Annotated in this window: 120 protein-coding genes, 1 pseudogene and 1 riboswitch (2 of these 122 only partly in view); of the genes and pseudogenes, 91 read left to right on the forward strand and 30 right to left on the reverse strand. The window is 40.3% G+C overall.

Annotated features, from left to right (window positions below):
* Positions 1 to 1,935: the 5' portion of an ATP-dependent Clp protease ATP-binding subunit gene (locus tag BA79_RS01510; RefSeq protein ID WP_035700539.1), read on the reverse strand. It extends 171 nt beyond the left edge of the window; the window shows 1,935 of its 2,106 coding nt (coding positions 1-1,935); it begins with the start codon at positions 1,933 to 1,935; the stop codon falls past the left edge of the window.
* Between the two features lie 245 nt (positions 1,936 to 2,180).
* On the opposite strand from BA79_RS01510, the gene BA79_RS01515 reads away from it, so the two are divergent.
* The 6 genes from BA79_RS01515 (at position 2,181) to BA79_RS01540 (ending at position 6,310) form a co-directional block, all read left to right on the forward strand.
* On the forward strand, positions 2,181 to 3,224 hold the full coding sequence (locus BA79_RS01515) for a YkvI family membrane protein (RefSeq protein WP_008348094.1): 1,044 nt from the start codon (positions 2,181 to 2,183) through the stop codon (positions 3,222 to 3,224).
* A gap of 71 nt (positions 3,225 to 3,295) precedes the next feature.
* A riboswitch (PreQ1 riboswitch) is annotated at positions 3,296 to 3,340 on the forward strand.
* Between the two features lie 158 nt (positions 3,341 to 3,498).
* Positions 3,499 to 4,155, forward strand: a complete 657-nt coding sequence (gene queC / locus BA79_RS01520) for a 7-cyano-7-deazaguanine synthase QueC (RefSeq protein WP_008348090.1) — start codon at positions 3,499 to 3,501, stop codon at positions 4,153 to 4,155.
* Positions 4,156 to 4,596, forward strand: a complete 441-nt coding sequence (gene queD, locus BA79_RS01525) for a 6-carboxytetrahydropterin synthase QueD (RefSeq protein ID WP_008348088.1) — start codon at positions 4,156 to 4,158, stop codon at positions 4,594 to 4,596.
* A complete protein-coding gene (queE, locus tag BA79_RS01530; protein WP_008348085.1) occupies positions 4,589 to 5,320 on the forward strand; it encodes a 7-carboxy-7-deazaguanine synthase QueE in 732 nt (243 codons plus the stop codon). The genes queD and queE overlap by 8 nt, the downstream gene beginning before the upstream one ends.
* A 15-nt stretch (positions 5,321 to 5,335) precedes the next feature.
* Complete coding sequence (queF, locus tag BA79_RS01535; protein WP_003211403.1) at positions 5,336 to 5,833, forward strand: preQ(1) synthase; 498 nt, start codon at positions 5,336 to 5,338, stop codon at positions 5,831 to 5,833.
* A 258-nt stretch (positions 5,834 to 6,091) separates the two neighbouring features.
* Entirely contained in the window at positions 6,092 to 6,310 is a 219-nt protein-coding gene (locus tag BA79_RS01540; protein ID WP_035700544.1) for a hypothetical protein, read from the forward strand.
* A 124-nt stretch (positions 6,311 to 6,434) separates the two neighbouring features.
* Here BA79_RS01540 and BA79_RS01545 read toward each other — a convergent pair whose 3' ends face one another.
* On the reverse strand, positions 6,435 to 6,623 hold the full coding sequence (locus BA79_RS01545) for a YkvS family protein (RefSeq protein ID WP_003211747.1): 189 nt from the start codon (positions 6,621 to 6,623) through the stop codon (positions 6,435 to 6,437).
* A 167-nt stretch (positions 6,624 to 6,790) separates the two neighbouring features.
* Here BA79_RS01545 and BA79_RS01550 point away from each other — a divergent pair, with 167 nt between their 5' ends.
* From BA79_RS01550 to BA79_RS01625, 16 genes are all read left to right on the forward strand, one after another.
* Positions 6,791 to 6,985, forward strand: coding sequence for a hypothetical protein (locus tag BA79_RS01550; RefSeq protein WP_008348081.1), 195 nt, complete (start codon positions 6,791 to 6,793; stop codon positions 6,983 to 6,985).
* A gap of 306 nt (positions 6,986 to 7,291) precedes the next feature.
* On the forward strand, positions 7,292 to 7,951 hold the full coding sequence (locus BA79_RS01555; RefSeq protein WP_008348079.1) for a cell wall hydrolase: 660 nt from the start codon (positions 7,292 to 7,294) through the stop codon (positions 7,949 to 7,951).
* A gap of 113 nt (positions 7,952 to 8,064) precedes the next feature.
* On the forward strand, positions 8,065 to 9,381 hold the full coding sequence (locus tag BA79_RS01560; RefSeq protein ID WP_007498728.1) for a polysaccharide biosynthesis protein: 1,317 nt from the start codon (positions 8,065 to 8,067) through the stop codon (positions 9,379 to 9,381).
* 54 nt (positions 9,382 to 9,435) lie between these two features.
* Complete coding sequence (stoA, locus tag BA79_RS01565) at positions 9,436 to 9,924, forward strand: endospore biogenesis thiol-disulfide oxidoreductase StoA (RefSeq protein ID WP_008348077.1); 489 nt, start codon at positions 9,436 to 9,438, stop codon at positions 9,922 to 9,924.
* Positions 9,925 to 10,219: 295 nt separating this feature from the next.
* The gene (locus BA79_RS01570; RefSeq protein ID WP_007498723.1) at positions 10,220 to 12,139 is read left to right on the forward strand and encodes a heavy metal translocating P-type ATPase; all 1,920 of its coding nucleotides are present in this window, start codon (positions 10,220 to 10,222) and stop codon (positions 12,137 to 12,139) included.
* A 104-nt stretch (positions 12,140 to 12,243) separates the two neighbouring features.
* Positions 12,244 to 13,338: a M24 family metallopeptidase gene (locus BA79_RS01575; protein ID WP_035700548.1), complete on the forward strand. Its 1,095-nt coding sequence runs from the start codon at positions 12,244 to 12,246 to the stop codon at positions 13,336 to 13,338.
* A 292-nt stretch (positions 13,339 to 13,630) separates the two neighbouring features.
* The gene (locus BA79_RS01580) at positions 13,631 to 14,620 is read left to right on the forward strand and encodes a LacI family DNA-binding transcriptional regulator (RefSeq protein ID WP_035700550.1); all 990 of its coding nucleotides are present in this window, start codon (positions 13,631 to 13,633) and stop codon (positions 14,618 to 14,620) included.
* A 55-nt stretch (positions 14,621 to 14,675) separates the two neighbouring features.
* Positions 14,676 to 15,530 (forward strand): glucose PTS transporter transcription antiterminator GlcT, encoded by an 855-nt coding sequence (gene glcT / locus BA79_RS01585; protein WP_017359435.1) that lies wholly within the window; start codon positions 14,676 to 14,678, stop codon positions 15,528 to 15,530.
* 202 nt (positions 15,531 to 15,732) lie between these two features.
* The gene (ptsG, locus tag BA79_RS01590) at positions 15,733 to 17,832 is read left to right on the forward strand and encodes a glucose-specific PTS transporter subunit IIBC (RefSeq protein WP_008348062.1); all 2,100 of its coding nucleotides are present in this window, start codon (positions 15,733 to 15,735) and stop codon (positions 17,830 to 17,832) included.
* Between the two features lie 93 nt (positions 17,833 to 17,925).
* The gene (locus tag BA79_RS01595) at positions 17,926 to 18,192 is read left to right on the forward strand and encodes a phosphocarrier protein HPr (protein WP_003211078.1); all 267 of its coding nucleotides are present in this window, start codon (positions 17,926 to 17,928) and stop codon (positions 18,190 to 18,192) included.
* A complete protein-coding gene (ptsP, locus tag BA79_RS01600) occupies positions 18,192 to 19,910 on the forward strand; it encodes a phosphoenolpyruvate--protein phosphotransferase (protein WP_008348058.1) in 1,719 nt (572 codons plus the stop codon). The genes BA79_RS01595 and ptsP overlap by 1 nt, the downstream gene beginning before the upstream one ends.
* A gap of 98 nt (positions 19,911 to 20,008) precedes the next feature.
* Positions 20,009 to 20,251 carry a transcriptional regulator SplA domain-containing protein gene (locus BA79_RS01605; RefSeq protein WP_035700553.1) on the forward strand — a complete coding sequence of 81 codons (243 nt, stop codon included), beginning with the start codon at positions 20,009 to 20,011 and terminating at the stop codon, positions 20,249 to 20,251.
* 80 nt (positions 20,252 to 20,331) lie between these two features.
* Entirely contained in the window at positions 20,332 to 21,360 is a 1,029-nt protein-coding gene (gene splB, locus BA79_RS01610) for a spore photoproduct lyase (RefSeq protein WP_007498710.1), read from the forward strand.
* 115 nt (positions 21,361 to 21,475) lie between these two features.
* Positions 21,476 to 23,437 (forward strand): methyl-accepting chemotaxis protein, encoded by a 1,962-nt coding sequence (locus BA79_RS01615; RefSeq protein ID WP_035700556.1) that lies wholly within the window; start codon positions 21,476 to 21,478, stop codon positions 23,435 to 23,437.
* Between the two features lie 76 nt (positions 23,438 to 23,513).
* Positions 23,514 to 24,299 (forward strand): SDR family oxidoreductase, encoded by a 786-nt coding sequence (locus BA79_RS01620; protein ID WP_035700558.1) that lies wholly within the window; start codon positions 23,514 to 23,516, stop codon positions 24,297 to 24,299.
* 13 nt (positions 24,300 to 24,312) lie between these two features.
* On the forward strand, positions 24,313 to 25,185 hold the full coding sequence (locus BA79_RS01625; protein ID WP_035700560.1) for an NAD(P)-dependent oxidoreductase: 873 nt from the start codon (positions 24,313 to 24,315) through the stop codon (positions 25,183 to 25,185).
* A 114-nt stretch (positions 25,186 to 25,299) separates the two neighbouring features.
* On the opposite strand, the gene BA79_RS01630 is transcribed toward BA79_RS01625, so the two are convergent.
* Positions 25,300 to 26,097 (reverse strand): CAP domain-containing protein, encoded by a 798-nt coding sequence (locus BA79_RS01630; protein ID WP_017359431.1) that lies wholly within the window; start codon positions 26,095 to 26,097, stop codon positions 25,300 to 25,302.
* A 336-nt stretch (positions 26,098 to 26,433) separates the two neighbouring features.
* On the opposite strand from BA79_RS01630, the gene BA79_RS01635 reads away from it, so the two are divergent.
* Both BA79_RS01635 and BA79_RS01640 read left to right on the forward strand, forming a co-directional pair.
* On the forward strand, positions 26,434 to 28,560 hold the full coding sequence (locus tag BA79_RS01635; protein WP_008348045.1) for a peptidoglycan D,D-transpeptidase FtsI family protein: 2,127 nt from the start codon (positions 26,434 to 26,436) through the stop codon (positions 28,558 to 28,560).
* Positions 28,561 to 28,716: 156 nt separating this feature from the next.
* On the forward strand, positions 28,717 to 30,543 hold the full coding sequence (locus BA79_RS01640; RefSeq protein WP_008348043.1) for a PAS domain-containing sensor histidine kinase: 1,827 nt from the start codon (positions 28,717 to 28,719) through the stop codon (positions 30,541 to 30,543).
* A 25-nt stretch (positions 30,544 to 30,568) separates the two neighbouring features.
* On the opposite strand, the gene BA79_RS01645 is transcribed toward BA79_RS01640, so the two are convergent.
* Positions 30,569 to 31,741 (reverse strand): aminotransferase A, encoded by a 1,173-nt coding sequence (locus tag BA79_RS01645; RefSeq protein WP_007498694.1) that lies wholly within the window; start codon positions 31,739 to 31,741, stop codon positions 30,569 to 30,571.
* Positions 31,742 to 32,035: 294 nt separating this feature from the next.
* Between BA79_RS01645 and BA79_RS01650 the strand changes: the two genes are divergently transcribed.
* Complete coding sequence (locus BA79_RS01650; RefSeq protein WP_017359428.1) at positions 32,036 to 32,920, forward strand: cation diffusion facilitator family transporter; 885 nt, start codon at positions 32,036 to 32,038, stop codon at positions 32,918 to 32,920.
* A gap of 64 nt (positions 32,921 to 32,984) precedes the next feature.
* On the opposite strand, the gene BA79_RS19490 is transcribed toward BA79_RS01650, so the two are convergent.
* Entirely contained in the window at positions 32,985 to 33,140 is a 156-nt protein-coding gene (locus tag BA79_RS19490) for a hypothetical protein (RefSeq protein ID WP_155720694.1), read from the reverse strand.
* A 297-nt stretch (positions 33,141 to 33,437) separates the two neighbouring features.
* Here BA79_RS19490 and BA79_RS01655 point away from each other — a divergent pair, with 297 nt between their 5' ends.
* The 3 genes from BA79_RS01655 to BA79_RS01665 all read left to right on the forward strand — a co-directional run bounded on the left by BA79_RS01655 (position 33,438) and on the right by BA79_RS01665 (position 36,394).
* A complete protein-coding gene (locus BA79_RS01655) occupies positions 33,438 to 33,977 on the forward strand; it encodes an RDD family protein (protein ID WP_035700564.1) in 540 nt (179 codons plus the stop codon).
* A gap of 124 nt (positions 33,978 to 34,101) precedes the next feature.
* Positions 34,102 to 35,412: an MFS transporter gene (locus tag BA79_RS01660; protein ID WP_035700567.1), complete on the forward strand. Its 1,311-nt coding sequence runs from the start codon at positions 34,102 to 34,104 to the stop codon at positions 35,410 to 35,412.
* Between the two features lie 73 nt (positions 35,413 to 35,485).
* Complete coding sequence (locus BA79_RS01665; protein WP_008348035.1) at positions 35,486 to 36,394, forward strand: chemotaxis protein; 909 nt, start codon at positions 35,486 to 35,488, stop codon at positions 36,392 to 36,394.
* 88 nt (positions 36,395 to 36,482) lie between these two features.
* Here the strand turns inward: BA79_RS01665 and BA79_RS01670 are convergent, their stop codons facing one another.
* Positions 36,483 to 36,944: a YkyB family protein gene (locus BA79_RS01670; protein ID WP_007498684.1), complete on the reverse strand. Its 462-nt coding sequence runs from the start codon at positions 36,942 to 36,944 to the stop codon at positions 36,483 to 36,485.
* Between the two features lie 313 nt (positions 36,945 to 37,257).
* On the opposite strand from BA79_RS01670, the gene BA79_RS01675 reads away from it, so the two are divergent.
* Positions 37,258 to 37,689 carry a hypothetical protein gene (locus BA79_RS01675; protein WP_035700570.1) on the forward strand — a complete coding sequence of 144 codons (432 nt, stop codon included), beginning with the start codon at positions 37,258 to 37,260 and terminating at the stop codon, positions 37,687 to 37,689.
* 132 nt (positions 37,690 to 37,821) lie between these two features.
* Here the strand turns inward: BA79_RS01675 and BA79_RS01680 are convergent, their stop codons facing one another.
* Positions 37,822 to 38,037, reverse strand: coding sequence for a hypothetical protein (locus BA79_RS01680; RefSeq protein ID WP_035700573.1), 216 nt, complete (start codon positions 38,035 to 38,037; stop codon positions 37,822 to 37,824).
* A 167-nt stretch (positions 38,038 to 38,204) separates the two neighbouring features.
* On the opposite strand from BA79_RS01680, the gene BA79_RS19495 reads away from it, so the two are divergent.
* Positions 38,205 to 38,381, forward strand: a complete 177-nt coding sequence (locus BA79_RS19495) for a hypothetical protein (protein ID WP_008348014.1) — start codon at positions 38,205 to 38,207, stop codon at positions 38,379 to 38,381.
* Between the two features lie 227 nt (positions 38,382 to 38,608).
* On the opposite strand, the gene BA79_RS01685 is transcribed toward BA79_RS19495, so the two are convergent.
* The 3 genes from BA79_RS01685 to BA79_RS01695 form a co-directional block, all read right to left on the reverse strand.
* The gene (locus tag BA79_RS01685; RefSeq protein WP_008348012.1) at positions 38,609 to 39,886 is read right to left on the reverse strand and encodes an MFS transporter; all 1,278 of its coding nucleotides are present in this window, start codon (positions 39,884 to 39,886) and stop codon (positions 38,609 to 38,611) included.
* A 73-nt stretch (positions 39,887 to 39,959) separates the two neighbouring features.
* Positions 39,960 to 40,457: a L,D-transpeptidase family protein gene (locus tag BA79_RS01690; protein WP_035700576.1), complete on the reverse strand. Its 498-nt coding sequence runs from the start codon at positions 40,455 to 40,457 to the stop codon at positions 39,960 to 39,962.
* 156 nt (positions 40,458 to 40,613) lie between these two features.
* The gene (locus tag BA79_RS01695) at positions 40,614 to 41,471 is read right to left on the reverse strand and encodes a metallophosphoesterase (protein WP_035700578.1); all 858 of its coding nucleotides are present in this window, start codon (positions 41,469 to 41,471) and stop codon (positions 40,614 to 40,616) included.
* Between the two features lie 139 nt (positions 41,472 to 41,610).
* Between BA79_RS01695 and fadH the strand changes: the two genes are divergently transcribed.
* The 15 genes from fadH (at position 41,611) to BA79_RS01770 (ending at position 52,680) form a co-directional block, all read left to right on the forward strand.
* On the forward strand, positions 41,611 to 42,375 hold the full coding sequence (fadH, locus tag BA79_RS01700; RefSeq protein WP_035700581.1) for a 2,4-dienoyl-CoA reductase: 765 nt from the start codon (positions 41,611 to 41,613) through the stop codon (positions 42,373 to 42,375).
* Between the two features lie 64 nt (positions 42,376 to 42,439).
* Positions 42,440 to 43,660 (forward strand): EAL domain-containing protein, encoded by a 1,221-nt coding sequence (locus BA79_RS01705; protein WP_035701050.1) that lies wholly within the window; start codon positions 42,440 to 42,442, stop codon positions 43,658 to 43,660.
* Between the two features lie 261 nt (positions 43,661 to 43,921).
* Complete coding sequence (locus BA79_RS01710) at positions 43,922 to 44,818, forward strand: manganese catalase family protein (RefSeq protein WP_007498675.1); 897 nt, start codon at positions 43,922 to 43,924, stop codon at positions 44,816 to 44,818.
* 184 nt (positions 44,819 to 45,002) lie between these two features.
* The gene (locus tag BA79_RS01715) at positions 45,003 to 45,245 is read left to right on the forward strand and encodes a YkuJ family protein (RefSeq protein WP_003212254.1); all 243 of its coding nucleotides are present in this window, start codon (positions 45,003 to 45,005) and stop codon (positions 45,243 to 45,245) included.
* A gap of 139 nt (positions 45,246 to 45,384) precedes the next feature.
* Complete coding sequence (locus BA79_RS01720) at positions 45,385 to 45,900, forward strand: ribonuclease H-like YkuK family protein (protein WP_008348001.1); 516 nt, start codon at positions 45,385 to 45,387, stop codon at positions 45,898 to 45,900.
* A 149-nt stretch (positions 45,901 to 46,049) separates the two neighbouring features.
* The gene (gene abbA / locus BA79_RS01725; protein ID WP_008347999.1) at positions 46,050 to 46,241 is read left to right on the forward strand and encodes an antirepressor AbbA; all 192 of its coding nucleotides are present in this window, start codon (positions 46,050 to 46,052) and stop codon (positions 46,239 to 46,241) included.
* Positions 46,242 to 46,387: 146 nt separating this feature from the next.
* Complete coding sequence (gene cbpB / locus BA79_RS01730) at positions 46,388 to 46,831, forward strand: cyclic-di-AMP-binding protein CbpB (RefSeq protein ID WP_007498671.1); 444 nt, start codon at positions 46,388 to 46,390, stop codon at positions 46,829 to 46,831.
* 96 nt (positions 46,832 to 46,927) lie between these two features.
* Positions 46,928 to 47,809, forward strand: a complete 882-nt coding sequence (gene ccpC, locus BA79_RS01735) for a transcriptional regulator CcpC (protein WP_007498669.1) — start codon at positions 46,928 to 46,930, stop codon at positions 47,807 to 47,809.
* Between the two features lie 103 nt (positions 47,810 to 47,912).
* Positions 47,913 to 48,320, forward strand: a complete 408-nt coding sequence (locus BA79_RS01740; RefSeq protein WP_035700583.1) for a DUF4275 family protein — start codon at positions 47,913 to 47,915, stop codon at positions 48,318 to 48,320.
* Positions 48,321 to 48,519: 199 nt separating this feature from the next.
* Positions 48,520 to 48,996, forward strand: a complete 477-nt coding sequence (locus BA79_RS01745) for a flavodoxin (RefSeq protein WP_035700586.1) — start codon at positions 48,520 to 48,522, stop codon at positions 48,994 to 48,996.
* Positions 48,986 to 49,879 carry a hypothetical protein gene (locus tag BA79_RS01750; protein ID WP_035700589.1) on the forward strand — a complete coding sequence of 298 codons (894 nt, stop codon included), beginning with the start codon at positions 48,986 to 48,988 and terminating at the stop codon, positions 49,877 to 49,879. The genes BA79_RS01745 and BA79_RS01750 overlap by 11 nt, the downstream gene beginning before the upstream one ends.
* Positions 49,880 to 49,895: 16 nt before the next feature.
* The gene (locus BA79_RS01755; RefSeq protein ID WP_008347989.1) at positions 49,896 to 50,354 is read left to right on the forward strand and encodes a flavodoxin; all 459 of its coding nucleotides are present in this window, start codon (positions 49,896 to 49,898) and stop codon (positions 50,352 to 50,354) included.
* Positions 50,355 to 50,463: 109 nt separating this feature from the next.
* Entirely contained in the window at positions 50,464 to 51,174 is a 711-nt protein-coding gene (gene dapD / locus BA79_RS01760) for a 2,3,4,5-tetrahydropyridine-2,6-dicarboxylate N-acetyltransferase (protein WP_008347987.1), read from the forward strand.
* A 34-nt stretch (positions 51,175 to 51,208) separates the two neighbouring features.
* Entirely contained in the window at positions 51,209 to 52,387 is a 1,179-nt protein-coding gene (locus BA79_RS01765; protein WP_051626169.1) for an N-acetyldiaminopimelate deacetylase, read from the forward strand.
* A 50-nt stretch (positions 52,388 to 52,437) separates the two neighbouring features.
* The gene (locus BA79_RS01770; RefSeq protein ID WP_003211408.1) at positions 52,438 to 52,680 is read left to right on the forward strand and encodes a YkuS family protein; all 243 of its coding nucleotides are present in this window, start codon (positions 52,438 to 52,440) and stop codon (positions 52,678 to 52,680) included.
* Positions 52,681 to 52,704: 24 nt separating this feature from the next.
* On the opposite strand, the gene BA79_RS01775 is transcribed toward BA79_RS01770, so the two are convergent.
* Positions 52,705 to 53,514, reverse strand: a complete 810-nt coding sequence (locus tag BA79_RS01775; RefSeq protein WP_035700594.1) for a mechanosensitive ion channel family protein — start codon at positions 53,512 to 53,514, stop codon at positions 52,705 to 52,707.
* A 271-nt stretch (positions 53,515 to 53,785) separates the two neighbouring features.
* On the opposite strand from BA79_RS01775, the gene ahpA reads away from it, so the two are divergent.
* From ahpA to BA79_RS01790, 3 genes are all read left to right on the forward strand, one after another.
* Positions 53,786 to 54,328 (forward strand): biofilm-specific peroxidase AhpA, encoded by a 543-nt coding sequence (ahpA, locus tag BA79_RS01780; protein WP_007498654.1) that lies wholly within the window; start codon positions 53,786 to 53,788, stop codon positions 54,326 to 54,328.
* A gap of 275 nt (positions 54,329 to 54,603) precedes the next feature.
* Positions 54,604 to 55,062, forward strand: coding sequence for a TlpA disulfide reductase family protein (locus tag BA79_RS01785; protein WP_008345174.1), 459 nt, complete (start codon positions 54,604 to 54,606; stop codon positions 55,060 to 55,062).
* A 481-nt stretch (positions 55,063 to 55,543) separates the two neighbouring features.
* Positions 55,544 to 56,125, forward strand: a complete 582-nt coding sequence (locus tag BA79_RS01790) for a Rok-like winged helix domain-containing protein (RefSeq protein WP_007498648.1) — start codon at positions 55,544 to 55,546, stop codon at positions 56,123 to 56,125.
* A gap of 62 nt (positions 56,126 to 56,187) precedes the next feature.
* Here the strand turns inward: BA79_RS01790 and BA79_RS01795 are convergent, their stop codons facing one another.
* A complete protein-coding gene (locus BA79_RS01795; protein WP_025207264.1) occupies positions 56,188 to 57,105 on the reverse strand; it encodes a coiled-coil domain-containing protein in 918 nt (305 codons plus the stop codon).
* Between the two features lie 83 nt (positions 57,106 to 57,188).
* Here BA79_RS01795 and BA79_RS01800 point away from each other — a divergent pair, with 83 nt between their 5' ends.
* From BA79_RS01800 to moaD, 6 genes are read left to right on the forward strand one after another with little or no spacing between them, the layout of a single operon-like run.
* Complete coding sequence (locus BA79_RS01800; protein WP_017359414.1) at positions 57,189 to 57,770, forward strand: molybdenum cofactor guanylyltransferase; 582 nt, start codon at positions 57,189 to 57,191, stop codon at positions 57,768 to 57,770.
* A gap of 29 nt (positions 57,771 to 57,799) precedes the next feature.
* Positions 57,800 to 58,816: a ThiF family adenylyltransferase gene (locus BA79_RS01805; protein WP_017367159.1), complete on the forward strand. Its 1,017-nt coding sequence runs from the start codon at positions 57,800 to 57,802 to the stop codon at positions 58,814 to 58,816.
* A gap of 9 nt (positions 58,817 to 58,825) precedes the next feature.
* On the forward strand, positions 58,826 to 60,100 hold the full coding sequence (locus BA79_RS01810; protein WP_035700599.1) for a molybdopterin molybdotransferase MoeA: 1,275 nt from the start codon (positions 58,826 to 58,828) through the stop codon (positions 60,098 to 60,100).
* A complete protein-coding gene (gene mobB / locus BA79_RS01815) occupies positions 60,082 to 60,609 on the forward strand; it encodes a molybdopterin-guanine dinucleotide biosynthesis protein B (RefSeq protein WP_035701053.1) in 528 nt (175 codons plus the stop codon). The genes BA79_RS01810 and mobB overlap by 19 nt, the downstream gene beginning before the upstream one ends.
* Positions 60,602 to 61,093 (forward strand): molybdenum cofactor biosynthesis protein MoaE, encoded by a 492-nt coding sequence (locus BA79_RS01820; RefSeq protein ID WP_035700602.1) that lies wholly within the window; start codon positions 60,602 to 60,604, stop codon positions 61,091 to 61,093. Before mobB ends, BA79_RS01820 begins: the two co-directional genes overlap by 8 nt.
* Entirely contained in the window at positions 61,086 to 61,319 is a 234-nt protein-coding gene (moaD, locus tag BA79_RS01825) for a molybdopterin converting factor subunit 1 (RefSeq protein WP_008345159.1), read from the forward strand. The genes BA79_RS01820 and moaD overlap by 8 nt, the downstream gene beginning before the upstream one ends.
* 47 nt (positions 61,320 to 61,366) lie before the next feature.
* Here the strand turns inward: moaD and BA79_RS01830 are convergent, their stop codons facing one another.
* Positions 61,367 to 61,744: a Rok-like winged helix domain-containing protein gene (locus tag BA79_RS01830; protein ID WP_008345156.1), complete on the reverse strand. Its 378-nt coding sequence runs from the start codon at positions 61,742 to 61,744 to the stop codon at positions 61,367 to 61,369.
* Positions 61,745 to 62,262: 518 nt separating this feature from the next.
* Here BA79_RS01830 and yknW point away from each other — a divergent pair.
* From yknW to lepB, 8 genes are all read left to right on the forward strand, one after another.
* The gene (gene yknW, locus BA79_RS01835) at positions 62,263 to 62,883 is read left to right on the forward strand and encodes a YknW family membrane protein (protein WP_035700604.1); all 621 of its coding nucleotides are present in this window, start codon (positions 62,263 to 62,265) and stop codon (positions 62,881 to 62,883) included.
* Positions 62,884 to 62,903: 20 nt separating this feature from the next.
* Positions 62,904 to 64,010: an efflux RND transporter periplasmic adaptor subunit gene (locus BA79_RS01840; RefSeq protein WP_035700607.1), complete on the forward strand. Its 1,107-nt coding sequence runs from the start codon at positions 62,904 to 62,906 to the stop codon at positions 64,008 to 64,010.
* Complete coding sequence (locus BA79_RS01845; RefSeq protein WP_017367165.1) at positions 64,007 to 64,708, forward strand: ABC transporter ATP-binding protein; 702 nt, start codon at positions 64,007 to 64,009, stop codon at positions 64,706 to 64,708. Before BA79_RS01840 ends, BA79_RS01845 begins: the two co-directional genes overlap by 4 nt.
* Entirely contained in the window at positions 64,695 to 65,888 is a 1,194-nt protein-coding gene (locus BA79_RS01850) for an ABC transporter permease (RefSeq protein WP_035392183.1), read from the forward strand. Before BA79_RS01845 ends, BA79_RS01850 begins: the two co-directional genes overlap by 14 nt.
* 335 nt (positions 65,889 to 66,223) lie before the next feature.
* On the forward strand, positions 66,224 to 66,979 hold the full coding sequence (locus tag BA79_RS01855) for a DeoR/GlpR family DNA-binding transcription regulator (protein ID WP_008345143.1): 756 nt from the start codon (positions 66,224 to 66,226) through the stop codon (positions 66,977 to 66,979).
* The gene (pfkB, locus tag BA79_RS01860) at positions 66,976 to 67,887 is read left to right on the forward strand and encodes a 1-phosphofructokinase (RefSeq protein WP_017359406.1); all 912 of its coding nucleotides are present in this window, start codon (positions 66,976 to 66,978) and stop codon (positions 67,885 to 67,887) included. Before BA79_RS01855 ends, pfkB begins: the two co-directional genes overlap by 4 nt.
* Positions 67,888 to 67,900: 13 nt before the next feature.
* Positions 67,901 to 69,793 (forward strand): PTS fructose transporter subunit IIABC, encoded by a 1,893-nt coding sequence (locus BA79_RS01865; protein ID WP_035700610.1) that lies wholly within the window; start codon positions 67,901 to 67,903, stop codon positions 69,791 to 69,793.
* 210 nt (positions 69,794 to 70,003) lie between these two features.
* Entirely contained in the window at positions 70,004 to 70,576 is a 573-nt protein-coding gene (gene lepB / locus BA79_RS01870) for a signal peptidase I (protein ID WP_034647709.1), read from the forward strand.
* A gap of 63 nt (positions 70,577 to 70,639) precedes the next feature.
* Here the strand turns inward: lepB and BA79_RS01875 are convergent, their stop codons facing one another.
* Positions 70,640 to 70,915, reverse strand: coding sequence for a hypothetical protein (locus tag BA79_RS01875; RefSeq protein ID WP_008345136.1), 276 nt, complete (start codon positions 70,913 to 70,915; stop codon positions 70,640 to 70,642).
* A 144-nt stretch (positions 70,916 to 71,059) separates the two neighbouring features.
* Here BA79_RS01875 and BA79_RS01880 point away from each other — a divergent pair, with 144 nt between their 5' ends.
* Positions 71,060 to 72,679 carry an ABC-F family ATP-binding cassette domain-containing protein gene (locus BA79_RS01880; RefSeq protein ID WP_019743117.1) on the forward strand — a complete coding sequence of 540 codons (1,620 nt, stop codon included), beginning with the start codon at positions 71,060 to 71,062 and terminating at the stop codon, positions 72,677 to 72,679.
* Between the two features lie 40 nt (positions 72,680 to 72,719).
* Here the strand turns inward: BA79_RS01880 and BA79_RS01885 are convergent, their stop codons facing one another.
* The 3 genes from BA79_RS01885 to mreBH form a co-directional block, all read right to left on the reverse strand.
* Entirely contained in the window at positions 72,720 to 73,952 is a 1,233-nt protein-coding gene (locus BA79_RS01885; protein WP_035700613.1) for an aminopeptidase, read from the reverse strand.
* Between the two features lie 106 nt (positions 73,953 to 74,058).
* Positions 74,059 to 74,190, reverse strand: coding sequence for a protein YkpC (locus BA79_RS19430; RefSeq protein ID WP_003210922.1), 132 nt, complete (start codon positions 74,188 to 74,190; stop codon positions 74,059 to 74,061).
* A 74-nt stretch (positions 74,191 to 74,264) separates the two neighbouring features.
* Positions 74,265 to 75,272, reverse strand: coding sequence for a rod-share determining protein MreBH (gene mreBH, locus BA79_RS01890; RefSeq protein ID WP_017359401.1), 1,008 nt, complete (start codon positions 75,270 to 75,272; stop codon positions 74,265 to 74,267).
* Positions 75,273 to 75,548: 276 nt separating this feature from the next.
* Here mreBH and abhA point away from each other — a divergent pair, with 276 nt between their 5' ends.
* The 5 genes from abhA (at position 75,549) to ade (ending at position 80,830) form a co-directional block, all read left to right on the forward strand.
* Positions 75,549 to 75,827, forward strand: a complete 279-nt coding sequence (abhA, locus tag BA79_RS01895) for a transcriptional regulator AbhA (RefSeq protein WP_017359400.1) — start codon at positions 75,549 to 75,551, stop codon at positions 75,825 to 75,827.
* A gap of 144 nt (positions 75,828 to 75,971) precedes the next feature.
* Positions 75,972 to 77,261 (forward strand): ATP-binding protein, encoded by a 1,290-nt coding sequence (locus tag BA79_RS01900; protein WP_017359399.1) that lies wholly within the window; start codon positions 75,972 to 75,974, stop codon positions 77,259 to 77,261.
* A gap of 27 nt (positions 77,262 to 77,288) precedes the next feature.
* Positions 77,289 to 78,131 (forward strand): gamma-glutamylcyclotransferase family protein, encoded by an 843-nt coding sequence (locus BA79_RS01905; RefSeq protein ID WP_035700616.1) that lies wholly within the window; start codon positions 77,289 to 77,291, stop codon positions 78,129 to 78,131.
* Positions 78,132 to 78,168: 37 nt separating this feature from the next.
* Complete coding sequence (locus tag BA79_RS01910) at positions 78,169 to 78,837, forward strand: potassium channel family protein (protein WP_008345123.1); 669 nt, start codon at positions 78,169 to 78,171, stop codon at positions 78,835 to 78,837.
* A gap of 262 nt (positions 78,838 to 79,099) precedes the next feature.
* A complete protein-coding gene (ade, locus tag BA79_RS01915) occupies positions 79,100 to 80,830 on the forward strand; it encodes an adenine deaminase (RefSeq protein WP_035700619.1) in 1,731 nt (576 codons plus the stop codon).
* 100 nt (positions 80,831 to 80,930) lie between these two features.
* Here the strand turns inward: ade and rnjA are convergent, their stop codons facing one another.
* The gene (rnjA, locus tag BA79_RS01920) at positions 80,931 to 82,598 is read right to left on the reverse strand and encodes a ribonuclease J1 (protein ID WP_008345116.1); all 1,668 of its coding nucleotides are present in this window, start codon (positions 82,596 to 82,598) and stop codon (positions 80,931 to 80,933) included.
* Positions 82,599 to 82,603: 5 nt separating this feature from the next.
* Positions 82,604 to 82,813 (reverse strand): DNA-dependent RNA polymerase subunit epsilon, encoded by a 210-nt coding sequence (locus BA79_RS01925; RefSeq protein ID WP_008345114.1) that lies wholly within the window; start codon positions 82,811 to 82,813, stop codon positions 82,604 to 82,606.
* 394 nt (positions 82,814 to 83,207) lie between these two features.
* On the opposite strand from BA79_RS01925, the gene BA79_RS01930 reads away from it, so the two are divergent.
* Positions 83,208 to 83,987 (forward strand): Cof-type HAD-IIB family hydrolase, encoded by a 780-nt coding sequence (locus tag BA79_RS01930; RefSeq protein ID WP_024719544.1) that lies wholly within the window; start codon positions 83,208 to 83,210, stop codon positions 83,985 to 83,987.
* A gap of 39 nt (positions 83,988 to 84,026) precedes the next feature.
* On the opposite strand, the gene def is transcribed toward BA79_RS01930, so the two are convergent.
* Both def and BA79_RS01940 read right to left on the reverse strand, forming a co-directional pair.
* Positions 84,027 to 84,584 (reverse strand): peptide deformylase, encoded by a 558-nt coding sequence (gene def, locus BA79_RS01935; protein ID WP_008345111.1) that lies wholly within the window; start codon positions 84,582 to 84,584, stop codon positions 84,027 to 84,029.
* 112 nt (positions 84,585 to 84,696) lie between these two features.
* Positions 84,697 to 84,876: a YjcZ family sporulation protein gene (locus BA79_RS01940; protein WP_026050085.1), complete on the reverse strand. Its 180-nt coding sequence runs from the start codon at positions 84,874 to 84,876 to the stop codon at positions 84,697 to 84,699.
* A gap of 235 nt (positions 84,877 to 85,111) precedes the next feature.
* Here BA79_RS01940 and BA79_RS01945 point away from each other — a divergent pair, with 235 nt between their 5' ends.
* The 5 genes from BA79_RS01945 (at position 85,112) to lpdA (ending at position 91,311) form a co-directional block, all read left to right on the forward strand.
* Positions 85,112 to 85,780, forward strand: coding sequence for a YkyA family protein (locus BA79_RS01945; RefSeq protein WP_035700624.1), 669 nt, complete (start codon positions 85,112 to 85,114; stop codon positions 85,778 to 85,780).
* 565 nt (positions 85,781 to 86,345) lie between these two features.
* Positions 86,346 to 87,461: a pyruvate dehydrogenase (acetyl-transferring) E1 component subunit alpha gene (gene pdhA, locus BA79_RS01950; protein ID WP_007498599.1), complete on the forward strand. Its 1,116-nt coding sequence runs from the start codon at positions 86,346 to 86,348 to the stop codon at positions 87,459 to 87,461.
* Positions 87,462 to 87,464: 3 nt separating this feature from the next.
* Entirely contained in the window at positions 87,465 to 88,442 is a 978-nt protein-coding gene (gene pdhB / locus BA79_RS01955; protein WP_007498597.1) for a pyruvate dehydrogenase complex E1 component subunit beta, read from the forward strand.
* Between the two features lie 108 nt (positions 88,443 to 88,550).
* Positions 88,551 to 89,894, forward strand: coding sequence for a dihydrolipoamide acetyltransferase family protein (locus tag BA79_RS01960; RefSeq protein ID WP_008345100.1), 1,344 nt, complete (start codon positions 88,551 to 88,553; stop codon positions 89,892 to 89,894).
* Positions 89,895 to 89,898: 4 nt separating this feature from the next.
* Positions 89,899 to 91,311, forward strand: coding sequence for a dihydrolipoyl dehydrogenase (lpdA, locus tag BA79_RS01965; RefSeq protein WP_003211097.1), 1,413 nt, complete (start codon positions 89,899 to 89,901; stop codon positions 91,309 to 91,311).
* 327 nt (positions 91,312 to 91,638) lie between these two features.
* Here the strand turns inward: lpdA and BA79_RS01970 are convergent, their stop codons facing one another.
* On the reverse strand, positions 91,639 to 92,019 hold the full coding sequence (locus BA79_RS01970; protein WP_223255627.1) for a hypothetical protein: 381 nt from the start codon (positions 92,017 to 92,019) through the stop codon (positions 91,639 to 91,641).
* Between the two features lie 316 nt (positions 92,020 to 92,335).
* Between BA79_RS01970 and BA79_RS18800 the strand changes: the two genes are divergently transcribed.
* Positions 92,336 to 92,455 (forward strand): GapA-binding peptide SR1P, encoded by a 120-nt coding sequence (locus BA79_RS18800; RefSeq protein WP_003212464.1) that lies wholly within the window; start codon positions 92,336 to 92,338, stop codon positions 92,453 to 92,455.
* Between the two features lie 43 nt (positions 92,456 to 92,498).
* Here BA79_RS18800 and BA79_RS01975 read toward each other — a convergent pair whose 3' ends face one another.
* On the reverse strand, positions 92,499 to 93,971 hold the full coding sequence (locus BA79_RS01975) for an aminotransferase class I/II-fold pyridoxal phosphate-dependent enzyme (RefSeq protein WP_017367175.1): 1,473 nt from the start codon (positions 93,969 to 93,971) through the stop codon (positions 92,499 to 92,501).
* Positions 93,972 to 94,161: 190 nt separating this feature from the next.
* Between BA79_RS01975 and BA79_RS01980 the strand changes: the two genes are divergently transcribed.
* Positions 94,162 to 94,431, forward strand: a complete 270-nt coding sequence (locus BA79_RS01980) for a UPF0223 family protein (protein ID WP_008345089.1) — start codon at positions 94,162 to 94,164, stop codon at positions 94,429 to 94,431.
* A gap of 22 nt (positions 94,432 to 94,453) precedes the next feature.
* A pseudogene (locus BA79_RS19350) lies at positions 94,454 to 94,558 on the forward strand (DUF309 domain-containing protein); the annotation flags it as partial.
* Positions 94,559 to 94,767: 209 nt separating this feature from the next.
* Here the strand turns inward: BA79_RS19350 and BA79_RS01985 are convergent.
* On the reverse strand, positions 94,768 to 95,403 hold the full coding sequence (locus BA79_RS01985) for a DUF1054 domain-containing protein (protein ID WP_035392176.1): 636 nt from the start codon (positions 95,401 to 95,403) through the stop codon (positions 94,768 to 94,770).
* A gap of 287 nt (positions 95,404 to 95,690) precedes the next feature.
* Here BA79_RS01985 and BA79_RS01990 point away from each other — a divergent pair, with 287 nt between their 5' ends.
* The 6 genes from BA79_RS01990 to BA79_RS02015 all read left to right on the forward strand — a co-directional run bounded on the left by BA79_RS01990 (position 95,691) and on the right by BA79_RS02015 (position 99,914).
* A complete protein-coding gene (locus BA79_RS01990; protein WP_008345085.1) occupies positions 95,691 to 95,879 on the forward strand; it encodes a hypothetical protein in 189 nt (62 codons plus the stop codon).
* Between the two features lie 133 nt (positions 95,880 to 96,012).
* Complete coding sequence (locus tag BA79_RS01995; protein ID WP_035700627.1) at positions 96,013 to 96,819, forward strand: inositol monophosphatase family protein; 807 nt, start codon at positions 96,013 to 96,015, stop codon at positions 96,817 to 96,819.
* A gap of 183 nt (positions 96,820 to 97,002) precedes the next feature.
* Positions 97,003 to 98,853 carry a hypothetical protein gene (locus BA79_RS19500; protein ID WP_248596523.1) on the forward strand — a complete coding sequence of 617 codons (1,851 nt, stop codon included), beginning with the start codon at positions 97,003 to 97,005 and terminating at the stop codon, positions 98,851 to 98,853.
* Positions 98,843 to 99,106, forward strand: a complete 264-nt coding sequence (locus tag BA79_RS02005) for a hypothetical protein (RefSeq protein WP_025207275.1) — start codon at positions 98,843 to 98,845, stop codon at positions 99,104 to 99,106. Before BA79_RS19500 ends, BA79_RS02005 begins: the two co-directional genes overlap by 11 nt.
* Positions 99,106 to 99,624, forward strand: coding sequence for an RNA polymerase sigma factor (locus tag BA79_RS02010; RefSeq protein WP_035701060.1), 519 nt, complete (start codon positions 99,106 to 99,108; stop codon positions 99,622 to 99,624). The genes BA79_RS02005 and BA79_RS02010 overlap by 1 nt, the downstream gene beginning before the upstream one ends.
* A complete protein-coding gene (locus tag BA79_RS02015) occupies positions 99,621 to 99,914 on the forward strand; it encodes an anti-sigma factor family protein (protein WP_017359388.1) in 294 nt (97 codons plus the stop codon). The genes BA79_RS02010 and BA79_RS02015 overlap by 4 nt, the downstream gene beginning before the upstream one ends.
* 44 nt (positions 99,915 to 99,958) lie before the next feature.
* Here the strand turns inward: BA79_RS02015 and BA79_RS02020 are convergent, their stop codons facing one another.
* Positions 99,959 to 100,594 (reverse strand): hypothetical protein, encoded by a 636-nt coding sequence (locus tag BA79_RS02020; protein WP_035700632.1) that lies wholly within the window; start codon positions 100,592 to 100,594, stop codon positions 99,959 to 99,961.
* A 273-nt stretch (positions 100,595 to 100,867) separates the two neighbouring features.
* Positions 100,868 to 101,047, reverse strand: coding sequence for a DUF5325 family protein (locus tag BA79_RS02025; RefSeq protein WP_008345070.1), 180 nt, complete (start codon positions 101,045 to 101,047; stop codon positions 100,868 to 100,870).
* Between the two features lie 113 nt (positions 101,048 to 101,160).
* Here BA79_RS02025 and typA point away from each other — a divergent pair, with 113 nt between their 5' ends.
* Together typA and BA79_RS02035 are read left to right on the forward strand one after the other, a co-directional pair.
* Entirely contained in the window at positions 101,161 to 102,999 is a 1,839-nt protein-coding gene (gene typA / locus BA79_RS02030) for a translational GTPase TypA (protein ID WP_008345068.1), read from the forward strand.
* A gap of 96 nt (positions 103,000 to 103,095) precedes the next feature.
* Positions 103,096 to 103,377: a YlaH-like family protein gene (locus BA79_RS02035; RefSeq protein ID WP_045034298.1), complete on the forward strand. Its 282-nt coding sequence runs from the start codon at positions 103,096 to 103,098 to the stop codon at positions 103,375 to 103,377.
* A 29-nt stretch (positions 103,378 to 103,406) separates the two neighbouring features.
* Here BA79_RS02035 and BA79_RS02040 read toward each other — a convergent pair whose 3' ends face one another.
* Positions 103,407 to 103,637, reverse strand: a complete 231-nt coding sequence (locus tag BA79_RS02040) for a YlaI family protein (protein WP_008345063.1) — start codon at positions 103,635 to 103,637, stop codon at positions 103,407 to 103,409.
* Positions 103,638 to 103,945: 308 nt separating this feature from the next.
* A complete protein-coding gene (locus tag BA79_RS02045) occupies positions 103,946 to 104,563 on the reverse strand; it encodes a YhcN/YlaJ family sporulation lipoprotein (protein ID WP_008345059.1) in 618 nt (205 codons plus the stop codon).
* A gap of 140 nt (positions 104,564 to 104,703) precedes the next feature.
* Between BA79_RS02045 and BA79_RS02050 the strand changes: the two genes are divergently transcribed.
* Positions 104,704 to 106,026, forward strand: a complete 1,323-nt coding sequence (locus tag BA79_RS02050) for a PhoH family protein (RefSeq protein WP_025207279.1) — start codon at positions 104,704 to 104,706, stop codon at positions 106,024 to 106,026.
* Positions 106,027 to 106,046: 20 nt separating this feature from the next.
* Here the strand turns inward: BA79_RS02050 and BA79_RS02055 are convergent, their stop codons facing one another.
* Entirely contained in the window at positions 106,047 to 106,529 is a 483-nt protein-coding gene (locus BA79_RS02055; protein ID WP_008345056.1) for a hypothetical protein, read from the reverse strand.
* 120 nt (positions 106,530 to 106,649) lie between these two features.
* On the opposite strand from BA79_RS02055, the gene glsA reads away from it, so the two are divergent.
* The 5 genes from glsA to BA79_RS02080 all read left to right on the forward strand — a co-directional run bounded on the left by glsA (position 106,650) and on the right by BA79_RS02080 (position 114,664).
* On the forward strand, positions 106,650 to 107,579 hold the full coding sequence (gene glsA / locus BA79_RS02060; protein WP_035392166.1) for a glutaminase A: 930 nt from the start codon (positions 106,650 to 106,652) through the stop codon (positions 107,577 to 107,579).
* Positions 107,580 to 107,701: 122 nt separating this feature from the next.
* Entirely contained in the window at positions 107,702 to 107,983 is a 282-nt protein-coding gene (locus tag BA79_RS02065; protein ID WP_003212509.1) for an Fpa/YlaN family protein, read from the forward strand.
* Between the two features lie 210 nt (positions 107,984 to 108,193).
* Positions 108,194 to 109,405, forward strand: coding sequence for a putative lipid II flippase FtsW (ftsW, locus tag BA79_RS02070; protein ID WP_008345051.1), 1,212 nt, complete (start codon positions 108,194 to 108,196; stop codon positions 109,403 to 109,405).
* Between the two features lie 79 nt (positions 109,406 to 109,484).
* On the forward strand, positions 109,485 to 112,931 hold the full coding sequence (gene pyc / locus BA79_RS02075; protein ID WP_035700637.1) for a pyruvate carboxylase: 3,447 nt from the start codon (positions 109,485 to 109,487) through the stop codon (positions 112,929 to 112,931).
* A 299-nt stretch (positions 112,932 to 113,230) separates the two neighbouring features.
* Positions 113,231 to 114,664: a cryptochrome/photolyase family protein gene (locus tag BA79_RS02080; protein WP_035700639.1), complete on the forward strand. Its 1,434-nt coding sequence runs from the start codon at positions 113,231 to 113,233 to the stop codon at positions 114,662 to 114,664.
* 39 nt (positions 114,665 to 114,703) lie between these two features.
* On the opposite strand, the gene BA79_RS02085 is transcribed toward BA79_RS02080, so the two are convergent.
* Positions 114,704 to 115,343, reverse strand: partial view of a COX15/CtaA family protein gene (locus BA79_RS02085; protein WP_017359381.1) — the 3' portion only. 284 nt of this gene lie beyond the right edge of the window; 640 of the gene's 924 nt are visible here — the last part of the coding sequence; its start codon lies off the right edge, out of view; the stop codon is at positions 114,704 to 114,706.

Raw genomic sequence — 115,343 nt, forward strand, 5'->3', positions numbered from 1 at the left:
TTTCGCTTCGTTTGTGACGTGAACAGTTAGATTTTGTTCTTTTAACTGCTCTGACAAATCTTTGAGCAGAAGATCCACAATTTTGACTAAATCGTCTTTATCTAATGAATCAAACTGAATGATGCTGTCAAAACGGTTCAAGAATTCCGGTTTGAAATAAGCGCTCAGTGAATCAATCAATGATTGTTCTTCGATGGCTTCTTCTTGTTCAGACTGGAATCCGACTTTGACTGCTTTTTTATCTGTGCTGCCAGCGTTACTTGTCATAATGATGACTGTGTCTTTAAAGCTGACGGTTCTGCCTTGGCTGTCTGTTAGACGGCCATCTTCCATGATTTGAAGGAACATATGCTGGACATCAGGGTGCGCTTTTTCGATTTCATCGAGCAAAATGATGCTGTATGGTTTTCTGCGAACCTTTTCCGTGAGCTGGCCGGCTTCATCATGTCCAACGTAACCAGGAGGAGAACCGATGATTTTGGACACGGAGTGTTTCTCCATGTACTCACTCATATCTAAACGAATGATCGCTTCTTTTGAGCCAAATAATTCTTCCGCTAATGTTTTAGACAATTCGGTTTTCCCGACGCCTGTTGGTCCAACGAAAAGGAAGGAGCCAGTTGGTCTGTGTTTTGATTTTAAGCCGGCTCTGCTTCTTTTTACGGCTTTCGCCACTTTTTCAACCGCATGTTCCTGACCAATGACACGGGCTTTTAAGCGGACATCAATTTCTTTCATTTTTGTTTGTTCGTCTGCTTGCAGTTTGCCGACAGGGATACCTGTTTTTTGTTCTACAATCGACTGAATGTCCTCAGCTGTGACGACATGTTCTTTGTCATTTGTTTTGTTTTGCAATCTCGCTTCAATCGCTTCTTCTTCGTCTCGAAGCTTCGCTGCTTTTTCATATCGTTCTTCATTTAAAGCAGCTTGTTTTTCAGCGGCAATTTGCGCAAGACGGTTTGTTAATTCATCTTCACTTGCTGCATCAATGGAGAGATTCGCTTTTGAACCTGCTTCATCCATTAAATCAATGGCTTTATCCGGCAAGTGGCGGTCTTGAATATACCGCGAAGATAATTGAACACACGCTTTAATGGCTTCGTCAGAATAGGTGACACCATGATAGGCTTCATACTTATCTTGAATGCCTTTTAATATCTCGAATGCTTCATCCTGTGTTGGCTCATCAACGATGACGGGCTGGAACCTGCGTTCAAGGGCAGCATCTTTTTCAATTTGACGATACTCTTTTAATGTTGTCGCACCTACTAGCTGCAGTTCCCCTCGAGCTAGAGCTGGTTTCAAAATGTTTCCGGCATCCATTGACCCTTCGGCAGAGCCTGCGCCTACAAGAAGATGAATTTCATCAACGAATAAGATGATATTTTTCCGGCTTTGCAATTCTTTGATTAATTGCTTCATCCGTTCCTCAAATTGACCACGTACACCTGTGTTTGCCACAAGTGAAGAGACATCTAATAAATAAACTTGTTTGTTCTTTAATTTATTTGGTACATCTCCATTTGCAATTTTTAGTGCTAGTCCTTCGGCTATGGCCGTTTTACCAACACCAGGTTCACCAATGAGGACAGGATTGTTTTTATTTCTTCTATTTAAAATCTCAATGACTCTTGTGACTTCTTCATCACGGCCAATGACAGGATCGATTAAACCAGCATGTGCGCCATCCGTTAAGTTCCGGCCAAGCTCGTCTAGCAAGCCTTTTTGTTTAGGCCGCTCTTGGCTCGTCGCATGTCCTGCTTGCTCAGAGAAGAATGAGCTGCCTCCGAAAAGGTTAGGACCCATTTTCATTTTTGACTGTTCCATCAAAGAGGTATAGCAGTCTTCACATAAAACCATTTGGCTACGGGACGAATTTACTTGCATATTCAGGCGAATAGTTGCTTCATTCACTTGACAATGTTGACAACGCATGAGCCATGACCTCCTTAAAATAAAGTTTGACTTTATTTGACCAATGAATGTTAAATAAAATGGTCTGTTGTTTGACCATCTTTGACTATAGTATACTCTGACCTATTTTGACTTTCAACTGTTTTGCTCATAGCTGAATGAAAAATCCTTTTTTGCATTTAATCATGGTTTGTCCTTCTTTTCAAGGAACTTGTCTCATAGGATAAAAAAGAGACAATCGAAAGTGATGGGTGCGGAGGGGTCATATGAAACGTTCAAATGAATCCGCTTTTCAGCTTGCCTTTGTATATGTAGGAACAGTGGTTGGAGCTGGGTTTGCGACAGGAAAAGAAATCGTAGAATTTTTTGTTCGTTTTGGCTGGATTGGATTGATCGGGATTTTGATTAGCGGTGTTATTTTTACCGGCCTTGGCGCAAAAATGATGCTGATTTCCAAACGAATTGAAGCGGAGTCTTATCAAGATATGAATCGGTTTTTATTTGGAGCTGCTGCGAGTCGATATATTAACATCGTCATGTTTTTTATATTACTAGGTGTGACGTCAGTGATGATTTCTGGCGCAGGCGCTATTTTTGAAGAACAACTTGGCATCTCAAAAGAATATGGTATTTTTTTAACGATTATTTTAAGTGTCATTGTCCTTTTTAAAGGGTCAAAAGGGTTATTTGGTGTCAATGTACTTGTCGTTCCAATGCTGATTTTCTTTTCGCTGATTGTGTTTCTAGACTCATTTGTGTTTAGTAGCGGTGAAAGCCACGTTCTGGGGCTGCAAATGGGAGAGGGCGAATGGATGTTGTCTGCGATTTCATATGGTGCATTTAATTTAGCGCTGTCTCAAGCCGTATTAGTGCCGGTCGCAAACGAAATGACATCCGAAGCCGTTATAAAAAAGGGAGCGGTGCTTGGAGGTCTGATGCTGACACTCATTCTGCTCGCCTGCTTTTTATCCCTTTCTTCATTAGAAATGCTGGAAGCGTATGATATTCCGATGGCCCAAGTGGTGTATCAAGTCGCAAACTCCATTCATCTCATCTATATATTCGTGATCTTTGGTGAAGTCTTTACATCCGTTATAGGAAATTTATACGGTCTCGAAAGACAAGTGAGGGCGTATATCCGATTGAACAGTACGTATACGATATCCTTTATTCTTCTTTGCTGCTATGTGATCAGTAAAATTGGATACGGTACACTCATTTCAACGGTTTACCCTGTTTTTGGCTATGTCAGTATCTTTTTTATCCTCTTCCTTTGTCTGAAAAAAGTGCCTGCATCAGGTGATAAGTAAAGAAGGGATAGCTTGTACACCAATTATGTGGTACACTATCCTCTGTGAAAATTGAACAAAAATCCGTGAAAACGGGAGAGGTTCTAGCAAAACCCTCTATAAAAAACTAAGGACTTGCCGTATCCTTGGATGTGGCATTTTTTATTTTTTATGGCTGGGACACCTCATACACATGTAAAGGTGTCTTTTCTTTTGAGAAAATAGGGGTTTTAATGAACCTTTCAGATGCAGCTTTGTGCGGTGGTACGGGTCTGCAAAAGGAGGAAAAGGAAAAATGAAAAATGAAAAAGCGGTCGTTGTCTTTAGCGGGGGACAGGACAGTACGACATGTTTACTATGGGCACTTCAACAATTTAAAGAGGTTGAAACGGTAACCTTTCATTATAATCAGCGTCATCAAGAAGAAATTGATGTCGCCAAAAGAATTGCTGACAAGCTAGGTGTGAAAAATCATCTATTAGATATGTCTCTTTTAAATCAGCTTGCACCCAATGCCTTAACAAGAGATGACATTGATATTGAAGAAAAAGAAGGAGAACTGCCTTCCACATTTGTTCCGGGGAGAAACTTAGTTTTCTTATCCTTTGCATCCATTCTAGCGTATCAAATCGGAGCACGTCATATTATCACGGGTGTGTGCGAGACAGACTTTAGCGGCTACCCAGATTGCCGAGATGAGTTTGTGAAATCTTGTAACGTCACGGTGAATTTGGCAATGGAAAAACCATTTGTCATCCATACGCCGCTCATGTGGCTGAATAAAGCTGAAACGTGGAAGCTGGCTGATGAACTGAATGCGCTAGATTTTGTGAAAAATGAAACACTCACTTGCTATAATGGCATCATTTCTGATGGCTGCGGGGAATGTCCTGCATGTAAGCTTCGGAAAAATGGCTATGACACTTATATGGACATGAAGGAGGCGAACTAAATGCTTTCTCAAATCTATCCACAGACGGATCACCCATTTTCGTTTGAATTGAATAAAGATATGCATGTATCGGCAGCACACTTTATCCCAAGAGAAGATGCTGGCGCCTGCAGCCGTGTACATGGTCATACGTATACGATCAACATTACGATTGCAGGAGATCATTTAGATGAGTCAGGTTTCCTTGTGAATTTCAGCACGCTAAAAAAACTCATTCATGGACAGTACGACCATACACTGCTCAATGACCATGAAGAATTCTCATCGAATGATCCATATGCGATGCCAACCACTGAGGTTGTCGCAAAGACTGTGTATGATAAAGTGGCCGCATATTTAACGACTTTAGCGAACAAACCAGTATGTGTTCAAGTTTTTGTCAGAGAGACACCAACAAGCTACTGCATTTACCGTCCGAAACGAGTTGAGCTCAATGACTAAAGCGATTCCTGTCTTAGAAATCTTTGGTCCAACCATTCAAGGAGAAGGAATGGTCATTGGCCAAAAAACCATGTTTGTCAGAACGGCTGGCTGTGACTACTCTTGCAGCTGGTGTGATTCATCTTTTACATGGGATGGATCAGCTAAGCATGATATTCAGTGGCTTCAGGCAGAGGACATTGTAAAAGAGCTGAAGAGAATAGGTGGAAAGGCATTTTCTCATGTCACCATTTCAGGTGGGAATCCTGCGCTTTTGAAACAAATGGAATCACTTATTGATTTATTGCATGAAGAAGGAATTGATACGGCGCTTGAAACGCAGGGTACGATGTATCAAGATTGGTTTTTGAAGATAGATGATTTAACCATTTCTCCAAAACCACCAAGTTCAAATATGAAAACAGATTTTACGAAACTAACGCGTATCATAGATGAATTGAAAAATGGAAACAGATTGCATCATGCAAGCCTGAAGGTCGTCATCTTTGATGATCTTGATCTAGCCTATGCAAAGGATGTCCATGCGAAATACCCAGAACTTCCTTTTTATTTGCAGGTGGGAAATGATGATACAACAACAGCTGATGATGCGTACCTATTGACGCACTTATTAAAGAAATACGAAATGCTTGTAGATCAAGTAGCGCAAGATCCTGATTTGAATCGTGTGAGAGTCCTACCACAATTGCACACGCTATTGTGGGGAAATAAACGAGGCGTATAGAAAGGAAGAAACAAAATGACGACAAGAAAACCAGAAGAATTAGAAGGTGTCACTTTACTAGGAAATCAGGGGACCAATTACTTGTTTGACTATGCACCACAAGTGCTTGAAACGTTCCCGAATAAACACACGAATAGAGATTATTTTGTGAAATTCAACTGCCCAGAATTCACATCACTTTGCCCGCAAACAGGGCAGCCAGATTTTGCGACCGTGTATATCAGCTACATCCCAAATGAAATCATGGTCGAAAGTAAATCATTAAAATTATATTTGTTTAGCTTCCGTAACCACGGTGACTTCCATGAGGATTGTATGAATATTATCATGAACGACCTCATTGAATTAATGGACCCAAGATATATCGAAGTATGGGGCAAATTTACACCAAGAGGCGGTATTTCAATTGATCCGTATACGAACTACGGAAAACCTGGGACAAAGTATGAAGAGATGGCATCGTATCGTATGATGAATCACGATATGTATCCAGAAACGATTGATAATCGCTAATTAATAAGAAAAGACATGCGGATGACATGTCTTTTTTTATGGAATAGATCATCATGGCGCATAAAAAAAGAGAAGAGTCATGTCACTCTTCTCATACCAATAGGAATAGAACTTGCTAGGACGGCTGGGGGCTACCAGCTCGTATGTATAGTATACACGACAGAACGTATGTTTGTAAAGGTGTATCGTGCTTTTATTCTTGATATATTTACTTTAAGATAAAATTGAAATGAGCGAATGGAAATGGGGGCGTTTGTGTTGGCAAACAAAGAAGACAAAACAGAGAAGCTACTGATGGAATTAAAGGAAGAGCTTCAGATGCTTGAACATCAAAACAAAGAACGATATAAATGGAGTGCCTCCACATTACTTGGAGTGATCGCCCTTTTAATTGATAAAGGCGTGATAACACCTGAAGAAGTTGACATGTACAAAACAAAAGCGGAAATGCAAACCTTTCACGCGCAAAAAGACTGACGCCACTTTATATGGTTGTCAGCCTTTTTCATATGTGATTGTCAAAAGAGAACAGAGCTGTCACACGAGTCAGCTTTGCTGTGTATATCCTTATGTAACGGTAGTCTGAATTGAGGATTGCAAATTAATGTACGGAGTCTTTGATGATTTTATAGTTTTTATGATTAACGACTGTTAGTGAATCCAGTTCTAAATCTCTATAGTTGTCCATAATGGTGACATCCACAATAACAGAGTTTTCATTCACTTTTTCAACTACACCTGTTAAACCATTTCTAAATTCGATCACATTCCCAATTTTTGCAATCTTCAACCGATCCCTCTCCTTTAAAAACAGATTTCATTCCCTATTAAAAAGTATTTTGCAATATTTTCATACCAATGTAAAGGATAAAGACGTTTTTCTTTCGTTTTCGTTGTACGCTTTGAAAACGAATGGTATATTTAATATTTGATCAAGGCTGAAAAGGAGCGGTTTTTTTGACTGAAGAACACATCAACACAATACTAGAATCATTACGGAATGGAACTGAAAAACAAGTGACCATTCAAAAGGATGATTTTTTAACATTTCGTTCTGTATTGGTCAATCAAGATGATTTTAAACATTTTCGCGGAATCGCCAAGCATGGTGGAGATGTTATTTTTGAATATCTTAAAGAAGCAAGAAGCTAAAGCTTTTTCTCATTCATGAGAAAAAGCTTTTTATTTTGGTTCTTTTGTCACACTTCAAACCAGCTTGATACATATGAAAAGAAAATGTAATAACCCATAATCAGGAGCATAAGGATGATTATAGGCTAAAAAGAGACTATGTTAAACGCTTACATTACCAGTTCATGCGTATTTCAACTAGGACATGCCATTTAATGACGGAATTTGGACAGGCATGAAAATCTTTGTGCGTGAAAATAGAAGAAGCTCTTGTTAGAGTGGACAAGTATCTTACAGCCTACATTGATTAAAGGAGGAATGAGGCGAATGATCAAAATTCATACAGCTCTTTTTGCCATCCTTATGCTCATCTCAGCGATCAAGATGGACAATATACAAGAGCAAGAAGGCACATTAAGTCAGAAACTTGAACAAGCACCTGTAAAGCATCAGCTTTCATATATAGATCAAGATGAAAAGCATACTGTGATCCCAGCGTTTTCAGAGGAGAAACATCAGCCGAAAGTGAAAATGCTAAGCACGTCAACAGAGGAGAAGGCATCAAAACCGAAGCCGAATCCGAAGAAAAAGGAAACGGCAAAGCCAGCAAGCTCAAGAAATCAATCACACTATTCTAATGAAGAAATGGACTTGCTTTCTCGGTTGGTACATGCCGAAGCAAAAGGTGAATCTTACGCCGGGAAAAAAGCGGTAGCAAGCGTCGTCTTAAACCGCGTGGAACACCGCTCTTTTCCTGACAGTGTCAGAGGCGTGATTTATCAGCGAAATGCCTTCCAGCCAGTATCAAATGGAAGTATCAATGATAAGGCAGACCAGGATTCCGTAAAAGCAGTGAAGCAGGTTGTCAAAGAAGATGACAGAACAACAAAGGCGATTTATTTTTATAATCCAAAAACGGCGACAGATAACTGGATTCGTTCTCGTAAAATTGTAGAACGCATTGGCCGTCATGTGTTTGCAGTGTAAAGAAAAGCAGCGATCAATCAGTCGCTGTTTTTTTGTCTTCAATTATTAAAATATTTTCAGGACTTGTCTCATAGAATGTGAAAAGAATTTGCTTTTAGACAAGGGGAGGCTACATGAATCGATTTGTAAAAGGGGTCATTCTGCTATCTGTCGCAGCTTTCATTGCTGAGTGTATCGAGTTTTTAGTCAATATGATTTTAGCGAGAGAGCTTGGAGAACATGGAATGGGTTTATATATGAGCATCCTTCCCATCATCATGCTTGTGCTTGTGATCGCCAGCTTAGAGCTGCCAGTCTCCATTTCTAAATTCATTGCAGAATCGCATGAGCGGCTTCATAAAAGTATGCTTCGCCATGCATTTAAAATGACGCTTGTGGTGACATGCACAACAACGTCAATAGCAGCCATTGTACTGCCTTTCATTCCTGTATTTCAATCGTATCATCCGCTGATGAAGGGCTTGGTTCTGTCACTCATTCCAATCATCGCATTTACTTCCATTGCACGCGGCTATTTTATGGGCAAGCAGCAAATGGGCAGAATTGCTCTAGCCAATATGTTGAAAAAAACAATCCAGCTTATCTGTTTGTTTTTGTTTTTTCATTGGTATTCGTTTGATATTGAAACAGCGGTGCTTATCGCGATTGGTGTGATTGTTGCAAGTGATCTCGTCGTCTTTATCTATTTATATTCCCAATACGTCATGGCGAAAAATGCTGTGAATGTCAGATCGGTTGAGTTAAGAGGGATTGACGTCAGAAAACGTTTGTTAGCGGTCTCCATTCCGACAACAGGTATGCGTATCTTTCATGCCATTGCCAATGCGATTGAACCGTTTTTAATCAAAGGAGCCCTCGTTGCAGCGGGCATTTCTGGTACGCTTGCTGTTGATCATTACGGAATGCTTGCTGGCGTAGCGATGTCGATCGGTTTTTTTCCGGCGTTTATCGCTCATTCCATTATGATTGTGATGATTCCGAATGTATCAGAAGCCTATGCCTTGGGGCAGTATGATCTCGTGAAAAAACGTGTCAGACAAGCGATTCTCATTACGTTTGGATATGGGGTGCCAGCCGTGATGATCATGTATTATTTCGCTTATCCGCTCACGCAGCTCTTTTTTGACTCACCTCAAGCAGCCGTCTATTTACAGCTGCTATGGCCTTACTTCTTATGCCACCTGTTCGTGATGCCGTTTCAAGCGTGCTTAATTGGTATGGGTCTTATTAAAGATGTGTTCCTACATAATATATGGGTGCACGTGGTGTCGTTCTCTATGGTGTATTTCCTAGGATCCATCGAATCCTTAAATATGATGGGCGTTATCTTAGGAATGAACACGGGGATGCTGCTATTAACGGCTTTGCATTATGCGACGATTTGCAAGGAACTCGGCGTCTCCATGTTTCTTACATTGAAAAAAGCTTGAATGTCATGTGCAGCTAGCGGGCAAGCTATAGGAAAATCAGGAAGGAAGATGCTGATGAATCGTAAATATCTACCCGCCAGTCTTCTCATGATGACCCTTCTTTTATTTCTGATGAACATAGAGGCTGAAGCAAAAGAGCCTGTCATGGCGCCGAGGATAGAAGCTCCTACATTAACAGGTGAAACGCAGGTGATCCCGGTGAAAGGGAAGCGGACCATTCTGCATTTTTGGACAACGTGGTGCCCATCCTGCAAAATGGAGCTTCCAGCCTTTGAACAGATTGTGAAAGAAAATCAAAGTGATGTAGACATACTGACTGTTAATTTACTTGGTGCTGAGCAAAGCAAGCATGCTGTTGCCCAATTTGTGAAAGACAGAAAGTTTACATTTCCGATCGTTCTCGATGAGCACGGCGAAATGATGAAGAAATACCAAATCATTACGATCCCGACGACTTTTTTCATCAATGAAAAGGGTGAAGTGGTCAAAAACCATGTAGGTCCGCTGACGAAAAAACAAATCAAAGAGTGGACTAATTCTTAGAACACAAGCTTTCTGTAAAGAACCAATGGTCGATCCGTTGGTTCTTTTTTGTGTTCAATTACCTTTCAGATGAATAAAATGTGCTCAGAAAGAGGAAGAAATGTCGGGTGCTAATAATGATAATTATTATCAAAAAGAAATTATAATAATTATTAATTGAAAATTGATCAGAACCTGTTATAATGAGTTACAGACCTATAAAAAGCTTGAAATAGCAGAAAATATAGATGGTAAACGGAACGGGCAACGATTGATAATGTGAAAATCATTATCAATTAGAGAGGAGAAAGTAATCATGAATGAGAATACAGCACTTTATCAAACGACAGATCAAAAGGGATCTAACTCGCTCTTTCATAAATGGGCACAGCACGGAGAATTAATCGCAGCAGGCATTTCGGGGATTCTCATCTTGATTGGATGGTTTCTAAAGGATGAAACGATGTGGAGTATTCCTCTTTTTATTCTTGCTTTTGTTATTGGTGGTTTTGCAAAGGCAAAGGAAGGAATTGAAGAAACCATTTCATCCAAGACATTAAATGTAGAACTTTTAATGATATTTGCTGCGATAGGCTCAGCGATCATTGGCTACTGGGCAGAGGGCGCCATTTTAATTTTTATTTTTTCGCTCAGCGGTGCGCTAGAAACGTATACGTCAAATAAAAGTAAAAAAGACTTAACGGCCTTAATGAGTATCGCTCCAGATGAAGCCACTTTAATTGAAGAAGATGGCACCACCATCCAAATCGCTGCTTCTTCACTTACGCCAGGCGATCGTATTTTAATCAAAGCGGGCGAACGAATTGCAGCAGATGGTGTGATCATGAGCGGAAGAACAAGTGTAGACGAATCTGCCTTAACGGGTGAATCGGTGCCTCAGGAAAAAGGGCAAGGGGAAGATGTGTTTGCAGGAACAGTGAATTTAAATGGTTCATTAACAGTAGAAGTAACAAAACATAATGAAGAAACACTTTTTCATAAAATCATTAAGCTTGTGGAATCTGCACAAGAAAGTGTATCGCCAAGCCAAGCATTTATTGAAAAATTTGAAGGTGCATATGTAAAAGGTGTACTCATCACTGTGGCGATTTTAATGTTCCTGCCTCATTTTGTACTTGGCTGGAGCATGAGTGAAACGTTTTACCGTGCGATGGTGTTTATGGTGGTTGCTTCGCCTTGTGCACTTGTTGCCTCAATTATGCCAGCAGCTCTTTCACTCATCTCAAACGGTGCAAGAAACGGTATGCTTGTAAAAGGAAGTGTCTTTTTAGAAAAACTGGGCACAAGTACGATGATTGCATTTGATAAAACGGGTACGATTACAAGTGGAAAACCAGCTGTTGAAAAAGTAGTTTTGGCAAAAGGGCAAGATGAATCGACCTTTTATCAAGCGCTCTATCAAATTGAAAGTCAGTCAAACCATCCATTAGCTAAAGCCATTTCTGATATGGCAAAAGAGCATCATACAGAGCGGGCAGCCCACGTAACCATTGAAGAAACATCAGGTTTTGGTGTGGAAGCACAATTAAATGAGGACACATGGCGGATTGGGAAGAAAGATTTTGCCGGAAAAGCTTCAATGGATCGTGACATTGAAGAGAATGGTGATGTTCTTTCATCCAAAGGATATACAGTTGTCTATGTTCAAAAAAATCAAGAAGTCGTCGGCTGTCTCGGTTTGAAAGATCAAATCAGACCTGAAGCCAAAAAAATGATTCAGGAGCTGAATGATTTAGGCATCCAAACCGTCATGCTCACAGGGGATCAGCAAAAAACAGCTGAAGCGATTGCAGAGGAAGCTGGCATCCAAACCGTTGTCGCTGAATGTCTTCCAGATGAAAAGGTACATGAAGTCAATCAATTGAAAAAACAAGGTGATTCGATCATTATGGTCGGAGATGGAATCAATGATGCACCTGCACTCGCCACAGCGGATGTTGGCGTCGCAATGGGCGGAGGGACAGATGTTGCTTTAGAAACAGCAGATCTCATTTTAATGAAAAATAACTTAAACAATCTAACAAAGATGATCCGTCTTTCAAGAAAGATGAACCGAATCATTAAACAAAACATCATCTTTTCATTAACAGTTATTTGTTTGTTAATCTGTGCGAATTTCTTACAAGTTCTTGATTTACCTTTTGGTGTCATTGGGCATGAAGGCAGTACGATTTTGGTTATTTTAAACGGACTTCGTTTGCTTCGTGCTTCTTAAGCAAATCACAAAAGCGCACTGGCTTTAGGTCAGTGCGCTTTTGTGCGAAATACAGTGAAAACTGATACAATAGATCAGTAGTCAAACGTGTGAGGAGGATCACGATGAATCGAATGAAAAACTTGTCTTCTTGGCTTAAGAAAAAAGACATTCAAGGTGCATTTATACATACAAAGGAGAATGTATTCTATCTATCTGGATACTTTACAGAGCCGCATGAAAGAGTGATGGGGCTGTTTGTTTTTCAGGAAGCAGATCCATTTTTCATTTTGCCTAAGATGGAAGTTGAGCAAGCAAAAAATGCGGGATGGGCTGGAGATCTCATTGGATATGAAGACCATGAAAACCCCTTTGATTTCATACAAAAGGCACTAGGAAAACGAGGAGTAAAAGCGACTCGCCTAGCGATTGAAAAAGAATCCATTCCTTTGCAAAGAGCAGAGCAGCTTCAAGCTGTCACTTGGGCAGAAACATTCGTCCGGGCAGAAGATGTGCTCAATCAGCTAAGACTAATTAAAGACGAAGCTGAAATTGAAACATTGAAAAAAGCTGCTCAATTGGCAGACGAAGGCGTCAAAATTGGGGTACATGCCCTAAAAGAAGGGGTGACGGAAACCGAAGTTCTTGCTGTCATCGAATATGAACTGAAGAAAAAAGGCATTCAGGGCATGTCCTTTTCAACCATGGTACTATTCGGAGAAAAATCAGGAGAACCTCATGGAAATCCGGGGCAGGCAGCCTTGAAAAAAGGTGATTTTGTTTTATTTGACCTCGGCGTGATTGTGGATGGCTATTGTTCAGATATTACAAGAACCTTCATCTATCAAGAAGCGACTGAACAACAAAAGGATATTTACAACACTGTCTTGAAAGCCGAATTGGCAGCACTTGATATGAGCCAGCCGGGTGTGAGAATTGGTGACCTTGACTTAAAAGCAAGAGGGCTGATCGCAGAAGCAGGGTATGGCGAATACTTCCCTCACCGTCTAGGGCATGGACTCGGGGTTTCTGTTCACGAGTTCCCTTCTATGAGTCAAGCAAATGATGACCTTCTAAAAGAAGGGATGGTCTATACGATCGAGCCGGGTATTTATGTACCAGGAGTCGGCGGGGTTAGAATTGAAGACGATGTTCTCATTACAAAAGATGGCCCAGTCACCTTAACCAATTATCCAAAAGAGTTGACGATCATCAAGTAATGAAAAAAATCACGATGAACGTCCAAGTATTGGGAGCGTCATCGTGATTTTTTTGTCACTCTTTGCGATCCTTATCAACAAAAAAATCATCAATTGATTGAAACGGCTTGATTTTATGTTCTTTTCCTAAAGGATGTAGTGCGAATCGAGCAGAAAACAAAATAGTCAAACATAATATGATCCATATGATAATACCCATCTTGAATTCCCCTTTCCACCCAGTGATTTGTTCAGCTCACATACATCTTAAAGTATGAAACGCTTACCATATCAAGAGAAAGTAGGAGAAAAAATGCCTAACATAAGGGATATTGCGAAAAGAGCGGGTGTATCTGTTACCACCGTATCACGAGTGATGAATGATCATCCTTATGTCAAAGAAGAAAAGCGAGAGCGCGTACTTAGTGCGATGAAAGAGCTCAAATATACACGGAATATTCAGGCAGTACATTTAGCAAAGGGATATTCCAATATGCTTGGAATTGTACTTCCGACAATTGATCACTCCTATTTCAGCGGAATTGTCACAGGGATTGCAGAGAAAGCACAGGAGTGCGGAATGCATTTTGCCTTGTTTCAAACAGGATATGACCCAGTAAAGGAAAAAGAAGCATTAATGAGCTTAAAAGAGCAACGTGTGGATGGTTTAATCTTTTGCTCAAATGCGTTAAGTGATCGAGACATTTTAAAGTGGCAGGAATCTGGTCCTATTATCTTTTGTCATCCTACTCCGCATGATCCATGTTCATCGGTATCGATTGCGCATGATCAGGCTTTTAAGGAAGGGCTTGAACACTTAGCGGCATGCGGTCATGAGCGAATCGCAATCGCTCTTGCTAGAACAGAAGGGGAGAATAGCCAAGTTCGCATTCAGACTTATCAAGAAATGATGCGGTCGCTTGGGCAGGAGATTGATGAGGAATGGATCATTGAAGGAAAACTGACCATTTTTGATGGCAAGCAATTATTTACAGAATGGAAAGAGATGAAAAATCGTCCGACAGCCTTACTGATTACAAACGATGATGTCTCAGCAGGTTTTTTACTAGAAGCACAGCGTCACCAAATAAACGTTGGAGAATCACCAGCCATACTTGGCTTTCAAAACGATCAATTGAGTGAAGCATTGGGGATTTCTAGTATAGACATTCCTCTTAAACAAATGGGGCAGGAAGCATTTGACTTGTTCAAGCAAGCATTACAAGGTGAGGCACCAGAAAAAAGAGTGCTGTCATATCGACTCGTTGAGCGCACAACGACTATTTTGAAAAACAATCGTTGACGCACGTTTCATCTGTTTTGTACGATAAGAAGGATTGAATAAGAAGGAGGTGGGGATGTTCATGGAATCCTTCACCGTTGATAAAGCGTTAAATAATAATGTCATCATCGCAAAACACCCTTCTTTAGGTGAAGTGGTCCTGATTGATAAAGGGATCGGCTTTGGGAAAAAATCGGGTGACGTTCTCGATCAAGCGGCATTTGAGAAAATGTTTGTGTTAAAGAATACAAAAGAGCAAACAGAATACAAACAATTGCTGCACCACATAAATGAGGACATGATTGAGCTTGCCAATGACGTCATTTATCATATACGAGAAAAAATGGGGCATCGTTTAAATGAGCATATTCATATTGCACTGACAGATCATATTGCCTTTAGTTTTAAGCGAGTTAAGCAAGGCTATGATATCACCAATCCTTTTATGCTTGAAACGAAATCCTTATACCCGAAAGAATACGAGGTCGCAAAGGAAGTCGTGGAACTGATAAATGCGCGGCCAGATGTTGAAACAAAGCTGCCCGAAGGAGAGATTGGCTTTATTGCGCTCCACATTCACTCTGCTTTAACGAACCGGCCTTTATCCGAGGTCAACCGTCATTCACAGCTCATGACACAAATGGTCCAAGTCATAGAAGATGCATTTCATATGAAAGTAGATAGAGAAAGTATTCATTATTTACGCTTACTGCGCCATATTACGTTTTCGATTGAACGTATAAAACGGGAAGAATCATTAGAGGAGCCAGAAAAGTTGCTTCATCTATTGAAAAATGAATATCCTTTATGCTACAATACTGCTTGGAAAATGATCAAAATTTTGCAACATGCATTGAAAAAGCCTGTACAAGATGCCGAAGCTGTCTATTTGACACTTCACCTGTACAGATTGACGAATAAAATTTCATAGTTTCCTTGAAACGTGTAACTGATTCGATCAGGCATGAGTGACTTAAGGTAAATACAGGATAAGATCCTGTTATTTGCGCAACCTTATATCACCATGCCCTTTTTGTGTTCTGAAAGTGAAATGTAAACGGTTAATTATGAAATGTACGTCAGTGTGTCATTGAAATGCATGTTGTAAGCGAAAACAAAAGGAGGTTCAACCAGTGTTTAAATCACTTTTTGGTGTGTTGCAAAAAATTGGACGAGCACTTATGCTTCCAGTTGCGATCCTTCCTGCTGCTGGTATTTTACTAGCACTCGGAAATGCGATGCAAAATCCGCAGCTGATTGATGTCGCTCAATTTTTAAGCAATGATACAATTCAGCTTGTTGCTAGTGTTATGGAGAATGCGGGGAATATTGTCTTCTCGAATCTTCCGCTCCTATTTGCTGTAGGGGTTGCCATCGGTCTTGCCAATGGAGACGGTGTGGCAGGGATTGCCGCGATCATCGGTTACCTTGTCATGAACGTAACGATGAGTGCCGTATTAATGGCCAACGGTTCCATTCCATCCGATTCAATCAAATTGGCTAAGTTCTTTAAAGAAAGTCATCCAGCGTATGTGAATATGCTCGGCATACCGACCTTGTCTACCGGCGTGTTTGGCGGGATTATTGTCGGGGTATTAGCCGCTTATATGTTTAATAAATTTTACAAAATTGAGCTCCCGCAATATCTTGGCTTCTTTGCTGGTAAGCGTTTTGTTCCAATCGTTACGTCGATTTCAGCACTTATTTTAGGGCTTTTGATGCTCGTCATTTGGCCGCCAATCCAAGGTGCATTGAACTCATTTTCAACTGGACTGCTTGCAGCGAATGAGCCGCTAGCTGCCTTTGTATTTGGTGTCATTGAACGCTCATTAATTCCGTTTGGTCTACACCACATATTCTACGCACCATTCTGGTATGAATTTTTTAGCTATAAGAGCTTATCAGGAGATATTATCCGTGGTGACCAGCGTATTTTCATGGCGCAAATCAAAGATGGTGTTCAGCTGACAGCCGGTACATTCATGACAGGGAAATATCCGTTCATGATGTTTGGACTTCCAGCAGCAGCACTTGCGATTTACCATGAAGCCAAACCTAAGAATAAAAAACTTGTAGCAGGAATTATGGGGTCAGCGGCCCTTACTTCTTTCCTAACAGGGATCACTGAACCGCTTGAATTCTCATTCTTGTTTGTTGCACCGATATTATTTGCGATTCACTGTGTATTTGCTGGATTATCCTTTATGATAATGGATATTCTAAACGTGAAAATCGGGATGACCTTCTCAGGAGGGTTAATCGACTTCTTCCTATTTGGTATCCTGCCGAATAGAACCGCTTGGTGGCTTGTCATTCCAGTCGGTCTCGTACTGGCTGTCATTTACTACTTCGGATTCAGATTTGCGATTCGCAAGTTTAATTTGAAAACGCCAGGACGAGAAGATGAAGCAGCTGACGGTGCAAGCAGCACTCAATCTGGAAAAGGCGATGACTTACCTTATGAAATTCTTGAAGCAATGGGTGACCAAGAAAACATTAAACACCTAGATGCTTGTATTACGCGTTTACGTGTCACTGTAAATGATCAGAAAAAAGTGGATAAAGACCGCTTGAAAAAGCTTGGCGCTTCAGGTGTCCTTGAAGTAGGAAATAACATCCAGGCCATCTTTGGTCCACGCTCTGATAATTTAAAAACACAAATGCAAGACATTATTGCAGGGCGCACACCTCGACCAGCGAAAGACCCTTCTGCAAAAGAAGAAGTTAGCCAGCAGGTTGAAGAAGTCATTGCAAAACCGCTTCAAAACGAACAAGGGGAAGAAATGTTTGCTTCACCAATTACAGGGGAGCTGCATCCAATTACAGATGTGCCAGATCAAGTATTCTCAGGGAAAATGATGGGTGACGGTTTTGCTATCTTGCCAAAAGAGGGAACAGTGGTTTCACCAGTAAGAGGAAAAATCTTAAATGTGTTCCCAACAAAACACGCCATCGGCCTCCAGTCTGATGGTGGACTTGAAATCTTGATTCACTTCGGGATTGATACAGTCAGCCTCAAAGGAGAAGGATTTGAAGCATTTGTACAAGAGGGAGATCAAGTAGAAATCGGTCAAAAACTTTTAGAGGTTGATATTGATAAAATTAAGTCAGAAGTACCATCTTTAATGACACCAATTGTATTTACAAACTTAAGTGAAGGACAATTTATTGACCTTCAAGAATCCGGTGAAATCAAAGCTGGCCAAGAAAACATCATGAAAATTTCAAAATAATTTTCATAACTGCCGTTCTTGTTAGATGACAAGCTCGGCAGTATGATATAATATTGTGGATGTATGAAATGTATAAAAAGGAGATTGATAAAAATGGCTCAACAAACATTCAAAGTAACTGCAGATTCTGGAATTCACGCACGTCCTGCAACAGTTCTTGTACAAACTGCTAGTAAATATGATGCTGATATCAACTTAGAATATAATGGTAAAACAGTGAACCTGAAATCTATTATGGGTGTAATGTCTCTAGGAATTGCGAAAGGTGCTACAATCACAATCTCTGCTTCTGGTTCTGATGAAAATGATGCACTTGCTGCGCTAAAAGACACAATGAAAAGTGAAGGCCTAGGCGAGTAATGCAACAACTGAAAGGAATCGGTGCTTCAGCAGGCGTTGCGATTGCAAAAGCATATCGTCTAGAAGAACCAGATTTAACAGTTCACCAAAAAGACATCAATGATCCAGAGACAGAAGTGAAACGCTTTGAAGAAGCAATTCATGTTTCAAAGCAAGAACTTGAAGCAATTAAAGAGCATGCGCTAAAAGAACTTGGCCAAGATAAAGCGGATATTTTTTCTGCACACCTTCTTGTGTTAAGTGATCCAGAGCTGCTCAACCCAGTGAAGGATAAAATCACATCGGATAAAGTAAATGCTGAATTTGCTTTAAAAGAAACAGCAACAATGTTTGTCACGATGTTCGAAGCAATGGACAATGAATACATGAAGGAGCGTGCAGCGGATATTCGCGACGTTACAAAACGTGTCACTGGTCATTTGCTAGGCGTTGACATTCCAAACCCAAGTATGATTTCTGAAGAAGTCATTATCATTGCTGAAGATTTAACACCTTCTGATACAGCTCAGCTGAACAGACAATTCGTCAAAGGTTTTGCGACAGATATCGGTGGTCGTACTTCTCACTCAGCGATTATGGCTAGATCAATGGAAATCCCAGCAGTTGTTGGGACAAAAGAAGCAACAAAAACAGTGAAAAACAATGATCTAATCATTGTTGATGGTATTAGTGGAGACGTCATCATTCAGCCTTCTGAAGATGAAGTGAAAGCGTATCAAAAAAAGCATGAAGACTACTTAGCTCAAAAAGCGGAATGGGCGAAACTTGTTGACCAACCAACGGTCACAAAAGACGGCGTTCACGTAGAGTTAGCTGCGAATATTGGAACACCTGAAGATGTGAAAGGTGTACTTGAAAATGGCGGCGAAGCAGTTGGATTGTACCGTACAGAATTTTTATACATGGGCAGAGATCAGCTCCCAACAGAAGAAGAGCAGTTCGATGCGTATAAAACCGTTTTAGAGAAGATGGAAGGCAAGGCTGTGGTTGTCCGCACACTAGATATTGGTGGCGATAAAGAACTTCCTTACTTGCAGCTTCCAAAAGAAATGAACCCGTTCCTTGGCTATAGAGCGATCCGCCTTTGCCTTGAAGAGCAGGAGATTTTCAGAACACAGCTACGCGCGTTACTTCGTGCAAGTACATATGGAAACTTGAAAATCATGTTCCCTATGATCGCGACGTTATCAGAATTTAGAGAAGCAAAAGCTATTTTACTTGAAGAAAAAGAAGCATTGGTTGCTGCTGGTACAGAAGTATCTGATTCAATTGAAATCGGAATGATGGTAGAAATTCCATCAACAGCTGTTATCGCAGATCAATTTGCAAAAGAAGTAGATTTCTTCAGTATTGGAACAAATGATTTGATTCAATACACAATGGCTGCTGATCGAATGAACGAACGAGTGTCTTATCTTTACCAGCCATACAATCCAGCTATTTTACGCCTCATAACGCTTGTGATTGAAGCAGCGCATAAAGAAGGTAAATGGGTTGGCATGTGCGGTGAGATGGCAGGAGATGAAATCGCAATCCCGCTCCTACTTGGATTAGGATTAGATGAATTTTCAATGAGCGCAACATCGATTCTTCCAGCAAGAACGCAGTTAAGCAAGCTTTCTAAGGAAGAGGCTGCATCATTTAAAGAGCATATCTTATCACTGAGCACAACTGAAGAAGTGGTTGATTTCGTGAAAAAAACGTTTCAACATAACTAGGTGATGTAAACCAGACAGGTCAAACTGTCTGGTTTTTTTGTCGAATTTTATCATAATCAGTCATATCGCTTGCAGAGAAGGGCATCCTAACATAAAAAATGGAGGTGACCAGTTTGTCTTTCTCTAACTATAAGCCGGGTGATCAAGTATATGTCATTTATCGAAATCCACATGCAGCCAATGTCGCACAAATTAAAGAAGCGGAAATCGTTTCACATCCTTACAATGAGCAAGAGCTTGCGCTATTTCTACTTGAAACATATCACCCATTAGCCCCTGATGATGCCGTATTTCCAACATACGAAGAAGCAGTAGCCCTTTATCAAGATCTGTTTGAATAAGGGAGATTTTAGAAAGGATAGAAGCCATCCTGAGAGGTTAAAGTAACGGTATGAACCTATAAGGTAAGGATGTGCTAATTATGATCAAACCGTTCGTTCCCCAGCTTGTGTATATTGAACCTCGGGCGCTAGAGTACCCATTAGGACAAGAGCTGAAAGAAAAGTTTGAAGGCATGGGAATTGAAATTAGAGAAACAACCTCACACAACCAAGTGAGAAATATTCCGGGGAAAAATGATTTGCAAAAGTACCGTAATGCAAAATCGACGCTCGTTATCGGCGTGAGAAAAACCTTGAAATTTGATACATCTAAACCATCTGCAGAGTATGCCATTCCGTTTGCGACAGGATGCATGGGGCATTGCCATTATTGCTACCTGCAAACGACGATGGGGAGTAAGCCGTACATTCGTACGTACGTCAATGTAGAAGAGATCTTAGATCAGGCTGAACAGTACATGAACGAGCGTGCACCTGATATCACGCGATTTGAAGCCTCGTGTACATCCGATATCGTAGGAATTGACCATTTGACTCACACACTCAAACGAGCGATTGAATACTTTGGCCAAACCGATCTTGGCAAACTACGCTTTGTTACGAAATTTCATCATGTAGACCATTTGTTAGATGCAAAACACAATGGGCGAACAAGATTCCGCTTTAGTATCAATGCCGATTATGTCATTAAATATTTCGAACCTGGAACATCACCACTCGATCAGCGGATTGAAGCGGCTGTAAAGGTAGCAAAAGCAGGCTATCCACTGGGCTTTATTATTGCCCCTATTTACATTCATGAAGGGTGGCAAGAGGGCTATAAAGTCCTATTTGAAAAACTCGATGCAGCTCTCCCTGAAGAAGTGAGACAAGATATCACCTTTGAAATGATTCAGCACCGTTTTACAAAACCGGCGAAGCGTGTCATCCAAAAAAACTATCCAAAAACAAAACTAGAACTAGATGAAGAAAAGAGAAGATATAAGTGGGGTAGATACGGAATTGGAAAATATATCTATCAAAAAGATGAAGAACAAGAACTTAGGCAGACATTAGAATCATATATCGAACAGTACTTTCCGTCTGCAAAAATTGAATATTTTACTTAAAACAAGTCATTATGGCTTGTTTTTTCTATTTAAATTTTCTTACAACTATTGAATGCGGTACCAATTTTGCCGATATACACATTAAGATGCGAAAGTAGGATGTAGGGGTGATGAGATGTTTAAGAAACTTCAAGTGAGAATAGCTGTTTTCATCTCAGTTATTTTAATTTTAACCGTTGTCGCAGTTCAAGTGGGTTCCAATTTAGTATTAAGACCACTGATTGAACGAGATGCGAAAACAACGACATCAGCAACGGCAGAAAGCATGAGAGACATCATAGCACTAAAGCTTGAGAATTACGGTGATACGATTAACAAATTGGCAACAAGTACACTTACTGAAGATTTTGCACAAAAACAAACAAAGCAGACATTGGCATTTGAAAACGATGAATTAAAAGGATTGCAGGAGCAGGATGAACTCATCTCGCTTGCCTATATAGGAACAAGTGATGGTAAAATGTTCGCTTTCCCGGAGTCCGATTTTGGTGAAGGGTATGATCCGTCTAAACGAGACTGGTATATTCAAGCAGCTGAAAAGCCTGACGAAGTCCTATGGACAGATCCGTACATTGATAAAGCAACAAATGAAATGGTCGTTTCAGCCACGAAGGCGATCGTACGAAATGGGAAAGTAGTCGGTGTCGCTGGACTTGACTTGAAACTGGCTTCCATTCAGTCTTATATAAAAGAACAAAAGATTCCTTATATGGGAACGGCTTTCTTAGTTGACGGCACAGGGACCATTTTGGCACATCCAACAGAGCAAGGAAAAAATATCTCAAAAGTCGCTTCTGTGAAAAAAGCGATCGACAACTCGGGTATTGATGATGACAAACAGCTGACCGTCATCTCAAAAATTAAAGAGGCAAACTGGACGATCGGTGTGAGCTTCGAGAAAAAGAAACTTCTTTGGATCACTGAACAAATGAATCAGACAAGTATCATTATTTCTGTCATTGCCATTATACTTGCCATGATTCTAAGCTACTTATTGGCTAGAAGCATTACAACACCAATTAAACGCCTCATCGAGCATGTTCGTAAAGTGTCTGAAGGCGATTTAACCAGCTCGCTTGAGTCGAAGTCTCAGGATGAGATAGGTTTCCTGACGAAAAGCTTTAATCAAATGACTGAAGGTATCAGGGACTTAATTGAAAAAGTGAAAGAGTCTTCAGATCAGGTTGTGAAATCAACGGATGAAGTGACCCAAATTTCAAACGAGACCTTGCTATCTAGTGAACAGATTGCAACGGCTATTCAAGAGGTCGCTGTAGGAGCGACGAAACAAGCATCAGAAGCGGAAACCATTAATGAAAAATCAGAGCATTTGTATGAAAAAGTTCGTCATATGGGTGAGCTTGCCACGCAAATGCAAACCAACTCAAAATCATCGGAAGATGCAAGCTATAGAGGACTTGATGCTCTTGGTCTGCTCGTCCAAAAATCAACACAAGCGAATGAAGAATCGAAGAAGGTAGAGCAAATGCTGCTTGACCTTGAGCATAAAACAAAAAATATTGAAAACGTCGTAACAGCGATTTCTGAAATCTCAGATCAAACGAATTTACTCGCACTGAATGCAAGTATTGAAGCAGCGAGAGCAGGAGAAAGCGGAAGAGGATTTGCTGTTGTTGCAGAAGAAGTCAGAAAGCTGGCTGAACAATCTGCGGAATCAACGAAACATATTAGTGAAACCGTAAAACTCATTCAAGATGAATCGAAAAAGGCAGCTGAAGCGATGACAGCAGCAAGCAAAATGAATGAAGAACAAGGTGATGCCATCAATTCAACAGGAGAGGCACTCAGCAGTATCACAATGGAAATGCAGGCACTTGTCGGCTCCATTGACAGCATTCATACACAAATCAATGAAATGACTGAAGAACAGCAGAAAATGAATGATTCCATTCAAAGTATTGCGGCCATTTCACAAGAATCCGCCGCTTCAGCTGAGGAAGTACATGCTTCGACAGACGAACAAGTACAAGCTTTAGAAAGAACGAAAACATCAACAGAAATGTTGAACGAATCAAGTCAGGCACTGCGTCAGGCAGTCAATCGGTTTAAACTATAATCTTGCAGAAAAGAACCTTGCCATGTGAGCAAGGTTCTTTTTGTATGATAAAATATGAACAGAGGAGGGTGCCAACATGCATGTTAATCTATCTGGCAAAAAAGCATTGGTCGCAGCAAGCAGTCAAGGTATCGGTAAAGCCATTGCCTTTCATCTTGCAAAAGAGGGAGCAGATGTGATGGTCTCGGGAAGACATGAGCAAACGCTGCAAGAAGCGGTCAAAGAATTATCCCCGCTTGTAAAAGGGAAGCTGACGTATCAAGTATGTGATGTATCTGACGCCGAGCAAATTAAAGCGCTTGTCGTCGCAGCAGCAGGTGATGAAAAACGTCTTGATATACTCGTGAACAATACAGGCGGTCCTCAAACAGGAACACTTGAAACCTTAACAGATGAAGATTGGATGGAATCATTTCAGCTTCATTTACTCAGCTATATTCGGTTATTAAAAGAAGCCTTGCCGTATTTAAAAAAACAAGGTGCACGCGTGTTAAATATTGCATCTATGTCGGTCAAAGAACCGATCCCAGGCTTGATGCTGTCGAATACATTTAGACCGGCCATTACCGGCTGGACAAAAACAGCTGCTCAGGAGCTTGCCAAAGATGGCATTTTGATCAATACCTTAGCCCCTGGGAAAATTGAAACAGAGCGCGTGAAACAGTTAGACAAACACCGTGCACAAGAGGAGCAACAATCGGTTGAAGAGATCAAAGCACAAGCTGAACGTATGATTCCGCTGGGCCGTTACGGGCAGCCAGAGGAATTTGCAGCATATGCGGCTTTTCTTTTATCTGAAGCCAATACATATATGACAGGTCAAACCCTCATCATTGATGGTGGATTGACAAAGTCTCTATAAGGAGGAATTCTTGATGGCACAAATCAAAACAGTTGGTTTTATTGGAATCGGTGTAATGGGGCGTAGTATGGCAGGGCATTTAATGAATGCTGGCTACGAAGTTCTCGTTTATACAAGAACAAAAGCAAAGGCAGACACATTGGTTCAAAAAGGTGCTCTTTGGAAATCGACCGTAAAGGAGATCGCAAAGGAGGCAGATGCCGTCATCACAATGGTCGGGTATCCATCAGATGTAGAAGAAGTCTATTTAGGAGAAGATGGACTCGTGGCACATGCTGCACCTGGTACATACCTCATTGATATGACCACATCGAAACCTCAGCTGGCAAAAGAAATTGAAGCGAAAGCGAAGGAAAAAGGACTATTTGCATTAGATGCGCCGGTCTCTGGCGGAGACGTTGGAGCCCAAAACGGCACGCTGGCCATTATGATTGGTGGAGAAAAAGCAGCCTATGAAGCGTGCCTGCCGCTATTTCAGCAAATGGGAGAAAATATTCAATATCAAGGACCTGCAGGAAGTGGTCAGCATACAAAAATGTGTAACCAAATTGCTATCGCAGCAGGGATGGTAGGTGTGGCTGAGGCAATGGCCTATGCTGAAAAATCAGGACTTGATCCAGAGCAGGTACTTAAAAGCATCACAACAGGAGCAGCCGGCAGCTGGTCTTTGTCAAACCTTGCGCCAAGAATGCTGAAAGGTGATTTCGAGCCAGGATTTTATGTGAAGCATTTTATCAAGGATATGGGCATTGCACTTGAAGAGGCAGAGCTGATGGGAGAAAAGATGCCAGGCCTTTCACTAGCGAAGTCATTATATGAAAAGCTCAGTGAACAGGGCGAAGAAAACAGCGGAACACAAAGCATCTATAAATTATGGGTGAAATAAAAAAACTGCCCCGCCTAGGTGGAACAGTTTGTAGCGTGTAAACAAGCCCTCACATTACTGAAAAAAGAAGACAAACTAAAAACCTGTCCCAAATAGAGACAGGTTTTTTTGATCTTATTTTCCGATGAATTGCTGCGTCCAGTAGTTACCAGATTTCACATAACCTACACCGATATGTGTATAGTTTTTGTTTAAAATGTTCGCTCTATGACCTTCACTGTTCATCCAAGCTGTTACTACTTCTTGAGGTGATCTTTGACCTTGCGCAATGTTTTCACCTGCTGTTTTGTATGTGATACCAAATTGCTTCATTTGATCAAATGGAGATCCGTAAGTTGGGCTTGTATGAGAGAAATAGTTTTTATCTTTCATATCTTGTGATTTAGCGCGAGCAGATTTGCTTAATTTAGAATCAACAGAAAGAGCTTTTAAGCCTTGTTTTGCACGCTCTTTATTTGTCAGTTCAACCACTTCTTGTTCAAATGCATTTAAGCTGCTGTCTGCTTTTGTTGCAGTTGTGTCTTTTTGATCAGATTTTGAGCTGTTGTTCGTTGTGTTTTCTTTTGCTGGTGTGCTTGGTTTAGAAGTAGCTGGTTTTTTCACTGATTCTTGTTTTTGCTCATTTTTTGCTTTGTTTACTTCTTTCACCACTTTTGTTCCAGTAACAGGTTGACCACTTTTGATCAGCTTGTTTAATAGAGCTTCGATCTCTTTTTGATTTGAAGTGCTTAGCTTGTTTACATCTGAAGAGATATGTAATTTTGCAGCTAATGTATGAAGATCAATGGCTTGATGCTGTACGTTTATGACTTGTTTCAGGTTAAGCTCTTTCGCATCAGCTGAATGCCCTCCAGTGAACGTGATCAATGCAGCAGCTGTCAGCGCTGAAAAAATGAATGATTTCTTTTTCATTTTGTAACTCCTCCTAAAATCTTTGTTTTGTTTTCTCACAGAAAATCATAACATGGACTTTTTGTTATAAACGTACCAGCATCCTCCATTGACAACGCCCATTTGTCATTTTTGTTAAAGTCATAGAAAGAATCTCCTTATATCAATGAATGGAGAATCTTTCTATTTAAAGAAAACGACATAAACATACCAATATTTTAAAGTGTTAGTATATTTTTTTGCAGAATAGGGATTGACAGCTTTTTTTCACTTGTTTCGCTGTAACAACTATTACAAAAGTGTTACAATAATGAGTGGTAATTGTAAAAGATTGAAAGGATGAGAGGAGCTACATAAGTGGGAGAGAAACAGCATCAAGGTGCTGCCGAGCAGAAAAAAATGAAGCGCCGGAACGCCTGGAGAATTAATCTCTTTTTCTTCGCTGTATTTAGTTTATTTGCTGGACTTGTCATCAAGCTCGGCGTGCTGCAAATCGTCAATGGTGAGGATTATAAAAAGCAAGCCAACCGAACTGAAGTCAAAACAGCATCATACCCGTCTCCAAGAGGAAAAATGTATGACGCGAGAGGAAGGGTCGTTGTTGATAACGAAAGTGTACCTGCCATCGTTTATACATCAGAAAGCGGTGTGAAAGCGGAGGATAAGATTAAAGTAGCAAGAAAACTTGCGACTTATATAAAAATGGATACAGATTTTTTGAGAGAGCGTGACATTCGAGATTTTTGGCTGGCAAGCCACCCGGAAGAAGCGGATAAGCTCATTTCAAAAGCAGAGCAAAAGAATCTTAAATCAAAAGATGTCTATCCACTTCAAGTAGAGCGTGTGCCTAAGAAAGAAGTCAAGGCGATCGAAAAAGATGCAGAGGAAAAAGCAGTTGCAGCGATCTATCGCAGGTTTACAGGCGGATATGCCTTTGAACCTCAAATCGTGAAAGCGATGGACCCGAACGAAGAGAAAAAAGGGGACGAAAAAGTTGCGCTGCTTGATGAAACAAAAGAATCAAAACAGACATCATCCGTAAGTTTGACATACGAAGAGATCTCACTTGTATCAGAGCATCTTGATGAACTGCCTGGTGTAAATGTCATCAATGACTGGACAAGGAAATATCCGTATGAAAAAACCCTCTATAATGTCCTTGGCGGTGTCACCACCCCAGAGCAAGGTATTATAAAAGAGCGTGAAGATTACTATATGGCAAGAGGTTACTCGAGAAATGACCGAGTAGGAAAAAGTTATTTAGAATATCAATATGAGGATTTTCTCAATCCAGAAAAAGCAACTGTTCAATATACACAGGTCGGCGGAAAACTGCTTGATGAAATCAAGCGGACAGAAGGACGAAGAGGACTTGACCTTGCACTCACATTTGATATGGAGCTGCAAAAGGAAGTCGACAAAATCGTTGAATCAGAGCTAAGATCCGCTAGTGCAAGAAACTATATGATGGACCGTGCCTTTGTTGTGATGATGGACCCTAACACAGGTGATGTTCTCGCGATGTCAGGGAAGAAAATGGACGGCAGGGACGTCACAGATTATGCGATCGGAACATTTACGACACAGTATGAAATGGGCTCTGTTGTCAAAGGAGCTACTGTCCTCTCTGGTTATCAAGATGGCATGTCACACAATCAATCCTATTTGGATACACCGCTGTATTTTGCGGGAAGTGGAGGAAAGCCTAAACAGTCTTACAAAGTTCTTGGATGGGTTAACGACCTTCAGGCACTCCAAAAAAGTTCCAACGTTTACATGTTCCAAGTGGCGATGAGAATGGCAGGGATCACCTATCAAAAAGATGGCCCGTTACGGGCAAGACCTGAACACTTACAAAAAATGAGAAACTACTATGCGCAATTCGGTCTTGGCGTGAAAACAGGCATCGACTTGCCGCAGGAATCAAGCGGAATGCAGACGCATCCTCAGACAGTCGGCGGACTCTTGCTTGATGAAGCGATTGGCCAGTATGACACGTATACACCACTTCAAGTCGCACAATACATGTCGACCATCGCAAATGGAGGTAACCGTATTCAGCCAAGAGTGGTGAAAAGTGTTCACTTCCCAACGAATAAGGAAGAAGTAGGTCCAGTTGTGAAGAAATATGAGCCGAAGGTGCTAAACACCATTAACAACTCGAAAGCAGATATCGACCGCGTCAAAATGGGACTAAAAATGGTCACATCAACAGGCGGGACTGCCGCTGGCCGGTTCGGTCAGCATGATGTCGCAGGGAAAACGGGTACAGCCCAAACCTTCTACTATGGTGCCAACCGGAGCTGGTGGGGGAATGCCACGTACAACTTAACCTTTGGAGGATATTATCCTTCTTCCAATCCGAAAGTGGCATTTAGTGTCGTCACACCGTATGTATCAGATAAAGATCCTGTCATTAAAACCATTCCAAGTAAAATTGTTGATAAGTACGTTGAATTACAAAAGAAATATGAAAAGCAATAAACAGCAGGGAGCACAGCAAGAGAAAGTGCTCCCTTTTTGCTGAAAATATGGACGTTTCACACGAGATTGGGAGGAAAATACGGTTTTTCTAGCGAATCCTTTTTATACATCAAACTAAGGACAGCCCTAAAAAAATTAAAGGAGGGTCGGACGACGATGGAACAAAAAATGAAAGATTCGAATCAGCTGTACTCGAATATTGATTTACATGCCGTTCTTTCTTCTAATGGCCGCTTTCTCTACATTTCTTCCAATTGTAAGCAGCTTTTGCTCTATGAACAAAAGGATTTACTAGGGTGTTTTTTGAAAGACTTTGTTCATACCGAAGATCAATTTCTCGTCGAAAGTTATTTCTATAATCAGCACATGCTAGAGATTTGCCACTTTAGACTGCTTAGAAGTGATCTTACAGCTGTATGGGTAGAAGCAAGCATTGATTTTGTTGCTTGTGATGGGTTAGACAACGATTTAAGTAGAGAAATGATCCTGAAAATGAGGGTAATGAATACAGAGCCTCAAAAAGCAGCATTTCAACCAACAGAAGTGTCAGAACAGTCGTTAGGCAGTCTACCGGCTTTCCAAGATGTCAGTGAAGCTGAAAATCTGATTGCCATGCTGCCAAATCCGTTATGTATTACGGCGCTTGGGAAAATTGTGTATGCCAACGATGCGATGCTGCAATTAATGGGTGTATGTACAAAAGATGAAATGATCGGCAAGTCTGCATTTGATTTTATTGCCGAGGAGTACCATGACATTGTGAGAAGCCGAATCAACAGACTGCAGCAAGGCCTTCCAGTCGGAATGATTGAACAAATATGGAAAAGACAAGACGGGAGCATGATTCATATTGAGGTGAAGTCATCTCCGGCAATTTATCAAAATCAACGGGCAGAACTTTTACTCTTAGTGGACATCTCTTCCCGTAAAAAATTTCAAACCGTTCTTCAAAAAAGCAGAGAGCGGTATCAACTGCTTATCCAAAATTCGATTGATACCATTGCCGTCATCCACGATCATAAATGGGTATTTATGAATGAATCAGGTATTAAATTATTTGAAGCCGAACATTACGATAAATTAATCGGAAAAGATATCTTTCATCAAATCCATTCATGTGATCAGCAAAAAGTCAAAAAGAGCTTATCACGTATTATCGAAAGAGCATCAGATTCTGAGATTGTGACGATGAGCTGCCATACGTTTAAACACCGGTTGATTTATACAGAAATGGTTTGTATCCCTACCACATTTTTTGGTGAAACAGCCGTTCAAATTATTTTAAGAGATATATCTGAACGAAAACAGACAGAAGAACTCATGCTGCGCTCTGAAAAATTATCAATCGCAGGTCAATTGGCAGCAGGCATTGCACATGAAATAAGGAATCCACTGACGGCGATTAAGGGCTTTTTACAGCTCATTAAACCAAAAACAAAAGACCGTGATCAATATTTTGAAATTGTCTTCTCTGAGCTGAGCCGGATTGAAATCATCTTAAGTGAGCTACTAATGCTTGCGAAGCCGCAGCAAACGGCATCCATGCAGACGCTTGATTTGAAAAAAATCATTAGCGAAGTCACAGCTCTGTTAGAAACACAGGCCAACTTAAATGGAATTTTGATGAACACAAGTGATATTGAGGAGGATCTCCTGATGAATGGGGATCAAAACCAGCTGAAGCAGGTGTTTATCAATTTAATCAAAAATGCCGTCGAATCCATGCCGGACGGAGGGAAGGTAGACATTACCGCCAAAGCCGAAAAAGAAGGGATACTTGTCACGATTAGAGATGAAGGAATTGGTATTCCTGAATCGGTCATGAAGCGGATCGGCGAACCTTTTTTAACGACAAAAGAAAAGGGAACAGGGCTTGGGCTCATGGTGACATTTAATATTTTAGAAAATCACAACGGAACCATCCGGGTAGATAGCCATCCAGAGAAAGGGACTGTGTTTCACATCATGTTTCCCGCAAAATAAAAACAACGGCAAGAGAGCCGTTGTTTCATCCGTCTATTGATTGTATGGAACGCTTTTCAAGTACAAATTGTTCGAGACGGTCAAGTCCTTCTTTTAACGTTTCAAGTGAATATGCATAGGAAAGGCGCACATATCCTTCTCCGAGTGAAGAGAAAGCAGAACCAGGTACGACCGCAAGTCTTGTACTTTCTAACAACTCCATGCAAAAATCAAATGAACTCATCCCAAACGATTCAATGGAAGGGAAAATATAAAAAGCGCCGGAAGGCTTAATGACCGGAAGCCCCATAGAAATGAGTCGATCATATACATAGTCGAGTCTTTTCTTATATTGCTCTCTCATGATTAGTGCATCATCCACACCGTTTGTCACTGCTTCAAGTGCCGCCTTTTGTGAGATAGCCGAGGCACAAGACACGTTATATTGATGTACTTTTAATACATGTTTAGCAATAGGAGCGGAAGCAAATAAAAAGCCGATTCTCCATCCGGTCATGCTATGAGATTTTGACAGTCCATTGATGACAATCGTCTGTTCCTTTAAGAAAGAAGCAATGGAATGATGTGGACGATCAAATGTCAGCTCACTATAAATTTCATCAGATAGAATAAAAATATCCTTTCCTTCAAGAAGCTGTGCAATTTCTTTCAATTCTTCTTCTAATAGCGTGACCCCAGTTGGATTTGAAGGGTATGGAAGGACAACACACTTTGTCTTTTCCGTTAATGCATCTTCAATCAGCTTGGCGTTTAATTTAAAACCGGCATTTGTTGTGTCAATATGCACGGGCACCGCACCGCACATCCGAATGATCGGTTCATAGCCAGGGTACACAGGGCCGGGCAGAATGACCTCATCGCCTTCAGTCAAAATGGTTCGAAACGCAGCATCAATTGCTTGACTCGCACCTGTTGTCACAATGATTTCTGTCTCTGCATCATAATCAAGATGGACTTTCTTTTTGATGTACTGCTGGATCGCTTGTCTTAGCTCTAAAAATCCAGCATTATGAGTATACGAGGTGAAATTCTCGTCAATGGCTGTTTTGGCAGCTGTTTTGACATGATGCGGCGTATAAAAATCGGGCTGACCTATGGTCAATGAAACGACATCCTCATATGAAGATACGAGATTTGAAAATGTTCGAATGCCTGAAATTTCAATATCCTTTACTCTTGGATTCAGCAAATGCTCCATTTCTCATCACCTTAAAAATTTATGTTTTTATCCTATTTTACCATTCACTGCATAAATGTCACCTGCGGAAAGGCTTCGGATATCGTTATATGTAGTCTATTCTCCTATCCATCACAGCATGAGTGATAGATGAAGAAAGAGCAACATTTATTATAGCGTAACCTGCTCGGAAAATACAGCTCTGCTTAAGATGATTAGAATAAGGCAAAACGGTATAAACTGAAAGAACGAGAGAATCAAGTCATGGGAATTGCTTTCACAGGCATACGATCTCCTGAAGGAGGACGATAATAGATGGATCAATCAGCAAAGACATCGAAAATAGCCTTTTTATCCGTCATGAGTAATACGTTTGTTGTGGTCCTTAAAATCATTGTAGGGGTGTTAACTGGATCTGTTGCGGTTTTATCAGAAGCCATTCACTCTTTTCTCGATTTAATGGCCTCTTTTATTGCATTTATCTCTGTTCGTATTTCAAGAAAGCCGGCAGATTCAAAACATCCTTATGGACATGGGAAAGTTGAGAATATTTCTGGAACGATTGAAACTTTGTTGATTTTTGTTGCTGGGATTTGGATCATTTATGAATGTGTTCATAAATTAATGCATCCAGAGCCTGTTAAACTGCCGGTACTTGGTATTGTGGTCATGCTGATCGGGGCACTTATCAATTTTGTTGTGTCGAGAGTTGTGAACAAAGAGGCAGAGCGAGTACATTCTGTTGCCATGAAATCGAATGCACTGCATCTTTTAACAGATGTGTTTACGTCACTAGGGGTCGCTATTAGTTTATTGCTTGTTGCATTAACGGACTGGTATTTCCTCGATCCGATTATTGGAATGGTGCTAGCGCTCTATATTATGCGTGAAGCGTTTAAACTCATGAAGGAAGCCTTCCCGCCGCTTGTCGACGCCCGGTTAACCCCGGAAGAAGAACAAGCAATAGAGGCCATCATTCAAACATTCAGCCAAGAATTCATTGAATATCATGACTTTCGAACAAGACGATCCGGTGCTGAAGAATATATTGACTTCCATTTGATTGTTCATGGAAAAACAACCATTGAAGATGTTCACCAATTATGTGATCGAATTGAAGAGAACATCCAGCAGGCGTTTCCGCATGCACAAATCTTTATTCATGTAGAACCTGAAAGTGAAAGAAGCACACAAACGTAAAAAGGCGATACCACCTCTTTGAAGGTTGTATCGCCTTTTTTTACGCTTCATCTATGAAATGAAATCAATATCCATAAGCAGTATCGTAATCTTCATACCAAGAGATATAAGCAGCATCTTCATTTGATAAACCATGTTTCATGTCTAAAAAATCAGCTTCGCAAATATCTTCAATCACAGTCATTTCGTTGTTCTTTAATAGTACGACAGTTCCCATCATGAACACCTTTCTTTAAAAAATCCTTGACTATTGTACCATGTGAAACGTGATTGTCAACAGAAGAATCGAAATGAGACGAAAATAACACAAAATGTTAAAAAATCAGGCGTTGAAAGAACTAGATGTGCCATAATTTTCGTGAATTTTCAGTATTTATTCACATAAATCATCATTGAAAAATGATCTAAAATTCATGTAAAAATGTAAAGCTCCATTGATCTTGCGATATTCATAAGATATAATAACGAATGATTATAAGAAATTTATAGAAAACATACATAATAAAGGAGAAATAGGATGGAAACAAACATGTCAGAAGCACCTATTCAAGAAGAAAAACATCCTGAACTAGCTGGTGTAGGTTATCGTTTTCTTGCTCATCTTTTAGACGGTGTCATTATTAGTGTACCATTTTCAATCATTGTATTTATTCTCGCAACACTCTTTTTTGTCTCAAGCCCTGAGGCGGCATTTTTAATGTATGATGATAGCTATTACTATTCTTCAACGGTGATCACGGATGAAGAATGGGCAGTCATTATGGGCCTTCTCTTTTTCTATGGCGTAACGACCTTAATCGGTATCGCGGTGACTTGGCTGTATTATGCGATCATGGAATCATCAAAGCTGCAAGGAACTCTTGGCAAGATGGCTCTTGGCATCAAAGTGACAAAAGTAACGGGTGAAAAAATAACATTCGGGCGCGCGACAGGCCGCTTTTTTGCAAAAGGCTTTTTGTCTCCAATCTTATTCATTGGCTACATCATTGCGTTTTTCACAGAAAAAAAACAAGCACTTCACGATTTGATTGCAAGTACCATTGTCGTAAAGAAATAATGAAAAGAAGCACCTCTGCTATATAGTAAGGGGTGCTTTTTGTATAGATTGCTTGTATGGAAGAGGGGAACGTCACATAAAGTAGAATGATAGTGAAAATAAAGCAGAGAAGGGAGTCAATCTATTGAAAAGAGGGAAAATGACCGTTCAGAAAAAAGGGGTAAGCTTCGGGCTCTTTTTCACAGCACCTGTTTTGGCCTGGGCATTGTATGATTTTGCAAATACGATATTTTCATCGAATATGATCACCATTTTCTTCCCATTTTACTTACAGGAGACGATAGGCGACAGTGCGAGGATGGATCAAATCGCCAGTACATTTATTTCTTATGCGAACGCACTTGCAAGCTTTTTCCTCGTCATTTTTACGCCTTTATACGGTGTGCTGATTGATCGTACAGGGAAAAAGAAGCGGTATATCATGGTGTTTACCCTGATTTGTATTGCCTGTACCTTTTTGATGGGAATCTTTGCTGGGATTGATTTCTCAAGCGAATGGTTTGGTCTTCCTGTCTCCTTATTGGTGGTGGTTACCTTGTTTGTCATCGCCAAATTTTTCTATCACTCTAGTCTTGTTTTTTATGACACCATATTGCCTGATCTTGGGACAAAGGATGAAATCCCCCTCATTTCTGGATTCGGTATTGCTGTCGGCTATTTAGGTACACTTGTCGGCCTTTCTGTTTATTTACTTGTAGGAAATGACCAGTTTCATGAAGCATTTATTCCGACAGCCCTTTTATTCTTTCTCTTTTTTCTTCCCTTTCTCTTTATTATAAGAGATCCTCAACCTCTCCCGCAGCAAGAGAAAAAGGCGTCTTTTTTCAGCGGGTATAAAGAGATTATTCGTACATTTAAAGAGATGAAGCAGTACAAACCGGCCTTTATTTTTATGATCGCCTTCTTTTTTATGAATGATGCGTTGCAGACAGCGATTGCGATGATGGCTGTTTATGCAAAAATTATCATTGGTTTTACGGCAGGTCAATTTATTTTGCTGTATCTTGTGTCCACGATTTCAAGTATCATTGGCTCGTTTCTATTCGGATATGTCACAAAGGCCATCGGGGCAAAGCGCTCGATTACAGTCGTGTATGTCATTTTAATTGTGGCGCTCATTCTAGCTGTGACAGCGACAACTGAATGGGTCTTCTGGGTAGCAGGCAGTCTATTCGGCATTTCACTTGGCGCAAGCTGGGGATCATCACGAATCCTCATTATTGAGCTGACGCCTAAAGAAAAACGAGGACAATTTTTTGGTCTCTTTGCGTTTTCGGGAAAGGTGTCTTCAATTGTTGGTCCCATCATTTATGGCTCCGTCACACTTCTATTTGCAGCACATGGGAATCTCGCAAGCCGTCTTGCATTAGGGTCTTTGCTCATCCTTGCAGCCATAGGACTTGTGATTCATCAATTCGTGCGAGAGAAAGCGTAAAGAAACGTCAACTTTTTACCCATGCTGCCGATATAAAAAGTACAATCTTATATTGAAGAATAGAGGGATTTCCGTGGCTTTAAACAAACAAGAAATTTTACTTGACTCTGGTACTAATGAATTGGAAATTGTGAAGTTTGAAATTGGTTCAAATCAATTCGGCATTAACGTCATGAAAGTAAGAGAAATTATTCAGCCAGTTGAGGTGACAGTTGTACCGCACTCTCACCAAGATGTAGAAGGGATGATTAGTTTACGAGGCGAGATTTTACCAGTCATCAATCTATTTTCCTTTTTTAATGTCGAGTCAGATCAGTCAGAACAAGAGAAATACATTGTGACTGAATTCAACCAACGGAAATTTGTGTTCCATACAGGAACGGTATCACAAATTCACCGCGTCAGCTGGGAAGAGATTGAAAAACCAACTGCACTCAATCAAGGAATGGACCGTCATTTAACAGGGATCATCAAGCTTGACGAGAAAATGATTTTCCTTCCAGATTACGAAAAAATCATCTATGATATTGAATCCGCATCTGGCGTAGACACATATCATATGTTTGACGGTGAGAAAGATGAGAGAAGAACAGGGAAGAAGCTGTATGTTGTTGAAGATTCTCCGCTTCTCATGCGCTTATTAACAAATGAATTAACCGAGGCAGGCTATAAAAACATTGTGACCTTTGAAGATGGGAAACAAGCATATGATCATGTCATGGATCTTGTCAGTAAAGGCATTAGTGTGACAGAAGAAATTGATATGATTATTACAGATATAGAAATGCCAAAAATGGATGGACATCGATTAACAAAACTGCTGAAGGACAATCCTTTAACACAGTCCATTCCAATTCTCATTTTCTCTTCATTAATTACGGACGATCTGCGTCATAAAGGGGAAACCATCGGTGCAGATGATCAAATTAGTAAACCAGAAATTCATCAGTTGATTGAAAAAGTAGATCATTTTATTATCTAAAGAAAAGAAGACAAAGAGCTAAAATAAACAACATTTTAGCCCTTTGTCCATAAACAGAAAAACCACTCGCTTTGAGTGGTTTTTCTGTTTAAAAATAACTTTCTCCGAGCCGTTTGAAGACGGGTTTTGTATAATGTGATTTTTGTTTTGTGGCGGCAGGTTTTTCTTTTAAACCGACATACGTTTGAAGTATTTGTTTCGCTCGATTTAATGACATATTCGCTTTCGGATTGCGATATGATTGATTTAAATTTCCTAAGTGTGGCAAAAATTCGAAGTCTTCTTTAGTTGGTGGCAGATGAAAATAATAATCTCCAATTTCAATCAGCACGTCGGACTGTTGTTGACTATATCTGGGATTGTTAGAGAAATGTAGGCCCACTTTTCTTCCTTTACCTTCTTGCAATAGTTTTTGCAGCGCACGTTTTTTCAAAAGATAAAGAAACTTGGGATTTGGTGCGGTTTTAGCATGGCGGTTAACAGTATAAATGGCTTTTGCGATGTTTTCTGCTGTAGGTTCTATGTCTTTAGTATGAGCATAATCGTCCATTTTTTCTCTCCTTTGTCTTTCGTCTTCCTGTGCTTAGTATAAATTATACGTTTTTATTAGTAAATTGCAAATAGGGTTATTGTTAAAAGTGATATATGTATTGGACTTGATCGGCATTTTTTTAATTGTCCACATGACTTGATGTTTATTATAGAAACAAATTGGGATTAAATACGCAAAAAATTATTTATAATATGAAAATTGAAAAAATAATTTTGAAAACGTTTTCGTATATTGTGATTCAGAAGGAATTGTTGATCAAAATGTAATAATATTGTATAATTTCTATATATTTTTAAAAAAGGGTGATTTTATGAAGTTAAGACTAGTAATTTCGTTCGTATTTTTATGTGTTTCAATCTTTTTTTCTATTGATGCATCAGCAGCAACTAGCAATTGGCAAACCCCTTATTTTGCTAAATCTACATGTAAGGTAAGAGTATGGACAGATGCTACCAATTATTCTAAAAATGCTAAAACTGTCGATTTTACAATTGAACAAAATGGTCAATGTGGTGAATTAAGATATCAAGCTCATTTGATTCCAATTGCACTTTATACATACAATGCAAAATTTGTAAGAGGAAGTTTTAAATATAAAACCCCACTGAAAAAATTAAGTTTAAATCTACCAGAATACAAGCAAAGAGGATATGAAGCTAAAGTATTTGTCGATTTATATAGTAAAAATGGTAAAGATCTGGGGTTTGTAGAATCTAATAAGCTCAATATAAAAAAACGTTAGAAATCTCATAAAAGCTAATAGATATAATTCATTCTCCCTTTAACAGGGAGAATTTTTATTTTACAAATTAAAGTTAAATAGGTTTAGATGACTGCAGATCTATCATATGTAAGACAAACATAACATCATGTTTTATTTCGTATGACAAGAATAAGAGCAATAAAAACAACCATTAAAATTTGTTTCGTTCGTCATTTTTTTAGCTTCATCCATGGCGCTTTCACCATTCATGTGCAGACCAATCAACGTACGACTTGCTGCATCACCTAAAAATGCGCAGTCTTCTGTATGTACAACATATTGTCCTTGATCATTTTTTGAATGAATAAAATAATAGCTTTTTAGCATACCCCTCACCTCCAACCTGACTATCCTACTATAAAACTTCCAATAATGTAAAGGTTTTTTATTAAAATTGTTGCAATTTTATGCACATTCCTTTTATTTTATAAAAAGGAAAATATATTATAAAATATGAAGATCAAAGTCAATGAGGACAGAAAGGACGGTTTAGATTGAAAGATATTTTAACGCCTTTATTGGTCGCTTTTGTCGTTGGAGGCATTGTGTACGTGATAGATGATCGGCCGATTCATCCTTTTCTTCTTTTTCTCATCTTATTTATTAGCATTTATACAGTCGATAGAATCGTTCATTTTGCTTCGAATCATTTCCATGAGCAGAAAAAATAATCGTCGTTTATGTTACACCCATGAAAAAAGGACTTTCTATAGAAGAAAGTCCTTTCAGCATGTAGACAAACCCTCGCATTCTTTGTCAGTCCTGCGTGCTGGTGCTCACGAATGTGAAATTCGCTCCGCGCCAGTACTCGTCCTTCCTAGACTGCAAAGGTTTTCTATCACACTGAAAAGAAGAAAAAGGGCTAAAATAATGTTTATTTTAGCCCTTTTTGCTTCATCTATTGTACTCCCTGACCTTTTAATTCACGCTGTACATCTAAGTCGGCAGCTTCTCTGCTGAACTTTGGCAGTGTAATGAAGTAAAAAAGGAAGACGAGTAAAATAATAATACCCATTCCGTAATAAATGTAAGAAACATTGGTGATGAGCTTTGGAAATAACACGGCAATTAAACCTAGCGTCATTGATTGTGCAAACATGGTAAGCGGATCAACCCACCCTGATACGCGTCCCATCAGACGAGGGTGAACAATTCTTGGGAGCCAGCCTCCAATGACAATGTTGACTGGACCAATACATGTACCAATGACAAATGATGTGACATAAAATAACCATAATGTATGGGTAGAACCAAGGACAAAAATTAAAATACCTGCAACTAGAATTGGAATCGACATGAGATATTGCATCTTTACCTTTTTTGCAAGAATAGAGCCAAGTAAGCTTCCAACTAGAAGTCCGGCACCGATTGCGATCGTAAAAAAGGATGTATGCAGTTCAAAATGGTCCGGTGAAAGACCGTATTTCATTGTAAACATCGGAAGAACGGCAAATGCGCCATTCACAAGACCAAAAACAAAAAAGCCAAAAATTAAAGAAGCCAATAATTTATTTTTTAAAATATAGAGAATGCCTTCTTTAAAATCTTTTAGAGATGTTTTAACGGTCATGCCTTTCCAGCCTGCTTGTCCATTAGGCTGTCGTGCTTCAATTGGAATATTGCATGATCGAATAAGAATACCGGAAATAATAAAACTGACCAAATCAATGGTAATGGCACCGTGAAGTCCAATCGTTTTATACATAATGGCACCAATTCCAACACCAAATACCATAAACAAACTAAACAGCATCTGATTTAAACCTGCAGCTTTTGCATATTGATCTTTATTTAAAATGGCCTGAACGAGAGAGGCTTCAGCTGGATAGAAGAACTTCGTAATGGCACTTCGTATAAACAAGATCAAGAAAATAAGCGGCAGTGAATTAAAATAAATGACGATAAATAAAACGATCGTCAGCCCAGCTCGTATCCAATCACAATTCTCTGCGACTTTTTTACGATCAAAACGGTCTGCGACCACACCGACCATAAAAAAAACAAAGATCGTAGGCAGTGAATACATTAGCTCTGCTAAAGTGGCGTAAGCGGGCTGATGACTAAAATGATCGAGCAAATAAAAGGCAAACGCCATATTGCCTACTGTTGTCCCCATTTGCGAGGCAAGTGCTGCAAAAAAGAGACGAACAAAATTTCTGTTTTTAAAAATATCCATAAATACGCTCCTTAACCTGAAGATCCCACTTTCTATCATATAAAATTTTAATCATTCGTACAATTAATTTCTCCTACTGGCTAATGGTCACAGGTGTTCCATTTGGAACAATTGAAGCAAGTTCGATGACATTCTGATTGTACATGCGAATGCACCCTCTAGACACAGCTTTACCAATTGAAGACGGGTTATTCGTTCCATGGATGCCGTAATGAACTTTTGAAAGGCTCAGCCAATAGGCGCCAAAGGGACCTCCTGGGTTTGGCTGTCTGTTGACAATATAATAAGAACCTGTCGGTGTCATGTTTAATATTCTGCCGGTTGCAATCGGGTATGAGCGCAAGAGCTGTGATCCAGAAAACAGCACGAGACGTTTCGCTGAAATTGACACAGATATGCGGTAAGGGATCGTGTTAGGATCCGGTAACCCAGGGATGATGATGACTTCATTTTGTTCTGGCTCGCGGGCTTGAAGTGACGGATTTGCAGTCTTTAAATCATCTGTCGTTGTTCGAAAATCAAGTGCTATAGAAGCAAGTGTTTCTCCACTTTTTACCGTGTATCGCAGCACGAAAGCACACTCCTTTTACTCAAATAAAAGAAGCCATGATCCCCGCCTCACATATACTATATGGACGGGATCAGGCCCAGTAAGGTTTCTCCTAACATTTGTTATGAGAAGGATCTTTGTTTATACATATGCAGGAAAAGGTGATTTGGCTTCTCTTTACACGTGAGATGTTAAGGTGAAAAAAGTGATTTCAGGTTTGGCTAAAAACCGAAGCGGCAGTCTAGTTGTCCCAAGCCCGCGGTTGACATAGATACGGTGCTGATAGCTACCGTATAAGCCTTCGACATATGTACGCCCAAAAGGTGCTGTGAGAATCGGTCCATAGAAAGGAAGCTGTATTTGACCACCATGCGTATGCCCAGAAAGCTGCAAGTTAATAGGTGTTGTTTCAAGTTCTAGTGCGGCATCAGGCTCATGCACAAGCAATAACGTAAAGAGATCAGAAGAGACTTCTCGTTTGATGAAATGGTAATCAGGCATACTCATCATGAGATCATCTAGTGTAGCAATCTGTATCCGTCCGCCTTCTTTTTCTAAGTGAAACACTTCATTTTTACATAATGTAAAACCGCAGGCTTTCATCGTTTCCTCATATAGATCAATGCCAAATGGCCCGTAGTCATGATTTCCGCATATGGCAAACTTTCCAAACGGAGCATCAAGCTTAGACAAAGAGGCTTTGGCTTTTTCATGTTCTTTAATCGATGATTCAAAATCAACAAGATCACCTGTAAACACAATGAGATCGGGAGATGCGGCGTTGATCTTTTGGACAACAGTCTCTAAATCTTTTGCCGAAAATGTATCACTTAAATGAACATCACTAAATTGCGCAATTTTAAACTGGTCAAAAGAAGCCGGTAGCTGAGCATCATGAATGGTGAGTGATACGGTGTCGATCATGCGCGGCTCAATGTACCGAGCATAGCCATAACCGGATGTGGTCGCTAAAAGTCCGAGAATACTCGCACCAGCTACTCCTTTTAAAAACTGCCTACGGGAAAGTTGCTTCATATAAGACTCCTTTAAAAATAAAATTAAGTATAGCATGATTTTTGATGAATCTCCCATATGGTGTATGGAGGGGAAATCATGATATGATAGATGGATAATGAATGAATAGTCATTCAAAACACACAAAGGGGGAGAACAAATGACGAAGCAAACAGTGATTGTCACAGGAGGATCAAGCGGAATGGGAAAGGCGATGGCGACTCATTTGGCACTCGGGGGCTGGAATGTTTTGATTACTGGAAGAACAGAAGAGACCCTTGAAACAACGGCAAATGAAATCAAACAGCAAGGTGGTTCGATCGCTTATTTTCCAATGGACGTGCGACATCCAGAAGATGCTGATCAAATGGTGAAGTTTGCGGTAGATACATTTGGTGATGTGGATGCACTTATTAATAACGCGGCAGGCAACTTTTTAGTTCCAGCAGAAAAACTGTCTCCTAACGGCTGGAAAGCGGTCATAGATATTGTGCTAAATGGCACCTTTTTTTGCAGCCATGCAGTGGGCAACTATTGGATTCGTCAAAAGAAAAGCGGAAGTATGATCAACATGGTCGCCACATATGCATGGGGGGCTGGTGTTGGTGTAGCGCATTCAGCAGCCGCAAAAGCAGGCGTTCTGTCGCTTACCAGAACGCTTGCAGTCGAATGGGGAAAGCAATATCGGATTCGCGTAAATGCCATTGCGCCGGGGCCCATTGAAAGAACAGGTGGTGCAGATAAACTGTGGGAATCTGAAGAGGCTGCCCAAAGAACATTAGATAGTGTTCCGCTCGGTAGACTTGGCACACCAGAAGAAATTGCAGAACTTGCGAGTTTCTTATTATCTGAGCATGCATCTTATATGAATGGAGATTGTATCACGATGGATGGGGGGCAATGGCTCAACCAATCACCATTTTGAATGACCGTGTAAGACCTGCTTTTGATATGGTATAATCACACAAAGAGAGAAGCAGGTGATGAAAATGGTCGATCCATTGGATATTTTAACGAATATTGAAGATGTTTTCCCGCACTATCAAGCGATCTTCAGTGCGGAGGAACAAAAAGTGATAGGCTATGAGATTCTTGGAAGAATGAAGCTTGAGTCGGGAACAGTTAGTCTAGGCTCCTTCTTTACGGATTCATCTATTCCTGACGAATATAAATTGGAAGTAGATCACAAAGTATTAAGTCAAGCGCTTGATCTCTTCACAACCGCAGATGAAGATTTGCTCATCTTTATTAATCATGATGCGAACGTCCTCATGCTTGATCATGGCGAAAGTTTTTTAGAACTTTTAAAAGAATATGAAGCAAAGGGTATTCAGCTTAGCCGGTTTGTCATTGAAATTACTGAACATACGTTTAGCGGCGACATTGAACAGCTTTACCATACGTTAACGTATTATCGTACATATGGGATCAAAATCGCCGTATCTAATATAGGAAAAGAAAGCAGCAATCTTGACCGGATTGCTCTGCTTTCACCTGATCTATTAAAAATAGATCTACAGGCTTTAAGAGCTTCGTCTCCATCTCCTTCCTATGAATATGTGTTATACAGCATTTCACTTCTTGCAAGAAAAATAGGAGCGGCTTTAATCTATGAAGACATTGAAGCGAATTTTCAGCTGCAATATGCATGGAGAAATGGCGGAAGATATTTTCAAGGCTTCTACCTTCACGAGCCTGCGGCAGAATTAATTGACCGTAACAAACGAAAAGAACAGCTTAAAGAAGAATTTCAACAATTCATTGCTCATGAGAAAAAGAAACTCCAAGCTGTCTATGAACATTCTGAAACCTTTTATAAGCGAATTCATCAAGCCGTCAGTACGTTAAAAAAATCATGCAGCACAAATGATGAACTTATACAAAAACTGGCACTTGAACTAACCGATTGCAGCTTTCGCATTTATATGTGTAATGAAGAAGGGTTTCAAATCACTGGGAATGTGTTTAAGAAAGAGAAAGAATGGCTGTTTCAGCCAGAGTATATAGAGAAAAACTGGAGCTGGCGCCCTTATTTTCTAGCGAATATTCTTCAAATGAGAATTAGCGGAAAAGGATTCTTCAGCGATATCTACAGTGATTTAGAAACTGGAGAACGAATACGTACGTTTTCTTATCCGTTAGAGGGAGACGTGTATTTGTTTGTAGATCTTCCGTATGCTTATCTATATGAGCAGGAAGGATTAATTTAAAAACAGCCGTCATGGCTGTTTTTTTTATTAGAAAAAAGATAGAAAAAATGGTTGACAATGAAACTGATAATCATTATCATTTATTTATAGAGAGAAGCTACTCTCTGTTCCCCAACCCCTCTATCAGATCAAGATCCAAAAAACTTGGCGCTACCCCCGCCAAGTTTTTTTTGTGCGCCAATCATTCCCTTCATGCATAGGACATCCCAATTCATCCATACACCTTAAATGATGATAGTTAGACAGTAGGAGGGAAAAGTCATGATCAAACGTGACAAGCGGCTGCTGATTGATTTACCAATGCCAGATCACCCAGATGCAAATGGTGCAGCGGCTGTGCAAGAATTACTCGGCGGAAAATTTGGTGAAATGTCCACATTAAATAACTACATGTTTCAATCGTTTAACTTTAGAGGGAAACGAAAGCTCAAACCATTTTATGATCTTGTATCAAGTATTACAGCTGAAGAATTCGGTCATGTAGAGCTTGTGACAACTGCAGTCAATCTCATGATTACGGGAACCACCCATGGGGGCGATCCAGATACGACCCCGATGAAAGCGGCTGTTGATAAACGAAATACGCAGCATTTTATCCAAACGGCACAAACAGGCTATCCGTTTGACTCCATGGCAAAGCCGTGGACAGGTGAGAATGTGTTCTCAAGTGGTAATCTGATTCTGGATCTTCTTCATAACTTCTTCCTAGAGTGCGGAGCTCGTACGCATAAAATGCGCGTATATGAAATGACGGATCACCCTACGGCAAGAGAAATGATCGGTTATTTACTTGTCAGAGGCGGCGTACATGTTGTGGCGTATGCAAAAGCCCTTGAGGTAGCGACAGGAGTAGATGTTGGCAAGATGCTGCCGATTCCAAATCTCGACAATAAATACTTTGATTCTGCAAGAAAGTTTGAAGATCAAAATGTTCATACAAAACTGTATACATTTAGTGACACAGATTATAAAGATATCAATCAAATTTGGAAAGGAAACCATCCGATTGATGGAAAGCCGCTGACAGTTATTGAGGGCACGCCAAAAGGTGCACCCGTGCCAGATTATAGAGATTTGCCGGAAGAGTTTGCTCCAGGTATTTCAAAAGAAGATTTTGACGAAATTGCGAAACGCCTGATGAGATCGGCTGGTTTATAAAAAACAAGATGCATGAGATAAGAAAAAAGACTCAAAATAAAAAAACAGATTCTTTTTCTTTTTTTGAATTCAAGAGGAAAAATATCATCTGAGAACACTTTATGGTATGATGCTTTGTAGGACTTGTGTATAATCAATACGGGTTCATCTTGAGTTGTTTTTTTGAAAGGAGTCTTTTTTTAGAATGTCACAATTAATGGGTATCATTACAAGGCTGCAAAGTCTTCAAGAGACAGCAGAAGCTGCAAACGAGCCGGCACAGCGTTATTTCGAAGTGAACGGTGAGAAAATCTGTAGTGTTAAGTATTTCGAAAAGAATCAAACGTTTGAATTGACTGTTTTTCAACAAGGGGATAAGCCAAACACTTTCCCATTTGACAACATTGATATGATTTCGATTGAGATTTTTGAGCTTCTACAATCCTAAGCTGAATCGTATGAAATGTTTTTTCTAAGAATTCCTTCGTTGATTGCGGAAGCATACACTTCATAGGTGATAAGCAAAAGGAAGATGATCATTCAGTGCAATATTCGGATAAGAGACCATTTAAAAGGAGTTCCTTTCTGTGAGTGATTCTTTTTTCTTTAATCTTTCTGAAGAGCATTTAGCGTTTTCTGATGTTGTCATGAGAATGAAAGACTTTATTCAAAAAGACCCGAGATCTGTTTATGTACTATCAATTGGTACGGACTCTCAGGTCAATCAGAATGTCACAACATTTATGACTGCAATTCATCTTCACCGGATCGGCAAAGGAGCTTGGGGCTGTCTCACGCAGCAAGTGTTGAATCGGCCTGTACAAAGTCTTAGAGAAAAAATTTCATTAGAGACAGCGTTTAGCCAAAAGGTATGTGCAGACATCCTTGAGGGACCTTTAACAGAACTGATGGATTTGCTTCTTCCGTTTGCTGAGGAAGGGGCAGACCTTCGTTTTGAAGTCCATCTAGATATTGGCAAAAAAGGAAGTACAAAAGAGCTGATCCAGGAAATGACCGGAATGATCACAGCCATGGGAATTGAAGCAAAAATAAAACCCGACTCATACGCAGCATTTTGCTACGCCAATCGATACACAAAATAAATTCCGTCATTTTTCTCCAAACGTTGTCGAAACGTGCGGTTGACGATTCGATTCTAGTTCCTTATTCTAGCTGTATAGAGAGGAAGCAGACATTCAAACGCCTGCTAATCAATATAAAAGCATATATGAAACAGGGGGCCTGATGTTGAATGAGCGTCATCGAAAATCGTTTTAATGAAGAAGAGAAAAAGCTATTATTAAACGTATTACTGAATCAGGAATATGCTGTCGAATTACTAAGCAGTGAGATCAATGATATAGAATGTGGAACAAAAAATGTCGACGACAATACGTATAAGAAATTGATCACATTGTATGACAGAGTAAGGTTTGAGAATTAATATCGATTGAACATTCTATTAGATACTCTACGCTGAGTATCTTTTTTATGCAGAAAAAAATCTTTCGACAAAATTCGTTTTAGTTTATGCTTAATGTTAAAGGGGAATGTATGATTGATGATTGAGAGAAAAGGGGTCGAAGAAACATGATAGAGATAGAACCGGCTCAATTACTTGAGTCAACAGTAGCTGAGCATATGATTGATGCAGATAAAGTGGCACACGTTCAAATTGGAAATAATCTTGAACACGCCCTATTGGTCCTGACAAAAACAGGATATACAGCCATCCCTGTTCTGGATGCTTCTTATCACCTTCATGGGTTAATTGGAACAAATATGATTATGGATAAAATCTTTGGCTTAGAACGAATTGAATTTGAAAAGCTCGACCAATTGAAGGTAGAAGAGGTCATGCTATCAGATATTCCAAGACTGAAAACGACGGATCCTGTTTTAAAAGGCGTTCACGCTGTGACGAATAATGGATTTGTTTGTGTGGAAAATGAAGAGCAAGTATTCGAAGGGATTTTCACTCGGCGTGTTGTATTAAAGCGCTTAAATGAAGTCATTCATTCCGCAAAAAAATGAGCTGCAGCCCAGCTTATTTTTTTTGCCTTCATAAGCTATTATTTATATAATGACTATATAAAATAAGAAAAACTTATCGAGAGAAGGAGGGCGCCCATGCAGCTTCAAGAGTTACATATGCTTGTTGTACTTAGTGAGGAATTGAATATGAGAAAGGCTTCAGAGCGGCTCTTTGTCTCTCAGCCTGCCTTATCTCAAAGGCTGCAAACGATTGAAAAAGAGTGGGGAACCAAAATCTTTTTTCGTTCACAAAAAGGCTTGACAGTCACTTCAGCTGGCGAACAGATTATTCAATTCGCCAAAGAGGTCACGACTGAGCAGGATCGAGTGCGAGAGAGAATTGACGAGCTTGAAGGAGACATTCACGGTACACTCAAGCTTGCAGTTGCGTCCATTATTGGTCAGCACTGGCTGCCAAAGGTGTTGAAGCGGTATGTCGAGAAATACCCAAATGCCAAAGTATCTCTTGTGACAGGCTGGAGCAGTGAGATGCTTAAAAGTCTGTATGAAGACCATGTCCACATCGGCATCATTCGCGGGAATCCTGATTGGAAGGGCACAAAGGAATACTTAATGACCGATCATTTATATTTAGTCGATTCTGTCATCAAGGACGTGGATGAGTTAATTGAGACAGAACGCCCGTTTATTCAATTTAAAAGTGATAGCACCTATTATCAAGAAATTCAGCACTGGTGGCATCAAAAGTTTAAAGTGTCGCCAAAACAGACGATTCTTGTGGACCAGATTGAGACATGTAAACAAATGGCCTATCACGGTATCGGCTACGCCATTTTGCCTTCGGTCACCCTATATGATCATGAGAAAAGCGTACACAAAACCCCGCTCGTAGACGCAAATGGAGAGCAAATCGGACGTGACACTTGGCTGTTAGGATATGAAGCCTCTTTTCAGTTAAAACAGGTTCAAGCATTTGTTGGTGTGGTAAAAGAAATGCTTGAAAGTGAGGCAGTGTAAGTACTTCTGGAAGAGGAGGTGCTTTTTTAGGATAAGTGGTTTGATTAGGTTTCTAATAGATTTACCTGTTTCATACTGAAAAAACAGAAAGCTGGAAGAAATGATGAGAAATCAACGAAAAAAGAAGACGGATATACCGAAGTGGGGAACTTATTTACGCGAGAGATGGCGTGGACGTTTTGCAAGTCATCTTTCTTTAGAAGAACAAAAAGAGATTGGGATGGATGGCTTCCTATGGCACTTATGTAGCTGGGGAAAAGTTGAATGCCTTGAAAAAGAGGCAGCGATCAACGCCTTTCATCAGCAATCAAAGCGTACATGTACGATTTTTTATCAATTTACTCAAGAAGCGTATCTGTTTGAAAACGCCGCTGACCTGTCAGTGAAGGAATTGCCGTATACAGACGGACACATGGACTATAGCGATCTGTATGTCATGGATTGGGAAGAAAATTGGACATTTGTGATGACGCACGAAACCGATTGCGGTCCATATTTTATTCAGAAATAAAAAAAGAGTACATCACAAAGAGATAGAGTGATGATCAATTAAAGCCGCCTTCCAATTGGAATGAGCGGTTTTTTGATGTACGTCATGTGTATTTTGAACAGCACCTTTTCATAAAACATTTGACAATGAAAATCATTATCATTTAAAGTGTACATATAATAATTGAAAATGATTATCATTTAGATGAGGTGACCAATAGATGAAAGCACTAATTGCATTTGCGAGTATGTCTGGCAATACGGAAGATATGGCAGCGATCTTAAAACAAACGCTTGAAGGAAAAGGGATAGAGACAGAGATGATGGAATTTGACGACACAAGTGCAGAAGATCTTTCTTCATACGATTATGTCATGATCGGCTCTTACACATGGGGTGACGGTGATTTACCTTATGAAGCTGAAGATTTTTATGAAGAGGTCTCATCCCTTGAACTTTCTCACATCAAAGCGGCGGTATTTGGATCAGGCGATTACAGTTATCCGAAGTTTTGCGAGGCTGTTCATACCTTTTATGACATGCTGAAATCGACAGGTGCATCCGTATTTCCTGAAACATTGAAAATGGAACTTGCGCCAGATACAGATGAAGATGTGGCGTGCTGTGAGGAGTTTGCAACGAGCTTTTTAACGTGGGCATCATTGTCTGAGAAAAGAGTTGAAAATCATGTTTCATAAAGGTGCGACAGCTGTTGCTGCGTCTAAAAGTGGCGGCTACTTTGTTGCTGTCAAACGAGAAGGTATTTTTCATTACAGTGTGGAGGGCGGATGGCAGCAGCTTTTTAAGCTCAAGCATAAAATCCACGCTATCAGTTATATTGGTCCGTATTTGTTCGGTGTTGGTGAAAATGGAACTGTCATACGATCAGGAGATGAGGGCCATACATGGGCGCTATCATCTTTTCCGACAAATGCAGTTGTTTGGTCTATTACAGGACGCAAAGATGGGTTTGTATGCGCACATGGAAAGCATAGTATTTATGTGTCAACCGATTTCGGAATTTCCTGGGAAATTATGAAGCCATTTGCTCATGTGAACCAGCCCCCTGTGATTCGTTCATTATGTGTAGCCGGTGATTATCTTTATATTGGAACGCAGATTCATGAGGTACATGGAGGAATATGGGTGTATGACTTCCAAAGTGAACAGGTTTTTCTCCTAAACAGAGAAGAGCACCGAATGACTGCTTCTATGCTGCTTTGCGGGGAACACCTCCTTGTCTGTGCATTGGGCTCTAAAAAAGGGAAAAGAGGATCTGTTCAAATTTTAGACTTACATACAAATATGCTGCATGATATTCAATCACAAGCTTTTACGCGAGAGGAATCATTTTTGGATGTGTCAGAGGATAACGGCATTGTGTACGTGACCACCTCACAGGACGAGCATGGATTTTCTAAGGTGTATCAGCTTGATATAGAGCAAAAAGAGCTCAAGTGGTTTGATACGATCAAAGGGCACGGTTTTCGTGTCGCCAATCAAAAGGAGAATTTTTTCTGTGCGGGTTTATATGAAAGTAAGTTTGTCAGGCCTTATGAGGAACCTGCACTGATTCATTAATAAGGAGGAAGAAAAAGTGACGAAAAAAGTTTTATTGGTGTATGCCACAATGTCAGGAAATACAGAAGCAATGGCTGATTTAATCGAAAAAGGATTAAAGGAAGCTGGGGCTAGCGTGGACCGGCATGAAGCGATGGATATTGATGCTGAACTTCTTCATGATTACTCGCACATTCTGTTAGGTGCATATACTTGGGGAGATGGTGATCTTCCAGATGATTTTATTGATCTATATGAGGAAATGGAAGAGCTTGATTTGACGGGTAAAGCATTTGCTGTATTCGGTTCTGGAGATACATCTTATGAACATTTTTGCGGAGCTGTGGATTTAATTGAAGAAAAAGTGAAGGAGCTGGGCGGTGATATCGTCCTACCATCCATCAAAATTGAGCTGAATCCAGAAGGAAACGAGGAAGAGGAATTGATTTCTTTTGGTAGACAATTTGTTCATCTTCACCAGCAAGAAGCGGGATAAAGAGGTCCGCTTGTTTTATTTGCCAAGGCGCAGACAATTCTTTCACTTGTCATTAAAACTCTCCTTTGGTACAGTAATGAAGTATAAATTAAGAGGAGGACATACATACATGAAACAAATGGACGCTAATGAAATTATTTCATTTATTCAAAATAGTACAAAATCAACACCTGTTAAAGTCTACATTAAAGGGGATTTAGAAGGTATTGAATTTGGTGAACATGCAAAAACATTTATCACAGGTAACACTGGTGTTGTCTTCGGTGAGTGGAGCGAAATTCAAGAAGCTCTAGCATCAAACAAAGACAAAATTGAAGATGTTGTCGTGGAAAATGACCGTCGTAACTCTGCGATTCCTATGTTGGATTTGAAAAACATCAAAGCACGTATTGAGCCAGGTGCAATCATTCGTGATCAAGTGGAAATTGGCGATAATGCAGTCATCATGATGGGTGCTTCTATTAATATCGGTTCAGTCATCGGTGAAGGTACGATGATTGATATGAACGTTGTTCTTGGCGGCCGTGCGACAGTAGGTAAGAACTGTCATATCGGTGCGGGATCTGTTCTTGCAGGTGTTATTGAGCCGCCTTCTGCTAAGCCAGTTGTAGTAGAAGATGATGTTGTCATCGGTGCAAACGCTGTTGTTTTAGAAGGTGTGACAATTGGGAAAGGTGCAGTTGTAGCAGCTGGAGCGATCGTTGTGAACGATGTTGAGCCTTACACGGTTGTAGCAGGTACACCTGCAAAGAAAATCAAAGACATTGATGAAAAAACAAAAGGTAAAACTGAAATTAAACAAGAACTGCGTCAGCTTTAATTGACACAATTCGCAGCTGAAGACATAGACGTGGATGATATATCCACGTCTTATTCGTATAGAGGAAAGGAAGCGAGTTCACTTGTTAAATCGTGAGCAATTAATATCCATTCGAAGAGATTTGCACCAAATTCCTGAGCTTGGTTTTAAGGAATTTAAAACACAAGCTTACCTCATCAAGCATCTCGAATCGTACCCAACAGATCGAATCGAGATGGAAACATGGCGGACTGGACTTTTTGTGAAAGTAAAAGGGACAAATCCTACGCGCGTCTTTGCGTATCGTGCAGATATGGACGGATTATCTATCCTTGAAGAAACGGGCTATCCATTTCAATCGGTACATGAGGGCCACATGCATGCATGTGGACATGATCTTCATATGACCATTGCTCTTGGTATCATTGATCATTTCGTGCATCAGCCAATCAAAGAAGATCTGCTATTTATTTTCCAACCGGCAGAAGAAGGGCCAGGCGGAGCTGAACCAATGCTTACAAGTGATGTTCTAAAAAAGTGGACGCCAGACTTTATTACAGCGCTACATATTGCACCTGAATATCCAGTCGGCACGATTGCAACAAAGCCGGGCCTATTATTTGCTAATACGAGTGAGCTTGTGATCGATCTTGAAGGAAAAGGCGGGCATGCCGCATACCCTCATTTAGCAAATGATATGGTGGTGGCTGCAAGTGCACTAGTAGGGCAGCTGCAATCGGTGATTTCACGAAATGTGGACCCTCTTGATAGTGCCGTCATTACAGTTGGCACGATTACAGGTGGCACTGCTCAAAATATCATTGCGCAGCATGCAAAGCTTGATGGAACCATTCGCACGCTCTCGCCAGAGTCTATGGAAAAGGTGAGAAAACGAATTGAAGCACTTGCAAAGGGAATTGAAATTGGCTATGAATGCAAGGCGACAGTTCGATACCCTTCATCTTATTACGAAGTGGACAATTCAAAGGATTTGACAGAAGAATTTATGTCATATGTAGCCGAAGAAGGTCTTGCGAACGTCATTGAATGCAGAGAAGCGATGACAGGAGAAGATTTCGGCTACATGCTGAAAAAATACCCTGGGTTCATGTTTTGGCTAGGGGTAGATTCAGAATATGGTCTGCACCATGCAAAACTCACGCCTGACGAAAATGCGATTGAAACAGCTGTGAACGTCATGACGGCTTATTTTAAAAAGCAAGCAGGTGAATGAATAATCAAATGGTCTCCTGTACACCTTATGAACAGGAGGTGTTCTTGATTATGACAAGAATTGGTGTAGAACCATCTTTATCCGATGTAGAAGAACTTTTGAAGCAAAAAGGGTATGATGTCGTACGAATTCAAAATGAACAGCAAATGGATCAGTGTGACTGTTATGTGGTCACAGGGTTAGATTCAAATGTTCTTGGCATTTCAGACACAACGACAAAGGCATCTGTTATTACAGCGTCAGGTATGACGGCTGATGAAATTTGTCAAGAAGTAGAACAGCGTGTTCAATAAAACTAACAAAAAAGAACCAGGATATTAATATCCTGGTTCTTTTTGCTCTTTGGCTAGATCGAGTACGTCTTTCATTTTTTTACGCAGAATTCGTTCGACACGCCACTGCTCCATCGTTTCAGTTTTTGCAATGATGCGAAGGACGAGGGATGAGGAGCCAAATGATTCCACTCCAACGACTTGAGGACCTTCGATGATTTGCGGCATGCTCTCACGAACTTCATCACAGGCTGTTTGCAAAGTGCTGATCATCTGATCCACATTTTCATCTGGGGATAATTCGATATCAACGAGTGCCTGCATCGTCCCTCGTGAATGATTGCTTACATTCAGTATACTTCGGTTCGGAATGAAATGAAGAGTGCCATCAAAGCTTCTAAGCTGTGTTGTTCTCAGTCCAATTTGTTCAACGATCCCATCGAAACCAGCAACCGTTATATACTCGCCGACATCAAATTGTTTTTCGAGCAGTATGAAGAAGCCTGTCACAATATCACTCACTAATCCCTGAGCGCCAAATCCAATGGCAAGTCCTACAACACCTGCGCCAGCCAGCAAGGCGGTTGGGTTATAGTGAAATAAGTCGAGGATCATCACAACTAGAATAAAAATCAGCAAGTAGGCGAAAATATTTAAGGTAAGACTTTGCAGCGTTTGAGCTCGTGATAAAGAGACATCGTGCTTCTCAGAGAATGCTGAATAGGCACGCTTAATCATCTTATTTCCAATCGCTCTGATGATAAAATAAATCACAAAAATAGCAATGAGTTTTAGCAAAATCATACTGATATTCATGATGATGGAAACCCAATCTACTTGTTCAAGTGCTTTCATGATCTTCAAAACCTTTCTATGTATGTGCGAAATGAGAAGCTAATCATTTGTTCCCTTATGCAAGTCATGTTAAACTTTTAATAGTTGGAGCGAGAGATTGTGACAAATCGTTAATTAAATTTATTATTAATTAATATTGACTAAAAATCGCTTAAGTATTATAATTATATTTGTGAAGTTATTAACTAAATGAGAATTCAACCTGTTGATTCTCATTTTATATACAGCTAAGAAGTCTGTATAAAGATATTATTTTTGGAGGGATTTACATATGGCAGAGCGTTTTGTAGGAAAACAAGCTCCACGTTTTGAAATGGAAGCAGTACTTGCTAATAAGGAATTTGGTAAAGTGAGTTTAGAGGAAAACATCAAGAATGACAAATGGACAGTTCTTTTCTTCTATCCAATGGATTTCACTTTTGTTTGTCCAACTGAAATTACAGCAATGAGCGATCGTTATGATGAGTTTGAAGATTTAGATGCAGAAATCATTGGTGTATCTACTGATACAATCCATACGCATCTTGCTTGGATCAACACAGATCGTAAAGACAATGGTCTTGGTGAATTAAAATATCCACTAGCTGCTGACACAAACCACACAGTATCTAGAGAATACGGTGTTTTAATTGAAGAAGAAGGAATTGCACTTCGTGGTCTATTCATCATTAACCCAGAAGGCGAACTTCAATATCAAACAGTATTCCACAACAATATCGGTCGTGATGTAGATGAGACACTACGTGTTCTTCAAGCATTACAAACTGGTGGACTTTGCCCAGCGAACTGGAAACCTGGTCAAAAAACACTTTAATTGATAGTTGAAGAAACAGTCTAACGGGTGTTAGACCTTCAGATTGTTGACAAAGGGCTAAAATGAACTTGATTTTAGCCCTTTGTCTTCTTTTCAGCGTGATAGAAAACCTTTGAAGTCTAGGAAGAACGAGTACTGGCGCGAAGCGAATGTGACATTCGTGAGTACCAGCACGCAGGACCGAAAAAGAATGCGAGGGTTTGTCTACATGCTGGGGTCTAACTGATGTTAGACTTTTTTGTTTCGAGACATACAATGGATGGAGGCGCTTCAAAATGAAATTACGTCAACCAATGCCGGAACTAACTGGTGCAAAAGAATGGTTAAATGGAGAAGTAACAAGAGAAGAATTAATTGGTGATAAACCAACATTGATCCACTTCTGGTCAGTTAGCTGTCACCTTTGTAAAGAGGCGATGCCGCAAGTGAACCAATTCCGTGATGAATACAAAGATCAACTAAACGTGATCGCAGTTCACATGCCACGTTCAGAGGATGACCTTGATCTAGAAAAAATCAAAGAGGTTGCAAATGAGCATGAAATCACTCAGCCAATCTTTGTAGACAGCGACCATAAATTAACAGAAGCATTTGAGAACGAATATGTACCAGCTTACTATGTATTCGATAAAACAGGTGCTTTACGCCACTTCCAAGCTGGCGGAAGCGGTATGAAAATGCTTGAAAAACGTGTCAATCGAGTTCTTTCTGAGTCTGAAAAGGCTGCAGAATAGGCTTTCCCCCCATGAATGGGGGTTTTTTCATGGGGAAAAATAGGAGACATATTGCACTGGATGAATATGATTGTAGGTGGAATGCCTAAGAAAAGAGAAAATGAGGGATTTCATTAAAAAAATTTCCTAAAATAAAAAGGTATTATGACCTATTTACATTTTTATTTTGAAATGAAAATGTAAAGATTTTAACTTTTTACTATTCAGAACGTTTTTGCACAAAAGAAATTTCAGTTTGGTAAATAACTATATAAATCAAGTAGTATAAGCATTTATTCAAAATTTTTACAATATTTTGAGGGTGGTCAAAAGCCTATAGTGGCAATGAAATGGGTGCCGATTTTTCTTCTTCGGCAAAATTTTAGTTGGAAATACCTATCTGATAGCAAACTGTAAAATGATAAAAAAATAGTTGATAAAATTAGTTTTCTAATCTAATATTTACTATAGAATATTTTTTATATGATGAGGGGGAAATCCATTGTTTAATGAGAGGGAAGCGTTACGTTTACGATTGGAACAATTAAATGAAGCAGAAGTAAAGGTCATCCGTGAATATCAAATTGAACGAGATGCGATTTACGCAAAACTAAGAGAATTAGACCGTCAAGGTACAGGTCTCGTCACAGATACAAAAAAAGAAGTACGTACAGAGAGAAAAACAGATTCACTGCCTGTATTAGCTGAGCTGGCTGCACAAGAAATGAGAAGCTACAATCAGCCTGCGCAAACGCAGTCAAACGTTACATCATCTTTAGGAACAGGTCAGCTAAATGGTGCACCTGTAGGTATTCCTGAAGGATCTACAAGACGCAGAAGAGGCACAGCTAGACCTGGATCAAAGGCAGCTAAGCTTCGTGAAGCTGCAATCAAAACATTAAAGCGTCATAATGCGGCGATTAAAAGCTCTGAACTTCAAAAAGAGATTGAAAAAGAGAGCGGTCTTGAAATTCCAAATATGACAACGTTTATGCAAAGCTTAATTAAAATGTACCCAGAAGTGAAGAAACCTTATCGCGGACAGTATATTTTAGAAGGCGACATTCAAACAGAAGACGAATAAATAAAAAAGAAACTGCTGGGCGTAAATGCCAGCAGTTTTTTCTTGCGTACGTGATGAATGAATCACTTTTTTTGATCAACTGTATAGACAATCTTTCGTTCTTTGGGCATGTTGTCGCGCTGTTTTTTAAATCCATCGATCTTCACTGTCATGACCTCTCCACTCCGCTGCACCGCATCAACTTTTGCCTGGAGCGTTTCTACTTGTTCGTTTAGTTTCTTCAAAATCGGTCCTATTTCTTCGGTTGTTTGTAAAATAGGGTCTTGTGAGAACGGCTCGGCATTTGTTTGGGCTGACTGGTCGATATCAGCAAAATGAGAAGCGATCCATTCCTCGCTTTCGGCCAACTGTTTTTGGTAGCTCGTGAGCGTTTCATAAAAAATGGCTTCTTTTGCTTTTTCGATTTGCAGTAATTTTTCTTGTGTTTCATAAAAACGCTCCTGTAGATGCCGGACGCCTTCTTGTAATAAATGAAGCTCTGCGTTTTTATCGCCTAGAGTTTGCTGCAGTTTTTCAATCACAGCGGATAAAGTATTTCCTTTTTTCTCCTCTTTTGCAAGCTGTTTATCTTGGTCTAGTAATCGCTCCTGTAGTTGCTGAGACATTTCCTTATATTTTACAACCTTCAAATGCAATCGGTGCTTTTCCTCTGTTTCTTTTCGTCTATGATAGGTTTCCTTTTGCAGCATTTCATGAAGAAGGACGATTTTATGTAATAATTCCGATTTGCTATAAGAGAGATCTTGTATTTTAGATGATGCTTCGTCTTGGTCAATGGTCATTTCATCCAATTGTTGTTTTAATTGAGTGAAATCCTTTTTCATCTCATGATATTCTTGAGATAGCTTCTTGTTTTTAGCATAGGTATACGTGGACTGTAAATCTGAAATTATCTGTTGATATTTGGCCGTTTCAGCTTTTAAAAATAGATTTTCTTGAGACAGATCATGGAATAGGGGAGAAGCATGGCGCCGGTTCATAGGTAGACCCTCCTTATTCATGTTATCAATAAAGTATGCGAAATGAGTGCGATTAGAACAACCATATCAAAGGGGATGAGATGATGAGAATAGTGAATGTGATACTAGCCGGAGGTGCTTCTAGGCGTTTTGGAGAGCCAAAGGCAAGTCATGTCTATCAGGGGAAACCACTATATGAACATGTGAAAGAGCAACTTTTGAAAGGGGAAACCGTCATCATCAGTCACCCGAAGCTTCTGCCTTTTTTCAAAGCAAGAGGGGAACAAGCTGTTTGGTTAGATGATGAACAGGTGCGTGGGTATGGCCCGCTTGCAGGTATATATACCGCTATGCAAAAGCAAGAAGCAGAGTGGTATTTAGTGACGGCATGTGATATGCCATTCATACGAAAAGAGACAGCCGTCGCTTTATCTTCTTATTGCCATAAGCATGTAGATGCTGTGGTTCCGATGGTGCAGGGAAGATTACAGCCGTTATTTGCGCTTTATCACCGCCGCAGTCTTCCGTTTATTTCTGCGTGTTTAAAAGAGAATCAATTAGCTATCAAAGACTTATTACAAAAACTTCACGTCCAGGTTGTTCCAGCCGACGAACTGAACGTGGCACCAAATGAATTTCATAATATCAATAAAAGAAGCGATTTACCTGAAAACGGTATGATATGATACATAAAAACGAGGAGGAGAGAACAATATTGAACGAGCGATATTCAAGGCAAATCTTGTTCCCTCCGGTAGGGAAAAAAGGGCAGTCTGCGCTTGCCGAAAGTCATGTCCTTATTGTTGGAGCTGGTGCACTTGGAACAGCGTCTGCTGAAGGGCTTGTCCGGTCTGGAATTGGTACTATGACGATTGTAGATCGCGATTATGTCGAATTCTCAAATTTACAGCGGCAGCAGCTGTACACAGAACATGATGCAAAGATGCATGTGCCAAAAGCGGCAGCAGCTAAAAAACGTCTCCAAGAGATCAACCATGAAGTGACCATTCACGCTCTTATTGAAGATGCAGGAGTAGAGCTGTTAAGACCTTTATTCCGAAAAGCAAATATCGTCATTGATGCGACTGATAATTTTGAGACAAGAATGGTGATGAATGACTTATCTTTAGAAACAAATACGCCTTGGATTTACGGTGCCTGTGTGAGCAGTCAGGGAATGTATATGACCATTTTGCCGGGCAAAACACCTTGCTTATCATGTGTGTTTACCTCAGTGCCTGTTGGGGGTTTGACATGTGATACAGCTGGTATTATTTCTCCTGCTGTCCAAATGGTGTCGGCTTATCAGCAGACAGAGGCATTAAAATATTTAACAGGGCATGAAGAGCAAATGGAGCGAAAGTTTGTCACGTTTGATTTGTGGCAGTCGTCTTCGTTTAAAATGGATGTATCTCGTACGAAGCAGGAAAGCTGTCCATCTTGCGGCACACATAGAACGTATCCATATTTAGATGAACAGCGAAAAAAAACAGCGATTCTTTGCGGGCGTGACACCATTCAGATCATATCGAAGGATTTGGAAAACCTTTCATTTCAGCATGTAAAAGAGCGTCTGTCATCTATTTGTGAGGTGGAAGTGAACGATTTTTTAATTCATATACGCTATGAAAGACACCGTATCGTTTGTTTTAAAGGAGGACGTGTATTAATCCATGGGACAAATGATGAAAGAGTAGCCAATTCATTACTAGCAAGACTGCTAGGCATATAGGAGTGAGAAGTGATGGAAAGACGACAGCCAATTCCAGTAGAAGAGGCAGTAAAGAAAGTCCACCAATTTCAAAAACATGGACAAGTCGAATGGGTTCCTTTAAAGAACAGCCTTGGAAGATGGATTGCAGAGGATATTTTAGCAGACCATGATGTTCCTGCCTTTGATCGTTCTCCGTATGATGGTTTTGCACTTCGGGCAGAAGATACAAAGGAAGCATCAAGCGAGCATCCGGTTGAATTTGAGGTCATTGATCATATTGGGGCAGGTATTGTTTCTGCAAAAACGATCGGTCCTTTTCAAGCGATTCGCATCATGACAGGAGCGAAGATGCCAAAAGGAGCAAATGTTGTGATCATGCTCGAATTGACGAAAACGTTTGAAAAAGACGGTAAATCAATGATGTCACTTAAAAGACCTCTGAAAAAGGGTGACAATATTTCTCGGCAAGGAGAAGAGACCCTCAAAGGGAACGTCATGATCAAAAAAGGCTCAAAAGTAACCCCAGGCGTGACGGCGATATTAGCAACGTTCGGGTATGCGGTTGTGCCAGTCGTCAAAAAACCGGTCATCGGTATCATCTCAACAGGTACCGAGCTTCTACAAGTAAGTGATGCCATGGTGGACGGTAAAATTAGAAACAGTAACCTGAGTATGGTCTACGCCCAGGTTCTTGAAGCTGGAGGAGAACCGCTTGATTTAGGCGGTGTATCCGATGATTTTGATCAAAGCTATGAAGCCGTAAAAGCAGCCTTAAGCAAAGTTGATATGCTCATCACAACAGGCGGTGTATCGGTAGGTGATTTTGACTTTTTACCTGCTATTTATGAAAAACTAGGTGCAGAGGTGTTGTTTAATAAAGTGGCCATGAGACCTGGAAGTGTGACGACCGTTGCGGCGTTGCCAAATGGTCAATTGCTTTATGGGCTGTCAGGAAATCCAGCTGCCTGTTTTGTTGGCTTTGAACTATTTGTCAAACCGATCATTTATAAATGGTGTTTGAAAGAAAATCCATTTCCCGTTTTTTCTGAGGCGAAGCTGACACATGATTTTCCAAAAGCCAATCCATTCACTCGATTTGTTAGAGCATCACTTGATTTCGCTGGCAGCCAGCTGAGTGTGACGCCAACAGGTCTTGATAAATCTAGTGCGGTGACATCTATTGCTCATGCTGATTGTTTCATTGTTTTGCCCGGAGGAACAAGAGGGTTTAGTGCAGGTGACCAGGTCAACGTTCTGCTATTTCACCACGAAGGCGGTGCTCCATGTTGGATGACAAATTAAACATTCTGCAAGTCGTGGGCTATCAAAATAGTGGTAAAACGACGCTGATCGAAAAATTATGTCAGCTGGCGGATGAAGAAGAAATGAAGCTAGGCTGCTTGAAACATCATGGACATGGCGGAAAACCAGACCGTCTGTTCAAACAAAAAGATACGGATCGATATGTTCAAGCGGGTGCGTTTGCTGCTGGTGTGGAGGGAGAAGGTGAATGTCACTTTTTCATGCAGCACATGACGTTTGCACAACTAGTCAACATGTGTCAGCATCTTCCTTTAGATGCCGTCTTGATCGAAGGATACAAACAGGCGCCTTACCGCAAAATCCTGTGTGTCAAAGACGAACAGGAACTCATTGATCTTTCGACACTTTCTCATATACAAGCAGCCATTTATTTCAATAAAGAAATACAGTTCACCGAGAAATACCCGTTTCCTTTGTTTTCAGCATTTGACAAGCGCGGGATCACATTTGCTTTTAATTTATTGAAGGGGGAAGCCTCGTATGAATGAACTTTTTAAGATCACAAAAGAGCCGATTGATGTGAATGAATTGATTCAGCATGTTACAAGACGCAAAGCGGGAGCCATTACGACATTCATAGGCACGGTAAGAGAATGGACAAATGGCAAAAAAACGCTGCGTTTAACATATGAAGCATACATACCAATGGCGGAAAATATGTTGAGTCAAATTGGACAAGAAATTAAAAAACGCTGGCCTGAAACAGAAGCTGCCATTGTGCATCGTATTGGCACTCTTGAGATATGTGACATTGCAGTGGCAATAGCTGTTTCATCACCTCATCGGAAAGCTGCATACGAAGCCAATGAATATGCGATTGAACGAATAAAGGAAATAGTTCCTATTTGGAAAAAGGAATACTGGGAAGATGGGGAGGCTTGGATAGGTGATCAGCTTGAAACCGTTTCTTACCCGGATGGAAAACCTAGTACTCTCCAACTTAACGAGAAAGAAGGGAAGCGGCATGATTAGCGTATTATTGTTCGCCGGCCTTGCTGAGAAGGCCGGTAAACAACAAATCATCATTCAAAAAGATCAAACAACGGTTGATGAGATTAAAATAGAATTACAGGAGGTATATGGTGTTGATACTGCACAAAACGTGATGGTTGCAGTCAACGAAATATATACGAGGGGAAATGCTGAAGTGCGTAGCGGGGACACTGTTGCACTCATTCCTCCTGTAAGTGGTGGATAATAGATATTAGAGGATTTGGTTATGGCCAGCGGCTGTAACCAATTTTTTTATGTGTGAAAAGATTGTAGAGGTACTTGGGTATGATCTTCGTAAATAAAACATCCCCGGCGTGCTTTAGAAATGTGAGGATCGAGCTGTTGAATGAGATCATACAATTCGCTGATTCGTCTCACATTGAAATCTGTTTGCGCTTGAAGCTGTTCTTTTAGTTCTTTTGTGCTCACGATGCTTCCCTTTTTTTCTTTAATAATATCTACACACCTTGCTGCGTAGTATATTTTGTCATTAGAAGGTCTGCTCTCTTTCATATCAAGTAATTTGAGCTCATGATAAATCAGTTCTCTTTCCTTTCTAAAGTATTGCCATGCTTCTTGTTCCTTTTCATAAAGTAAAATCAATTGCATTTTCAATTTTTCTCTTAACATTCACTTGACTCCATTTCCACTATCATTTAACCTACCTCTATTTTACATTATATGAAAAAATAACATTTGATCAAGTAAAATCCTTTTATTTTTATTTTTTTAATATGAAAGTATTGATACTAAAGGCTCATCTGTTCTATAAAAGGCGCTAAACATAGTCCTATAAAGCCGGGATTCATTGAAATTACTAGGAATATTTTAACAAAAAATTGTTGTGTCTAACTGAGACCATCTGAATCCAAAGGAAAAGGATATTTATTCCGAAAGACATGTTGTTTACTTCATAAAATGTTTTTCAGTCAGTAAAATCATGATTTTTTCATATGAATATGGTCGGGTCAAGGTATCATTTGAAGGATGTCGTTCATGAAAATAGAATAATAGATTCAATCCTATCACTATGAAAATAAGAAAATCAAATGATCTATCACTTATTGGCAATCTTTTGATAAAATAGAAACAACAAGAGTATGAAAAAACGTTTCGATACTTACAGCACATGGAGAGGATGACCTTTGATGAAAGAAACAACGCCAAAACCCACAATAATTGGAGTAAGCACTAGACCATCAGAGCATTTGAAAAGAGTGTGGGAGCAGCCATTCGTTTGGTGGCCTTTATCATGTGTGCTTGTATTAACAGTTGTTGTCACTTATTTGTCTCAGCTAGTGAATGAAGGATTGTGGGCAGATTTAATTTTACCAATCCCTTTCGTTTATGTGATCACGCTCATTGGTCTGGTCATTGGGATTGTCATTAATACTGCCGTATACAAGTTCATCGTCTTTTTAGCAAAAGGTGATGCAACATTTCATCAGCTGTTTTCAGGTGTACTGTATATCACACCTATTACGATCATTGGTACGATTATTTCTCATTTGGCGATCATTTTTTTTCATGTGCCAAAAGATATCACGGTTACCTCATTAAACGCATTCATTCGAATGTCTGGTCCATGGCATGCCGTGTTAGCCAATATCGATCTTTTTGTGATCTGGAATCTTGTTTTAACAGGCTTTTTATTGATCAAAGTCGGCCGCATTTCGCCAAGAATATCTTGGATTATTGTGAGTGTCTTTTATGTATTATCTTTAATTTTTCAATATGTAGGAACCACAATCACCATCAACATGCAGTAAGCTGGGGGTAGAATGTTTTTATGAGAAAGAAAATCATTATCGGATCCATTATCATTATTGTGATTGGTCTATTCATTGGATTTAATATTGCAAAAAACCAATCAAAGCCTGCCTCTACGGCATCATTTAAAACAGTCCAACTTGCATCAAAAGAAATAACTTCTACGGTGATGACGCCTGGAACACTTTCATTCTCGGAGGAGCAATTCATTTATACAGAAGAGGAGAAGGGAAGCCTGAATCATATCGCTGTGAAAGAAGGAGAAAAGGTGAAAGTTGGAACACCGCTCCTGACATATGAAAATAAGGAACTGGAGCTTGAAGAACAGCAGCAAGCACTTGCGGCTGAATCAAGTACACTAAAGCTTGAACAATTACAAAATAGACTCAATACATTAGATGAAAATCAGGGAAAAAAGGCGGGCTCTGATTCGAAAAACGAGCGAGATCAGCTTGAAATCGAACTCAAAGCCGCTGAATTAGAACAAAAACAAGCGGAGCTTAACCAAGAAAAAATAAAGGCACAAATAGAAGATTTAACGATACATAGCAAAATTGAAGGAACAGTCATCTCCATCGAGCAAGATGCTGGCGCAGGGAAGCTAGAAGAGAGACAGCCGGTGATCCATATTGGCAATGAGAAAAAAATGATCGTACGAGGCTTAATCACTGAGTATGACGCTATGAAAGTCAAAAAGAAACAAAAAGTAAAGGTAACGTCTGATGTCATTCGCGGAAAGAGCTGGCAAGGAGTGGTGAAAAAAGTGGGCGCTGTGCCTGCCCAGTCAACAGCAGAAACAGCTGCAAGTGATCAAACGGTACAATATCCAGTCGAAATTGAAATAAAAGGGAAAAAGCCGGATGCAAAACCAGGCTTTAAAATGATCATGGAAATTGAAACGGACAAGCGTCAAGTGCTCACAATTCCTGAAACAGCCGTGAAAAAAGAGAAAGATGGTTCATACGTTTATGTTGTTGAAAAGAATGCACTGAAGAAAGTAAAAGTGACATTAGGTGAAACGTCAGGTCATGATCTTGAAGTGACGAAAGGTTTAACAAAAGAAGATCAAATCATTGCAGAGCCATCAGATGACATGTATGACGGAATGGAAGTGAACGCTGAATGATTCAGCTTTCAAACGTGACAAAAAGCTACGAAGTCGCTGAGGAGACATTTGATGTATTAAGTGATGTGGACCTTGTCATTGGTAAAGGCGAGTATATGTCCATTATGGGCCCGTCCGGCTCTGGAAAATCAACGTTAATGAATATCATTGGCTGTTTGGACCACCCGACCTCCGGACAGTACCATTTTCAAGGTATGGAGCTGTCGGCAGCAAAGGATCAAGAACTGGCAGTGATTCGAAATCGATCCATTGGTTTTGTTTTTCAACAATTTTATTTACTGCCTAGATTAAATGCGAGGCGAAATGTTGAACTTCCGATGATTTATGCTGGTATCAGTCAAAAGGAAAGAAAAGAACGTGCGGAAATGGCACTTGAAAAGGTTGGTTTGGCAGATCGAATGAAGCATATGCCAAACGAGTTGTCAGGGGGTCAAAAGCAAAGAGTAGCCATCGCACGAGCGATTGTCAATGAGCCGAAGCTCATCTTGGCAGATGAACCAACAGGCGCTCTTGATTCAAAAACGAGCGGCTCGATTATGGAACAGTTTACAAAGCTCAATGAGGAAGGAACAACGGTTGTGCTAGTTACTCATGAAGAAGAAATAGCTGCGTATACAAACCGGATAGTCGTTGTAAGAGATGGACGCCTCGTTCAAGATAGATTGATACAAGGAGACGCAATGAATGAAACTCTTTGAAAATATCAAAATAGCGCTGAATTCTGTCCTAGCTCATAAATTGCGGTCTATTTTAACAATGCTTGGAATTATTATTGGGGTTGGATCAGTGATTGCAGTCGTTGCCATCGGTCAAGGCGGAGAGCAAATGCTAAAAGAATCAATTTCAGGGCCAAACAATACCATTGATATGACCTATACACCCTCTGATGAGGAGTTAAATGCGAATCCTAATGCGTTATTTGAAGCCACATTTACTGAAGAAGACATTCAAAGTGTTCAAGCATTGAATGGGGTTAAACAGGTTGCCTCCTCCACTGCACAAGGCATGCAATTAAGATTCCAAGATACAACAATAGATGCAACGGTCAATGGGATTAATGAAGGCTACACGAATGTACATTCATTACATATAGCAGAAGGACAGGACTTACGTGAAATCGATTTTAGGAGCGGAAGAAGGGCAGCTGTTATTTCAGAAGGGATACAAAAAGAATTATTTAATGGAGAGAAGGCAGTAGGCGAGTTGATTTGGATGAATGGACAGCCGGTTGAGGTGATCGGAGTTTTAGCAAAACAGGAAGGGCTGTTTTCATTTGATATGAATGAAATATATGTCCCTTTTGCAATGCTGACAACTGCATTTGGTGTGAAAGAATATGATAAGTTGTCTATTCAAGTCGCACATGCTGATCAAATGAAAGAAGTGGGAAAGAGTGCGGCTGCACGCTTAAATGAAAATCACCATACAGAAGATGCTTACGAAATGATCAATCTGGAAGAGATTGCAGCAGGCATTGGTCAAATTACGTCTGTCATGACAACAATCATTGGCTCAATTGCTGGTATCTCATTACTTGTCGGCGGCATTGGTGTCATGAATATTATGCTCGTATCTGTCACAGAAAGAACAAGAGAAATCGGAATTCGAAAGGCACTTGGGGCAACTAGGGCTCAAATACTCGTTCAGTTTTTAATTGAGTCTGTCGTCCTTACACTGATCGGTGGGTTACTTGGAATTGCGCTTGGCTTCGGAGGTGCTTCACTTGTGTCACTGTTTGCAGGGTGGCCTTCTCTTGTATCGTGGCAAATCGTATGTGGAGGCGTCCTATTTAGTATGCTCATTGGTATTATTTTTGGACTGATTCCTGCCAATAAAGCAGCGAGGCTCGATCCTATTGAATCACTTAGATATGAATAATCCTAAAGTTAACTTTCAAGGTGCTGACAAGAAGGTAGAACGAGATATATTGCCTGCTGCTCCGCACCTGAAGCTTTTATGCAAAACGCATAAAGGCTTTTTTTCGTTCAATTGAATGAAATGAAAAATGATAGAAATGCTAATATCATGACTTTCTTCTCAATGTCACATATTTTTCAGTTTACAAATGGTACATATAAAGGTAAGATGACCATTGTGAAAGATTTTGATAGTTATTGAATGTATTTGATTGTTTTGTATTGATAATGTTGAAAAAAGCGATTACAATAAAGGTGCGCGCAAAATGAATACGTTTTCAAAAGGGGGTGTTTTCAATGCTCACACCAGAAAGACATCAACTCATTATCGACTATTTAGAAGAAAACGATGTCATCAAAATACAGGACTTAACGATTATGACGGATGCGTCTGAATCTACAATTAGAAGAGATTTATCAGCCCTTGAAGAAAAAGGCTTTCTTAAAAGAGTTCACGGAGGAGCTGCTAAAATATCTAGTATTCGTCTTGAACCAGATGTGTTTGAGAAATCTGCCAAAAACCTTCATGAAAAGTCATTGATTGCAGAGGCAGCTGCATCACTTTTAAAACAAGGCGATTGTATTTACTTAGATGCTGGTACGACAACACAGCAAATGATTGACTTTATCGATCCAGATCAAGATATCGTGGTGGTGACAAATGGTGTCATGCACATTGAAGCACTCATGAGAAAAGGCATTTCTTTTTACCTGATAGGCGGATCAGTGAAACATCGAACAGGAGCCATGGTGGGAGCCGCAGCTTTGACAGCTATGGAAAATTACCGTTTTGACAAAAGCTTTGTTGGGACGAACGGCATTCATCCCGAGGCAGGGTTTACAACACCTGATCCAGAAGAAGCGCTCATTAAAAAAAGAGCCATGAAGCAGGCGAAAAAAACCTACATCTTAACAGATGCCTCAAAGTTTGGCGAAATATCGTTTTCAACCTTTGCTAGTTTACAGGAAGCGACCATTATCACAAACGACGCAAAAGAGGATTCATTCGATAATTACCATGAAAAAACGGTTATAAAGGTAGTGAAAACATGATTTATACAGTTACTTTAAACCCATCAGTTGATTACATCGTACACGTGGAGGATTTTGCGGTCGGCGGTTTAAATCGTTCAACCTATGACAAAAAATATCCAGGTGGTAAAGGAATCAATGTCTCAAGGCTTTTAAAACGGCACGGTGTTGAATCAAAAGCACTTGGATTCATTGGCGGTTTTACAGGCAAATATATTCAAGACTTTTTACAAAACGAACAATTACAAACAGCCTTTCATGAGGTGTCAGAAGATACACGTATCAATGTGAAACTAAAAACAGGCGAAGAAACAGAAATCAACGGGCTCGGTCCAAGTATTACTGAAGCACAGTTCGATTCGTTTTTATCCCAATTCACTTCATTAACAGAAGGCGATGTCGTTGTATTAGCAGGTAGCATTCCTTCTTCACTGCCTCATAACACATATGAGCGCATTGCTGAGGTATGTGCGAAGCAAGGGGTAAGAGTCGTACTTGATATTTCTGGAGAAGCCTTAAAAAAAGCAGCAGATCTGAAACCATTCTTAATGAAACCAAACCATCATGAGTTAGGTGAAATGTTTGAAACCAGTATTTCATCTGCAGAAGAAGCCATTCCTTATGGGAAAAAGCTGTTGGAACAAGGTGCTGAACATGTCATTGTATCTATGGCTGGAGACGGCGCTCTCTTATTCAGTAAGGAAGGGATCTTTCAATCTAATGTTCCAAAAGGCAAGCTGATCAACTCAGTTGGTGCAGGGGATTCAGTCGTTGCAGGATTCTTAGCTGGCGTTTCTAAAGGCCTTTCCATAGAAGAATCATTTAAGCTTGGCGTCACATCAGGAAGTGCTACAGCATTTTCTGAGGAACTTGGAACAAAAGAGCTTGTCGATACATTATTGCCACAAGTAAAAGTCACACGCATTTAAAGGAGGAGTCATCATGAAAATTACAGAACTACTCACGAAGCATACGATTAAGCTTCAATTAGACAGCCAGCAAAAAGAAGCCGTTATTGAAGAACTGGTCACTGTATTAGATACAGCTGGTAAATTAAATGATAAAGAAGGCTACAAAGCAGCTGTTGTTAATCGTGAAAAACAAAGCTCTACGGGAATCGGAGAAGGAATTGCGATTCCTCATGCGAAAACAGCAAGTGTGAAAGAACCTGCCATTGCATTTGGTCGTTCAACAGCTGGTGTAGATTATGAATCATTAGACGGACAGCCAAGTCACCTTGTCTTTATGATTGCAGCAACTGAAGGCGCAAACAACACGCATTTAGAAGCACTTTCTCGTTTATCCACACTTCTCATGCGTGAAGAGATCCGAAAGCAGCTTCTTGAAGCGGCTACTGAAGATGAAATCATTGAAATTATCAATACACATGATAAAGACGATGAAGAAGAAGAGGAAGTCAAAGAGGAACCGGCTGCACCGGGAAAACCTGCTAAAATTTTAGCGGTGACAGCTTGTCCAACAGGCATCGCGCATACATTTATGGCCGCAGATGCTTTGAAAGAAAAAGCAAAAGAAATGGGCGTTGACATTAAAGTTGAGACAAACGGCTCTAGTGGAATTAAACATGCCCTGACAGCAAAAGAAATTGAAGAAGCGCCAGCTATTATTGTGGCAGCTGATAAACAAGTTGAAATGGAACGCTTTAAAGGCAAACATGTCATTGAAGTACCTGTGACAGCTGGAATTCGCCGTCCGCAAGAATTGATCGAAAAAGCCATCAATCAAGATGCGCCGATTTATAAAGGTTCAGGCGGCAGTTCTTCCAAAGATGAAAATGAATCGTCAAGCAAGGGAAGAAGTGGATTCTATAAGCACTTAATGAGCGGTGTAAGCAACATGCTTCCGTTTGTTGTTGGGGGCGGTATCCTCGTTGCGATTTCATTCTTCTGGGGAATTAACTCAGCTGACCCTAAAGATCCTTCTTTCAATTCATTTGCAGCTGTATTAAAAGGAATTGGCGGAGATAATGCGCTTGCCTTAATCGTTGCTGTATTAGCTGGATTTATCGCAATGAGTATTGCAGACCGTCCAGGTTTCGCACCAGGTATGGTTGGCGGATTCATGGCCTCAGCAGCAGGAGCTGGATTCTTAGGCGGATTGATTGCTGGTTTCCTTGCTGGTTACATCGTGGTGCTGCTCAAAAAAGTATTCACCTTTGTACCACAGTCGCTCGATGGTATTAAACCAGTTCTGCTCTATCCATTGTTCGGTATTTTCTTTACAGGGATTATCATGCATTACATCGTCAACACACCTGTTAAAATGGTGATGGACGGATTAACACACTGGCTTGAATCACTTGGTACTGGAAACCTTGTATTAATGGGGATTATTTTAGCTGGTATGATGGCCATTGATATGGGTGGTCCGATTAACAAAGCGGCCTACACATTTGGTCTTGCGATGATTGCTGCCGGCAACTATGCACCGCATGCTGCGATTATGGCAGGCGGAATGGTGCCGCCGCTAGGAATTGCGCTAGCGACAACGATCTTTAGAAACAAATTCTCTAAACGTGACCGCGAAGCAGGTATTACATGTTACTTCATGGGGGCTGCGTTCATTACGGAAGGGGCGATCCCGTTTGCAGCGGCAGATCCTCTGCGCGTCATTCCTTCAGCTGTGATTGGTGCAGCAGTTGCAGGTGGATTAACAGAATTCTTTAGAGTGACGCTTCCTGCACCGCACGGCGGACTATTCGTTTTCTGGGTAACAAACCATCCAGTTCTTTACATCATCAGCATCTTAATCGGTGCCATTGTTACAGCGCTACTTCTCGGAATTCTAAAAAAACCAGTCCGACAAGAAGCTTAATTTGAAAAGAAGCATCGTGAAGAGCGGTGCTTCTTTTTGTTTAATCATCAGCAAATTAGGAAAAAATATCTAATTGAATGGTTGTCTTGTGAATTTTTAAATGACATGTGATAAAGTAAAGTTATTCAATTCGCGTTTCAAGTCTTTTAGCAGAAAGTCTTAGGAGGAAGCAGTATTTTGAACGAAGAAAACAAACAAAACGAAAATGACATTCAATCTGATGGGAAACAAGCCAAAAAAGAGAAGAAAAGTTCTCTGTTTGAATGGATCAAAGCCATTTTAATTGCACTTGCCCTCGTCCTCATCATCCGTACGTTTATTTTTGAGCCGTATGTGGTGGAAGGAGAGTCAATGGAACCAACCCTTCATGATGGAGAAAAGCTGTTTGTTAACAAAACCATCAACTATCTCGGTGGAGTCAAACGTGGTGACATCGTGATTATTAATGGAAAAGACGGTCAGAAAATTCATTATGTCAAACGATTGATCGGCCTTCCAGGCGACACGATTGAAATGAAGGATGATACGCTTTACATTAATGGTAAAAAAGTAGATGAGCCTTATTTAAAAGAGAACAAGGCGCATGCCAAAGAGTATGAGGTACATTTAACAGGAGATTTTGGTCCAGTGAAAGTACCGAAAAACGATTACTTTGTTATGGGTGACAACAGACTGAATTCTATGGACAGTCGAAATGGACTCGGACTCATTGAAAAGGATCGGATTGTCGGCACATCAGAATTTGTTTTCTTCCCATTTGGCGATATTCGACAAACACAATAAATACACCTTTCTCAATGCGTAAGAAAGGTGCTTGAATGGACGACCCTTCATGTAGGGTCGTTTTTAATTTGGTGTGAGCATCGTGACAATGATGACAATGGCCAAAACAGAAGCGAAAACGGACCCAGTAATCGCCAAAACAGAACGGAATAATCCAATTTTCACATTGTCTTTTCCGCGCTTTTGTAAAAAGCGTTTTGAAAAGATATGGACCAGTGTGTAAATGAGGACAAGCCCAATATAAAGGCCAAAGTCTCTTGCATTAAAGCCAGTCGCCGATAAATAAATGCCCATAAAGAAAATCAATAAACAGTATTCCATGAGTGTGAGTAATCTCAAATCGCCCGAACTCCTTCAACAAAAACATTCCCACTTATTATACCATATTGGACAAAAAGCCTTTGTTCTTAGTGAGAGACGTTTCTATCAATCGTTATTCATGTTATACTTCATATTGATGAATGAGTGATGGAGGATTAATAAATGATTGCAGTGAATAATGTTAGTTTGCGATTTGCTGATCGTAAATTATTTGAAGAAGTAAATATTAAGTTCACTCCTGGCAACTGCTACGGACTAATTGGTGCCAATGGAGCTGGTAAATCAACGTTCTTAAAGATTCTTTCTGGAGAAATTGAGGCTCAAACGGGCGATGTTCATATGAGTCCTGGTGAACGTTTAGCGATTTTAAAACAGAACCACTTTGAATACGAAGAGTTTGAAGTGTTAAAAGTCGTCATCATGGGTCACAAACGTCTATATGATGTGATGCAGGAAAAAGATGCGATTTATATGAAACCTGATTTCTCAGATGAAGACGGGATTCGTGCAGCAGAGCTTGAAGGTGAGTTTGCTGAGTTAAACGGATGGGAAGCGGAAAGTGAAGCTGCGATCCTATTAAAAGGTCTTGGCATTCCAGAGAGCTTGCAATCGAAGAAAATGTCTGAGCTTGGCGGATCTGAAAAGGTAAAAGTGCTTTTAGCACAAGCTTTATTCGGTAAACCTGACGTTCTACTTCTCGATGAGCCAACGAACCACTTGGACTTACAAGCCATTCAGTGGTTAGAAGAGTTCCTCATTAACTTTGAAAATACCGTCATCGTCGTATCGCATGATCGTCATTTCTTAAACAAAGTATGTACGCATATTGCAGACCTTGACTTTGGAAAAATTCAAGTGTATGTCGGAAACTATGATTTCTGGTATGAATCTAGCCAGCTGGCATTAAAACTCAGCCAGGATGCCAACAAGAAAAAAGAAGAACAGATTAAGCAGCTTCAAGAATTCGTTGCTCGGTTCAGTGCGAACGCATCTAAATCGAAGCAAGCGACATCAAGAAAGAAATTGCTTGATAAGATTTCGCTAGATGACATTAAACCATCTTCTCGTAAATATCCTTATGTTCATTTTGCGCCAGAGCGTGAAATCGGAAATGATGTCCTTCAAGTAGAAGGTCTATCCAAAACGATTGACGGTGTAAAAGTACTGGATAACGTCAGCTTTATTATGAATCGTGAGGATAAAATTGCGTTCTTAAGTCGTAATGAGCTTGCTGTCTCTACTTTATTTAAAATCCTTGCTGGTGAAATGGAGCCAGACAGCGGGACGTTTAAATGGGGCGTGACAACATCTCAAGCCTTTTTCCCTAAAGACAACAGTGAATATTTTGAAGGAAGCGATTTAGATCTTGTTGATTGGCTTCGTCAATATTCTCCGAATGATCAAAGTGAAAGCTTCCTGCGTGGTTTCTTAGGCCGTATGCTTTTCTCTGGGGAAGAAGTGAAGAAAAAAGCAAGCGTCTTATCAGGTGGAGAAAAGGTTCGTTGTATGTTATCAAAAATGATGCTGTCTGGAGCGAATATTTTGCTGTTAGACGAGCCGACGAACCATTTAGACCTAGAGTCCATCACAGCGCTGAATAACGGTCTAATGAGCTTTAAAGGGGCTATGCTCTTCTCATCTCATGACCATCAGTTTGTTGAAACAGTTGCAAACCGGATTATCGAAGTGACGCCAAACGGCATCGTTGATAAACAAACAACTTATGATGAGTTCTTATCAGATCAAGACATCCAAAAAAGACTACAAGAGCTGTATGCATAAACATAAAGAAAAGACATCCACATGTGGATGTCTTTTTTCTTTAAAAAGCCCAATTTCCATTACGGAAAATCGGTTCACGTTTACCATCTTTTGTGATCCCATCAATATTCATTTCCTTTGAACCAATCATGAAATCGACGTGTGTAATACTGCTGTTCACACCCGCTGCGTCTAATTCCTCTCGTTTCATCTCTTTACCGCCTTCGATATTAAATGCATAACCGCTGCCGATGGCAAGGTGGTTGGATGCATTTTCATCGTAAAGTGTATTGTAATAGAGGATATTTGAGTTAGAAATTGGTGAATCATCTGGTACAAGGGCAACCTCACCTAGATAATGTGAGCCTTCATCTGTTTCAACGAGAGAGGTTAAAATGTCTTCGCCCTCTTTTGCTTTCACATCTACAATACGCCCATTTTCAAAGGTTAACGTAAATTCATCGATAATGTTTCCTGCATAACTAAGTGGCTTTGTGCTAGAGACAGTCCCGTTTACACCATCTTTTTTAGGTACGGTAAAGACCTCTTCTGTCGGCATATTGGCCATGAATGATACGCCGCGTTCACTCACGCTGCCAGCACCTACCCAAATATGCTGCTCTGGAAGTTCAATCGTTAAATCTGTACCTGGTGCTTCATAGTGCAGCTTGTGGTAATGACGTTCATTTAATACTTTTACTTTTTCATTTAGTGATTCATCATGCTTTTTCCACGCTTCAACAGGATCTGGCTGATCAGCGCGGGCGACTTTAAAGATTTGGTCCCATAATAATGAAACAGCTTCTTCATCGGCATGCTTAGGGAAAATCTTTTTCGCCCAATCTTTTGATGCAGCACCGACGACTGTCCATGCGACTTTGTCAGATTGAACGTATTGACGATATGTATGAAGTGCTGAACCTGCAGCTTTTTGCTGTGAAGCAATTTTTTTCGAGTCAATGCCACTTAGAAGATCAGGGCTTTCTGACAAGATCGTAATAAAAGCACCGCCACGTTTTGCGATGGTTTCCATCATCTGTGCTTCCCATTCTGGAAATTGCTCAAACACATCTTGTGGGGCATGTTCATATTTTAAACGGGTCAGAACACCATCACTCCAGCGGATATGTACGTTTTTCGCTCCGCGCTCATATGCGTGTTTTGCCACAAGGCGGACAAGATCTACAGATTCAGTGAACGCAGATACGACCACTTCTTGACCACTTTGAACATTTACACCTACTTCAACGATGGTTTTTGCATATTGATCTAGTTGTTTTTCGAATGAACTCATAAAAAACCCTCCTTTAGTCATGTTCATCATATCAGATTTAAGACCGGAAAGGAAAATAGGGAGCCGTCCCGAAGCAAAATAAAAAAGCCGCTTTCGTGCGGCTTTTTTAGCGGTTCAGTTGTTTCACAGGCTGTGCATTAGAAGGGGGCATATGTGAAAACGACAGGCTCATTCCTCCTAAAATAATACCGGTTAAAATGACTGTGACAACGACCCGTTTACCTAAATCAAGCAACATGTTCTTCCTCCTTCACGTTTATCCATTCATCACGATATGATCGAAATGATGAAAAAAGAAGTAGAACATGAAGATTATTTTAATGTTTTTTGCAATTTGTCGATGACTTCTAATGAACGACCTGTTCCAATTGCGACAGATTCAAGAGGATTTGCTGCGATATGAACTGGGACGACAATTTCTTGAGAGAGCCATTCTTGAATGCCGTTTAATAGTGCACCACCGCCAGTTAGAATGACGCCGCGATCTACGATATCACCACTCAGTTCTGGAGGGCTGTCTTCTAATGTAGCCCGAATCGCCTCTAAAATATGAAGAAGTGATTCACGCATAGCACCTTGAATTTCTGTTGATTCAAGTGTAATTGTTTTTGGAAGACCTGTGACAAGGTCGCGTCCACGTACTTCTAATGACTCAGGTTCGTGTTCAATGAGTCCATAACCAATTTCCATTTTTACTTGTTCAGCTGTCCGTTCACCGATCAGTAAATTGTATTTCTTTCTCACAAAAGTAATGATATCTTCATCCAGTTGATCTCCGCCAATTCGGATCGAATGGCAAGAGACAACTCCGCCAAATGAAATGATCGCTACCTCTGTCGTTCCTCCGCCAATGTCTACAACGACGTTGGCAACAGGCTCGTCCACCGGGAGATCAGCACCGATTGCAGCTGCGACGGGTTCTTCAATTAAATGCACATGCTTGGCCCCGCAATTTTTGACAGCATCGCTGATCGCGCGGCGTTCGACAGCTGTTGAACCTGAAGGTGTACAAACAACCACAGTCGGCTTTCTAAAGGTAAACCCAATATTTTTTCCTGCTTTTTTCATAATTTGTTTGAGTAAATCGGTTGTCATATCGTAATCAGCGATGACACCATCTTTCATCGGACGGATCGCTACAATTTTTCCAGGTGTTTTCCCAATCATCTCTTTTGCTTCTGACCCCACTGCAAGGACAGTTTTTGTTTCCGTATCTACTGCCACAACGGATGGTTCATTGAGAATAATTCCTTTATTTTTACTGTAAACCAATATGTTAGCTGTTCCTAAATCAATTCCAATTTCGGCATTTTGAAACATGTTTTCACCCAATCTCTAATTTTGCTGTTTTAAACAATTTTACATTTAAAAGTTCAGAGGGTTGAGGTCATTTGTGGGGGTGTGTGATCATCTTGAAATGAATCTGTAAAATTCAAGTCTCATTTTGACATTCACAATAAATTTTCCCTTTGGTTTTTCGATTTTGAAAAAAATTTTTATGCAGGAGAAACCTTTTAAGAATCTCTTACGTCTACGATATATCAATTGGTGAAAAACAGATTGATCTTGAGCTAATGAAAGAAAGAGGGAACGAAATTGAAATCTATCGGAGTTGTAAGAAAAGTAGATGAACTAGGGCGTATTGTGATGCCAATCGAATTGAGAAGAGCACTTGATATCGCTATTAAAGACAGTATGGAATTTTTTATAGATGGAGATAAAATCGTCTTGAAAAAATATCAGCCAGAGGGCGTCTGCCTGATGACTGGTGAGATTACTTCTGAGAACCACGAGTATGGAAATGGTCAAATTACATTAAGCGCTGAAGGCGCAGAACTACTGCTAAAAGAGCTTCAAGAAGCCCTTCAGCAGTAAATAAAAATAGCCTGTTCTCTCCCATTGTGCTGAGAGCAGGCTTTTTTTTCTAAAAAAGTTCCTTAAAAATGCCACATCTTCCTCAAAAAATAAGTGGAAAATGGTACAATTGACAAAGAATCTCAGGGCGGCAGGTGGAATTATTTGAACAAAACTTATCAAGTACGGATCCTGTTATCCGTTCTTGCATTTATATTAATTTTGAGCTGGGATTTCTTTTATTATCTTAGCGGCTATCACATTAATTGGCCGCTCGATCTAGCCTTTACAGTCGTTGTTTTGGCCGGTATTTGGAGCATCTCAGGCTATGTGGACCGGTTGAATTTGCTTGTATCAGATTTAAATAAACGAGAAAAAGAAGCGCACGAACTGACAGAGCGGCTGAATCGAATCACAGATAACTTGCAAGAAATCGTTTTTGAAACCAATGAAAAAGGTGAAATCATTTTTTTAAATCAAGCATGGAAACAAATGACGGGTTACGACATAGAGGAGTGTCTAGGTACGATGTACAATCAGTACTTTGATCAAGAAGAGCATGTCGTTCAGCATTTGTTGTCTGTGATCAAAGAGCATAAGGATGAGGGGCGGGTGGAGCTGCAGCTTCTCCATAAAGAAGGAAAAAAGGTATGGGGAGATGTGCATTATAAGCTTTATTTCGATGAACAGCACCAGTTTACTGGAGGTATTGGAACGGTTGCAGATATCACGAAACAAAAGCAGGCAAAGCTTGAACTTGAAAGGTCAAATCAGCAACTGCAAATGCAGGCACAAAAGCTGGCTGTTGCAGGACAAATAGCTGCTGGCATTGCCCATGAAGTCAGAAATCCGCTCACCTCAGTCAATGGATTTTTGCAGCTGATGAAAACGCAATATCCTGAAAGAACCGATTATTTTGATATCATCTTTTCTGAAATTAAACGCATTGATTTTGTTTTAAGTGAACTGCTTGTCTTAGCAAAACCTCAATCGGTTCAATTTCAAGAAGTACAGCTCCATGATTTGCTAGAGCAGGTGATTACCTTATTAAAGACAAATGCCGTTCTTTCAAATATTGATCTCAAACAGCCATTTAAAAAGCAGGATGCTGGCACGATATTAGCAGACGCCAATCAAATGAAGCAGCTGTTCATTAACTTAATCAAAAATGCGATCGAGGCGATGCCTGAAGGCGGCAATATATACATATCAACAGAAAAAGTGATGAATGAATGGAAAATCACGATTCAAGATGAAGGAAAAGGAATGTCCGAAGAGGACATTCTGAAAATATATGATCCTTTCTTTTCGACTAAAAAAGAAGGTACAGGACTTGGTTTAACGATCTGTGCGACGATCTTAAAAGATCACCATGGAAGAATGGATGTAAAGAGCGAGCTCAGCAAAGGGACGGCTTTTGATATTTACTTACCTGTGTATCAAAAAAGCAGATAGTAGCAAGGTGAGAGGATGTGATGTGTGATGACGAAGGAGACAAAAACTTTATTTGTGTATGGGACACTTTTAAAGCACGAAAAGTATCACGAGACATTGATGAAAGAAAGCAGTCCATTAGCAGCATCTGCTTGGATAAAAGGGAGACTGTACGATACAGGTGAGGGTTACCCTGTGTGTGTTGTCTCGGAACAAAACACAGTATATGGAGAATTGTATGAGGTCAGTGATGAAACGTTGCATAAGATAGATGAGCTAGAGGAAGGGTATGACCAGCAGGAAATAGAGGTTATGACAGACCAGGGGCCAAGGTCAGCCGTTGCTTATACAATATGTAAGCAGAAGGCATCGAGTCTAAAGGAGATTGAAAGTGGCTGCTGGAAGTCATATCAACTATGGGAGCGCAAACCGTCTTCCTTCTATTATTTTGCCTATGGGTCCTGTATGGATGATGCAAGGTTTAAGCTTGCGAAAGTGGATCATTATTTCAAACAAATCATCGGCGGTGGCACACTTGATCGTTTTACCACAAGGTTTACATTGGTGCGCCCTGATGGATCAAGAGCAGATATGGTAGAAGACGGCGGAGAAACAGAGGGTGTTCTATATGAAGTACCTTTTGATGCCATTCGTTATTTGTACAAACGAGAAGGTGTAAATGAAGGGACTTATCGTCCAGCATTTGTCGATGTCACAGTAGGTGATCAAGTGTATGAGGACTGCTTAACGTTTCTCGTCTTAAAAAAGAGCGAAGAAATTGCGCCTCCTGGTCATTATCGCAGTGAAATCGAAAAAGGAGCAGACCTTTACTTAAGTGAAGCATTCCGTAAAAAAATACGGTCACATATGGATTCATTAATGAAACCGTAGTAAAATGCATGGTAAGTGATATAAAAGGAGTCTGAACATGAAAAAGGAATATGCAGTCATTGGTCTTGGACGCTTCGGCGGAAGTATCTGCAAGGCGCTAAGTGAAGAAGGACTTGAAGTCATGGCCATGGATATGAATGAAGATCGTGTGAACGAATATGCTAAAATTGCATCACATGCCGTGATTGGTGATTCGACGGACGAATCTGTCCTAAAAAACCTAGGCATTCGCAATTTTGATCATGTGATCGTGGCGATAGGTGAAAATATTCAGGCGAGTATTTTAACAACGATTATGCTGAAAGAACTTGGTGTCAAAATGGTCACAGTGAAAGCTCAAAATGACTACCATGAAAAGGTTTTGAATAAAATTGGTGCGGACCGTATTGTCCATCCAGAACGAGACATGGGCAGACGGATTGCACATAAAATTATTTCTAACAACGTGCTTGATTATTTAGAGCTGTCAGATGAGTACAGCCTTATTGAAATCGTCGCCAACAGCAGACTTGCTGGGCACTCTTTGTTAGATCTCGACATTCGTGCAAGGTACGGGATCAATATCGTGGCAATTAAGCGAGGGAAAGAAGTGATCGTTTCACCGCTCGCAGATGAAATGATTCAAAAAGAAGATATTCTCATTGTCATTGGGGCAGTAGCAGATATCGGGCGCTTTGAAAAACGGGAAATGCAGAACGACTATTAAACACTCCGAGAAGGGGTGTTTTTTGCTTTAGAAGTGTACGTATGGGGCGGACATTGTGGGAAAGAACAAAGTGGAAATGAGCCGTTTACTTTCCAAAAGAACAGCAAAATAGAACATGGTTATTTTTCAGCCAATTATCACTATTCAGAAATAAAAATCAATCTTTTGATATGGTTGATTTTCTCTAAATGTCATTGACTGGACAAACAGATTCGTTTACGATAAGAAACATTATATTGTTTACTCGGAGGAGGCAGTGTCGTTGGATAAGGAGCTTTTCAGACATCAAATTGAGGTAGCTGCAAAGAGAAAAAAAGCAGCCCTAGTGATTAAACATGCGAAGGTTATGGACGTGTTTAACCAGGAATGGATAGACGCTGATGTCGCTGTTGAAAATGGAAAAATAGTAGGAATTGGGGAGTATGAAGGAGAACAGGAGCTGGATGCAACAGGTCAAATGCTTGTTCCCGGTTTCATTGACGGCCACGTTCATATCGAATCCTCGATGGTGACTCCTGCTGAATTTTCCAAAGCTGTCGTTCCTCACGGTGTGACAACTGTTGTAACAGACCCGCATGAAATTGCCAATGTATCCGGTGTTGCAGGTATCCGTTTTATGCTCGAAGAAGCGAGAAAAGCTGCTTTAAATATATATTTCATGCTGCCATCCTGTGTACCGGCAGTCAGCTTTGAACGATCAGGTGCTACGCTAAAAGCAAAAGATTTAAAGCCTCTTTATCAGGAGAAAGAAGTGCTTGGTCTTGCCGAAGTGATGGATTATGTCGCGGTGGAACAAGCGGAAGAAGATATGCTTCAAAAACTGCTTGATGCTCAACATGAACATAAACTCATTGATGGCCATCTAGCAGGATTAACGGACCGATTAATTAATGTGTACCGAACAGCTAATGTCCAAACGGATCATGAGGTGACAACAGCTCAAGAGGCCCTTGAACGTGTCAAAAGAGGCATGTATGTCATGCTCAGAGAAGGTTCTGTTGCTAAAAACGTGAAAAACGTATTACCTGCTGTCAATGAGAAGAATGCGAGACGCTTTTTCTTTTGTACGGATGATAAACATTTAGATGATTTAATGGCTCAAGGAAGTATTGATGAACAAGTACGGATGTCGATACAAGAAGGATTGGACCCCTTTTTAGCATATCAAATGGGAAGTTTAAACGCAGCGGAGTGCTTCGGTCTCAAAACAAAGGGAGCGATTGCACCAGGCTTTGACGCGGACTTTATGCTCATTTCTGACTTACATGAGGTAGGAATTACAAGCGTCTTTATCGCAGGAGAATTGGTCTCTGAACATGGAGAATATTTGCCAAGTGTCGACAAGATCACGCCAAGTTCTTCGCTCATGCAATCGGTACATGCAGTGGACGTTCAAGAGAAAAATTTAACGCTGCCTATAACAGATCATCAAAAGATGAATGTCATCCGCATTATACCGAATCAGCTTGAAACGAAATTAGAACAAATATCTCCTTCTGGTAGCGATGGACAATTTACGAGTGATATTGATCGAGATGTATTAAAAATAGTGCTTGTCGAACGCCACAAAGGTCTATCTGAAATTGGGATAGGGGTTGTCAGCGGTTTCGGCTTAAAAGAGGGGGCGATTGCAACAACAGTTGCCCATGACTCGCATAACTTAATTGCCGTTGGAACAAATGATGCTGATATGATCAAAGCCATTGAGACGCTAAAAGAAGCAGGGGGCGGTTTGACCGTTGTAAAAAACGGAGAAGTTCTTCATACGCTTCCATTACCGATTTCCGGTTTATTATCAGATCAACCTGCACATACGGTCAATGAAAGCCTTCATGCACTTCATGATGCTTTAAAGGAAACAGGCTTTGTTTTAGACTTTAATCCGTTTTTGACATTATCCTTCTTGGCACTGCCAGTCATTCCTGATGTGAAAATGACAACACAAGGATTGTTTGATGTGAGAAGTTTTCAGCATCTCCCGATTCAATCGTAAAACAATGACTGAATCCGCACGTATCGTACAGATATGCGGGTTTTTTTTATTGCGCATAAAAAAGAGACACAGCCAATTGGCTGTGTCTCCTTGTACGTCCTTACACTTCCATAATAATCGGTAAAATCATTGGGCGGCGTCTTGTTTTTTCATAAAGGAAAGGAGCAAGAGTGTCAGTAATCTCGTTCTTAATTTCTGACCATTGAGTCGTCTTACGTTCCATTACTTTTTCAAGATGCTTTGAAATGAGATCTTGCGCGTCATTAATGAGGTCTCCAGATTCTCTCATGTAGACAAAACCTCTTGAGATTAAATCAGGACCTGCAGAAATTTTGAATTCTTTCATATCCATGCTGACAACAACAATGACAAGACCTTCTTCTGAAAGAATGCGGCGGTCTCTTAACACGATGTTGCCGATATCACCAATACCGCTACCGTCGATATACACGTTGCCTGATGGAATTTTGCCAGCGACACTTGCTTCGTCACCTTTCAGTGCAAGAACTTCACCGTTATCCATGATAAAGCAGTTTTCCTCAGGGATTCCGCAATCATTCGCAAGTTTAATATGCGTTTTTTGCATGCGGTACTCACCGTGAATCGGCATGAAGAATTTAGGTTTAATTAAACGGAGCATCAGCTTTTGTTCTTCCTGCCCGCCGTGTCCAGAGGTATGAATATTATTGAGTGAGCCATGAATGACTTCAGCACCAGCACGATACAGCTGGTTAATAGTACGGCTTACGCTAATATTGTTACCTGGGATCGGTGAAGACGAGAAGACAACAGTGTCACCAGGGTTAATTGAAATCTGGCGGTGCGTACCGTTGGCAATACGAGAAAGAGCGGCCATCGGTTCGCCCTGACTACCAGTACAAAGAATGGTTACTTTGTTTGCTGGAAGGCGGTTGATTTCATTGTGTTCAATGAACGTGTTTTTTGGACATTTGATATATCCGAGCTCTTGTCCAATATCAATGGCAGACTCCATGCTACGTCCAAACACAGCGACTTTTCGGCCGTTGGCAACAGCTGACTCGATGACTTGCTGAAGTCTGTGAATGTTAGATGCAAATGTAGCAAAGATAATACGTCCATCTACTTTTCTGAAGATGTCATCAATGCTTTCACCTACACGTCTTTCGGACATCGTAAATTCTGGAATTTCACTATTTGTACTGTCAGATAGAAGACAAAGAACGCCTTCTTTCCCGATCTCAGCCATTTTCGTTAAATTGGCAGGCTCGCCAACAGGAGTAAAGTCAAACTTGAAATCGCCTGTATGTACGATGTTACCAGGAGGTGTCTTCACGACAATTCCATAAGAATCTGGGATACTGTGCGTCGTTCTAAAGAAAGACACAGCTGTTTTTCTAAATTTGATCGTATCTTCTTCTTCAAAGATGTGAAGTTTGGTCTGTCTTAATAGACCATGCTCTTCCAATTTGTTACGAAGTAGGCCGATTGCGAGTTTGCCTCCGTAAACTGGAATATTCACTTGCTTGAGAAGATAAGGGATACCGCCGATGTGGTCTTCATGTCCATGAGTAATAAAAAGACCTTTGATTTTATCTTCGTTTTTAACTAAATACGTATAGTCAGGGATGACGTAATCAATTCCAAGAAGTTCATCTTCAGGAAACTTAATACCAGCATCAATCAAAATGATTTCATCTTGAAATTGAACGCCATACGTGTTTTTACCGATCTCGCCTAATCCGCCGAGCGCAAAAACTGCCGCCTGATCGTTTTTTACAAATTTCATTCCTCTCATAGCTCCAATACTTTAAAATTTTCACTTTCTCGTTCATAGTCTAAAAAAGCACCGTCTACAGGCTGAATGAATTCAATATTGTAGTTATGTTTTTTCAACTTATCGCGTACGTCTCTTTCAGAAACCGCTTCAACGTATAGTGAATCTGTGTGTTCTCTCACAGGTACCTCAGTCGTACTTGCCTGAAAAAATACCTTATATATCATCCAAATCTCTCCTTAAATACCGTATGTTACACTCGCTTATTCTATTATATTAAAAAAACGCGCATAAGAAAAGTCTCAGAGAAAAAAGGACCTTCAGCAAATGTGCGGAAGATCCTTTTAAGCAATCGATTTTTTACGAAGCATGTCCTTCCATTGTCTTCGAATTTTCTTGCGCAGACGACGAAGCATCGCGGATCGCCTCCTTTCGGTATGAGTCTCATTCAGCCATTTGTTCCGTTCTCTCTATATACTTGTATTATATGATGTTTCCACTTAATGTTACATGGTTATATGTGGGAAATGGGCGTTTTAAGAGGAAGTGGTTTCGTCAGTGAAGATCTTTCTGTATGATGAAGGGGAGAGGGTATACATAACAAGAGACAGGAGACGAGATATGAATAAAAAAGTCATCTTCTTTGATATCGACGGTACTTTATATGACCATGATAAAAAAATACCTGAATCAACGAAGCGAGCTGTTCGTTTATTAAAAGAAAAAGGGCATCATCTCTTCATTGCATCTGGCCGTTCGCCTTTTCTTATCCAGCCTATTTTAGAAGAAATAGGGCTTGACTCATTTATTGCTTATAACGGTCAGTATGTCATGTACGAAGGAGAAGTCATTTATGGCAATCCGCTTAAGCAAGAGCTGATGGATAAAATTTATGAAACAGCGGATCAACATGATCATCCGCTTGTTTTCATGGGAGAGAAGACGATGAAGGCGTCTGTGCCGAACCATCCATTTATCCATGAAGGGATTGGCACTTTAAAAACAGAGCATCCCGAGCATGATTTGTCATTCTTTAAAGAAAACGTCATTTATCAAATGCTGCTATTTTGTAAAGCAGAAGAGGAACATCTATATGAAGCGTTCCGTGAAGAAATTGATCTCGTCAGGTGGCATGAGCTGTCTACGGATGTCCTGCCAAAAGGTGGATCAAAGGCTGAAGGAATTAAACGAGTCATTGAAAGACTCCCGTACGATCAAAAGGACACAATTGCCTTCGGTGACGGGCTGAACGATCGAGAAATGATTTCGTTTGTTGGAACAGGCGTTGCGATGGGGAATGCAGTCAATGAATTAAAAACATTAGCTGACTTTGTCACCAAACCTGTAGATGAGGATGGCATATTCCACGCTGTGACTGAATTAGGCCTTATTGATGAATAAAAAAACAAGACCCGCTGATGGACGGGTCTTGTTTTTTTATTATGATCTGCCGATCGCAACCGCGTTGTCTGGCTCGGCGAATGGATGATCTTTTTGAATATGATCATAAAACATAATGCCATTTAAGTGGTCAATTTCATGCTGAAAAACGATGGCCGGAAACCCTTTTAGGCGAATATCAATGTCTTCACCTTCAAGCGTTGTACCTTTCACCCTGATTTTTTCATAGCGCGGGACGAATCCAGGGATGGCTTCATCAACAGATAAACAGCCTTCTCCAGTAGCTAAATAAGCTCTTTTGACTGAATGGCTAACAATGCGAGGATTGAATAATGCATAGCTGTAAAGTTCTCCGCCCTCGTCTTCACAGTGAACAGCAATCATTCGTTTACTGATATTGATTTGCGGAGCTGCTAGGCCAACACCGGGTCTAAGTTCATATTTTTCAGCAATGTCTGCATCCTGACTGTTTTTGACAAATTCAATCATGTCAGCTAATTGCTGTTTTTCTTCTTCTGTTGGCGGGAGTTCGACCGCTTCAGCTGTTTGTCTTAAGACGGGATGCCCGTCTCGTACGATATCATCCATGGTAATCACAAAACTTCACTCCTATTTCCTTTGTATGTAAAGTATATAAAATGATACACAACATATGCAATGAAATAAAGAAGACCGGTCGTATGAGACCGGTCAGAGGCTTATTCAGCCATTAGCAGCAGCCACCGCCGCCTAAGAATGCTGCGCCAACAATGATCAATAGAATGAATAGGACGACGATTAAAGCGAATGTACGTCCACCACCGTAACCGCAACCGTATCCACCACCATAACTTGGATAGCAACAACCGCCGCCGTATCCATAACCGTAACCGCCGTATCCACCATACATACTTCCATGACTATAATTAGACATACTTTTGACCTCCTTTGGAAATACACTCGGCCTCTCATAAGTGAAGGCGAAGCGTGTAATATAAACTATGTATGAATGCACTATTTGTATAGTCATGAGCCTAGAGCATGAAAAAAATCTTCTTTCCCCTCAAAAAAACAGCCTCTTTCCTTGTCACAACCGCCCTGAAAAATTATAGTGGTATGTGGAGATGTAAAGGGGGACCTTGTAATTGAAACAGATGAAAAGAAGAATAAAAGCAGGTGCAGCTTTAGCGGGGATATGTACCCTCTTGCTTGCGGGCTGCGGAGGTCAAAATCCGCTTTATGAGATGCAAGATGCCATGACGAAAATGAGCGAAAAAGAAGCATCCTTTGAAAAAGAACAAGGTGCACTGCAAAGCTATGAGAAAAAAGAGCAGCAGTTGTATAAAAAAATGATTCAAACAACAAAAGACCACACAAAAACAGTCTCAAACTTGTCTGATCAAGCATTAGCATCGGCAGAAAAGCGTGAAGAACATTTAAAAACAGAAAAAGACAGCATGGATCAATCGAAAAAAGAATTTCAATCTGTAAAGGAATTCGCTGAACAGATAAAAGATGCGGAAGTAAAAGACAAAGCAGAACAAATAGTCAAATCAATTGAAAAAAGATATGCATCGTATGATCAGCTTTACCGTGAGTATCAAAAGGCGCTGAAACAAGACAAGCACTTGTATGAATCTTTAAAAAGAAAAGACTTAGGATACGCTGAACTGAAATCCAAACTGAAAACAGTCAATCGTTCCTATAGTAAAGTGAGAAAAGAAAGCAAGAAGTTCAATCAATATACAGATCAATTGAACGAATATAAACAAGCTTTATACAAAACAGCTCAGAAAGAATCACAAAACAGTTAAAAACAGTACTTGCATATTCTAGTTCTGTTTATCGCTGCTACTCACAAAGTGCCTGCGTGTCGTTACTCGTTTTTCCAAGATATCAAACTGAAAAGAAGAGAAAGGGTTAAAATGAAGTTCATTTTAGCCCTTTGTCCATCACGATCAAAAGAGCTAAAAATAGCTCTTTTTTTATTTTTCGACAAAAACAAACATCTGCTATTGTAGTACAGTGACCCACTCTATACTAGTACAGTTTGTGCTGTTGATTAAACAGATTGATACAGGTCACCATAAAAAGTAAAGCGAATACATTTATTTAAATAAAGCCGTTAAATCAATTGACGGACTATTTTTCTTGTTGTAAACTATTCCTTGTTAACAGAAGTTGTATTAGTTTTTTGTGAACTATCGTTAATACAGTTAGAAAAACTCAAAAGCAAGCGATCATCCAATGTTTCGACAATGATCTTTGTGGCTATTATATACAGGAGTCATATGAGCATTTTGGGTTATCCTATATCTGTATGTATAAATGGATTCACGACAAATTGACTGTTAAAAGAAAGGAAGAGGTGACTTTAGAATGGCTGCAAAAACAAAAAAAGCAATTGTTGATAGCAAAAAGCAATTCGATGCCATCAAAAAGCAGTTTGAAACGTTCCAAATTTTAAACGAAAAAGGCGAAGTCGTAAACGAAGCGGCAATGCCAGATCTTTCAGATGACCAATTAAAAGAATTAATGCGCCGTATGGTGTTTACACGTGTATTAGATCAACGTTCAATTTCATTGAACCGTCAAGGACGTCTTGGCTTCTATGCGCCAACAGCTGGACAAGAAGCTTCTCAGCTTGCAACTCACTTTGCACTTGAGAAAGAAGATTTCATTCTTCCAGGATATCGTGATGTACCACAATTAATCTGGCACGGTCTTCCACTGACAAAAGCATTCTTGTTCTCTCGTGGACACTTTGTTGGAAACCAAATGCCTGAAGATGTGAATGCACTTTCTCCGCAAATCATTATCGGTGCACAAATCATTCAAGCTGCTGGTGTAGCTCTTGGTTTGAAAAAGCGCGGTAAAAATGCTGTTGCAATCACTTACACTGGTGATGGTGGAGCTTCACAAGGTGATTTCTACGAAGGTATTAACTTTGCAGGGGCTTACAAAGCGCCAGCGATTTTTGTTGTCCAAAACAACAGATATGCGATCTCTACACCTGTTGAAAAGCAATCTGCTGCACAAACGATTGCACAAAAAGCAGCTGCAGCTGGTATCGTAGGCGTACAAGTTGACGGTATGGATGCATTAGCTGTATACGCAGCGACTGCAGAAGCTCGTGAGCGTGCTGTAAATGGTGAAGGTCCAACATTAATTGAAACTCTTACATTCCGTTACGGCCCACATACAATGGCTGGTGACGATCCAACAAGATATCGTACAAAAGAAGATGAAAATGAGTGGGAGCAAAAAGATCCATTGGTACGCTACCGCAAATTCTTGGAAAACAAAGGCCTTTGGTCTGAAGAAGAAGAGAATAAAGTCATCGAAGATGCAAAAGAACAAATCAAACAAGCAATCAAAGAAGCTGACGAACAGCCTAAGCAGAAAGTCACTGATTTGATTGAAAACATGTACGATGTGAAACCATTTAACTTGGTTGAACAGCTTGAAATCTACAAACAGAAGGAGTCGAAGTAAGCCATGGCGCAAATGACATTGATTCAAGCGATCACTGATGCGTTACGCACAGAACTGAAAAATGACGAAAACGTTCTTGTTTTCGGAGAAGACGTTGGTAAAAACGGCGGCGTATTCCGTGCGACTGAAGGATTGCAAAAAGAGTTTGGTGAGGATCGTGTATTCGATACTCCACTTGCTGAATCTGGTATTGGCGGTCTTGCAATTGGCCTTGGACTACAAGAATTCCGCCCAGTAATGGAAATTCAATTCTTCGGATTCGTTTACGAAGTATTAGATTCTGTTTCTGGACAAATGGCTCGTATGCGTTACCGTTCTGGTGGACGCTGGCATTCTCCAGTGACAATCCGTTCTCCATTTGGCGGAGGAGTTCACACACCTGAGCTTCACGCTGATAGCTTAGAAGGTCTTATTGCACAACAGCCTGGTATCAAGGTTGTTATTCCTTCAACACCTTACGATGCAAAAGGACTATTAATTTCTGCAATTCGTGACAACGATCCGGTTGTATTCCTTGAGCATATGAAACTTTATCGTTCTTTCCGTCAGGAAGTTCCTGAAGAAGAGTACACAATTGAAATCGGTAAAGCTGACGTGAAACGTGAAGGTTCTGACCTTTCAATCATCACTTACGGTGCAATGGTTCACGAATCACTTAAAGCTGCTGAAGAACTTGAAAAAGAAGGCGTTTCTGCTGAGGTCGTTGACCTTCGTACAGTGAGCCCGCTTGATATTGAAACAATCATCGCTTCTGTTGAAAAAACAGGTCGTGCGATCGTTGTTCAAGAAGCACAAAAACAAGCTGGTATTGCAGCAAACGTAGTAGCTGAAATCAATGATAGAGCAATTCTTAGCCTTGAAGCACCAGTACTTCGTGTAGCTGCACCTGATACTGTATTTGCTTTCTCTCAAGCTGAGAGCGTATGGCTTCCAAACCATAAAGACGTGCTTGAAACAGCTAAGAAAGTTCTTGAATTTTAATTAAATGACAGAGGGGAAAAGAATTTATTTCTCTTCCCCTTTATCAATTACATGACCGTGTAATGTTGACAGAACAATGGTTTAACATAATCTAGGAGGCGAAAAACAGTGGCATTTGAATTTAAACTTCCGGACATCGGAGAAGGTATCCACGAAGGTGAGATCGTTAAGTGGTTTGTAAAACCAAACGACGAAATCAATGAAGATGACGTTTTAGCAGAGGTACAAAATGATAAAGCAGTTGTAGAAATTCCTTCACCTGTTAAAGGAAAAGTATTAGAATTAAAAGTTGAAGAGGGAACAGTTGCAACTGTAGGACAAACAATCATTACGTTTGATGCACCTGGTTACGAAAATCTTCAATTTAAAGGCAGCGAAGAAGAAGGCGAAGCGAAAACTGAAGCTCAAGTACAAGGTACTGCTGAAGCTGGTAACGAGCCTGAAAAGAAAGAAGTTGCTCAAGAAGAAGCGGCAGCAGCAACTGGTGCTGGCGCACAAGAGCAAGTAGATGCTGATCCTAACAAACGCGTTATTGCTATGCCATCTGTACGTAAATATGCGCGTGAAAAAGGCGTTGAAATTTACAAAGTTGCAGGTACTGGTAAAAATGGCCGCGTGCTAAAAGAAGATATCGACAGCTTCCTTAATGGCGGTTCTGCAGCAACTCAAGAAGCAGCACCTCAAGCAGCTGAAAGTGCGAAAGAAGAAGCAGCTCCAAAAGCGGCAGCAGCTCCAGTTCTAGAAGGAGAATTCCCAGAAACTCGCGAGAAAATGAGCGGAATCCGCAAAGCGATCGCGAAAGCAATGGTGAACTCTAAGCACACAGCTCCTCACGTAACATTAATGGATGAAGTTGATGTAACAAACCTTGTTGCACATCGTAAACAATTCAAACAAGTTGCAGCTGATCAAGGAATCAAGTTAACTTACTTGCCTTACGTTGTAAAAGCTCTAACTTCTGCTTTGAAAAAGTACCCAGTACTTAACACTTCTATCGATGATAAAACAGATGAAGTTGTTCAAAAGCATTACTACAACATCGGAATTGCAGCTGATACTGAAAAAGGCTTGCTCGTTCCAGTTGTGAAAAATGCAGATCGCAAAGCGATTTTCGAAGTATCTAATGAAATCAACGAGCTTGCAACAAAAGCACGTGATGGTAAATTGGCTCCAGCTGAAATGAAGGGTGCATCTTGCACAATCACAAACATCGGTTCTGCTGGTGGACAATGGTTTACTCCAGTCATCAACCACCCAGAAGTAGCGATCCTTGGTATTGGCCGTATCGCTGAAAAAGCGGTTGTTCGTGATGGCGAAATCGTTGCAGCTCCAGTCTTAGCTCTTTCCCTAAGCTTTGACCACCGTATGATTGATGGAGCTACTGCGCAAAATGCCCTTAACCACATCAAGCGTTTATTGAATGATCCACAATTAATTTTAATGGAGGCGTAAATTCATGGTAGTAGGAGATTTCCCAATCGAAACAGATACTCTTGTCATCGGTGCAGGTCCTGGTGGATATGTAGCTGCTATTCGTGCTGCACAGCTAGGACAAAAAGTAACAATCGTTGAAAAAGGAACACTTGGCGGCGTATGTCTAAACGTCGGCTGTATCCCTTCAAAAGCATTGATCAATGCTGGACATCGTTTCGAGAATGCAAAGCATTCTGAAGACATGGGTATCAAAGCTGAAAACGTAACAGTTGATTTCACAAAAGTTCAAGAGTGGAAAGCTTCTGTTGTAAACAAATTAACAGGTGGAGTTCAAGGTCTTCTAAAAGGAAATAAAGTAGACATCGTCAAAGGTGAAGCTTATTTCGTAGACAGCAACTCTGTACGTGTCATGGATGAAAATTCAGCGCAGACTTATACATTTAAAAATGCAATTCTTGCAACTGGATCTCGTCCAATCGAATTGCCTACATTTAAATACACAGACCGCGTGATTAACTCAACTGGTGCTTTAGCGCTTAAAGAAGTACCTAAAAAGTTAGTTGTCATCGGTGGTGGATACATCGGTACTGAGCTTGGTACTGCTTATGCGAACTTTGGAACAGAAGTTGTCATCCTTGAAGGTGGAGACGAAATCCTTCCAGGTTTTGAAAAGCAAATGAGCTCATTAGTGAAACGTAACCTGAAGAAAAAAGGAAACGTTGAAATTCACACAAACGCTCTTGCAAAAGGCGTTGAAGAAAAATCTGACGGTGTCACTGTTACTTTCGAAGTAAAAGGTGAAGAAAAAACTGTCGATGCTGACTACGTACTTGTGACTGTTGGTCGTCGTCCAAACACAGATGAGCTTGGTCTTGAGCAAGTTGGTGTTGAATTGACAGACCGCGGAGTTGTCAAAACTGACAAACAATGCCGTACAAGCGTTTCAAACATCTATGCAATTGGTGACATCGTTGATGGACCACCACTTGCACACAAAGCTTCTTACGAAGGTAAAATTGCTGCTGAAGCAATCGCTGGAGAGCCAGCTGAAATTGATTACCTTGGTATTCCTGCTGTTGTATTCTCTGAGCCAGAACTTGCAACTGTTGGATACACTGAAGCAGAAGCAAAAGAAGAAGGAATCGACATTGTTGCAGCGAAATTCCCATTCGCAGCAAACGGACGTGCACTTTCTCTTGATGCAACTGATGGCTTCATGAAAATGATCACTCGTAAAGAGGATGGTCTAGTGATCGGTGCACAAATCGCAGGTGTTGGTGCTTCTGATATGATTTCAGAGCTTAGCCTTGCAATTGAAGCTGGTGTGACAGCTGAAGATATCGCAATGACAATTCACGCTCACCCAACTTTAGGTGAAATCACAATGGAAACGGCTGAAGTAGCAATCGGAAGCCCAATCCATATCGTAAAATAATGAACGTTGAAACCCTCTCCACACGGAGAGGGTTTCAGATTGTTGACAAAGGGCTAAAATGAACTTGATTTTAGCCCTTTGTCTTCTTTTTCAGCGTGATAGAAAACCTTTGCAGTCTAGGAAGGACGAGTACTGGCGCGGAGCGAATTTGACATTCGTGAGCACCAGCACGCAGGACTGACAAAGAATGCGAGGGTTTGTCTACCCGCTGAAGCCCTCTCCACACGGAGAGGGGTTTTTTATGTATGTGAAACGTCGCTGAAAAAGAAAAACCCTCATGAGATGAGGGCTTTTTTCATATGGATATATAAGTGCAAAGTCGAACCGTTAATTTGTATTCACTCGATCTAATGCTTGGCATATGGGTGATAAGATATCCTCTTTACTTCGGACATTACCTTCCACCTTCACAATGACTTTTTCATTATTGACAAGTAAAATAGCCGGCAGTTCGTCTACTTCATTTTTCCAGCCTTTACGATCTTCTTTGACAATCATCTTGGACATTTCCTTCGGATATTCATTTTTTAAATCAAGCACTGCGTCATAATAAGGACTTTCTTTATCAAGATTTTCTGCATCAGTAAAAAAGAGAATTCTTGGCTTTTGAATATGACTGACCTGGTCTGTCTGATTCGGTATGATATACGCAAATGAGCATGAACTAAGTACAAAGAGCATAGGGAATATAATGAGAAGGGTCCTCATAAAATTCAATCTATTCACCTCAAAATCCTTTGGGGTTGTACCAACATTTTTAGGAGTTAGTTCCCTGTTAGTCACTCTAGTGTATCACGTCCTTTTTGACAATTTTCGATTGTTACTCAATTGTTACAGAATTGATATGAAGCAAAATACATTTGAAACGTTTCCTCAATATGATGAGAAAAAAGCATATATTTATAAAAAATGATTAAATGTGTCATACAATTAACCGTTGACAACTTAAATGTGACATCATATTATAGAGGTATGAAATAGATTAAACGCTTTCAAACTTTGAGTAAAGAAAAGGGGAATGTACGTGGGTACAATTATTTGTCAAGATTGCAATGAAACCATTGATCAATTTGAAAATGAAAAAGTGACAACACTTTATGGAACATGTGGTCACTGTCATTGCTGTGATGAAGCCTCTGAATAAATAAAAAAGCATGCAGCTCCAATTGGGGCTGCATGTTTCTTTTTTATAAAATGGCTTTTTGTTCTTTAATGACACGAATCATATCTAGTGTGGAATCTTCTGGTCCTTGAACAGGAAGACCGATTTCGATATTTTTAAAGATATAGGAGATATTTTCTTCTGTGATGATTTCACCTGGTATAAAAATAGGAATACCAGGCGGATAAACCATGACAAATTCTGCAATGATACGGCCAGCCGCTTCTTTAAATGGAATGACTTCCGTTGTTGCGTAAAAAGCGTCACGCGGTGTCATCGCAAGCGAAGGGATCTCAGGCAGTAACACTTCTGTCACGGCTTGTTTGCCGCCTTGACGTGCAGAGGTTGCCGCAATTTCCTTCATAGCCGTTACAAGCGTATCAATCGTCTCATCACAATCGCCAGGCGTCACGATACATAAAATGTTGTATAGGTCAGAGAGCTCTACTTCAATTCGGTAGCTTTCTCTCAGCCATTTCTCCACATCATGGCCATTCAGTCCAAGGTCTTTAATGGAGATGATTAATTTTGTTGGGTCATAATCGTAAGTAGAAGGTGAACCGAGAATTTCTTGACCAATACAAGTAATACCTTCAATTTCGTTTAAACGAGTTCTTGCTGATTCAGCTAATCGAATGGCTTCATCTGCAAGCGCCTTTCCTTCAGTCGCTAATCGCTTTCTAGCGACATCCAGGGAGGCTAAAAGCAAATAAGAAGTAGACGTAGTTGTCAGCATGCTTAAAATAGATTGTACTCGATCCTTTGAAACAAGCCCTTCTTTTATATTTAAAATCGAGCTTTGGGTGAGAGAGCCGCCAAGTTTATGCACACTTGTTGCTGCCATATCAGCTCCCGCCTGCATCGCAGACAATGGAAGCTCATCGTGAAAATGAATATGCACACCATGTGCCTCATCTACAAGAACAGGTACGTCATATGAATGAGCAATGTCTACAATGGTTTTTAAATCAGCTGAAATGCCAAAATACGTTGGGTTAATCACAAGCAGCCCTTTCGCATCTGGGTGTTTAGTCAGCGCTTTTTTAGCTGACTCTGGCGTGATGCCATGAGAGATGCCAAGCTCTTTGTCAATTTCCGGGTGAATAAAAACAGGTACTGCACCAGAAAATACAATAGCAGACATAATCGACTTATGGACATTACGTGGAACAATAATTTTGTCTCCAGGACCACAGACGGTCATCACCATTGTCATGATCGCGCCGCTTGTTCCTTGTATAGAGAAAAACGTATGGTCGGCACCAAATGCTTCTGCTGCAAGCTCCTGTGCTTCTTTGATCATTCCTCGAGGCGAATGTAAATCATCAAGAGGTTCTATATTAATAAGGTCAATGCTTAATGCATTGTCTCCAATGAATGCTCTAAATTCAGGGTCCATTCCGGCTCCTTTTTTATGGCCTGGAATGTGAAATTGGACTGGATTGGTTGAAGCGTGTTTTTTTAGTCCAGTGTATAAGGGTGTATCATGTTGTGACAATTGCTTTCCCACCTTCATCGAAATACCTGCTATTATTATCCCAATAACAGCAGATTTCATTGCATAAAACAAAAGAATTATATTATGAACTGATCGGAATGTAAAGCATAAAATCAATCGGATTCTGATCAAACAGATGCTATAATAAAAGTTCAAATAAGAAATGTGGATTAAAGTGAGGGACAAGTAAATGGAATATCAATATCCAATGGACGTCGACTGGACAACTGAAGAAAAGATGGCGGTCATTTCATTTTTTCAAGCCGTTGAAAAAGCCTATGAAACAGGAATTGCGAAACAAGCGTTACTAGAGGCTTATAAACGATTTAAAGAAGTTGTACCATCAAAAGCAGAAGAAAAGACGCATTGTGCGGCGTTTGAAAAGGGAAGTGGGTATTCCCCTTATCGAACAGTAAAAAGCGCAAGAGAGGCTGAAGAAACAGCTATGATACGGATGTAAAAAACGAGCCAATATAGGCTCCCTTTCCCATACATTCTTAATTGAAAAGCATAGACTGCGTGATCGGACGGACGTATTGCTTGAACGTGAAAAACAGATGGAACGTAAAAAAAGCAGAGGCATATAACCTCTGCTTCAGCGTGTAGACAAACCCTCGCATTCGTTGTCAGTCCTGCGCGCTGGTGCTCACGAATGCCAAATTCGCTCCGCGCCAGTGCTCGTCCTTCCTAGACTGCAAAGGTTTTCTATCACGCTGAAAAGAAGACAAAGGGCTAAAATAAAGTTCATTTTAGCCCTTTGTCAACAATCTGAAACGAGCCAACATAGGCTCGTTTTTTATACAGATTCTTTTTGTGTAAAGCGGTATAGATAAGTTACTGTGCGGAAGGCATCTTCAATTTTTGATAAGAATTCTTCATTATTCATTTGAACAACTTCTTCTCTAGGAAGCTGGATGCCGCAAAGGAGTTCGGCCTTTTTGACTGTTTGAACACGTTCAAATAGTGTTCTCAGCTGTTCAGCATCAAGTTCGCTGTGGCGGAGGACGTCCGGTTTCATATGATCCTTAGACCAAACAAAGTCTTGCGGTATTTTCTTTTGGATCGTGTCCAGCTCTTTTTCGAATAATTGCCCATATTCACCTTTTACTGGAGATTCATAAATGAGCGCAAACCATACAAATACATGAGTTTTCCAAAGCCCAATTTGAAAATGAGGGAGCTTTTTATACCCACGCTTACTGTTAGCGAAAGCCACCCAAGTGTCATTTGGCGGGTTGACTGATCTTCTTGCATGTTTTGCCACGTGGACAAACATTTCGTCTCCTGTAATAGAAGAAAGAAGCGGTGCAAAATGTTCACCAAGTGCTTCAAGCTTTGGACGGACTCTCTCTTTTAATACGGCCATACGTTCATCTAAACCGTCTACTGTGAATGTTTCAAAATCTTCATCTCTAAAACGCATTTCACTCATGTTATGCCTCCTGTATCTTTTCGCTGATCATATTTTATCATAGCTTGGGTCAAGCTCAAAAAAAGATGCACTTTAAAGAGAAAGATAGCAGGGATCTTGGTTCGGCGTTTAAAAACATCGATTTTGTGGTACATAACAAATAGGTAAAAACACAATTTTCAGAATGTCGTTGCGGTTATGCGATCGCTTCATACGATATAAGCAAGAACCATTTCTCTTATCGATTGTATTTTTTATCAATGAAAACTGACAAGGAATGAATCATTCTCTGGAAGGGGCGTTGACCAATGAAGCAAATCGTGAAGCATGGGTATAGACAAGAGAAGAAGAATCGCATCGCTGTGTGGAGATTAGAGGTTGATTATGAACTTTCTACGCTTCATGAAGCCATCGAGCAAAAAGATGATATCCAAGTAGAACGCAGCAAACGAAAGCTTGAGCGCCTAAGAAAAGAATGGGAGCAGCTTCAAGGGTAAAACAAGGTGAGGTAAAAACGAACCAATTTATCGGTTCGTTTTTGTATGAAGCTGCTTTTTTCTTGCTTTTACGTACATAATATCAGTATGCTAATACAAATAGGTACTACATAGAAAAGAGGTTTACAGTCCGATGACAAACTGGGTGGAAATTGACCGACTTGCAAAGCTTTGGGTAAAAGAAGCGGGTAGCCGCATTAAAGAATCCATGCAGGAAGGTCTATCAATTGAAACAAAATCAAATCCAAATGATCTTGTCACAAACATCGATAAAGAAACAGAACGTTTCTTCATTGAAAAGATACAGTCGACATTTTCAGATCATCATATTTTAGGAGAAGAGGGCCAAGGGGAAGAAGTGACCTCTCTTGATGGGATCGTATGGATCATTGATCCAATTGATGGCACCATGAACTTTGTCCATCAAAAACGAAATTTTGCCATTTCAATTGGGATATTTGAACATGGTGTGGGGAAAATCGGTCTTATTTATGACGTCATCCATGACGAGCTCTATCATGCAGTCAAAGGAGAAGGGGCGTATATGAACGATATCTTACTCCCGCCTTTAAAAGATGTCGCCATTGAAAAAGCCATTGTCGGCATTAACCCAACATGGGCGATTGAAAGCCCCCATTTTGACGCTAAGCCGTTTGCCCGTCTCGTACGCGATGTGAGAGGAACAAGAACGATTGGATCAGCTGCACTTGAACTGGCTTATATTGCAAGCGGAAGAAGCGACGCATATGTCACGTTAAGGTTAGCGCCTTGGGATTATGCTGCTGGATGTGTGTTACTTGATGAGGTAGGCGCTGTTTACTCGAATATTCACGGAGAACGCTTGACGTTTCTAGAGAAAAATAGCATTGTTGCTGGAAATCGATCCGTCTGTGAAAAAATCTTGCATGATTACATAAAGGGAAGCGGAAATAAAAAATAAACAACATCACTTCATGAGAATGAAGTGATTTTTTGTATTTGATGAAACTTTTTGACAAGTCAAATGTCTATACGAACGAGGCCTTAATTTGAAGTAAAGGATTGTGTAGCGATGTTTGATTTGTTTAGTGATTTATCCCTCCATTTTGAAAGGTTTTTTATTTTAAATGAGTACAGTATCCACATGATTCAATGGTGTGTGCTTGGACTATTTGTCCTTTTCATTACACTTCCCATATGGAAAGAAAAGAAGAGTCGTTATGTATTTTATGCTGGAATCGTATTAAGAGTAGTTCTGCTAGGGAGTATGACACTTGAGATGATCCATCAAGTGCTAGCTAGACAGTATACGATCGAAACATTTGAAGTGCTGACAGATTTCATGCAATTTCTCATCTATGGATATGTCTTGCTTGCATCACTTTTCTATGTGATTTCTCTTCCTTATTTAAAAAATAGGGGCATGTTTTTTGCGTTTGATTTATCTGTGTTACTTCTGCCCTTATGTCAAACGATATTTATTGTGTTAGTTGAAAGCAAAAAGTTCTTTCTCAGCGGTGATACGGAGCTGATATGGAGAGATTTGATCATCATTTTGCTTATGATTGGCTTTGCCGCTTTGGTACTTCACCTATTCTTTCGTTTGTTTTGGCACCAGAAGTGGAAAGAATTGCTGTTTTTCTATGGCTTGATTTTCACTGCGCTGCTGTATATTTTTTATCCTTCTATTTCGAAGTATGAGCTGCAATCTTCGTTTAAGTCCATAGTGATTTTAGTGGCGGCCGCAGGAAGCTTTATGACATTACATTTGTTATGTGCGTTAATACAAAACAAGGTAAAGTTGAGACAGTGGGGTGCTGGGGGGATTGTCGTCTTTTTTACGCTAATGCTGAACCCGATCCTAAATCTCCCACATATCATGTTTCAATTTACTAAAACGGAACTGACAGATACTTTCTCAGAAGAATATCGACCTTTATCTGAAGCAAGTGCGAAAGCATTCGCTTTAAAGTTTGTACCATCGAACACTACATTATATTCAACGACTAGTAAACAGCCGATCTCTTATAACTATGTGTTTGCAGCCGATCAATATGAAGTGAATGTTTCTGCGTTTACAGGTGAATTAAACAGCTATTTTTATCATGGTCGCTCAAAGGGTCAGCATTTGACCGATAAAGAATATAGGGAAAAAACCATTGAATTTTTTGAAAGGAGCGGCCGATCCGTTGATCTAGACCGCATTCATGTAGTGGTTGAAAAAGAAGACGGGGAGACAAGCGTTCTTCTTTTGCCAAAAATGTCTCAGAATAAAGATGAGAGCTTAGCGTTTGCCACCTGGAAAAAAGAGACGCTTCGACAAGCGCAATATGGGAACGCCATCTTTCAATTGAAGGATGTAGACGGGATCAATTTAACAAACAAAGAAATGAAAACGAAAATTAATCGTATTTATAAAAAGTTAAATTTACAGCCACCAGCTTACCAGATCACAGACGTTGATGCTTTTTATTTTGAATGGCAGCATGAAGTGGCGGTAAAGACAGCCGATCAATCTGAATTTCTGTTTAATGGTTCAACGAAAGAATTGACGAAAATACAGCTATCAAAAGCGATTCTTCAACAGAAAAAAGGAAATATCAGTGACGAAGATTTGTTTGAAATGATAGGGGAACAGTCAAAAGACGTGAAGACAGAAACAGGAACTCGTGAACACAAACAATATACTTTTCACGGGTCATCAAATTTACTTCATGTGACGAGAGATGCCGATGGAATTGAGTTGAATTGGCAATCAGACTCTTCTTTACATACGGTATCGAATCAAGAACGTGATGAAGTCTATCAGCAAGTTCTCAAAAAGTATGAACCTTATGCCATCTATAAAAAACAAATCAAGCCGGTGAGAATGATCGACAAAGAGGGGAAAATGAGCATTTCGTGGTTTGTGATCATTCAAACCTTCGGATCGAATGAGCGGAAAATATATGAAGTAAATGGACGAACAAAAGAGGTGCAACGTTTTGACAGATAAAGAAAAACAAGCCATCTTTCAAGACTTATATGAATTGTATCAGGAAGGGGAGCTTGGAGAAGAGGCTTCTAACTGGATGAAGACGCATGAAAAGCAGTTTCAGCATTCTGTTAAGGGAAACGAGTTTGCTCCTATTCACACTGAGGATCAGAGCGATTATCTCGAATTAAAACGCATGAAGTGGTTTATTTCTTCGTTATACTTCTTTTATATCGTTTTATCAATTTGGATGACTGTGTGGTTTTATTTTTGATGTCTAGACCGACCAATCAAATTGAAAAAATATATGAAGAATATTTTCAGGAAATCACCAAATATTTATATCGCAGAACGGGAAATGTCGAAACAGCCAAGGACCTTGCGCAGGATGTATTTATCAAGGCACTGCATGGGTTATCCTCTTTTAAAGGACATTCAAGCATTAAAACATGGCTTTACACCATTGCTTATCATACGTTTGTCAACGACTATCGCCGAAAAGTAAAACGAACTTTTACGGATGTAGAAAAAGCTGATTTTTTAGAGCAGCAGATATTCATGACACCTGAAGACCATTTAGAAACTCAAGCTGATATTCAAAGGCTGTGGAGCCAGATCAATCAATTGAAGGATTCTTACCGAGAAGTCCTCATTTTAAGAGATATTCAGGAATTATCGTATGAAGAAGTAGCGGAAATTTTGAATTGGACCTTATCTAAAGTAAAGACAACCCTTCATCGAGCTAGATTAGAGCTGAAACGAAAGCTACATTGTGAGGAGTTCAACAAATGAGCTGTTATTTGATTGAAGAACTATTACCACTTTATATAGAAGGGGACACGAGTGAAGAAACAAATCAATTAGTGGATGAGCATTTACGTTCATGCAAAAAATGCCGTTATCTATATGAAGAAATGAAAGAACCAGTCTCTATTGCAAAGTCAACAGATTTCATACCGTTCATAGATGAAAAAGAAGAAAAAAGAAAGTTTGAAAGGCGCTACTATGGAAAACTGTTATTACGGGCAAGTATCGTTTTTAGTATCGTCTATCTCATCATGCTCTTGATCTATTGGATATAAGAAAGAACCCCCATCTGGATGAACCGGATGGGGGTTTTTTGAGCTTAGTTCAATTTTTCTTTAGCAATTTGAACTGCATCATAGAACGTTTTTAATTGCTCTTGAGGAATTTTCTTAAGCAATTGGTTGAAAACAAGTAATTCAGTAGAGCTGAATCCAAGACCTTTAGCGATTTTAGAATCAATTACAACGTTTCCTTTTTTGTCTAGAACAAGTGCATCACCAGCAAGATCAACAATTCTGATCACTGATTTGAAAAGCTTTTCGAATTTAGTTGCTTCTTCTTTAGTAAGACCAAGTTCAACAGCTTTTTCTGCATCAAAAACTAATTTTCCTTTTTCGTTTTTAGTGATGCTTTCACTGAAAACGATTGTAAGAACAGCTGCGCGATCTAAGAATTTCTCAGCAGTCGCCGCTTCTTCTTCAGTAAGACCGAGCTCAACAGCTTTTTTCACATCAAATGTGTAGTTGTTGTCTTCCTCAACAAATGAATTGATGAGAATGCTGATAACACGCTCGTTTTTCTCCAATAAATCTTTAATAATTTGTTGCTGCTCAAAAGGAATCCCTTTGAAAGTTGCAGCACTTGCTTGCCCAGGAGCTACTGTTGTGAAAGTAAAAATGATAGCTAAAGCGAAAAATACAACAGAGCTGAGCGATTTGCTCAAAAACTTCTTCATGCTTCTTTTCTCTCCCTTTTCTGTTAAATTTTGTTGCAAGAACAGCATACCATGAGAAACTTTGTGGAAGAATAGGAAAAATGTAACTTTGTGTTTGTTTTTGGAGAACTATAAAAGTTCTTGTCGAAAAATGGAAGAGTTCAGATTGCTTATATTTGCCAACTCTATATGAAGTTTTTAGTTGAATCACTAGGGTTACATAGGTGGTTAGTCTTGTTTTTACCCAAAATAAAAGCCTTCTACATGTAAAATGTAAAAGGCTTTTCATAAATTTTATGATTGTACGTTTAATTTTCGTTTTAATGTAAATCCTGTACCCATGAAAATCATGGCGAACACAATACTTAAGCATGTTCCCAGTATGCTTTTTTCTGCAACAGACACTCCAATAAACGCCATACTGACGACGGCAAGTAATGCACATAATAATAGAAGCCATTTGATTTGTTTCATTTGTCTCCATCCCTTTTTTTAGAGTTAATATAAGTTTACAGAAAAACGATCGGCATTTAAAGGGGATTGTGATATAATATGAAAGTTATCTAATTATTTTAGGAGATGAAAATGTGAAACTTCGAAAAGACCTTCGCAACATCGCAATTATTGCCCACGTTGACCATGGTAAAACGACGCTTGTTGACCAATTGCTCCATCAAGCTGGTACTTTCCGTGCGAATGAAAATATCGCTGAGAGAGCCATGGATTCAAATGATTTAGAGCGAGAGCGCGGTATTACGATCTTAGCTAAAAATACTGCGATCCATTATAAAGATACACGCATTAATATTTTAGATACACCAGGACACGCCGATTTCGGTGGTGAAGTTGAGCGTATCATGAAAATGGTAGATGGTGTACTTCTCGTTGTGGATGCATATGAAGGTTGTATGCCTCAAACACGATTCGTGCTAAAAAAAGCACTTGAGCAAAACTTAACACCAATTGTTGTTGTCAATAAAATTGACCGTGACTTTGCTCGTCCAGCTGAAGTAGTTGATGAAGTCATTGACTTGTTCATTGAATTGGATGCAACAGAAGAACAGCTTGAATTCCCAGTTGTATATGCATCAGCAATCAATGGTACAGCAAGTAACGATGCTAGTAAGCAAGATGAAAACATGGAATCGTTGTTTGAAGCGATTGTCAACCATATCCCATGCCCAGTCGACAACCATGAAGAGCCGCTTCAATTCCAAGTGGCGCTACTTGATTACAATGATTATGTTGGAAGAATTGGAATTGGCCGTGTATTTAGAGGAACGATGCAAGTAGGACAGCAAGTTGCTCTAATGAAAGTGGATGGCAGTGTAAAACAATTCCGCGTGACGAAGATTTTTGGTTTCCAAGGGTTAAAACGAGTGGAAATCAATGAAGCGAAAGCTGGAGATCTTGTCGCAGTATCTGGTATGGAAGACATCAACGTAGGAGAAACAGTCTGCCCGGTAGAACACCAAGAGGCTTTGCCGATCCTTCGTATTGATGAGCCGACACTTCAAATGACATTTGTTGTGAATAACAGCCCATTTGCAGGCCGTGAAGGAAAGTACGTGACATCACGTAAAATTGAAGAGCGTTTAGAACAGCAGCTTCAAACAGACGTAAGTCTTCGTGTAGATCCAACGGATTCACCTGATGCTTGGGTCGTATCAGGACGCGGTGAGCTTCACTTATCAATTCTGATTGAGAATATGAGACGTGAAGGATTTGAACTGCAAGTATCGAAGCCAGAAGTTATTGTAAAAGAAGTAGATGGTGTTCGATGTGAGCCTGTAGAGCGTGTTCAAATTGATGTACCTGAAGAGCATACTGGCTCTGTTATGGAATCAATGGGTGCAAGAAAAGGTGAAATGATTGACATGATCAATAATGGTAATGGTCAAGTTCGCCTGATCTTTACAGTTCCATCACGTGGTTTAATCGGATATACAACTGAATTTCTTTCATTAACTCGTGGTTTTGGTATTTTGAACCATACGTTTGACAGCTACCAGCCGATGCAGTCTGGTCAAGTTGGCGGACGCCGTCAAGGTGTACTTGTTTCAATGGAAACAGGTAAAGCAACTGCTTACGGAATCCAAGGCGTTGAAGAGCGCGGTGTGATTTTCGTTGAGCCGGGTGTTGAAGTATACCAAGGAATGATTGTTGGTGAGCATAACCGTGAAAACGATCTTGTTGTCAACGTGAGCCGTATGAAACAACAAACAAACGTACGTTCAGCGACAAAAGATCAAACGGTTAGTATGAAAAAACCACGTATTATGTCACTTGAGGAATCTCTTGAGTACTTAAATGAAGACGAATACTGTGAGGTTACACCGGAATCGATCCGTTTAAGAAAGAAAATTTTAGATAAAAACGAACGTGAGAAAGCTGCGAAGAAGAAAAAGCTAGCAGGATTATCTTAATTCCATGAAGAATTAAAAAGATAGAACCCTGAAAGGTAAGGGGAGGGAATCTTTTTGAATGATCAGGAAGTAAGTGAGAATCTATCCTTTTTCGCGATGCTGTTTCGTGTCGATGAAAATCCGCAAACAGGGATGTGGCTCCTATATGGCACCATCCTTGTTTTAGCGATTATTGTTTTTAAACTCGGCTTTGCTAGACGTTTACCGATTTTAAAAGCACTTGTCATTTATTTGTTTTTGATTTTTGGTTGCACGTTTCTCACATTTCTAGGTATCTTCTTGCCAGTCGCAGAAGGCCTGGTTGTGGCAGCTGTCATTTTGATTATTTATAAAATACGACTGCATCGTGCGAAAAAAGAAGGAACAGTAAGTACGTAAAAAAGACCTGAACTTGTGTCAGGTCTTTTTTATGTCTTCTGTTCTTTTTTTCCTTTTTTCTTCTTTTTCTCTTTCGTCGCAGGATCTTGATAAAGAGAGAATCTGCCAGTTTTGATGCGTGCCTCTGTCTTTACTTTAATTCTTTCTTGGCAGTCATCGCACATATATGTATGAATCGGTCGATTTCTTAACCGTTTAGCAACAAGTGTATCATCATTAATGGTTTCAAGCTTTTCACATAATGAGCACTTCACTCTCATCATTTTCACCTCACTTTGGTCATGCCTTCATTATAGCATGTTTTTTGAGCCACTTAAAATCAGTATAAAAAAGGCTTATATCACAAGAGATATAAGCCGCAGCGTGTAGACAAACCCTCACATTCGGTGTCAGTCCTGCGCTTCGGTGCTCACGAATGTCATATTCGCTCCGCGCCGATGCTCGTCCTTCCTAGGGCTGCAAAGGTTTTCTATCACGCTGAAAAGAAGGCAAAGAGCTAAAATAAAGTTCATTTTAGCCCTTTGTCAATAATCTGAGGCTATATCACAAGAGATATAAGCCGTTCTCATTATTTCTTCTGATTCATATGATGGTTTGATTGATCGTTTTGGTTTTTTTCTAATTGCTTTTGATCTTGTTGTTTGAGCTGATGATTCGGATCATTCGTTGGATCTGTTTCGTTACGGTCGATTTCATTTCGAGGCATTTCTGGCATAACACGTCCCACAATGGCTGCTAGTTCATCCATAATTCCGCTTACTGGCCTGCCTGCTTGTATTTCTTTACCCATTTCCTTTAAACGGCTCACTGTATCTGGATCAGCGACGACAACAGCATTCGCACCTTCTGGGTCATTTTTCAGAGCTTTGGCGACTGAATATTTAATGGTTTCAACTTTGCTTCTATCTAAATCATCTTTTACATCAATGCCAACGACAGCGTACTTGCCGATGACGATCGCTGTTGCGTCATTTACATCTGCTACATGCTCAGTCACATTCACTAGGTGTTTTGCCACATCTGTTGATGGGCGGGCTTTGTCAGTGTTTTTCTTGGATGAGTCTGATACTCTTACTAAATGCTTGTTTCCGTCTTGATGTTCTTGTGCCAAAGGCTTCTCTTGATGTTGGCAAGCGCCTAATAAAAGAATGGTTTGAACCATGAATAACGTCAAAAATAGTCGCATGTGTATTCCCTCCTTCACAAACTGCATGATTTATTTTATTGTTGAATTAACCTTCTAACTTTATTCATGAAAACATATATTTTAACAATCGTTTTTGGAAAGACAAGGATGAATGAAACCCCGATCAGGAGGCGAAGGACCTGAGTAAAATTTATGTATTAGACACAAATGTGTTATTACAGGATCCGAATTCAATCTTTTCATTTGAAGACAACGAGGTTGTGATTCCGGCCGTAGTGTTAGAAGAAGTAGACTCGAAAAAAAGATATATGGACGAGGTTGGGCAAAACGCACGACGTGTCTCACGTTTAATCGACGGGTTGAGATCGAAAGGGAAACTGCATGAAAAAATTACGCTGGAGTCAAAAGGAACGCTGCGTATTGAGCTGAATCATCGCTCTTTCCATGAACTTCAAGAAATTTTCATCGAAAAAACAAACGATAACCGGATTTTGGCTGTTGCGAAGAATTTGAGCTTAGAGGAAGAAACAAAACCGGATGGCCGGCCTGTCATTTTGGTCAGCAAAGATGTCCTAGTGCGAGTAAAGGCGGATGCCATTGGTCTGCAAGCAGAGGATTTCTTAAGCGATCGTGTGCTGCAAAATGAAGACATTGATAACGGCTATCACGAGCTCTATATTCCGACTGAGCAGCTGAATACATTTTATAAGCAAAATCAGTTACCAATAAAAGACGTCACCCAAACGCCATTAAACCCTCATCAATTTGTTATTATGAAGGGAAATGAGGGTGGTTCTGCTTTGGGGATGCTTGATCAAAAAGCAGAGCATGTAAAACGGCTTATTTATGACCAAGAACATATTTGGGGAATTCGCCCAAAAAATGTCCAGCAAACGATGGCGCTTGAGTTACTTTTACGCCGCGATATTCCGCTTGTGACACTTATCGGAAAAGCGGGAACAGGAAAGACACTGCTTGCACTTGCTGCTGGATTAATGCAGACAGAGGACCTCGGCATGTTTAAAAAGCTCATCGTGGCCCGCTCCATTGTTCCTGTCGGTAAGGACTTAGGGTATTTGCCAGGCGAAAAAGAAGAGAAGCTCAGACCGTGGATGCAGCCGATCTATGACAACCTAGAATTTTTATTTAACACAAAAAAACCTGGTGAACTCGATGCGATACTAGCGGGCATCGGTTCAATTCAAGTGGAAGCTTTAACGTATATTCGCGGGAGAAGTATCCCTGATCAATTTATCATTATCGATGAGGCGCAAAATTTAACAAAACACGAAGTAAAAACATTATTAACGCGGGTTGGTGAGGGAAGTAAAATTGTGCTGATGGGAGACCCAGAGCAGATTGATCACCCTTATTTAGACAGCTTAAATAATGGGCTCACATATGTCATTGAGCGTTTCAAAGGGCAGCAAATATCTGGACATGTCAAGCTTGTCAAAGGAGAAAGGTCTGGACTTGCACAGCTTGCAGCTGATTTATTATAGTCCAGACCCGTCATCTTATCTTATGTAATGATTAACTCTTTGACGCCTTTAATCGGCTGAGTGATGTTGGACTGATCCTCGAAATAAACGTGGATTGGTCCTTCTTCTGTTATAGGCTTTCCATTTTGGCTGAAATGGGCAATGCTATCCATCGCCTTAGAGAGCGGAACAGCAATTGTTTCTGTTTCTGTGACAAATTCACACGTCTCCGCTTGTTCGAGCGGTTCTGCATTTTTTATCATGTCGCCAAGTTTCATCCCGAAGCTGCCTGTGACAAGTCTTTCTTTTTCGTACTTTTTCTCTGTTTTTAATGTGGGTGGAAGTGTTTGACCTTCTCTTATGACCCGCTCTTGATCGAGTTCCTGATCTAGCTGCTGCTCTTCGTTTGCTGCACTTTTCTCAAAAAATGAATCCATTAAAAATTTACGGTCATCAAAAATCCATACACTCGGATCAATGGTGATCTTGTATTGTACGTTCCCCTTGATTTGAATAATGCTCATGTTCAAGACAACCCCTTTCCAACATAAATTATAGAAGTTTTCGCCCGCTTTGTCACTTTCATAAACATGCACTTCCTTGTACACACTACGATTAGACGAAAAATAGGGAGGATTTTGGGCATGGCATGTCGTGACAATGAAGAGCTTCAGCGATTTGTAGAAGAGGCAAAAAAGGTGGCCAAAAATGGAAAGGTAGCATCCTATATTCCGGCACTCGGTAAAGCGGATCAATCGGATTTATCTGTCGCTGTTTATCATGTGAGTAATACGTGCCACTCAGCGGGAAATGTTGATAAACGATTCACCCTTCAAAGTATTTCAAAAGTATTAGCACTGGCGCTCGTGCTCTCAGAAGAAGGACCGAAAAAAGTGTTTCAATATGTTGGACAAGAACCGACTGGCGACCCGTTTAATTCGATGATTAAACTAGAGACAGCAAGCCCAAATAAGCCGCTTAACCCAATGATTAATGCAGGAGCGCTTGCCGTTACAAGTTTAATAAGAGGGGCAACGCCGCAAGATCAGCTGAACCGGCTGCTTGGTTTTATTAGAGAGCTTGCCAATGACACAACCATTACATATTGCAAAGAAACCGCTGCATCCGAATTTGAAACATCAATGATTAACCGCGCAATGTGCTATTATATGAAGCAATATCATATCATTAAAGGGAATGTAGAAGAGGTGATGGACGTCTATACGAAGCAATGCGCCGTCATGATGAACAGCCTGGATTTGGCGAAGATCGCATGTGTTTTTTCATTAGATGGCAGGCATCCAGAGACAGGAAAGCAAATCCTTTCGAAAGATGTCGCTAGAATTTGTAAAACGTTTATGGTTACATGCGGTATGTACAATGCGAGCGGGGAATTTGCGATCAATATCGGAATCCCTGCTAAAAGTGGTGTTTCAGGCGGAATTATGGGGGCGGCGCCATACGACTTTGGGATAGGTATATTCGGACCTGCTTTGGATGAAAAAGGGAATAGTATTGCGGGTATTAAGCTGCTTGAGCTCATGAGTGAAAAATATGAGATGAGTATCTTTTAATAACGAATGGCTTCTTTTTATTTTTACAGAGCGAACTGTACAAATCTGCTTGCAATTTTGGGCGTTTCGCTTTATGATAAATAGAAGAATTAGGTACTCGCCTGGGGAACGGAGGGATACTTTTGGCGTCAGAAATTTTAGTCGATCATCGGCAAAAAGCACTGGCTTTATTAAAATTGGATGCAGATAAAATTTTAAAATTGATCCAAGTGCAAATGGACAACTTAACGATGCCGCAATGTCCTCTTTATGAAGAGGTTTTAGATACTCAAATGTTCGGATTATCGAGAGAAATTGATTTCGCTGTCCGGCTTGGATTAGTTGATCAACATGAAGGCAAAAAACTACTCGATAAACTTGAGAGAGAACTATCCGCACTTCATGATGCGTTCACAAAAAAATAATGATTGAAAACTCAAACTTCCACAACATAAGTTTGAGTTTTTTTGTCCGCCTTTTTATTTTGATTGATGCCAAACGGACTTGATTGTCTCATGAAAGACGAACAATATAAAGAGGTAAAACGGGATCAAACGGAGAAAATGTAGTAGAATAAGAACAGCTAAGAGAAGAGAATATCAAGCAGTAGAAATAGACGTTAGGAAGAGGATTATATGTTAAAGAGAATGCTAAAATCGTATGACTACTCATTATTGTTCGCCATTATATTAATTAGCGCATTCGGCTTGGTGATGGTGTATAGCTCAAGTATGATTACATCTGTGATCAGATATGATGCTGCGCCAGATAATTTTTTCAAGAAACAGCTTTTATTTATGATTGTCGGGGCGGTCATCTTGATTTTTACAGCCCTCATTCCGTATCAGCTGCTCTTAAATAAAAGATTCCAAATTGTGATGCTTTTGCTATCTGTGTTTTCTCTCATTTATGTGTACTTTGGCGGTCACATTGCAGGGAATGCTAGAAGTTGGATCAAATTTGGGCCTTTTAGTCTTCAGCCAGCGGAATTCGTGAAGATCGTTGTCATCATTTATCTTGCTGCTGTCTATGCAAAGAAGCAGCATTATATTGACCATATTTTAAGAGGGGTGACACCTCCAATTGTGGTTGTCTCCATCCTATGCGGATTTATTATTTTGCAGCCAGACTATGGGACAGCTTTTATCATTGGTATGATTGCCCTTGCGATGATTTTATGCTCAGGGTTTAGCGGTAAAACGCTGGCCAAGCTGCTCGCTTTATTTAGTGCGGTGATGGTTGTTGTGACACCGTTTATTATTCTTTTTTGGGATAAAATTTTCACGCAGAATCGTCTTGGACGTTTTGAGAGTTTCCAAGATCCATTTAAAGACGCAGGCGCTTCTGGGCATCAATTGATTAATTCATATTATGCGATTGGATCAGGCGGCTTTTTTGGGCTTGGTCTTGGAGAGAGTGTACAAAAGTATGGATACCTTCCAGAGCCGCATACAGATTTTATCATGGCAATTATCTCGGAAGAGCTTGGTTTTTTCGGTGTATTTTTTGTCCTTGCTCTCCTTGGCTTTATTGTCGTGAAAGGTTTTTACATTGCGAGAAAGTGTGAAGATCCGTTTGGAAGTTTGCTTGCAATAGGAATTTCTTCAATGATTGCCATCCAAACGTGTATTAATTTGGGCGGTGTTTCAGGTCTCATTCCGATCACTGGGGTCACACTTCCGTTTATCAGCTACGGGGGATCCTCTATCATTTTACTGAGTGGATGTATGGGAATATTGCTGAATATCAGCATGTTCACTGAATATAAAGAGCGTTATAAAAAGAAAAAATCAATCAGCAAACCATCGATTCAAAAAAATGGATTGCAGAAAACTTTGAATCTTTAGAAAACAAAAGTGTACAGTTTTCATTTCTTCCTTTATTATAGAGTACATATAAAATTTTAAGGGATATGGAGGAGTGAGAATGTCACAGAGAACAATTCAAAAGGTTCTAGTTGCAAACAGAGGGGAAATCGCTATCAGAGTCTTTAGGGCCTGTACGGAGCTCAACTTACGTACAGTGGCCATTTACTCCAAAGAAGACTCGGGCTCTTATCATCGCTATAAAGCCGATGAAGCATATCTAGTTGGAGAAGGGAAAAAGCCGATTGATGCCTACCTTGATATCGAGGGGATCATCGAAATTGCAAAACGAAATGACGTGGATGCGATTCATCCAGGATACGGATTTTTATCTGAAAACATTCATTTTGCAAGACGATGCGAAGAGGAAGGCATCCAATTCATCGGCCCAACTTCTCAACATTTAGATATGTTTGGAGATAAAGTAAAAGCGAGAGATGAAGCGAAAAAAGCTGGAATTCCAGTCATTCCAGGAAGTGACGGGCCAGTTGATTCGGTCAAAGAAGTCGAAAAATTCGGTGAAGAATATGGTTACCCGTTTATTATTAAAGCTTCACTTGGAGGCGGCGGCCGAGGTATGCGGATTGTCAGATCAAAAGAGGAGCTGAACGAAGCCTATGACCGTGCAAAGTCAGAGGCGAAAGCGGCTTTTGGAAATGACGAAGTATACGTTGAAAAGCTGATTGAAAATCCGAAACATATTGAAGTGCAGGTGATAGGAGACAATCACGGCAATATCATTCATTTATATGAGCGTGACTGCTCTGTTCAAAGGCGTCATCAAAAAGTTATTGAGGTTGCACCAAGTGTGTCCCTGTCAGATCAATTGCGTGAAGACATCTGTGAAGCGGCTGTTCAGCTGGCTCAGAATGTATCGTATATCAATGCAGGGACTGTAGAATTCCTAGTGGCAAATGGGGAATTTTATTTTATTGAAGTCAATCCTAGGGTCCAAGTGGAACACACGATCACAGAAATGATTACAGGGGTCGATATCGTCCAAACCCAAATTCTTGTCGCAAAAGGACATGACCTCCACAGCAAAGAAGTCGGGATACCAAAGCAAGAAGATATCTTTACACATGGATTTGCCATTCAATCAAGGGTCACAACAGAAGATCCTTTGAATGACTTCATGCCAGATACAGGAAAAATCATGGCTTACCGTTCAGGCGGTGGTTTTGGAGTACGTCTTGATACAGGAAACAGCTTCCAAGGTGCGGTGATTACACCTTATTACGATTCACTGTTGGTCAAGCTGTCTACTTGGGCACTTACATTTGATCAAGCTGCGGCTAAAATGGTCCGAAATTTACAAGAATTCAGGATTCGCGGCATTAAAACAAATATCCCGTTTCTTGAAAACGTCGCAAAGCACGAGAAGTTTCTAAGAGGGGAATATGATACATCGTTTATTGATTCAACACCAGAGCTATTTAACTTCCCTAAGCAAAAAGACCGCGGAACGAAAATGCTTACTTATATTGGTAACGTTACCATTAATGGGTTCCCTGGTATTTCGGAAAATAAGAAGCCTCATTTTGATCAACCAAATGTGCCGAAACTTGCTGTCCATGAAACGATTCCTTCTGGAACAAAACAATTGTTAGACAAGCATGGACCTGAGGGGCTCGCCAATTGGGTGAAAGAGCAAAGCAGTGTACTTTTAACGGATACAACTTTTAGAGACGCACATCAATCCCTGCTTGCAACACGCTTTAGAACACACGACTTAAAGAAAGTTGCGCAGCCAACAGCAGGTTTATGGCCAGAGTTATTCAGTATGGAAATGTGGGGCGGCGCTACATTTGATGTGGCATATCGTTTCTTGAAAGAAGATCCTTGGGAAAGATTGAAAGAGCTTCGTCAAGAAGTGCCAAACACTTTGTTCCAAATGCTATTAAGATCATCAAACGCTGTCGGATATACAAACTATGCGGATAATGTGATTAAAGCATTTGTAAAGGAATCGGCAGAGGCAGGCATTGACGTCTTCCGTATTTTTGACAGCCTAAACTGGGTCAAAGGCATGACGCTTGCCATTGATTCTGTTCGTGAATCAGGCAAAGTGGCAGAGGCAGCGATTTGTTATACAGGTGATATTCTTGATCCATCACGTCCGAAATATGATTTGAAATATTATGTCTCTCTTGCGAAGGAGCTTGAATCCGCAGGCGCTCATATTTTAGGCATTAAAGATATGGCGGGATTATTAAAACCGCAGGCGGCTTATGAACTTGTATCGGCTCTAAAAGACGAGCTCACGATTCCAATCCATCTTCATACACACGATACGAGTGGAAATGGACTCTTCACCTATGCAAGAGCGATTGATGCAGGTGTTGATATTGTTGATGTTGCTGTCAGCTCTATGGCGGGGCTCACATCACAACCAAGTGCGAGCTCATTATATTATGCTTTAGACGGACATGAAAGAAAGCCCGAAATGAATGTTCAAGCGGTTGAACGTCTTTCTCAATATTGGGATTCCGTCAGAAAATATTACCATGAGTTTGAAAGCGGAATGAATTCACCGCATACAGAAATTTATGAGCATGAAATGCCTGGTGGCCAGTATAGTAACCTGCAACAGCAGGCGAAAGGGGTCGGCCTTGGCGACCGCTGGAATGAAGTAAAAGAAATGTACAGACGTGTAAATGACATGTTTGGTGACATTGTGAAAGTGACACCGTCTTCTAAAGTGGTCGGAGATATGGCACTTTATATGGTGCAAAACGATCTGACAGAAGAGGATGTTTATGAAAAAGGAGCAACACTGGATTTCCCAGATTCGGTTGTTGAATTGTTTAAAGGCTATTTAGGACAGCCTCATGGCGGATTCCCAGAAAAATTGCAAAAGCTGATTTTAAAAGGGGAGGAGCCGCTTACTGTCAGACCAGGTGAGAAACTGAAACCAGTGGACTTTGAAGAAATCAAAAAGCAGTTCAAAGAATCGCATGACTTGACGTTAACAGAACAAGATGCCATTGCATATGCTTTATACCCGAAAGTCTTTTCTGAATTTGTTCAAACAGCAGAAAGCTATGGAGACATCTCTGTTCTTGACACACCAACCTTCTTCTACGGCATGAGACTTGGTGAAGAAATTGAGGTAGAAATTGAAAAAGGGAAAACCCTCATTGTCAAACTCGTGTCAATTGGAGAACCGAATCCGGACGCTACAAGAGTGCTTTACTTTGAGCTGAATGGACAACCGCGTGAAGTGGTCATTAAGGATGAAAGCATCAAATCCTCCGTTCAAGAAAAAATGAAGGCAGATCGCTCAAATCCAAATCACATTGCGGCATCGATGCCAGGCACTGTGATCAAAGTGCTTGTTGAAAAAGGACAGAAAATTTCTCAAGGTGAGCATTTGATGATCAATGAAGCGATGAAAATGGAAACGACGGTACAAGCACCGTTCTCAGCAGTCGTGGATGAAATTCATGTCACGAATGGAGAAGGGATTCAAACTGGAGATCTGTTGATTGTCTTAAAGCCTGAATAATGAGTGAGACACATCCACTGCGATGTGTCTCAGCGTGTAGACAAACCCTTGCATTCTTTGTCAGTCTTGCGTGCTGGTGCTCACGAATGTCACATTCGCTCCGCTCCAGTACTCGTTCTTCCTAGACTTCAAGGGCTTTCTATCACGCTGAAAAGAAGACAAAGGGCTAAAATAAAGAGCATTTTAGCCCTTTGTCAACAATCCAAGACACATCCACTGTGATGTGTCTTTTTTTGAGCGCATTAAAATGTGCAGCCGCCTGTTAGAGTGATTACACTATAGAATGAGGTGAAGAAAGAGTGGAAAATGTCGTGATTTGGTTTCGCCGAGATATGCGATTGGATGATCATATCGCCTTATCAAAAGCGATCACATATGCAAAAAAACATCAGTACCGATTATTTGCTTTTTATCATCTAGATCCGTTTTTTACAGAAATGGAACTGGATTTGAACAACGAACATTTCTTTCAAAACTTGGCCAATTTCGTCAAGGAAGCGAGAGAATCTCACATGTATGTTCATCTCATTCATGATGATATTTTGTCCGCTTTTCAAAAGCTCATGAATGCTTATGACATCAATGCGGTCTTTTTTAATGAGGACGAAGTAGGAAATGGTCGAACACGTGATGAGCAAGTGACCCGTTTCTTAGAAGAAAAGGGCATTCATGTGTCAAAGTGGCAAGATACGCATCTGCATGGGGCGAGAGATATTTTAAAAGCGGATGGGTCTCATTATCAAGTGTTTACTCCATACTATCAAGCGTGGCGGAAGCAGGAGAAGCAGTCTGTGATAAAAGTTGACAAATCATTTCTGAGCAGCAAGCATACGATTTGTGATGAGTCACTTTCTGAAAAGGGAGATGAGAAACTAAGGGACATCATCAAGAAATGTACAAGGAAATTCGATCAGATTGGGTCAGACAAAGCGAGAAGCACGCTAGACGGCTTTATTCAAGAAAGATTGACGCGTTATCATGAGAAACGAGATATTCCGTCTGTTTTTGGGACGAGCAAGCTGTCTCGGTTCTTAAAAACTGGGACCATTTCTATTCGCACGATCTTTCATGCTGTCAATGAGGAAGAACTTTTTGAAGATGAGGGCAAGGAAACATTTATCAAAGAGCTGGCATGGCGTGATTTTTATCATATGATCTTTGCGCATTATCCAGAGATGAAAGAAAAAGAAATCAACTCCTCCTTTCAACATATAAAATGGAATGATGATGAGACACTTTTTGAAGCTTGGTGTAAAGGACAAACAGGCTTCCCGCTCGTTGACGCTGGGATGAGACAGTTAAATGAAGAAGGCTGGATGCATAACCGTTTGAGAATGGTGACGGCTTCATTCCTGACAAAAGATTATTTCATCGATTGGAGAAAGGGCGAAGCGTATTTTGCGAGAAAACTTGTCGACTATGATGAGGCTTCGAATATTGGGGGATTTCAGTGGGCGGCCTCTGTTGGAACGGATGCGGTTCCTTACTTCCGTATTTTTAACCCAACGACCCAGTCGAAACGATTTGATCCAAGCGGAGAATATATTAGAAGGTATGTACCAGAACTAAAGCATGTGAATGAAAAATGGATTCATGAACCGAGTAAAATGCCGATAGATGAGCAAATGAAATCGGGATGTGTGCTAGGGGATACATATCCTCTGCCTACAGTCGATCATCAAGAAAGACGAAAAAAAGCCATTTCGCTATTTGAAGAAGCGAAACAAACATAAAAGAAATCCCCCTTTTCGGATGAAAGGGGGATTGTATGTTTATCTGAAAGGCTCTTTATTTTCATATTTAAACCGGGCAATGAGTAAGCAGAAGTAGCATAGTACCCCAAACAAACAAGAAATAAAGAATGAATGAGCAAGCGCATAACCGAGTGCGAGCTGAGAATAAACAGACATGACACCAGAAATCGCTTGAAGTGTAATCAGAATGGCTGAAATGATCCATCCATAATACAGCTGCTTTTGTTCTTTATAATGTTTAAGGGCATGGAACATCGCAACAAATATCCAAACGAATAAAAGAAGGGCTGCTGCTCGGTGAGACATTTGAACCCATTGATTAAAATACGCTGGAAGTGCGCCGTCTTTTGAACAAAATGGGAAGACAGAGCATGCAAGACTTGATTTTGTATGTCTCACATAGGCGCCCGTATACACCACAATATACGTATATGTGATCAACCCATAAATATGGAACTGCATTCTTTTGCCGATATGAAGCGGCTTCACAAGCTTTGTTTCAGATCTGGTTGCTTCAAACACAAGCAGTGCCAGTAGTAAAATGGAAGCAAAAGAAATCAGTGAAATACCGAAGTGCAGTGCCATGACAAGTGCGTTAGAACCAAACACAACGGCGAGTGCCCCTAACAGCGCTTGAAGCAGTAAGAATATAATGGAC

Source organism: Bacillus altitudinis 41KF2b (assembly GCF_000691145.1).
In the GTDB taxonomy this organism is placed as follows: domain Bacteria; phylum Bacillota; class Bacilli; order Bacillales; family Bacillaceae; genus Bacillus; species Bacillus altitudinis.

Excerpts from the sequence above, each read along its gene's own strand:
- BA79_RS01515 (WP_008348094.1), top strand. The coding sequence starts at position 2,181 with ATGAAACGTTCAAATGAATCCGCTTTTCAGCTTGCCTTTGTATATGTA.
- queC (WP_008348090.1), top strand. The coding sequence starts at position 3,499 with ATGAAAAATGAAAAAGCGGTCGTTGTCTTTAGCGGGGGACAGGACAGT.
- queD (WP_008348088.1), top strand. The coding sequence starts at position 4,156 with ATGCTTTCTCAAATCTATCCACAGACGGATCACCCATTTTCGTTTGAA.
- queE (WP_008348085.1), top strand. The coding sequence starts at position 4,589 with ATGACTAAAGCGATTCCTGTCTTAGAAATCTTTGGTCCAACCATTCAA.
- queF (WP_003211403.1), top strand. The coding sequence starts at position 5,336 with ATGACGACAAGAAAACCAGAAGAATTAGAAGGTGTCACTTTACTAGGA.
- BA79_RS01555 (WP_008348079.1), top strand. The coding sequence starts at position 7,292 with ATGATCAAAATTCATACAGCTCTTTTTGCCATCCTTATGCTCATCTCA.
- BA79_RS01560 (WP_007498728.1), top strand. The coding sequence starts at position 8,065 with ATGAATCGATTTGTAAAAGGGGTCATTCTGCTATCTGTCGCAGCTTTC.
- stoA (WP_008348077.1), top strand. The coding sequence starts at position 9,436 with ATGAATCGTAAATATCTACCCGCCAGTCTTCTCATGATGACCCTTCTT.
- BA79_RS01570 (WP_007498723.1), top strand. The coding sequence starts at position 10,220 with ATGAATGAGAATACAGCACTTTATCAAACGACAGATCAAAAGGGATCT.
- BA79_RS01575 (WP_035700548.1), top strand. The coding sequence starts at position 12,244 with ATGAATCGAATGAAAAACTTGTCTTCTTGGCTTAAGAAAAAAGACATT.
- BA79_RS01580 (WP_035700550.1), top strand. The coding sequence starts at position 13,631 with ATGCCTAACATAAGGGATATTGCGAAAAGAGCGGGTGTATCTGTTACC.
- glcT (WP_017359435.1), top strand. The coding sequence starts at position 14,676 with ATGTTCATGGAATCCTTCACCGTTGATAAAGCGTTAAATAATAATGTC.
- BA79_RS01595 (WP_003211078.1), top strand. The coding sequence starts at position 17,926 with ATGGCTCAACAAACATTCAAAGTAACTGCAGATTCTGGAATTCACGCA.
- ptsP (WP_008348058.1), top strand. The coding sequence starts at position 18,192 with ATGCAACAACTGAAAGGAATCGGTGCTTCAGCAGGCGTTGCGATTGCA.
- BA79_RS01605 (WP_035700553.1), top strand. The coding sequence starts at position 20,009 with ATGGAGGTGACCAGTTTGTCTTTCTCTAACTATAAGCCGGGTGATCAA.
- splB (WP_007498710.1), top strand. The coding sequence starts at position 20,332 with ATGATCAAACCGTTCGTTCCCCAGCTTGTGTATATTGAACCTCGGGCG.
- BA79_RS01615 (WP_035700556.1), top strand. The coding sequence starts at position 21,476 with ATGTTTAAGAAACTTCAAGTGAGAATAGCTGTTTTCATCTCAGTTATT.
- BA79_RS01620 (WP_035700558.1), top strand. The coding sequence starts at position 23,514 with ATGCATGTTAATCTATCTGGCAAAAAAGCATTGGTCGCAGCAAGCAGT.
- BA79_RS01625 (WP_035700560.1), top strand. The coding sequence starts at position 24,313 with ATGGCACAAATCAAAACAGTTGGTTTTATTGGAATCGGTGTAATGGGG.
- BA79_RS01630 (WP_017359431.1), bottom strand. The coding sequence starts at position 26,097 with ATGAAAAAGAAATCATTCATTTTTTCAGCGCTGACAGCTGCTGCATTG.
- BA79_RS01640 (WP_008348043.1), top strand. The coding sequence starts at position 28,717 with ATGGAACAAAAAATGAAAGATTCGAATCAGCTGTACTCGAATATTGAT.
- BA79_RS01645 (WP_007498694.1), bottom strand. The coding sequence starts at position 31,741 with ATGGAGCATTTGCTGAATCCAAGAGTAAAGGATATTGAAATTTCAGGC.
- BA79_RS01650 (WP_017359428.1), top strand. The coding sequence starts at position 32,036 with ATGGATCAATCAGCAAAGACATCGAAAATAGCCTTTTTATCCGTCATG.
- BA79_RS19490 (WP_155720694.1), bottom strand. The coding sequence starts at position 33,140 with ATGATGGGAACTGTCGTACTATTAAAGAACAACGAAATGACTGTGATT.
- BA79_RS01655 (WP_035700564.1), top strand. The coding sequence starts at position 33,438 with ATGGAAACAAACATGTCAGAAGCACCTATTCAAGAAGAAAAACATCCT.
- BA79_RS01670 (WP_007498684.1), bottom strand. The coding sequence starts at position 36,944 with ATGGACGATTATGCTCATACTAAAGACATAGAACCTACAGCAGAAAAC.
- BA79_RS01675 (WP_035700570.1), top strand. The coding sequence starts at position 37,258 with ATGAAGTTAAGACTAGTAATTTCGTTCGTATTTTTATGTGTTTCAATC.
- BA79_RS01680 (WP_035700573.1), bottom strand. The coding sequence starts at position 38,037 with ATGCTAAAAAGCTATTATTTTATTCATTCAAAAAATGATCAAGGACAA.
- BA79_RS01685 (WP_008348012.1), bottom strand. The coding sequence starts at position 39,886 with ATGGATATTTTTAAAAACAGAAATTTTGTTCGTCTCTTTTTTGCAGCA.
- BA79_RS01695 (WP_035700578.1), bottom strand. The coding sequence starts at position 41,471 with ATGAAGCAACTTTCCCGTAGGCAGTTTTTAAAAGGAGTAGCTGGTGCG.
- fadH (WP_035700581.1), top strand. The coding sequence starts at position 41,611 with ATGACGAAGCAAACAGTGATTGTCACAGGAGGATCAAGCGGAATGGGA.
- BA79_RS01705 (WP_035701050.1), top strand. The coding sequence starts at position 42,440 with ATGGTCGATCCATTGGATATTTTAACGAATATTGAAGATGTTTTCCCG.
- BA79_RS01710 (WP_007498675.1), top strand. The coding sequence starts at position 43,922 with ATGATCAAACGTGACAAGCGGCTGCTGATTGATTTACCAATGCCAGAT.
- BA79_RS01715 (WP_003212254.1), top strand. The coding sequence starts at position 45,003 with ATGTCACAATTAATGGGTATCATTACAAGGCTGCAAAGTCTTCAAGAG.
- abbA (WP_008347999.1), top strand. The coding sequence starts at position 46,050 with ATGAGCGTCATCGAAAATCGTTTTAATGAAGAAGAGAAAAAGCTATTA.
- cbpB (WP_007498671.1), top strand. The coding sequence starts at position 46,388 with ATGATAGAGATAGAACCGGCTCAATTACTTGAGTCAACAGTAGCTGAG.
- ccpC (WP_007498669.1), top strand. The coding sequence starts at position 46,928 with ATGCAGCTTCAAGAGTTACATATGCTTGTTGTACTTAGTGAGGAATTG.
- BA79_RS01740 (WP_035700583.1), top strand. The coding sequence starts at position 47,913 with ATGAGAAATCAACGAAAAAAGAAGACGGATATACCGAAGTGGGGAACT.
- BA79_RS01745 (WP_035700586.1), top strand. The coding sequence starts at position 48,520 with ATGAAAGCACTAATTGCATTTGCGAGTATGTCTGGCAATACGGAAGAT.
- BA79_RS01750 (WP_035700589.1), top strand. The coding sequence starts at position 48,986 with ATGTTTCATAAAGGTGCGACAGCTGTTGCTGCGTCTAAAAGTGGCGGC.
- dapD (WP_008347987.1), top strand. The coding sequence starts at position 50,464 with ATGAAACAAATGGACGCTAATGAAATTATTTCATTTATTCAAAATAGT.
- BA79_RS01765 (WP_051626169.1), top strand. The coding sequence starts at position 51,209 with ATGATATATCCACGTCTTATTCGTATAGAGGAAAGGAAGCGAGTTCAC.
- BA79_RS01770 (WP_003211408.1), top strand. The coding sequence starts at position 52,438 with ATGACAAGAATTGGTGTAGAACCATCTTTATCCGATGTAGAAGAACTT.
- BA79_RS01775 (WP_035700594.1), bottom strand. The coding sequence starts at position 53,514 with ATGAAAGCACTTGAACAAGTAGATTGGGTTTCCATCATCATGAATATC.
- ahpA (WP_007498654.1), top strand. The coding sequence starts at position 53,786 with ATGGCAGAGCGTTTTGTAGGAAAACAAGCTCCACGTTTTGAAATGGAA.
- BA79_RS01785 (WP_008345174.1), top strand. The coding sequence starts at position 54,604 with ATGAAATTACGTCAACCAATGCCGGAACTAACTGGTGCAAAAGAATGG.
- BA79_RS01795 (WP_025207264.1), bottom strand. The coding sequence starts at position 57,105 with ATGAACCGGCGCCATGCTTCTCCCCTATTCCATGATCTGTCTCAAGAA.
- BA79_RS01800 (WP_017359414.1), top strand. The coding sequence starts at position 57,189 with ATGAGAATAGTGAATGTGATACTAGCCGGAGGTGCTTCTAGGCGTTTT.
- mobB (WP_035701053.1), top strand. The coding sequence starts at position 60,082 with ATGTTGGATGACAAATTAAACATTCTGCAAGTCGTGGGCTATCAAAAT.
- BA79_RS01820 (WP_035700602.1), top strand. The coding sequence starts at position 60,602 with ATGAATGAACTTTTTAAGATCACAAAAGAGCCGATTGATGTGAATGAA.
- moaD (WP_008345159.1), top strand. The coding sequence starts at position 61,086 with ATGATTAGCGTATTATTGTTCGCCGGCCTTGCTGAGAAGGCCGGTAAA.
- BA79_RS01830 (WP_008345156.1), bottom strand. The coding sequence starts at position 61,744 with ATGTTAAGAGAAAAATTGAAAATGCAATTGATTTTACTTTATGAAAAG.
- yknW (WP_035700604.1), top strand. The coding sequence starts at position 62,263 with ATGAAAGAAACAACGCCAAAACCCACAATAATTGGAGTAAGCACTAGA.
- BA79_RS01840 (WP_035700607.1), top strand. The coding sequence starts at position 62,904 with ATGAGAAAGAAAATCATTATCGGATCCATTATCATTATTGTGATTGGT.
- BA79_RS01845 (WP_017367165.1), top strand. The coding sequence starts at position 64,007 with ATGATTCAGCTTTCAAACGTGACAAAAAGCTACGAAGTCGCTGAGGAG.
- BA79_RS01850 (WP_035392183.1), top strand. The coding sequence starts at position 64,695 with ATGAAACTCTTTGAAAATATCAAAATAGCGCTGAATTCTGTCCTAGCT.
- BA79_RS01855 (WP_008345143.1), top strand. The coding sequence starts at position 66,224 with ATGCTCACACCAGAAAGACATCAACTCATTATCGACTATTTAGAAGAA.
- pfkB (WP_017359406.1), top strand. The coding sequence starts at position 66,976 with ATGATTTATACAGTTACTTTAAACCCATCAGTTGATTACATCGTACAC.
- BA79_RS01865 (WP_035700610.1), top strand. The coding sequence starts at position 67,901 with ATGAAAATTACAGAACTACTCACGAAGCATACGATTAAGCTTCAATTA.
- BA79_RS01880 (WP_019743117.1), top strand. The coding sequence starts at position 71,060 with ATGATTGCAGTGAATAATGTTAGTTTGCGATTTGCTGATCGTAAATTA.
- BA79_RS01885 (WP_035700613.1), bottom strand. The coding sequence starts at position 73,952 with ATGAGTTCATTCGAAAAACAACTAGATCAATATGCAAAAACCATCGTT.
- BA79_RS19430 (WP_003210922.1), bottom strand. The coding sequence starts at position 74,190 with ATGTTGCTTGATTTAGGTAAACGGGTCGTTGTCACAGTCATTTTAACC.
- mreBH (WP_017359401.1), bottom strand. The coding sequence starts at position 75,272 with ATGTTTCAAAATGCCGAAATTGGAATTGATTTAGGAACAGCTAACATA.
- BA79_RS01905 (WP_035700616.1), top strand. The coding sequence starts at position 77,289 with ATGACGAAGGAGACAAAAACTTTATTTGTGTATGGGACACTTTTAAAG.
- BA79_RS01910 (WP_008345123.1), top strand. The coding sequence starts at position 78,169 with ATGAAAAAGGAATATGCAGTCATTGGTCTTGGACGCTTCGGCGGAAGT.
- rnjA (WP_008345116.1), bottom strand. The coding sequence starts at position 82,598 with ATGAAATTTGTAAAAAACGATCAGGCGGCAGTTTTTGCGCTCGGCGGA.
- BA79_RS01925 (WP_008345114.1), bottom strand. The coding sequence starts at position 82,813 with ATGATATATAAGGTATTTTTTCAGGCAAGTACGACTGAGGTACCTGTG.
- BA79_RS01930 (WP_024719544.1), top strand. The coding sequence starts at position 83,208 with ATGAATAAAAAAGTCATCTTCTTTGATATCGACGGTACTTTATATGAC.
- BA79_RS01940 (WP_026050085.1), bottom strand. The coding sequence starts at position 84,876 with ATGTATGGTGGATACGGCGGTTACGGTTATGGATACGGCGGCGGTTGT.
- pdhA (WP_007498599.1), top strand. The coding sequence starts at position 86,346 with ATGGCTGCAAAAACAAAAAAAGCAATTGTTGATAGCAAAAAGCAATTC.
- pdhB (WP_007498597.1), top strand. The coding sequence starts at position 87,465 with ATGGCGCAAATGACATTGATTCAAGCGATCACTGATGCGTTACGCACA.
- lpdA (WP_003211097.1), top strand. The coding sequence starts at position 89,899 with ATGGTAGTAGGAGATTTCCCAATCGAAACAGATACTCTTGTCATCGGT.
- BA79_RS01970 (WP_223255627.1), bottom strand. The coding sequence starts at position 92,019 with ATGAGGACCCTTCTCATTATATTCCCTATGCTCTTTGTACTTAGTTCA.
- BA79_RS01980 (WP_008345089.1), top strand. The coding sequence starts at position 94,162 with ATGGAATATCAATATCCAATGGACGTCGACTGGACAACTGAAGAAAAG.
- BA79_RS01985 (WP_035392176.1), bottom strand. The coding sequence starts at position 95,403 with ATGAGTGAAATGCGTTTTAGAGATGAAGATTTTGAAACATTCACAGTA.
- BA79_RS01990 (WP_008345085.1), top strand. The coding sequence starts at position 95,691 with ATGAAGCAAATCGTGAAGCATGGGTATAGACAAGAGAAGAAGAATCGC.
- BA79_RS01995 (WP_035700627.1), top strand. The coding sequence starts at position 96,013 with ATGACAAACTGGGTGGAAATTGACCGACTTGCAAAGCTTTGGGTAAAA.
- BA79_RS19500 (WP_248596523.1), top strand. The coding sequence starts at position 97,003 with ATGATTCAATGGTGTGTGCTTGGACTATTTGTCCTTTTCATTACACTT.
- BA79_RS02010 (WP_035701060.1), top strand. The coding sequence starts at position 99,106 with ATGTCTAGACCGACCAATCAAATTGAAAAAATATATGAAGAATATTTT.
- BA79_RS02015 (WP_017359388.1), top strand. The coding sequence starts at position 99,621 with ATGAGCTGTTATTTGATTGAAGAACTATTACCACTTTATATAGAAGGG.
- BA79_RS02020 (WP_035700632.1), bottom strand. The coding sequence starts at position 100,594 with ATGAAGAAGTTTTTGAGCAAATCGCTCAGCTCTGTTGTATTTTTCGCT.
- BA79_RS02025 (WP_008345070.1), bottom strand. The coding sequence starts at position 101,047 with ATGAAACAAATCAAATGGCTTCTATTATTATGTGCATTACTTGCCGTC.
- BA79_RS02035 (WP_045034298.1), top strand. The coding sequence starts at position 103,096 with ATGCTGTTTCGTGTCGATGAAAATCCGCAAACAGGGATGTGGCTCCTA.
- BA79_RS02040 (WP_008345063.1), bottom strand. The coding sequence starts at position 103,637 with ATGAGAGTGAAGTGCTCATTATGTGAAAAGCTTGAAACCATTAATGAT.
- BA79_RS02045 (WP_008345059.1), bottom strand. The coding sequence starts at position 104,563 with ATGCGACTATTTTTGACGTTATTCATGGTTCAAACCATTCTTTTATTA.
- BA79_RS02055 (WP_008345056.1), bottom strand. The coding sequence starts at position 106,529 with ATGAGCATTATTCAAATCAAGGGGAACGTACAATACAAGATCACCATT.
- glsA (WP_035392166.1), top strand. The coding sequence starts at position 106,650 with ATGGCATGTCGTGACAATGAAGAGCTTCAGCGATTTGTAGAAGAGGCA.
- ftsW (WP_008345051.1), top strand. The coding sequence starts at position 108,194 with ATGTTAAAGAGAATGCTAAAATCGTATGACTACTCATTATTGTTCGCC.
- pyc (WP_035700637.1), top strand. The coding sequence starts at position 109,485 with ATGTCACAGAGAACAATTCAAAAGGTTCTAGTTGCAAACAGAGGGGAA.